Raw genomic sequence first — 115,343 nt, 5'->3', positions numbered from 1 at the left:
TTACAGATGAAACTAGAATGATTATTGTGCAAGTTGGTGACATTGAAGTCGGCTGGGTTGTTGATGAAGCAAATGATGTCATTACAGTCCATCAGGAAGAAGTAGAATCTTCTCCTGATTCAGCTGAAAAAGAAGGACAATCATGGGTGATAGGTATCATTAAGCATGATCAGCGTCTATTTAATATCATTCATGCTGGTGCTGTCCTCGACAATAGCGTTCAAGATGCACCTGTTCATTAAGGGGGATGTGAAATGAACATTTTCAGTGAAATAAAAGATGAACAGTTAGATGTATTAAGAGAGGTAGGGAATATCGGAGCAGGCCATGCAGCGTCTGCTCTTGCCAACCTATTAAATCGCAAAATAGATATGGCTGTTCCTTTTGTCAAAGTTCTCTCGTTTGAAGATTTAATGGATTTCTTTGGCGGTGCAGATCTTCCAGTTGCAAGCATTTTCCTGCGAATGGAAGGAGATTTATCCGGCTCCATCTTTTTCATTATGCCGTTTGAGCAAGCAGAGCAATTTGTAAGAGAGCTTGTACAGGATCCAGCGTTTGATATTGATACCATTCATGAACACGTGCTAGGGACGTCAGCACTTCATGAGCTAGGAAATATTTTAGCAGGCTCTTATTTATCAGCCCTTGCCGATCTAACAAAATTGAAGCTTTACCCAAGTGTTCCAGATGTCACTCTCGATATGTTCGGTGCTGTCATTAGTGAAGGGTTAATGCAGTTCAGTCCTCTCGGCGATCAGGCAATTGTGATTGATACATCCATTTTTGATGATCAAAATAAGCAAGAGCTGAAAGGAAATATGTTTCTATTACCAGACTTTGAATCGTTTGACAAACTGTTCAAAGCATTAGGTAACCTATAATGAACGTGCAGATTCCGGCAGTTGTAAAGGTTGGTATAGCGGATGTTCAGCTTGTGAAAACACCGGACCGTATTCGGACATCCGGTCTTGGTTCTTGCGTAGGTCTTGTCCTGTTTGACCAAGAGAAAAAGCTGGCAGGTCTTGTCCATGTCATGCTTCCAGACTCATCCCTTGCAAAAGGGGCGGTGGAGAACTTGGCCAAATATGCAGATACAGGTGTCAAGCATACAATTGATCTGCTCCTAAAAGAAGGAGCGCGCAAACATGCGCTAAAGGCGAAACTTGCTGGTGGCGCGGAAATGTTTAAGTTTAAGTCAACCAATGATTTGATGAGAATTGGACCTAGAAACGTATCAGCTGTTAAAGAACATCTGTCTCTTCATCATATCCCGATCATTAGTGAGGACACGGGCGGGAATAATGGACGTACGATTGAATTCGATCCGCTTACGACGGAGCTTGAGATCCGCACTGTGAAGCATGGCATTATGAAGATATAACTAAGGAAGTATAGGGGGAGAAAGATGCAATCCTTAAATTACGAAGATCAGGCGCTATGGGCTAGATGGAAAGAGTGGAAGGACCCAGCTGCTGGAGATGATCTTATGCGCCGCTATATGCCGCTCGTCACATATCATGTTGGAAGAATTTCCATCGGTCTCCCGAAGTCAGTGCATAAAGAAGACTTGATCAGTCTAGGGATGCTCGGTTTATATGATGCCCTTGAAAAATTTGACCCCGGAAGAGATCTGAAGTTTGATACATATGCATCCTTCAGAATCCGCGGAGCCATCATCGACGGTCTTCGTAAAGAGGACTGGCTGCCTCGTACATCAAGAGAAAAAACAAAAAAAGTAGAAGCGGCTATTGAAAAACTTGAACAGCGTTATTTGCGAAATGTGACAGCGACAGAGGTTGCCGAGGAACTCGGCATGAGTGAACAGGATGTTGTCACAACGATGAATGAAGGTTTCTTTGCGAATTTGCTCTCAATCGACGAGAAGCTGCATGATCAAGAAGACGGAGAAAACGTCCAAGTCATGATTCGCGACGAGAAGTCTGTGACACCTGAGGAGAAAATGCTGAAAGATGAATTAATTGAACAGCTTGCTGAAAAGATTACAGAGCTTTCGGAAAAAGAAAAGCTTGTGATCAGTCTTTTCTATAAAGAAGAACTGACATTAACGGAAATCGGTCAAGTGCTCAATTTATCCACCTCGCGCATTTCACAAATTCATTCGAAGGCATTGTTCAAGCTTAAGCATCTGCTTGATAAAGCCATTCAATCTTAAAGAGTTAGTGAGTGAAAAAATATGTTATGGCTGATTAGCTTTATGCTTCATGCTGCACTTATTTATTTTGTGATCATTTTATACACGAGAATGAATTCGCTGAAGGCAACTGAACAAAAGCAGCGAGAGCTTTTAGAAGAAACGGAAAATACCCTGGCTGCATTTTTGATGGAAGTCAAAGAAGAGAATGACAAACTATCAAAAGCTGCAGCCGCTTCCCCTGATTTTTTTGCTGAAGAGCTGAAATCGGATCTTCAGACACCAAAGCAACCACAACCAACTGAATCCCAGCAATCGGTAGAAAGTGAAGATCCAGTACCAGAGCACCTGTCGGCTCTCCTTAGCGAGGTTGAGGTGCAGGAAGAGAAGGTAAACGAACCCGTTCCAAATCTTGAAACAGAAGCTCCTGAGCCTTCTGAAAATGAAATAGAAGAAACATTCCAAGATCAAGTGAAGGCCTTATATGATCAAGGGCGGTCACTAGAAGAAATAGCGAAAGAATTGAAAACTGGTAAGACAGAAATCGAGCTTTTATTAAAATTTAGCGGAAAGCTGTAAAGGATTCTTGATTGTCAGTCCATCATGTGTTATATTATTTCTTGGTGTTAAATACACACGCTTGATGATTCATATGAAGGTGCTGCGTGGCGCAGTTTTATGTGAACATGACTTAAGCGGAGGAAAAAAAACCATTATATTAGGAGGCAACAAAATGTCAGTTATTTCTATGAAGCAATTGCTAGAAGCTGGTGTTCACTTCGGTCACCAAACTCGCCGTTGGAACCCAAAAATGAAGCGTTACATCTTTACAGAGCGTAATGGTATCTACATCATCGATCTTCAAAAAACGGTGAAAAAAGTAGAGGAAGCTTACAACTTCACGAAAAACCTTGCTGCTGATGGAGGAAAAATCCTTTTCGTTGGTACGAAAAAACAAGCGCAAGATTCAGTGAAAGAAGAAGCAATCCGTTCTGGTATGTTCTATGTAAACCAACGCTGGCTTGGTGGAACGTTAACCAACTTTGAAACAATCCAAAAACGTATCAAGCGTTTGAAAGATATTGAAAAAATGCAAGAAAACGGTACTTTCGAAGTTCTTCCTAAGAAAGAAGTCGTTCAACTGAAAAAAGAATTAGAGCGTCTTGAAAAATTCTTAGGTGGAATCAAAGACATGAAGAGTCTTCCGGATGCACTTTTCATTATCGATCCTCGTAAAGAGCGTATTGCAGTTGCAGAAGCTCGTAAACTGAATATCCCAATCATCGGTATCGTTGACACAAACTGTGATCCAGACGAAATTGATGTTGTGATCCCTGCAAACGATGATGCAATCCGTGCTGTAAAACTTCTAACTGCTAAAATGGCAGATGCGATTCTTGAGTCTAAACAAGGCGAAGAAGAAGCTGTTGTAGAAGAAACGACAGAAACTGAAACAACAACTGCGTAACCTATTCAAAAGGTGATAAGAGGGAAATGCCTTTTATCACCTTTTTTTCACCTAGTAATCCGTGTTTTAACATAGAAGGAGGAAATGTAAAATGGCAATTACTGCTCAATTAGTTAAAGAACTGCGTCAAAAAACGGGTGCAGGTATGATGGACTGTAAAAAAGCGTTAACAGAAACTGATGGTGACATCGACAAAGCAATCGATCTTCTAAGAGAAAAAGGAATCGCAAAAGCTGCGAAAAAAGCAGACCGTATTGCGGCAGAAGGATTAACTCTTATCAAAACTGACGGCAACACAGGCGTTATCCTAGAAGTGAACTCTGAGACTGATTTCGTTGCGAAAAACGAAGGATTCCAAACACTTCTTAACGAACTTGCTGATCATTTACTTGCTGCTAAACCTGCAACAATTGAAGAAGCTCATGCTTCTAAAATGGAAAACGGTTCAACAGTTGAAGAGCATATCACATCTGCAATTGCGAAAATCGGAGAGAAAATCACTCTACGTCGTTTCTCTGTCATCACGAAAGAAGATAACGCAGCATTCGGTTCTTACTTGCACATGGGCGGACGCATCGGTGTATTAGCGGTTCTTAACGGAACAACTGATGAAGAGCTTGCAAGAGACATTGCAATGCACGTTGCTGCTGTAAATCCTAAATATATTTCTCGTGACCAAGTGTCAGAAGAAGAAGCAAACCGTGAGCGCGAAGTATTAACGCAGCAAGCACTTCAAGAAGGAAAGCCTGAAAACATCGTAGCTAAAATGGTAGAAGGCCGTCTAAACAAATTCTTCGAAGAAATTTGCTTACTTGACCAAGCGTTCGTTAAAAACCCAGATGAAAAAGTGAAACAAGTTGTAGGTGCGAAAAACGCAACTGTTCAAACTTATGTTCGCTACGAAGTGGGCGAAGGTATCGAAAAGCGTCAAGACAACTTTGCTGAAGAAGTGATGAGCCAAGTGAAAAAATAATGTTTGAAAAGCTCTCTGGGGCTTTTTTAGGGAGCACAAGCACTGTGTTCCCTATTTTTTAGAGGATATTGATTTACAAAAGGCGGTTTCTTACGCATAATAAGAGACGGTATAGTTTACACTTGGAGGTTATCATGAGCAAACCGAAATATAATCGCATTGTACTGAAGCTAAGTGGCGAAGCACTAGCAGGTGATGCTGGAAATGGAATTAACCCAACTGTCATTCAATCAATTGCAAAGCAAGTAAAAGAAATTGCAGAACTTGATGTTGAAGTTGCAGTCGTTGTAGGCGGAGGAAACCTTTGGCGCGGTAAGACAGGCAGTGACTTAGGAATGGACCGGGCAACAGCAGACTACATGGGCATGCTTGCAACAGTGATGAATTCACTGGCGTTACAGGACAGCCTAGAAACGCTTGGTATTCAGTCTAGAGTACAAACCTCTATCGAAATGAGACAGGTTGCAGAGCCATACATAAGAAGAAAAGCGATCCGTCATCTTGAGAAGAAACGTGTCGTGATTTTTGCTGCAGGTACTGGTAATCCTTATTTCTCTACAGATACAACTGCAGCACTTCGTGCAGCAGAAATTGAAGCAGATGTCATTTTAATGGCGAAAAATAATGTAGATGGTGTCTACAGTGCTGATCCTCGTACAGATGCGGATGCAGTAAAATATGATAAGCTTTCATATCTTGATGTACTAAAAGAAGGGCTTGCTGTAATGGATTCTACTGCGTCCTCATTATGTATGGACAATGACATTCCATTAATCGTATTCTCCATTATGGAAGAAGGAAATATTAAACGTGCCGTAAATGGCGAATCAATCGGAACGATCGTGAGGGGGAAATAACGTGTCAAAAGAAGTGTTGAACCAAACAAAAGAAAAAATGGAAAAAGCCGTTCAAGCATACGGACGTGAACTAGCAACTGTTCGCGCTGGTAGAGCAAATGCTTCACTACTAGATAAAGTGACAGTTGATTATTACGGTGCACAAACACCACTCAACCAAATTGCGTCAATTACAGTGCCAGAAGCACGTATGCTGATTATCACACCTTACGATAAAACAGCGATCGGTGATATCGAAAAAGCGATCCAAAAGTCTGATCTTGGCATCACGCCAACAAGTGACGGAAATGTGATCCGCATTGCGATCCCTGCGCTAACAGAAGAAAGACGTAAAGAGCTTGTGAAAGTTGTGAAAAAATACTCTGAAGAAGCAAAAGTAGCTGTTCGTAACGTTCGTCGTGATGCAAACGATGATTTGAAAAAGCTTGAGAAAAATGGGGAGATCACTGAAGATGAACTAAGATCATCTACAGAGGATGTTCAAAAATTGACAGATGAATATGTCGCTAAAATTGACGACGTGACGAAAGATAAAGAAAAAGAAATCATGGAAGTTTAAGAAAAAACTATGTACAATAGATAATAGTGAAAAGACCCTCTTCATGTTTACAGGGGGTTTTTTTGTTAATACTGTTGATGACTATATTATTAGCGGGAACGCAACCTTTTTGGGTGATGGAGGAATCTCATGCTCAATATACTCAAAAATTGGAAGAATCAGCAAACAGCAGCTTCCAACTTAGAAAGCCTGACAAAAGAAGACATATTAAATGGAGAAATTCCTGAACATATCGCCATTATCATGGATGGGAACGGAAGATGGGCGAAAAAACGCGCTCTTCCACGGGTAGCAGGACATCATGAAGGAATGAAAGTCGTCAAGCGCATGACAAAGCTTGCAAATGAGCTGAATGTCAAAGTGCTGACTTTGTATGCTTTTTCTACGGAAAATTGGAAACGTCCAAAACTAGAAGTAGACTTTTTAATGAAGCTTCCTGAAGAATTTTTAAACATCTATCTGCCTGAACTCATCGAGGAAAATGTTCGTGTGCGCTTAACAGGTGATCCAGACGGCCTCCCGCAGCATACAAAAAGAGCGGTAGAGAACGCAGTGAAGAGTACGGTGAATAATAACGGACTCGTTTTAAACTTTGCGCTCAATTATGGAGGGCGAACAGAAATCGTCTCAGCATGCAGACAAATTTCTGAAAAAGTCAAAGAAGGTAAGCTTAGAGCAGAAGACATCACAGAAGAGATGTTTTCAGCTTATTTAATGACAGAATCTCTTCAAGATCCGGATTTGCTTATTCGCACGAGTGGAGAAATTAGATTAAGCAACTTTATGCTTTGGCAAATTGCGTACAGCGAGTTTGTCTTTACGGATGTGCTTTGGCCTGACTTTTCTGATGAGCATCTTATAGGCGCTATCGGAGAGTACCAGCGTCGCGGCCGGAGGTTCGGTGGAATTTAGAGGGTGGTGCAGATGAAACAAAGAATTTTGACGGGTGTTTTGGCAGCTGCAGTGTTTTTATTTGCTGTTATTTATGGACAGATGCCTTTTACCCTGCTGATTTATTTAATGGGAAGTGTCGCTCTCTTTGAGCTTCTGAGAATGAAAAAGATTTCGATTTTCAGTTTTCCTGGTATTGTCAGCTTAATATTGCTTTGGCTTTTAATGGGCGGAGAGAATGGTTTCTTCCCGAACGTAGACGCATCAAAAATGCAGATTGCTTTATTTGCAATCTTAATACTTTTAACTTATACAGTTTTGAGCAAAAACTCTTTCACATTCGATGAGGTTGCTTTTGTTATATTAGCCACATTATATATTGGCGTCAGTTTCTATTATTTTATCCAAATTAGAGGCTTATATGGCATGAGTGCGATCTTCTTCGCAGCGGTGATTATTTGGTCCACTGACTCAGGTGCCTATTTTATTGGGAAATCTATGGGGAAACGAAAGCTTTGGCCAGAGATCAGCCCAAACAAAACAGTAGAAGGATTTATCGGTGGAATCGTCACAGCGGTCGTGTTGTCACTTGTGTTTCAGGCGGTTACAGGATTTTTGCCATCATATCTGCTTGTTATGTTTATTACGCTTTTGCTAAGTATTTTTGGACAGCTTGGCGACCTTGTGGAATCTGCTTTAAAGCGTCATTATCACGTGAAGGATTCAGGGACAATACTCCCTGGTCATGGCGGGATTTTGGACAGGTTTGACAGCTTTTTATTCGTTCTGCCGTTTTTATATTTATTGCTGGCCACATTTGCTAGCTAACCTCATAGAAACTTATTGAACGAGAGAAGGAGTGGCAATTTGAAATATATTTCGCTATTAGGCGCAACAGGATCAATTGGAGAACAAACATTAGATGTGATCAGGCAGCACCATGATAAATTTAAGCTGAAAGCCATGACGTTTGGCAGAAATGTAGATAAGGCTATTCCTATCATTGAGCGTTTTCAGCCTGAATTCGTCGGGTGTTTAGACGAAGAGACCTATCGCACGCTAAAAAGTCATTCATTTGAATACGATGTCAAGATGGCTGCAGGTGATGAAGCCAACATCGAGGCAGCGACCTATGATGCAGTGGACGTTGTGGTCAATGCACTTGTAGGAAGTGTTGGGCTTGTTCCAACATTAAAGGCCATTGAACAAAAAAAGACGATTGCACTCGCAAATAAGGAAACACTTGTGACAGCTGGTCATATAGTAAAAGAGTACGCCAAAAAATATGATGTACCTTTACTTCCTGTCGATAGTGAGCACTCCGCTATTTTCCAATGCCTGCAAGGTGAACAAGCTAAAAACATTGAACGTTTAATCGTGACAGCTTCAGGTGGTAGTTTCCGAGACAAAAAGCGAACTGAACTTGAAGGTGTTACGGTTGAAGAAGCGCTGAATCATCCGAACTGGTCAATGGGAGCAAAAATTACAATTGATTCAGCGACCATGATGAATAAAGGGCTCGAGGTGATCGAAGCGCATTGGTTGTTTGACATACCATATGATCAAATTGATGTGCTGTTACATAAAGAGAGCATTATCCATTCGATGGTAGAATTTCACGACAAAAGCGTCATGGCTCAATTAGGTACACCTGACATGAGAGTGCCCATTCAATATGCACTCACTTATCCTGACAGGGCGCCATTAAAAGAAGCGAAATCATTGAACCTTTGGGAGATTGGACAACTAAATTTCCAAAAAGCGGATTTTGACAGGTATCGCTGCTTACATTTTGCTTATGAATCAGGTAAAATAGGAGGGACAATGCCTGCTGTGCTCAATGCAGCAAATGAAATTGCAGTGGATGCATTTCTAAAAGGCAAAGTGACGTTCCTGCAAATTGAAGAATTGATTGAAAAGGCACTAATTAGACATCATGTGATTTCAAAGCCTAGTTTGCAAGATATCCATGAAGTGGACAAAGATACACGAAACTTTGTTCAATCAATCCTCACATAAGGTGGTATGTTCGTGAATACAGTGATTGCGTTTATTATTATTTTTGGAACGCTCGTTTTTTTCCACGAGCTTGGCCATTTAATTATGGCGCAGCGCGCGGGTATTTTATGCCGCGAGTTCGCAATTGGTTTTGGGCCGAAGATTTTCTCCTTTAAACGAAAAGAAACCGTTTATACCATTAGACTTCTACCTATCGGTGGATTTGTCAAAATGGCAGGGGAGGACCCTGAAGTCATTGAAATTAAACCAGGTCATACAGTGGGACTCTTATTCAATGAGCAAAATGAAGTAGAAAAAATCATTTTAAATGATAAAGAGAAATATCCTGATGCACTTGTCATCGAGGTCGAGCAGATTGATTTAGATCATGCCATGAGAATCTCAGGATATGAAGCTGGAAATGAAGATATTCTGACTGGCTACAATGTGAGTCAAACAAGTTTCTATATCGCAGATGGTGAAGAAATTCAAATCGCACCATACAATCGTCAATTTGGTTCGAAATCGGTATGGCAGCGTATTAAAGCCATCGCAGCTGGTCCGATCATGAACTTTATCCTGGCATATGTGATTTTAGTGGCTTTAGGTTTTATTCAAGGTGTAACTGTAGATGATCCTGTGCTCGGTAAGCTCACGAAAGATGGCCGAGCGGCGCAAGCTGGTCTCATGCAGGGGGATGAAATCGTTTCGATTAACGGGGATAAAATGAATTCTTGGACAGACGTGGTTCAAACGGTTCAAAAAAACCCCGAGAAAAAAATGAATGTCGTCATTGACCGAGACGGCAAAGAAAGCAACGTGCAGGTTGTACCAGAAGCTGTGAAAGCAGACGGGAAAAACATTGGCCGTTTTGGGTCATACCCGCCAACGGAAAATGGATTTTTAAAAGTCATTTCATCTTCGGGAACGACTGTGATATCAACGGCAGGTCTGATCTTAACGAACTTGCAAAAAATTGTCACAGGACAATTTTCACTAGATATGCTGGCAGGTCCTGTCGGGATCTATGACATGACAGGAGAAGTAGCCAAACAAGGTGTGTTAACATTAATGCAGTTTGCGGCGTTCCTCAGCATCAACTTAGGAATCGTCAATTTATTACCGATTCCTGCATTAGACGGAGGACGTTTACTTTTCTTATTTGTTGAAGCCATTCGCGGTAAACCAATTAATCGTGAGAAAGAAGCACTTGTTGTCTTCATCGGTGTTGCTTTCCTCATGCTGTTAATGCTAGTGGTTACGTGGAACGACATCCAGCGATTATTTTTATAAAAACCAATGTCTCTTGTTTCTCATCTTGGGAAACAAGAGTTTTTGTGAGAAGTCCTATTTCATAAATGAGGTGTAACGACATGAGACAATCCCTGACTTTCATTCCAACTCTTCGAGAGGTGCCGGCAGATGCTGAGGCAAAAAGTCATCAGCTATTAGTAAGAGCTGGATTCATTAGACAAAATACAAGTGGAATCTATCACTACCTGCCGCTGGCTCATAAAGTGATCCAGCATATTCAATCCATTGTTCGCAAGGAAATGGAAAAGGCAGGAGCAGCTGAGCTGTTAATGCCAGTGCTGCAGCAAGCAGAAATGTGGCAAGAGTCAGGAAGATGGTATACATACGGTCCAGAACTCATGCGTATGAAAGATCGTCATGGCCGCGAGTTCGCGCTTGGTCCAACGCACGAAGAAGTGATCACATCACTAGTACGCAGTGAAGTGAAATCGTATAAGAAGCTTCCTTTGACACTTTATCAAATTCAATCAAAATTCCGCGATGAACAAAGACCTCGTTTTGGACTGCTGCGCGGACGTGAATTTATTATGAAGGATGCTTACTCATTCCACTCTTCACCAGAAAGTCTTGATGACACATACAACAAAATGTTTACGGCTTACTCTAATGTGTTCGCCAAAGTGGGTCTTAATTTTAGACCAGTCATTGCAGATTCTGGTGCAATGGGAGGAAAAGATACGCATGAGTTCATGGCGCTGTCAGAAGTAGGAGAAGATACAATCGCTTATTCTGATACTTCTTCTTATGCAGCGAACATTGAAATGGCTGAGGCTGTGTATCAAGGAGAAGAAGCAAATCCTGCGGACTTTAAAGAACTTGAAAAAATACACACGCCGCAAGTAAAAACGATTCAAGACGTGGCTGCATTTTTAGAAGTAGCTCCATCGGCATGTATCAAGTCTGTTTTGTTTAAAGCGGATGATGCGTATGTTCTTGTCCTCACTAGAGGTGATCACGAAGTAAATGATGTGAAAGTAAAGAACTTGGTTGGAGCACAGCTTGTAGAGCTTGCTTCACGCGAAGAAGTGCTAGAAGTCATTGGAACAGAGCCTGGATTTGTTGGACCTGTTAAGCTAGAAGCAGAAGTAGCTATTTATGCAGACCTCGCTGTAAAAGGAATGACAAATGCAGTTGCAGGTGCAAACGAATCTGATTATCACTATGTCAATGTCAACGCTGCACGTGATGTATCAGTGAAAGAGTTTACAGATCTTCGCTTGATTCAAGAAGGAGACGCCTCTCCAGACGGAGAAGGCACAATCCAGTTTGCAAAAGGAATTGAAGTAGGACAAGTCTTTAAGCTGGGCACACGTTATTCTGAGGCCATGGATGCAACGTATCTCGATGAAAATGGACGCGCGCAGCCAATGATCATGGGCTGCTATGGCATCGGTATCTCTAGAACCCTTTCAGCTATTGTTGAACAGCATCATGATGATAAAGGCATTATCTGGCCGGAAACCGTTGCGCCATATGACCTTCATCTCCTTGCCTTAAACATGAAAAATGAAGCACAAAAAGAACTGGCTGAAACGTTATACGAGCGCTTAGAAGATGAGGGCTTTGACGTACTTTTTGATGACCGCCAGGAGCGAGCAGGAGTGAAATTTGCAGACAGTGACTTAATTGGCCTGCCAGTTCGCATTAGCTGCGGGAAACGTTCAGAAGAAGGTATTGTAGAAGTGAAGTTTAGAAAATCAGGTGAATCACATGAAGTATCTGTTGATGAACTGATTTCATTTATACGCCAAGCATAAAACGAACAAAAAAATGAAGGTACCTCCTGTAGAAAAGAGGTACCTTTCTGATTTACAAAAGGAGGGTCCTGTCTTGGATGAACAATTACCGATCACCCGGCGGCAATTTCATATATTACTCAATCAGATTCAAATGACAGATGATGACCTCAGTCGTTACTTTGAAGAAGGTGAAATCGTCAAATTGACGGTGCATAAGGCGACGAAAACGTGGCATTTCCTTTTTAAATTTAAGGCACTTCTGCCTTACAAGGTATATGCAATGTTTCTGAGCAGGCTGACAAATGCATTTTCTCATATTGCACAAGTCACTTGTACGATTGAAGTCAATGATCCGCACATATCTGAGGAGCTTGTGCAATCGTATTGGTCACATTGTGTGGAAGAGCTTCAAGGAATTTCTCCCCCAATCATCAGCTTGCTTCAGCAGCAAAAACCGGCGCTGTCTGGGCATAAAATCATCATCAAAACGAAAAGCGAAACAGAGGCTTTGGCCATCAAAAAGAAGTACAGCCCAATGCTCCAGGCTGCATTGAAACAAGTTGGTTTTCCAGAGCTGCAATTTGATACAGAAATTTTTGTATCAGATCAAGAGATTCAGAAGTTCAGAGAACAAAAGCTTGCTGAAGACCAAGAAAGAGCGATGCAAGCCCTCACTGAGATGGAGAAGAAAGAAAGTGAGGATCAGGAGGAAGCGCCATCAGGCCCTCTGATGATTGGATATCAAATCAAAGACAATGAAGAAATTCGTACGCTAGATAGTATTATGGACGAGGAAAGAAGAATCACCGTCCAAGGCTACGTGTTTGATGCAGAAACGCGCGAGCTGAAAAGCGGCAGAACGCTTTGTATCTTTAAGATCACGGATTATACAAACAGTATTTTGATCAAAATGTTTGCGAGAGAAAAAGAAGATGCCCAGCTCATGAAATCCTTGAAAAAAGGGATGTGGGTGAAAGCAAGAGGAAGCATTCAAAACGATACGTTTGTCAGAGATCTTGTCATGATCGCCAATGATGTCAATGAAATGAAACCTCAGCTCAAAGAAGATACAGCACCTGAGGGTGAAAAGCGTGTTGAGCTTCATTTGCATTCCCCAATGAGTCAAATGGATGCTGTCACCGGCATCGGCAAGCTTGTTGAACAAGCAAAAAAATGGGGGCATGAAGCGATTGCTCTTACAGATCATGCCGTTGTGCAATCCTTTCCAGATGCGTATGCAGCAAGTAAAAAGCATGGCATCAAAATGATGTACGGTGTGGAAATCAACTTAGTCGATGATGGGGTGCCGATTGCATATAATCCAGAGCACCGCTTGTTAGAGGATGCGACGTTTGTCGTATTTGACGTAGAGACAACCGGGCTTTCTGCTGTTTATGATACGATCATTGAGCTTGCAGCAGTGAAAATAAAAGGCGGGGAAATCATTGACCGCTTTGAGGCATTTGCAAATCCTCATCACCCGTTATCAGCAACGACCATTGAGTTAACTGGTATTACCGATGATATGGTCAGAGATGCACCAGATGTCGTTGATGTTGTTCGGGATTTCAAAGAGTGGATTGGACAAGACATCCTTGTTGCGCACAATGCGAGCTTTGATATGGGCTTTTTAAATGCAGCGTATAAACGTCTGTTAAAAACAGATAAAGCATCAAATCCTGTCATTGATACACTTGAACTTGGCCGATTCCTTTACCCGGAATTTAAAAATCACCGGCTGAACACACTTTGTAAAAAGTTTGATATTGAACTCACGCAGCATCACCGCGCCATTTATGACGCAGAAGCGACAGGCTACCTGATGCTGAAGATGCTAAAAGATGCGGCTGAAAAAGAGATTGCCTACCATGATCAACTGAATGAAAACATGGGTCAGTCCAATGCTTACCAGCGCTCACGTCCTTACCATGCGACAGTGATTGCGAAAAATGAGACGGGACTCAAGAATTTATTCAAGCTTGTTTCACTTTCTCATATTCATTATTTCTACCGGGTGCCTCGCATTCCGCGCTCACAGCTTGAGAAATATCGAGAAGGTTTGATTGTTGGGTCGGCTTGTGATAAGGGTGAGGTTTTTGAAGGAATGATGCAAAAGTCGCCTGATGAGGTGGAAGACATTGCAGCATTTTATGACTATTTAGAGGTTCATCCGCCAGAAGTGTATCAGCACCTGCTACAGCTAGAGCTTGTTCGAGATGAACGTGCATTAAAAGAAATTATCACAAATATTGTGAAGCTTGGTGAAAAGCTGAATAAACCGGTCGTGGCGACTGGGAACGTGCACTACCTGCATCCAGAGGACAAAATTTATCGTAAAATCTTAATTTCATCACAGGGTGGTGCCAATCCACTTAACCGTCATGAACTGCCAAAAGTGCATTTTAGAACGACAGATGAAATGCTTGAAGCGTTCTCCTTCTTAGGAGACGAGAAAGCAAAGGAGATCGTCGTGACGAATACGAAAAAGGTATCTGAGATGGTCGAAAGCATTAAACCAATCAAAGATGATCTTTATACACCAAAAATTGAAGGTGCAGATGAAGAAATACGGGAAATGAGCTATCAAATGGCACGCAGCATCTACGGAGATGAATTACCGAAAATCGTAGAAAACCGTATTGAGAAGGAATTAAAAAGTATTATTGGTCATGGCTTCGCCGTCATTTATTTAATCTCTCATAAGCTCGTTAAGAAATCACTAGATGATGGATATCTTGTTGGTTCAAGGGGATCTGTCGGATCATCCCTTGTGGCGACATTAACAGAGATTACAGAAGTGAACCCACTTGCACCGCATTATGTATGCCCAAGCTGTAAGCACTCTGAGTTCTTTAATGACGGATCTGTTGGTTCAGGCTTTGACCTTCCTGATAAAGACTGTCCAGAATGTGGTGCGCCGTATAAAAAAGACGGACATGATATTCCGTTTGAAACGTTCTTAGGTTTTAAAGGAGATAAAGTGCCTGATATCGACTTGAACTTCTCAGGAGAATATCAGCCGCTCGCACATAACTATACAAAAGAGCTGTTCGGTGAAGAATATGTATACCGCGCAGGCACAATCGGTACCGTTGCAGAAAAAACGGCATATGGATACGTGAAAGGCTATGCAGGTGATCATAATCTTCATATGAGAGGCGCAGAAATCGACCGGCTCGTGCAAGGATGTACAGGGGTAAAACGGACAACGGGCCAGCATCCAGGTGGTATTATCGTTGTGCCGGATTATATGGACATTTACGATTTCTCCCCAATTCAATATCCAGCGGATGCGACAGGAGCCGATTGGAAAACGACGCATTTTGATTTCCATTCGATCCATGATAACTTGCTGAAGCTAGATATACTTGGACACGATGATCCAACGGTCATTCGTATGCTTCAGGACTTAAGCGGAATCGATCCAAAAACCATTCCAACAGATGACCCTGAAGTCATGAAAATCTTCCAAGGGACAGAGCCTCTTGGTGTCACAGAAGAGCAAATTGGCTGTAAAACAGGAACACTTGGCATCCCAGAGTTTGGGACAAGATTTGTTCGGCAAATGCTTGAGGATACAAAGCCAACTACCTTCTCAGAGCTCGTTCAGATCTCGGGTTTATCACACGGTACAGATGTATGGCTCGGGAATGCGCAAGAGCTTATACACAATAAAACGTGTGAACTAAGCGAAGTGATTGGCTGTCGTGACGATATTATGGTCTATCTCATCTATCAAGGACTAGAACCGTCACTTGCCTTTAAAATCATGGAATCAGTTCGTAAAGGAAAGGGACTTCCTCCTGAATGGGAAGAAGAAATGAAGAATAATAACGTACCAAACTGGTATATTGATTCTTGTAAAAAGATCAAATACATGTTCCCTAAAGCCCACGCGGCTGCTTATGTATTAATGGCTGTTCGGATAGCTTACTTCAAGGTGCATCATGCACTTCTGTACTACGCGGCATACTTTACCGTTCGTGCGGATGACTTTGATATCGAAACCATGACAAAAGGATCGAATGCGATTCGAGCTGTCATGGACGATATTAACTCAAAAGGTCTAGATGCATCACCGAAAGAGAAAAACCTATTAACTGTACTAGAGCTTGCACTTGAAATGTGCGAAAGAGGCTACCATTTTAAAAAAGTCGACCTATACCGCTCAAGTGCAACAGAATTTATCATAGATGGAGATGGGTTAATTCCGCCATTCAACTCGATCCCTGGGCTCGGAACGAACGTTGCGCTAAATATTGTACGCGCACGTCAAGATGGTGAATTCCTTTCAAAAGAAGATCTACAAAAACGAGGGAAAGTCTCTAAGACCATTCTTGAATATTTGGATCGTCAAGGCTGCTTAGAATCACTGCCTGATCAAAACCAGCTTTCTTTGTTTTAATGTGATAAATGAAGAGCGCCCTAAAAGGGGCGTTCTTTTTAATGTAGACGATAATTTTATTATGTTAACTAACAAACATTTTTCACCAATTGGAATTATTTTCTTAATCGTTCATATATCTTGATTTAACGTGATGTTTTAAGAGAAGCGGTTGTGTGTCATTCTTTCTACCCAAATAGAGCAAAAAAGAGAATTTCGCCGTCTGAAATGTTCTCATCCGACATATGATCATTCTGGGTACAGTCACAAGGAGAATCAGAGAAAACCTTCGATGAGCGTAAAGCTGATTGCTGTTTACTATGCTTATTTTTGAAACATGTTTGATTCTTTTCAAAACTGTACAGATCACGCACCAAATAAAAAGGAGGTGGTTCGTCTATTGATCAATGTTTCACGTTGCACGAAAAAGAAGGGGTGAACAGTAGGGAAATGTCATCTTATAACTATGTAGAGGTTCTTCAAAAATCAATTTTGTTCTACGAGGCGCAGAGGTCTGGAAGGCTTCCTAATAACAACCGTCTCAACTGGCGGGGTGATTCTGGACTAGAGGATGGGAAGGATGTGGGCCATGACTTAACAGGCGGCTGGTATGACGCAGGTGACCATGTGAAATTTGGACTTCCGATGGCTTACTCTGCAGCCGTGCTTGCATGGACAGTATATGAATACCGAGAAGCTTATGAAGAGGCAGACTTGCTGGATGATATGTTAGATCAAATCAAGTGGGCAACCGATTATTTTTTGAAAGCACATACAGGTCCGAACGAATTTTGGGCGCAAGTAGGTGATGGGAACGCTGATCATGGCTGGTGGGGACCAGCAGAAGTGATGCCAATGAGCCGGCCAGCTTTTAAAATTGATGAACACTGTCCAGGGACAGAAGTAGCTGCACAAACTGCGGCAGCTTTAGCAGCAGGTTCTATCATTTTTAAAGAGACTGATGCGTCATATGCAGCAAAGCTTCTCACACATGCAAAACAGCTTTATGCATTTGCTGATCAATATCGCGGCGAGTATACAGATTGTGTCACCAATGCTCAGCCGTTTTACAACTCATGGAGCGGCTATATTGACGAGCTCATTTGGGGAGGAATATGGCTGTACTTGGCGACAAATGAACAGTCATATTTAGATCAAGCGTTAAAGGCGGTAGAAGAATGGCCGAAAGATTGGGATTATACGTTTACCATGTCGTGGGACAATACTTTTTTTGCTTCACAAATCTTACTCGCAAGAATCACGAAGGAGAAAAGATTTATAGAATCGACAGAGCGTAATCTCGATTACTGGACCACAGGTCTTGTTCAAAATGGAAAAGTAGAAAGAATCACTTATACGCCTGGCGGTTTGGCGTGGCTGGATCAATGGGGGTCACTTCGTTATACAGCAAATGCAGCATTTTTAGCCTTTGTATACGCTGATTGGGTTTCTGATCAAGAAAAAAAGAATCGATACGAAACGTTTGCTATCAAGCAAACACACTATATGCTAGGTGATAATCCGCTAAATAGAAGCTATGTCGTTGGGTTTGGTCAAAACCCGCCGATGCATCCACATCACCGAACTGCACATGGCTCATGGTCTAACCAGCTGACAAATCCTCCATATCATCGGCACACTCTTTATGGAGCGCTTGTTGGGGGCCCTAATTCACAAGATCAATATGTCGATGACATCTCTGATTATGTATCAAACGAGGTAGCGACTGACTATAATGCCGCCTTTACTGGAAATATAGCCAAACTGGTGCAGCTGTTTGGTAAGGGACAATCCAAGCTACCAAATTTTCCGCCTAAAGAAAAGGTGGAGGATGAGTTTTTTGTGGAGGCAGCTGTGATGAATAACGATACAACATCTACTCAGATAAAAGCGATTTTATACAATCGATCAGGCTGGCCGGCAAGAAGCAGTCAAACACTTTCTTTTAGATATTACGTCAATCTTAGCGAGGTTTTTACAAAGGGATTCACTGAAAGAGATATTCAAGTGACGTCAGCCTACAATGAAGGCGCTTCCCTATCTCCGTTAACGGTATATGACGCATCATCCCATGTATATTTTACAGAAATCGATTTTACTGGCGTAGCTATTTTTCCTGGAGGAGAATCACTGCATAAGAAGGAAATACAATTTCGATTATCTGCGCCAAATGGTGCGAATATATGGGATGCCTCAAATGATTATTCCTTTCAAGGGTTAACATCCAGTATGCAAAAAACAGCGAGGATTCCCGTCTTTGACAATGGTGCTTTAGTATTTGGCACGCTTCCAGACAAATAAAAATCAACTATATCAATTTAAAGGGTGAGGGACATGACAAACAAAGAACGGTTTTTAACGCTTTATCATCAATTGAAAAATGATGCGAATGGATATTTTTCACCAGAGGGTATTCCGTATCACTCAATCGAGACGCTCATTTGTGAGGCTCCTGATTATGGGCATATGACGACTTCAGAGGCATATAGCTACTGGCTATGGCTTGAAGTTTTATATGGACATTACACAGGAGATTGGAGCAAGCTAGAAGCTGCTTGGGACAATATGGAGAAATTCATCATCCCAGTAAATGAAGACGGAAATGACGAACAGCCACATATGAGCTCTTACAATCCGTCAAGTCCAGCGACATATGCTTCAGAAAAGCCATATCCAGATCAATATCCAAGCCAGCTGAGCGGCGCTCGTCCTGCTGGTCAAGATCCGCTTGATAGCGAACTGAAATCAACGTATGGGACAAATGAAACGTATTTAATGCACTGGCTCCTTGATGTAGACAATTGGTATAGCTATGGAAATTTACTCAATCCATCACATACAGCCGCATATGTAAACACATTTCAGCGTGGTCCGCAGGAATCAGTATGGGAGGCCATCCCTCATCCATCACAAGATGATAAAACATTGGGAAAGCCGAATGAAGGTTTCATGAGCTTGTTCACAAAAGAAAATCAAGCGCCAGCTGACCAGTGGCGCTATACAAATGCGACGGACGCTGATGCGCGTGCTGTACAGGCGATGTATTGGGCAAAGGAACTTGGCTATAATCAGCCAACCTACCTTGATAAAGCAAAAAAAATGGGTGATTTTCTCCGTTACGGTATGTACGATAAATATTTTCAAACAATTGGAAGTGGAAAGCAGGGCAATCCGTCTCCTGGGAATGGAAAGAGTGCCTGTCATCACTTAATGGCATGGTATACCTCTTGGGGCGGGGGACTTGGAGATTATGCAAATTGGTCATGGCGTATTGGTGCGAGCCATTGTCACCAAGGGTATCAAAACCCCGTCGCTGCTTATGCTTTATCCTCAGATAAAGGAGGCTTAAAGCCATCGTCAGCTACGGGTGCAAGCGATTGGGAGAAAACGTTAAAGAGACAGCTTGAATTTTACGTATGGCTTCAATCAAAAGAAGGAGCGATTGCAGGAGGCGCAACAAACAGTTGGAATGGAGACTATAGTGCTTATCCTGCAGGAAGAAGCACATTTTACGATATGGCATATGAAGATGCGCCTGTTTACCATGATCCTCCGTCTAATAACTGGTTTGGGATGCAGGCATGGCCGATCGAGCGCGTAGCAGAGCTTTATTACATTTTTGCGAAAGATGGAGACAAAACATCTGAAAATTTTCAAATGGCCAAATCTGTCATGACAAAATGGATCAACTATTCATTAGATTATATTTTTATTGGCACACGTCCTGTGACGGACCAAGAAGGGTATTTTTTAGATGGTCAAGGACAAAGAATTCTAGGGGGGACGGATGTTGCTGTTGCGACAACGAGTGCACCTGGAGAGTTTTGGCTTCCTGGAAATATAGCTTGGAGCGGACAGCCTGATACTTGGAATGGGTTCCAGTCTGCGACAGGAAATCCAAACTTAACAGCTGTAACAAAAGATCCAACTCAAGATACTGGCGTCCTAGGGAGTCTGGTCAAAGCCTTAACATTCTTTGCGGCTGCCACAAAGAAAGAGACAGGAAACTATACAGCCCTTGGCATAAGAGCAAAAGATATAGCTGCACAGCTCCTTGATGTTGCATGGAATTACAATGATGGCATTGGAATTGTCACAGAGGAAGAAAGAGAAGACTACTATCGCTTCTTTAAAAAAGAAGTATATTTCCCAAATGGGTGGAACGGAACATTTGGTCAAGGGAATCAAATCCCTGGTGCCAACACCACCCCGTCTGATCCACAGCGGGGAGGTAATGGAGTCTATACGAGTTTTGCAGATCTTCGTCCGAAAATAAAACAAGATCCAGCATGGTCTGCACTTGAGAGTAAGTATCAAGCATCGTTTAATGAAGCAACAGGCAAATGGGAAGATGGAGCGCCTGTTTTCACTTATCACCGCTTCTGGTCGCAAGTTGATATGGCTACTGCCTATGCTGAATATCATCGTCTCATCAACTAATAGGGTCAAAATCAAGCTGCCGGCTTCTATTGGCCGGCAGTCTAATAGGAAATAATAAATCCACTGAAAGTAAGGGTGATTACAACATGGTCAAAGAAAGAAGCTTTATTCATCATTCATTAAACAGGGATGAAAATGGGCAAAAAAATCAAATGTGGAAAAAAGAGGCGAATGATCGAATCTCAGAGCATAGACAAAGAGAGCTTGTTATAAACGTCATAAATGGTGAAAAAAAGCCAGTAGCAGGTATAGAGGTTGAAGTGAAACAAATTAGGCATGAATTCGCATTTGGTTCAGCAATGAATGACCAAGTGTTATTTAATCAACAATATGCTGATTTTTTCGTGAAGCATTTTAATTGGGCTGTTTTTGAAAATGAGGCAAAGTGGTATGCGAATGAGCCAGAAAGAGGGAAAATCACCTACGAAAAAGCAGATGCCATGCTGAACTTTGCAGATAGACATCAACTTCCAGTGAGAGGGCATGCTTTGTTTTGGGAAGTAGAGGATGCGAATCCAAGCTGGCTGAGGTCACTGCCGAATCATGAGGTGTATGATGCCATGAAAAGGCGGCTTGAGCATGCGGGCAATCATTTTAAGGGAAGATTCCGTCATTGGGATGTAAACAATGAAATGATGCATGGTTCATTTTTTAAAGATCGCTTCGGGAAAAATATTTGGAAGTGGATGTATGAAGAAACGAAAAAAATTGACCCTCAAGCGCTGCTGTTTGTGAATGATTATAATGTGATCTCATATGGCGAGCATCATGCTTATAAAGCGCATATCAATGAACTTCGTCAGTTAGGGGCGCCAGTTGAGGCAATTGGTGTACAGGGACACTTTGAAGATCGGGTGGATCCAGTCATTGTAAAAGAAAGACTCGATGTACTAGCTGAGCTTGGTCTCCCCATTTGGGTCACAGAGTACGACTCTGTTCATCCAGATGCTAATAGAAGAGCGGATAACCTAGAGGCTTTATATCGCGTTGCTTTCAGTCATCCGGCGGTAAAAGGTGTGCTGATGTGGGGATTTTGGGCAGGTGCCCACTGGCGAGGTGAGCACGCAGCCATCGTTAATTATGATTGGTCTTTAAATGAAGCAGGAAAACGTTATGAAAAGCTTCTAAAGGAGTGGACAACACAAAGAGTTGAAAAAACAGATGCTAGCGGGAAAGTGGCATGTCCAGCGTTTCACGGAACATATGAGGTTCGAATTGGCCAAGAAAGTAGGGTGTTAAAGCAGCAGACGATTGAACTTGATTCAAATGAACAAACGCCGCTTCAACTAGATGTTATCGTTCCTGCAGAATGATAGATTGTGAGGAGAATTTAAAATGAAAAAATGGGCTCAACTGGTGCCTTGTTTTATACTCGTGATAGCTTTATGGGCTGGCTGGTTCTCTCTTACCGTAAAGGCCGCTTCTTTTGTGCAAACGTCTGGTACACAATTTTTGTTGAACAATCAACCATTTTACTTTGCTGGCACAAACAACTATTATTTTCATTACAAATCAAAAAAGATGGTAGATGCTGTTTTTGACGATATGAAAGCAATGAATCTAAAGGTCATTCGTATTTGGGGATTTCACGATGGAGCTCCTCAAGAGAATTCAGTTTTGCAATCTAGTCCAGGGGTTTATGAAGAATCGGGTTTTCGAAAATTAGATTATGCGATTCATAAAGCAGGGCAAGAAGGCATAAAGCTAGTCATCCCGCTAGTCAACAATTGGGATGATTTTGGCGGAATGAATCAATACGTTAAGTGGTTTCAGGCAGGCTCACACGATGCCTTTTATACTGATTCTCATATCAAAAATGCTTACAAAAATTATGTGCGCTATGTATTAGAGAGAACCAATACGTATACCGGTGTTCAATATAAAGACGATCCTGCTATTATGACATGGGAGCTTGCCAATGAGCCGCGTGTGCAGTCTGATCCTACAGGGAATATATTAGTGAATTGGGCAAATGAAATGAGTACATGGATCAAATCGATAGATCAGCATCATCTTGTTGCAGTAGGAGATGAAGGATTCTTTCGCATAAAAGGACATGACGATTGGTTGTATGGAGGCGGAGAAGGCGTGGATTGGGACCGTTTGACCGCTCTGTCCAATATCGATTATGGAACCTATCATCTATACCCAGATCACTGGAACAAGTCAGCCGCTTGGGGAGTGAAATGGATTGAAGACCATATCACCCGCGGGGAGGCGATAGGAAAACCTGTTGTACTAGAAGAGTTTGGTTATCAAAATCAATCAGTGCGTCCAGAGGTCTACCGAAGCTGGCTGTTAGCGATTGAGCGGCTCGGAGGGGCAGGCAGTCAATTTTGGATTTTAACAAGCATTCAAGACGATGATTCGCTCTATCCTGATTATGACGGTTTCCGAATCATAAAGGAGAGCAGGGAAGCATCACTCATCAGTGAACATGCAAAAAGAATGAACGAAAAGAACTGATGACGAATGCCCGTTTATAAGGAACTTCATTTGCATAAAAAAATTGGATATGGTATAGTTTTTATGGAAATGCTAACGATTACCGAGACAAGAGTGGGGAAACCCGCTCTTTTGTATTGAACAGGCAATTTTTGTCTCGACATTATTCATCCGTTTTCTGCTCCCCCTGCTCACATAAAGCAGGGTTTTTATGCAGAATGATTGATAAGAGCGTTTATCGAAAGCACAAGGAGGAAGAGAATGAGCAAAAAAGTAGTGGATGTCGTAAGCGAAATGGTGCAGCCAATTTTAGATGGCTTACAGCTTGAACTCGTTGATGTTGAATTTGTCAAAGAGGGTCAAAACTGGTTCCTTCGCGTGTTTATTGACTCTGATAAAGGCGTCGATATCGAAGAGTGTGCCAAAGTGAGCGAAGCCTTGAGCGAAAAGCTTGATGAGGCAGATCCGATTAGCCAAAACTACTTTCTTGAAGTGTCCTCTCCTGGAGCGGAGCGCCCATTAAAGAAAAAAGCTGATTTTGAAAAAGCACTTGGAAAAAATGTTTTCATGAAAACATATGAACCAATTGATGGTGAAAAAGCGTTTGAAGGTGAGCTTACAAGCTTTGATGGTGAGATTGCAACAGTGACAGTGAAGATCAAGACAAGAAAGAAAGAGATCAATATCCCATATGAAAAAATAGCGAACGCAAGATTAGCAGTTTCGTTCAATTAACCTTTCCATTGATATAAGGGGGAACCATAAAAATGAGTAGTGAGTTGTTAGATGCCCTGACTGTTCTTGAGAAAGAGAAGGGTATTAGTAAAGAAATTATTATTGAAGCGATAGAAGCTGCACTCATTTCTGCATATAAGCGTAATTTTAATCAAGCGCAAAATGTTCGTGTTGATTTAAACCGCGAAACGGGAACAATTCGCGTATTTGCAAGAAAAGATGTTGTAGATGAAGTGTATGATTCTCGCCTTGAAATCTCTGTAGATGATGCAGTCAGCATCAACCCGAATTACGTGGTAGGTGACGTGGTTGAGATTGAAGTCACTCCAAAAGATTTCGGACGCATTGCAGCTCAGACAGCGAAACAAGTTGTCACGCAGCGAGTGAGAGAAGCAGAGCGAGGTGTGATCTACACTGAGTTCATCGATCGCGAGGAAGACATTATGACGGGAATCGTTCAGCGAATTGACAGTAAATTCATTTACGTGTCACTTGGCAAAATCGAAGCTCTTCTTCCCGTCAACGAACAAATGCCAAATGAGGAATACAAACCACATGACCGCATTAAAGTGTTCATTACAAAGGTAGAAAAAACAACAAAAGGACCACAAATTTATGTCTCTAGAACACATCCAGGTCTTTTAAAGCGTTTATTTGAAATTGAAGTCCCAGAAATTTATGATGGTACTGTAGAGCTTAAATCGGTTGCTAGAGAAGCTGGGGACCGTTCTAAAATATCTGTTCGTACAGATGATCCTGATGTTGATCCAGTTGGTTCTTGTGTTGGGCCAAAAGGTCAGCGTGTACAAGCAATTGTCAACGAGCTAAAAGGCGAAAAAATTGACATTGTCCATTGGTCTAATGATCCGGTTGAATTTGTTGCCAATGCGTTGAGCCCATCAAAAGTGCTTGATGTCATTGTTAATGAAGAAGATAAGGCGACAACAGTGATTGTCCCTGATTATCAGCTGTCATTAGCGATTGGTAAAAGAGGTCAAAATGCGCGCCTTGCAGCGAAGCTGACTAGCTGGAAAATTGACATTAAAAGCGAAACAGATGCAAGGGAACTCGGTATTTTCCCAAGAACTGAAGACTCTGAATCTCTTTTCTTAGAGGCTGAACCAGTAGCTGAGGAATCTGACGAATAAGAGGTGATATAAAAGGTGAAAAGCCGAAAGAAAATCCCGCTTAGAAAATGCGTCGTGACGGGAGAAATGAAACCAAAGAAAGAGCTAATCCGTGTGGTTCGTTCTAAAGAAGGTGAAGTGTCTGTTGACGCAACCGGAAAAATGAACGGGCGCGGAGCTTACCTTTCTCTCGATAAAGAAACCATTCTTGCGGCAAAGAACAAACGCAGTTTACAGCAGCAATTTCAGACACAGATTGACGAACACATATTTGAAGAATTACTAGAACTAGCTGAAAAGGTGAAAAAACCAAATGACTGAATCTAAGTGGTATCCTTTGCTTGGTCTAGCAAATCGAGCTCGTAAAGTCGTGTCAGGAGAAGATCTGGTGATCAAAGAAGTTAGACATGCGCGTGCTAAGCTGGTTCTTCTTGCAGCAGATGCCTCACCGAACACAGAGAAAAAGGTATCTGACAAATGCAAATTTTATAATGTTCCGGTTAGAAAAATTGAAGACCGTTCCGTTCTCGGACGTTCTATTGGGAAAGAAGCTCGCGTAGTTGTCGCTGTCACTGACCAAGGCTTCGCTAAGAAGCTCATAAGCTTGCTCGATTAATTTATTTGGGGGTGAACGAATGGCTAAAGTGAGAGTATATGAATATGCAAAAGCCATAGATGTTTCAAGTAAAGATATTATAGCAGCGCTTAAGGATATGAACGTGGAAGTGAACAACCACATGGCGACGCTTGAAGACGACACTGTGAAAAAGCTAGACGCTATATATAAAAAAGCCAAAGCAAAAGAGACAACTAACGAGAAACCCGCAGAACAAAAAAAACAATCATCTAACAAAATCAATGATAGAAAGAAGAATGACGTGCAGAATAATCAATTTAATAAAAACAAAAAAAACAACAACCAAAACAAAAACAAACGCGGTGGCAACAAGTCACAGCATCAGCAAGCTAGACCTGTGAAGCCTAAAAAAGAGCTTCCTGAAAAAATTGAATTTACAAATTCAATGACAGTTGGCCAGCTTGCCGAAGAGCTTGGAAAAGAATCAGCTGAAATCATCAAGAAGCTGATGATGCTTGGTGTGATGGCAACCATTAACCAAGAGCTTGATAAAGATACAGTTGAATTAATCGCTTCTGAATATGGTGTTCCAGTAGAGGAAGTTATCATTTTAGAAGAAACTGAACTTGAAAAGTATGAAGTTGAAGATAAAGAAGAAGATATGCAAGTACGCCCTCCAGTTGTGACAATCATGGGACACGTTGACCACGGGAAAACAACCCTTCTTGACAGCATTCGTAAAACGAAAGTCGTTGAAGGCGAAGCTGGTGGAATCACGCAGCATATTGGCGCATACCAAATTGAAGAAAACGGCAAGAAAATCACGTTCCTTGATACACCTGGACACGCAGCATTCACAACGATGCGTGCACGTGGTGCCGAGGTAACTGATACAACAATCCTAGTCGTTGCAGCAGATGATGGCGTGATGCCGCAAACGATTGAAGCCATTAACCATGCGAAAGCGGCAGAGGTGCCAATCATTGTTGCTGTCAATAAAATTGACAAACCAACAGCTAACCCGGACCGTGTGATGCAAGAATTAACTGAACATGGTCTTGTACCAGAAGCTTGGGGCGGCGAAACGATTTTCGTTCCTCTATCTGCGAAAACAGGTGAAGGCATCGATGAATTAATCGAAATGATCCTTCTTGTCAGCGAAGTAGGAGAACTGAAAGCCAACCCACATCGTGCGGCTAAAGGAACTGTCATTGAGGCTGAGCTTGATAAAGGAAGAGGGTCTGTTGCAACCCTTCTAGTTCAAACTGGTACACTTCAAGTAGGTGACCCAATCGTTGTTGGAAATACATTTGGCCGTGTACGTGCAATGGTCAATGACATCGGACGCCGCGTGAAAACAGCAGGACCATCTACACCTGTTGAAATCACTGGTTTAAATGATGTACCAAATGCGGGCGATCAGTTCCTCGTATTCAAAGACGAAAAAACAGCTCGTCAAGTGGGTGAGGCGCGTGCTTCAAAACAGCTTGATGAACAGCGTTCAGACAAATCAAAATTATCTCTAGATGACCTATTTGAGCAAATCAAACAAGGCGAAGTGAAAGATATCAACCTGATCGTGAAAGCAGACGTACAAGGTTCTGCTGAAGCACTGACGGCAGCTCTTCAAAAAATTGAAGTAGAAGGCGTAAAAGTGAAAATCATCCATACGGGTGTTGGAGCGATTACAGAATCTGATATCATTTTAGCAAGTGCTTCTAATGCGATCGTGATCGGATTTAACGTACGTCCTGATGGAAATGCGAAGAGCACAGCTGAAACAGAAAACGTAGATATCCGCTTGCACCGCATTATCTATAAAGTCATCGATGAAATTGAAGCTGCGATGAAGGGGATGCTTGACCCTGAATATGAAGAAAAAGTCATTGGTCAAGTTGAAGTTCGTCAAACGTTCAAAGTATCTAAAATCGGTACAATTGCTGGTGGCTATGTCACTGAAGGAACGATTACAAGAGATAGTGGTATCCGATTAATCCGTGATGGCGTCGTCATTTTTGAAGGCGAAGTCGACGTATTAAAACGATTCAAAGATGACGTGAAAGAAGTTTCACAAGGCTATGAATGTGGTATTACCATTAAGAAATACAATGATATCCGTGAAGGTGATGTCATGGAATCATTCGTTATGCAAGAAATCGAAAGAAAATGATCGGTTATACCGAATGTGAGTGCATCATCTATGATGCATCCTCACTGAAGGAAAAACGTGCGGTTCTTCAGCGTATATTGACAAGAACGCGCCATAAATTCAATGTGTCCATTGCTGAAATGGATTATCAGGATACATGGCAGCGTACATCAATTGGAATCGCCGTGATTTCCTCCTCTCGGGTTCAAGTGGAAAAAGAACTTCAGCGTGTATTAAGCTTTATTGATTCTTTTCCTGAAATTGAACGGACGATCACGAAAACTGAGTGGTTTTAAATTAGAGGTGATAAGATCATGAGCATGAGAGCAACCCGTGTGGGTGAGCAAATGAAAAAAGAATTGGGCGACATCCTTGGCAGAAAGCTGAAAGATCCAAGAATCGGCTTTTTGACTGTAACCGATGTCGAAGTGTCCGGTGATTTGCAAATTGCCAAAGTCTACATTTCTGTTCTTGGCGACGAGAAGAAAAGAGAGGAAACCTTAAAAGGCCTAGCAAAGGCGAAAGGGTATATCCGCTCTGAAATTGGCAATCGAATTAGACTTCGCAAAACACCAGAACTACACTTTGAATTCGATGAATCCGTTGATTACGGTAACCGAATTGAAAGCCTGATTGCTGAACTAAACACAAAAGATCACGAATAAGACGTTGAAATAAGGATAGGCGATGATCGTCTGTCCTTTTTCATCGTTTATGAAAGGAGAGAACGCAGATGATAAATGGTGTTCTTTTATTACATAAAGAAAGAGGAATGACCTCTCACGACTGTGTGTTCAAAGTGAGAAAGATATTGCACACAAAAAAAGTCGGACATACAGGAACACTCGACCCAGAAGTATCAGGTGTTCTGCCCATTTGTATTGGAAGAGCGACGAAAATCGTTGAGTACCTAACAGATAAATCGAAAACGTATGATGCAGAAATCACGATTGGCTTTTCGACGACGACAGAAGATCAAACAGGTGAAGTGGTTGAAGAAAAAAAGGTGCAAAAGCCGATTTTAGAAGAAGAAATTGATGCTGCGCTGAAACAGTTTGAAGGAACCATTGAACAAGTTCCTCCAATGTTTTCTGCTGTGAAAATTGGCGGGAAAAAGCTCTATGAATATGCGAGAGAAGGAATTGAAATCGAGCGGCCAAGCCGTGAAATTACCATCCATCGCATCGAGCGGACTACACCTGTCACATTTGAAGATGGAAACGTGTCATTCAGATTCACTGTTCTGTGCTCAAAAGGTACGTATGTCAGAACCTTAGCGGTTGATATCGGAAAAAAACTAGGGTATCCGGCTCATATGTCACACCTCATTCGCACAGGGTCAGGCGACTTTACACTAGATGAATGTATCACCCTTGATGAGCTTCGTGATATGAGTGAGGAAGGAACGATAGGTGAGCACCTTGTACCGATCGAGCGCGCGCTCAATCATTTGCCGAAATGGGAGATAAATGATACATTAGCAAGTAAAGTGGAAAACGGTGCAGTCCTGCCAATGCCTGATGAATTCGCTCATTTTGCAGAGGAGGATCGTGTCGCTGTTTTTGCTCCTTCAGGTCATTGTATGGCGATTTATATGAAGCATCCGACCAAACAGAACCTGATGAAGCCGGCGAAGATCTTATCTCAGGACAAGCAATCTTAAAGAAAAGGTGACCATCTCGTGAAGACTATACATATTTCACACCCACATACATTGAATCAAAAGGATCAAGCCCCGTCTGTGATGGCTTTAGGGTATTTTGACGGTGTTCACCTCGGACATCAGAAGGTGATTGACGCAGCGAAAAGCATTGCGGAAAAAGCAGGATTGGCCTTAGCTGTCATGACCTTTCATCCGCATCCGTCACATGTTCTACAAAAAGCTCGTGAACCAAAAGACTTAATTACTCCGCTTGAGGATAAAATTGATTTCATTGAAAAGCTAGGCGCTGACTATTTATACATTGTGCAATTCAGCGAAAGCTTTGCAGCGCTGTCCCCTCAGGAGTTTGTAGATCAATATTTGGACGAACTGAATGTGAAGCATGCAGTAGCTGGTTTTGATTTTACGTTTGGCCGGTTTGGTGCAGGCACAATGGAAACGTTCGATGAATACGGGAAAGGGCGTATATCGGCAACCATCGTGCCTAAGCTGTCCAATCAAGACCGGAAAGTCAGCTCTACCCTCATACGCTCCGCATTAAAAAATGGGGACGTTGAGTATGTGAGTGAGCTTTTAGGAAAACCTTATCAGCTGCGCGGCATTGTCATCCATGGAGACAAACGCGGACGAACGATCGGCTTTCCAACAGCCAATGTCGGTTTATCTGCTGAATACATTATTCCTCCAACCGGCGTATATGCAGTGAGAGCAGAAGTGAAAGGCAAAGTGTATGATGGCGTTTGTAACGTTGGATACAAACCAACATTCTATGAAAAGCGTCCGGATCAGCCTGCCATTGAAGTGAATCTCTTTGATTTTAACGAAGAAATTTATGGTGAACCGATTAAATTACAATGGTACAAGCGTATCCGCAGTGAACAAAAATTTAACGGAATCCAGGAATTAACGGCTCAAATTAGTCTAGATAAAGAAGAAGCGATTCAGTTTTTTCAAGATCAGCTCAACCAAACAAAAAAATCATAGAAAAACGGCTCTACCATTTGCAAATTCAGCATATTTTTAGTATGATAATTCCTGTAGCTTTAAAACCACTTACTTGGCAGGCCGACTTCACCGACGGTTGCGAGGTAGATGGGGCTAACATGATTTGGAGGTGAAACAGGATGGCTATTACTCAAGAGCGTAAAACTCAATTAATTAATGAGTTCAAAACACACGAATCTGATACTGGATCTCCAGAAGTTCAGATCGCTGTCCTAACAGAATCAATTAACAACTTAAACGAGCATTTACGTACTCATAAGAAAGATCACCACTCACGTCGCGGTCTTTTGAAAATGGTCGGTAGACGTCGTAATCTTCTTACGTATCTACGTAATAAAGACGTAACTCGTTACCGTGAGTTAATTAACAAACTAGGCTTACGTCGATAATCGTAAAAAGCGGGAGGATTCCCGCTTTTTTATCGTATAATCACTAATATTTTATGGTTAAAATGTTGAAAGAATGGCAAAACCCTTCTACATACAGCTTTTACATTGATATGTGAAAATCATTTTGTTCATAATAAGAAATAACCTAAAACTTTACGACAAGAGAGGAGTTTTTCTCAGAATGGGACAAGAGAAACATGTCTTCACCATAGACTGGGCTGGACGTCAACTGACAGTTGAAACTGGCCAGCTTGCAAAGCAAGCAAACGGAGCGGTCCTCGTACGCTACGGGGATACGGCTGTGCTTAGCTCAGCAACCGCTTCTAAAGAACCTAAACCGCTTGATTTTTTCCCGCTCACTGTGAACTACGAAGAAAGATTATATGCAGTAGGTAAAATTCCTGGTGGCTTCATTAAAAGAGAAGGACGCCCAAGTGAAAAGGCAATCCTTGCGAGCCGCTTAATTGACAGACCAATTCGTCCATTATTTGCAGATGGATTTAGAAACGAAGTACAGGTCATTAGTATTGTCATGAGTGTGGATCAAAATTGTTCATCTGAAATGGCTGCAATGTTTGGCTCATCTTTAGCATTATGTGTGTCTGACATTCCATTTGAGGGACCAATCGCTGGCGTTACAGTAGGACGAGTTGATGGCAAACTGATCATCAACCCAAATGTTGATCAGCTTGAACAAAGCGACATCAACCTTGTTGTGGCTGGAACAAAAGATGCGATCAACATGGTAGAGGCTGGTGCAGATGAAGTGCCAGAAGAAACGATGCTTGAAGCCATCATGTACGGTCATCAAGAGATCAAACGCTTAATCGAATTCCAAGAAGAAATTGTCAAGGCAGTCGGTAAAGAAAAAATCGATATTCCTTTATATGAAGTGGATCAAACGTTAGCAGAAGAAGTAAAAGAACTTGCTGAAGCTGATCTGCTGAAAGCGATTCAAGTACATGAGAAGCATGCTCGTGAAGATGCGATCAGTGCTGTGAAAAAAGCTGTTGTTGAAAAATTTGAAGAAGAAGAGCGTGGCGAAGCGACGGTCAAACAAGCGAAGGATGTACTAAATAAGCTTGTCAAAAACGAAGTTCGCCGCCTGATCACTGAAGAGAAAGTACGTCCAGATGGACGCGGTGTAGATCAAATCCGGCCACTTTCTTCAGAAGTAGGACTTCTGCCAAGAACGCACGGTTCAGGATTATTTACGAGAGGGCAAACACAGGCGCTCAGCATTTGTACATTAGGTGCACTTGGCGATGTACAGATTCTTGATGGTCTAGGTGTTGAAGAATCTAAACGCTTCATGCACCATTACAACTTCCCGCAATTCAGTGTTGGTGAGACAGGCCCAATGCGCGGCCCAGGTCGCCGTGAGATCGGACATGGTGCGCTAGGTGAACGTGCATTAGAACCAGTGATCCCATCCGAAAAAGATTTCCCTTATACGGTACGTCTTGTTTCAGAGGTATTAGAATCAAACGGATCTACATCACAAGCAAGTATTTGCGCAAGCACACTTGCAATGATGGATGCAGGTGTTCCAATTAAAGCCCCAGTTGCTGGGATTGCCATGGGACTTGTTAAATCTGGTGATTACTACACAGTGCTGACAGACATTCAAGGAATGGAAGATGCACTTGGAGATATGGACTTTAAAGTAGCAGGTACATCAAAAGGTGTAACAGCGCTTCAAATGGATATTAAAATCGATGGTCTATCAAAGGACATCTTAGAAGAAGCTCTTCAACAAGCGAAAAAAGGAAGAATGGAAATTTTAGATAGCATGCTGTCAACGATTCCAGCTTCTAGAGGAGAATTGTCACGTTATGCACCAAAAATCCTAACGATGAATATCAATCCTGATAAAATTCGCGATGTCATTGGACCGAGCGGTAAACAAATCAATAAAATCATTGAAGATACCGGTGTGAAAATTGATATCGAACAAGACGGTACAATCTTTATTTCTTCTACAGAAGAAGACATGAACCAAAAAGCGAAGAAAATCATTGAAGATCTTGTCAGAGAAGTTGAAGTAGGTCAGCTTTACTTAGGTAAAGTAAAACGCATTGAAAAATTCGGTGCTTTCCTTGAAATCTTCAGCGGAAAAGATGGACTTGTTCATATTTCTGAGCTTGCGCTTGAGCGTGTTGGCAAAGTAGAAGATGTCGTGAAGATTGGCGACGAATTACTCGTCAAAGTCACTGAAATCGATAAACAAGGCCGAGTGAACCTTTCTCGCAAAGCTGTTTTACGTGAAGAAAAGGAAAAAGAAGAAGAGCAGTCTTAAGTGAGAACAAATAAAATGTGTTAGAAGCCAGGTATTCGTGCCAGGCTTCTTTCTTTTCTTGCGGGTAACATTAGTTCTAGCTTGTTTCTCCCCATCATAATTTGTGGTAAAGGGGAGGGACAACCATTGAAAAAAACGGTACCAATCATTGTGTTTGTATTTTTACTGCTCATGTCATATCAAACGATGAAGCAGCCGGCTGCTGTCACATATATTGAATCAATGAAAGAGCATGCTGAGGTTGCATCTGTTTCGAAAGATATTTTGTATCAAGAGATTGAATCGAAGTCTTCTGACTATGAAGTAAAGGCGCAAAATGCTAAGATTGATAAAGTGTGGAAAAAGATGCCTGGTTTAAATGGACAGACTGTTGATATCGATGCTTCTTATGAAAAAATGAAGAAGCTTGGGACATTCGATGAAAAGCTGCTTGTTTTCAATGAAACAAAACCATCTATTCATTTACAGGAACTTGGTGCTGAGCCCATTTATAAGGGGCATCCAGATAAAAAAATGAATGCATTCCTCATCAATGTGGCTTGGGGTGACGAGCATTTGACAAAGATGTTGAATACGCTAGAAAAGCATCAGGTGAAGGCGACCTTTTTCTTAGAAGGCAAATGGGTGAAAAAGAGCACAAACCTTGCCAAAAAAATCGTGGCAGATGGTCATGAAATTGGAAATCATTCATACAATCACCCGGATATGCGCACACTGACAAGAGAACGAGCATTAGAGCAGATTACCAAAACAAATCGTCAAATTGAAGAATCCCTTGGAAAAAAACCGAAGTGGTTTGCCCCTCCAAGCGGCAGCTTTAAAGAAGAAACAGTGAAGCTTGCCGCAAAAGAAGGAATGGAAACCATCATGTGGACGGTAGACACCATTGACTGGCAAAAACCGTCACCAGACATTTTACAAAAACGGGTTCTTGGGAAAATTCACAATGGGGCGATGATATTAATGCATCCAACAGATGCAACGGCGAAAAGTCTTGACGCACTTATCACTCAAATCAAGGAAAGAGGATATGAATTAGGAACGGTTTCTGACCTCCTAAGTGAAAAAAGACATCCGTGATGCGATCTGTTTGTTGAATAGGAGGAGCAAAACTTGGTCAAAACGTATACATGCCAAAACGGAGTAAGAATTGTACTTGAAAACAATCCCACTGTGAGATCTGTCGCAATTGGCGTCTGGATTGGAACAGGTTCTAGACATGAGACACCAGAAATTAACGGGATCTCACACTTTTTAGAGCATATGTTCTTTAAAGGAACAAAGACGAGATCTGCACGTGATATCGCAGAATCTTTTGACCGCATTGGTGGTCAAGTGAATGCCTTTACGTCAAAAGAATACACTTGTTACTATGCAAAGGTGCTTGATTCACATGCTGGTTACGCCCTCGATGTATTAAGCGACATGTTCTTTCATTCCGCTTTTGATGAAAATGAGCTGAAAAAAGAAAAAAATGTTGTTTATGAAGAAATTAAAATGTATGAGGATACACCTGATGATATCGTTCATGATTTGTTAGGCAAAGCCATTTACGGTGAGCATTCATTAGGGTACCCGATTTTAGGAACAGAGGAAACACTCTCTACCTTTAATGGTGATTCCCTTAGAGCATATATGGATGAATTCTACACGCCGGATCGCGTCGTTATCTCAGTTGCAGGGAATGTAGATGACACCTTCATTCGCGAGGTTGAAAAATTGTTCGGCTCTTATGAAGGGAAAGGGAAAAAGCAGCCTGTAGAAGCTCCGCAATTTCATTATGATAAGCTCACTCGCAAAAAAGAAACTGAACAGGCACATCTATGCATGGGCTTTAATGGTCTTCCTGCTGGAGATAAAGGCATCTATGACTTAATCGTCTTAAATAATGTTCTTGGCGGAAGCATGAGCAGCCGTTTGTTCCAAGATGTAAGAGAAGACAAAGGGCTTGCTTATTCCGTATTCAGCTATCACAGTTCATTTGCAGATAACGGCATGCTGACGATCTATGGCGGGACTGGAGCGAAACAATTAAACCTGCTCTCTGAAACCATTTTACAAACATTAGACGTCTTAAAACGTGAGGGAATCACGCAGAAAGAACTTGAAAATTCTAAGGAGCAAATGAAAGGCAACCTCATGCTCAGTCTTGAAAGCACAAACAGCAAGATGAGCCGAAATGGTAAAAATGAATTGCTCCTTGGCAAACATCGTACGCTCGATGAAATTATTGATGAAATCAATCACGTCACATTAGACGGCGTGAATAACCTATCTAAACGAATCTTTACAGAAGATTATGCGCTCTCGCTTATTAGTCCGACAGGTGATGTTCCTTCTGTATAAACGAAAAACGGCATGTCTTTTGAAGAGATGCCGTTTTTTATGTCCAAAATTGTAAAGATTAATCAGCTAATTTGTTTTGAAGCTGCTGGACAATTTTATTGATTGTCGAAAAATTATCTGTCAATAATTCTTCATCTGCAAATTGAATATCAAAAACCTCTTCTAGTTCCAAAATGAGAGAAACTGCTTTGATCGAATCGAGACCGTGATTCGTTAACTCTTCGTCTGTACCAATAGAAATCTTGCTTTCATTGTCCAAAGAACGCAGGACCAAATCTTGAACTTGACTTGATAGTGAAAGGATATCCGTCGTTTCATTCATCTGCAACGCTCCTTTTTACAAATTTTCTATCATTTACATAAATTAACTATATTAGAATGGAAAAACATTGTAAAGCAGTTTCTACACAAATAGGAATTGTTGATCATTTTCTTCAAAAGAAATATTTGGTAGAGTGAGAAGAAAAGAGACTGGGAAGGATTGATCAATAGATGAATAAAAAAGACCTTGCGCAGCACATTCCCTTATTAAAAAAAGCGGTCTCCATAGACCAAATTGATAAAGGTTATTCCCGGGATCATAAATGGATCGTGACAATGTCATCAGGTGAAAAATACGTCCTTCGATTCACAGAGCAAGACCAATATGAGAAAATAAAGACTCAGTTTGAGTTGCTTGCTAAATTAAAACATCTCGGGGTTCAGTGTGCTGCCCCAGTCAATATGGGTTACTTAGAAGAAAAGCAGCTAGTTTACTATATTTTATCGTTTGTAGAAGGTCAAGAAGCAAAAGAAATCATAACTCAATTAACAGAAGAAAAGCAGTATGCGATTGGGGTAAGTGCTGGAAGGGATTTAAGAAACATGCACAAATATCCGGCACCATCAAATATCGAACCTTGGGAAGATCGTGTGATCAAAAAACATCATCGGTATTTAGAGGCTTACCGAGCAAGTGGTATTTCCCTAGAAGGGGATGAAAAAGTTGCTCGATTTATTGCCGAGCATATAGATGTTGTCAAAAACAGACCTAACCAATTTCAGCATGATGATTTTCATTTAGGTAATATTATTATCAAGAAAAATAAATATGCAGGTGTCATCGATTTTAACAATTTTGATTGGGGAGATCCCATTCACGATTTTTATAAAGTAGCCCTTTTCAGCAGAGAAACAAGCCAGGCCTTTTCGGCTGGTCAAATCAATGGCTATTTTGATGACAAAGTGCCAGATGATTTTTGGCTTCTTTATTCTGTTTATGTCGCAATGAGTATCTTTTCATCGATTATGTGGGTCATTAAATTTGACCCAGGTCAAATGGATGAGATGATTGAAAGACTAGAAAATGTGTTAAAAGATCATGAATATTTTTATCAAATGGAACCACATTGGTATGCACCATATCGCTAGATCACAGTGAAATATAGGACAATTAGGCAGTGATGGAAGTCACTGCCTTTTTTGTTATAATGATACAAATTACACATTGTCATCAGTAAAAACATTTTATATAATCCAAACAAGGATCAAAAAACATGTAAAAAAATTCCGTTTTTTGTTGAAAAAGAGCAAAAGGCTGGTGATGGATTGAAACAAATCGATAAGGATTCAAAGCAGTTATGGCATGTCTATTTATGGACACTTTCATTCTTAAAACCTTATAAAGGTAAAGTCATACTAGTCATGATGAGTGGTTTCATCATTACCTTGAGCGAACTCATTATACCGAAATTTATTCAATATTTTATTGAGACAATTTTGCCATCAAGAGACTTTTCAAAAATGAATGGATTATTGCTAGGGCTAACAGGCCTGATTACTTTTGGTATTATACTGACAGCCGCACGTAATTTATGGCAAAGAAAATTAATTGAACAAGCCTCAAGAGATTCACAATTTGCTGCCTTCCAGCAAATCCGTCAACTCGGTTTCTCATACTACGAACAACATTCTGTTAGTGAAACACTCTCCTTTGTGAACACACAAACACGAGCTGTACAAGAAATTTACAGACGATACTTCCCACAATTTATCAATCAGACATTATTTATCACCATCTCACTCTACTTTATGATACAAATTTCTATCTTACTCACACTTATCATCATTCCAAGTTTTATTCTCTACTATATCTTTGGACCATGGCTTGAAAAAAAGGCAACCGTCTATGGCAGACAAAGTGCTGAAGGTTTTCGCACGCTGCAAACAAAATTATACGAAAGTCTTGCTTCGATGGAAGAGCTTAGAATATTAGGCTATATGAATTGGGATATGAAGCGGATTCAAAAACTTCATGAACAGGTAAGACAAGATCATGAAAAAAATGTTTTTTTCGCCTATTTACGAGGAAGCAACCGCCGTCTCACTTATTATATTGGCGCTCTTGCTACTTTTGGTGTCGGTATCTACCTTGTGAAAAATGGCCAGCTGACAACAGGCGGTTTTGTGGCATATATACTATATTATTTTTCTGCAATGCATATGCTCACTTCCATTGTCACACTTTTAACAGAACAACGAATCTTAACCTTTCAAATTGAACCGTTATATCATTTTATGAAAAAAACACCTGATATTAGAGAACCTCAGCAGCCGATTCTGCTTGAACAGGTGAAAGGCGATATCGTGTTTCATGACATCGATTTTCACTATCCAAATCATCCGCCTTTATTAAAAGGGATGAATCTACATATTCGACGTGGTGAAAAAGTGGCGCTTGTCGGTACAAGCGGGGGAGGGAAAACTTCATTTCTCAAACTAATTGGTCGCTTTTATGACCCTGCATCTGGGGTCATTACAATTGATGGAATTGATTTGCGCCGTTTACCAACTAGTCAAATAAGAGCTGCGATGGGGTTTGTCTTTCAAGAAACATTTTTATTCAATATGAGTGTAAAAGACAATATTCGCTTTGGAGATACGAGTCTTACAGATCAACAACTCGTTGAAGCTGCTAAAAAAGCTGATTGCGATTCATTTATAAGAGAACTAGAACATGGATATGACACCATACTTGGGGAAAGGGGATTAAAACTTTCTGGCGGTCAAAAACAAAAGATAGCTATTGCTAGACTATTTGCTAAGAATCCAAGCATTGTCTTGCTCGACGAAGCAACAGCATCTCTTGACAGTGTCAGCGAGCAAAAAGTTCAGCAGGCATTGCATCAAACATTCAAAGAGTCCACTGTCATTGCAATCGCTCATCGGCTATCAACAGTGAGACATTTTGACAGAATTATCTTCATAAAAGATGGTTGTATATTAGAGGCCGGACATTTTAACGAATTGATGAGGAAAAAGGGACATTTTTACCAATTAGCGTCTGACCGATCAGAAAAGGAGGCAGGTGTAACATGAAAAAAAACTGGCTGTTTCTTTTGATCGCAAGACAAAAATGGATGCTCTTCCTCGCCCTTTTATTTGTTTTGATAGAGGCTGCAGCGAATTTAGCAATGATTGGGCTCCAAAAGTGGCTGATTGACGATGTTCTTTTGAGTAATGGCGGTGAACAATTCCGTCATATCTTAATGCTGTTTGCCATTGTCTTCTTCGTATATGTTGTGATGTTTGTTGTCAGCCCATATGTAATGCATAAAAACTACCTTTCTATTCACCATTCATTGCAAAAAAAGATGATGGATCAGCTTCAGCAAGTATCGATGAGAAGCTATAAAAAACATCCTGTTAGTTTTTATTTACACAAGCTCAATCAAGATGTAAAGACAGTCGCTGTCACTGCTGCTTTACATATACCGAAAATCGTCCAAACCATTTTCATGGCTGTTGTTTTATCACTCATTTTACTATCTGTGAGTCCTATATTATTTTTCCTGCTTCTTTTTGCAAGCACTTGTTATTTCATTGTTGGTAAAACAATGGCGAATAAGGCAACAATCATAGCAAAAGATGTGCAGGAGAGAAAGTCAGATTTATTTGTGCATGTTGAAGAAGGTATTTCTTCTACAAGAGAAATTGTGGCATTTGACAGGCGCAAATGGGAGATCGGTTTGTATGAAAAGCTATTCAACAAAATGATGGATAGCGTGATGAAAGAAGGTAAGTTTCAAAATAAGCTTCTTTTTTTGACAGAACCATTGAAATGGTTAGGCATATTGTCTGTGCTTTTGTTTGGAACGTATCAAGTAGCAGCAGGAAAAATGTCAATCGGTTTATTTGTCGTCATTTATCAATATGCATCTCAATTAATGAAGAGTTATCAGGAATTATTTCAGTATGTTTTTGAATTTTTTCACCAGCGTGCATCGATTCATCGAATCAGAGAAGTGTTGCATGTGGAAAGTGAATCAAAAGGAACAAAACGTATAGATGATGTTGAAGATATACTGTTTGAAGAGGTTTGTTTCTCTTATGAACAGACAGCAAAGGGAGCTTTAGACAGGCTGAATCTTCATATTCCAAAGGGGAAGAAAGTCGCCATTGTTGGTGCGAGCGGCAGCGGGAAATCGACCATTTCAAAGTTGGCTGTAGGACTCTATAGACCAGATAGTGGGAAGGTTCTAGTGAATGGAGTCGATCTAACAGACATCGAGGCATCCCATTTTTTAAAACGAGTAGCAGTTGTGCCTCAAGAGCCCTATTTTTTTCCGGATTCTATACGTATGAACTTAATCATGGGATTAACAGATATTACTAATGAGCAACTTGAACAAGTTTGTGAGATTGCGCAAATTCTTTCCTTCATAAAAGGGCTTGAAAAAGGGTTTGATACAGTGATTGGAGAGAGAGGGATTTCCCTATCAGGCGGACAAAGACAGCGTTTAGCTATCGCAAGAGCTCTTCTAAAACAAGCTGATTTACTGATATTAGATGAAGCGACATCCGCACTTGATCGGCAGACAGAAAGGATGGTGCAAAAAGGAATCGACGATGCTCAAGGGGGAAACACCATGCTGGTCATTGCGCACAGGTTATCGACCATACAAAATGCAGATATGATCTATGTACTGGAGAACGGTGTTGTTCAAAGCTGCGGCACCCACGAGGAGCTGATGGAAGCCTCCTCGCATTACCGCTCTTTATTTATGGCGCAAGTCATTACAGCGTCTTAGTTAGTTTGTTTTTAACCAAAGTAAAGAGTCGATCTAAGGTGCGGAAGTGGTCTGGGTGTAGTTCTTCGTCTTCAAACGCAACATGAAAGGTATCCTCAAGTGAAATAACAAAAGAGACGATTTGTACAGAATTTAATCCTAAAGCTTTTAAACTATCATCTCGACTTGGCTGCTCAGTGAGTGACAACTTATTCATCACCAGCTCGACAATCTTTTCTTCAACTGCTGTTAATGTCTGTTCATTCATGTCGTGGCTCCTTTCTAAGAGATCGATATACTCTACATTTTGGTTGATTCAGGAAAAAAATGCAATTGTTTTTACAAATCTATGATAAGGGGTTGCATTCATTGTCATATGTAAGCTATCAGAAAAAAGGTGTTCGTGTAGTATTAGGCGCAGATGAATCAATACAGAATCTAGTCATAAGTAAAGTTCATCCCTATATTGATTGCAACAAAACAACAGGGACACATGAAGGAATTTGGACGATTTTAACAGGTGAATACGCACAAAAAATTCAAAAAGAAATGACACTTGATGAAGTATTTTACGAAACCAAGATGGAACCACGCTGCCGCTACCTTTATGACGGAGAGAAAAAAGTGATCGTCATTGACGAGCCAAAGGATGTGCGGTGGGTGACGCAACACGCATTACGGCTAATAAGAGTTCTGCTTCGTCTTATGTGTTATCAAAAGGGACTCATCTATTTGCACGGCGGCATAATGGAGATGAATCATAAAGGTGTTGCACTGATAGGTGGGTCTAGAGCGGGGAAAACGTCCACAATTTTATCCTTGTTAGCCTTAACCGATGCCCGTTATATAACAAACGATGACATAGGTATTGAATACAAGGACAATCAGTACACAGGAACTGGATGGCCGAGATCAATGAGTATTCGGAAAGATTCATTTGAAGCAATCGAAGCGCTCGATACTCAATACAGGCTTCAAACATCGAGTCATCCATTTAATCAAGATGATAAGAAATATCATTTTGTATATCCAGAGGAATTAGAAAAATGGTTTGCACGTGAAGTGAAAACAAAGGGGAAAATCGATGTGATCGTGTTTCCTGAATTTTTACCTCACGGACAAACTGGTGCAGCGCTTTCTAAAATCACTCCACAAGAGGCAGCTGAGCGCCTGAAGCAGCATGCGGTCATCAATCCTGGAAGACATAACGAGTTCTTACTACCTTATTTCACATTGCCGACAGCTCAAGAGTTAGAACCATTTCTTGACACACTTGCGAAAAAGATCCCTTGTTATTCATTAAAGCAGGCATTTACTTCTTTAGAGAAAGGAACGGCCTTACTTCAAGAGCTTCTTGAACAATCTGACATTGTGGTTTGAGTCTTTTTGGAGGTGAATCATGGTTGAGCAGGAGTATAAATATTTGCTGTCACGGATAGATTTTCAACACATACACGACATGTTAAGTCGAAGTCATCAACCTACTCATATACTTAACTTCAATTACTACTACGACACCCCAGATTTTTTATTTAAGCGATTTGGCTATACGATACGTATCCGTCAAATCGGCGATAAACTAACACTTGAGATAAAAAGTCCCAGTCAAACCTCTGGATATAAAAGAATAAGAGAAGAAACTTCATTTCCTATTGATGATTTACCGCAAAAGTTAGATTTAAAGAACCTATTAACGTCTCTGCCTTTTACATTCACTCAACATCCAGAATTATTAGGGTTATTAGTAACTGAACGCACAACCTTTTACATTGAGACAGGCGTAAAAGTGGACTTGGATCAAAGCAGCTATCTTGGGATCACAGATTATGAATTAGAAATTGAATATGACAGTGAAAAGGCGTATGAGGCAGATAAATGCTTTTATACACTAACTGGTGATTTGGACATGCCAGCTAATCGAAAAGGGAAACGTTCTCGATTTATCACAAGATTTAAATCGTTATACGGGAAGGAGTAGTCAAGCATGCGGGCTGTTTTGGATCAATCGACTCTCTCAAATGAGCAGAGGCTGTTATTACTTGGCTCACGTATTCAATTAAATGAACAAGAAGAAGAGTCCATTAGAGACTTATTGAAAGATGGCATAGATATGCCGAAGTTTATCGGACTTGCATCTAGACATAAGGTGCTTCAGCTCATTACACCTCATTTGATTCGCCTTGATGTCGAAAAAAGCATAACGACGACGTACAAGTTTTTGCTTCACTATCAATATATAGGTAATCGTCAAAAGAATATGGTGAGATTTCAAGAATTCCAGCGTCTTTTACAAATATTTCGAGAGGCAAAGCTGAAAGCGGTCCCCCTCAAAGGAGCCATATTAACACCGCTTGTATACAAAGATTATGGACTGCGAATGATGTCGGACCTTGACTTCTTGATTCATCCAGATGATCGAAAGAGTGCTTCTTTATTGCTCAAGAATGAAGGTTTTATTATTGGGAAATATGATTGGACAACAGATCAGGAAATTCCGATTTCTCGTGAAGAAGAAATGATGTGGAGAATCAATGCGGGGAATCTCTATTCTCATGTTAAACGTAGCGGAGAAGACTTTTTGAAGGTACACCGCGTCGATTTTTCTTATGATGTTGAGCTCAAAAAAAACTATCAGGCAACAAGTGCCTTGCTGGATGCTTCAGAAGAAAAAGTATTTTTTCAAACGGACACCTATTTGCTTCAACCTTTAGATTTTCTCATCCATCTTGCTTTCCACCTATACAAGGAGGCAACAAATGTACAGTATGTCTACTTACATGCAGATCTTAATTTGATCAAGTTTTGTGATGTAAGGGAGTATGTCATGTACGCTGAAGAACAAAACCAGCTTGAGTGGCATGCCTTGCAAGAAAGAGCGAAAGAACTAGGGGCTGAAAAAGCACTTTTTTACACGTTTACTTTTTTAGACTTATTGTATCAAACGAATTATATTGACCAAATGCCGCAGCTAGACATGAGTGATCAATCGTTCTTGGAAGCCTATGGTGAAAATGATTTCGGCTCTTTGAAAACCTGGAAAAAATCCTTTGTCGATCGTTTTTTTAGTCTGGATAATCGCGATGAGCTTGAAGAGGAACCAGTTATACAGCTGTTTCCTGAAAGGCAATAGTCAATTGAAGAGGAGGAATCTAAATGGATTTAAAGGCGCTCTTTAAAAAACCCGAGGAAGCGTTTCCATATAAAAAATCGTTTGTGTTTGCAGGTATTCATTTTCAAATTCTATCAACCGAATCGCTTGCTATTGAAGATATTGAACATTATATACCGAAAGAGCCAGTCAGCCATATGGGCGATCTATCTTCCCAGATTGACATACGATTTATCATTGATCCGGTGCTCGAACAATCCATTCGCAGCGATTGCTTCGAAACAGGTGAAACCATTACAGCAAAAAGGAAGTTTACTTACAAACGATTGAAGTCAGACGATCTCATCTTATTTGCATCACATGAAGGTGACGAGCCGCACAGTGTGGCGGTTGATAAAGGGCGCTATGCTGTGATCGGAAAAAGCAAAAATGAGTCTGCCATACGCTGTCCACTGCGAATCGTTCGAGAAATTGCGCTTAGAACGCTAGAAAATCAGGGGGGATGTTTTACGCATGCAGCAGCGGTCTCTTTTGAAGAAGGTAAAAAAGGAGCGTTAATTATAGGGGATAAAGGTGCAGGGAAGTCTACCACTATGTGGCAGTTTTTGCATAATGGAGGAGCAGATTTTATCACAAATGATCGTTCTATTTCTATGCTTGAAGGTCAGGAGCTCACTGTTTATGGATGGCCGATGTGCTTGGCGCTTGGAGTAGGAACTGTCCAGGCAACAACGAACATACAGGAATTAAAAAATAGAACATTTAGCAGGTCTCAAGATGAAAGAATATGGGATGAAACCATTTCAACAGAAGAAGAAGCGAAAGAAAAATGGGCGAGCGGCTGTAAGTTTGAAATCACGCCAAAAGAAGCTGCTGAAATGACGGGAGCAACCATTCGAAGCTCAACTAAAGTAGATATGGTGATTTTCCCCTCACTCAAAATAGGGTCAGGTGAGATTAGGCTGGTGCCAGTAAAAAAAGATGATCAAAAAGCGAAAGACATTATGTTAGCAAATATAAGAGAGCCAGAAGATCCTGATTATTTAAAAGGCTGGCTCGGACTTCGAAGTGTTTCAGATACCTTTCTTGAACAAAAGGCATCTGAGCTCATCCATCACTTGTTTAATATGCCATGTTTTTATTTAGAGGGCGATCCCCGGAAGCTGCAGGAAGCGATTCCAGATTTATTAAACAAAAAAGCAAGTTCAATTTAAAGAGACGATTGTCTAAACATTCGCTTGAGCCGGTCTTCACGCTTTTTTATCTGTTCGTTATCTGCTGGCAGCATGAGCTGAAAGAGCCTATCGGCAATCGGCCTTGCGATCCGTTCGTCAGAGTTTAATAGAATGCAAATGCCTAATTTTTGTTTTGGGATGAATCCGATATAGGAGGTGAATCCTTTAATTTCTCCGCTATGTTCAGCTAAGGTGAATCCGTTGAAAGGTCTTAAAAACCATGAAAGGCCAACGCCTCTGCTGAAATCTTCTTCAACCATAACGGGGCTTTGCATTTCCTTTAACGAATGCTGATGAAGCAGGCGGCTTCCGCCATATTGAGCTTGGATGAGTTGAATCAAATCATCTGCGGTAGAGAATAGTCCACTTGAACCGTCTTCCCAAGATGGTGTTTCAGCACTTGGATAGGATATATCAGATAAGCCAGATGAAGAAACTGTATACCCTTTTGCTGTGAATGCTGTTTCAATAAACCCAGTTTGCTTCAAATGGAGCGGATCTAGAATGCGGGATTGCATTAACTTTCTAAATGGTTGGCCACTCACTTTCTCTAGTACTTTACTTAAAATAGAATAGCCAAGGCTAGAATAATTGATGATAGACCAAGGTGGTGTGAATATGGTGAGCAAGTCAATACACTCAGCTAATGTTATTTCTCTTATATGGCTCGCTTTATCGAGTGTTTTGGGCAGGCCCGATATATGAGAGGCAATCATACGAAAAGTGAGAGGAACTGGTTCAGACACATGACTTTTTAATAAAGATAGTAAAGGTTCGTAAGTATGAATGGGTTCATCGAGTTGAATCAACCCTTCATCTCGCAGTTTCATCATGACCATTGCAGTAAAAGGTTTCGTCACAGAACCAATTCGAAAGGTTGTGTCTTTTGTGACTGGAGTGCCACTATCCATATCAGCTAGGCCCTCATGCCATGACCAAATTTGTTCAGCTTCATGAGAAATGCAAATGGAGCAGCCGGGAATTTGATGTTGATTCAATAACTTCTTAATGTCAGTGGTTGTATCTTGCAAACGTTGCAGGGTCAATTCATTGATCAAAATAGACACCTCTTTCATACAGAATATATATATATTACCAAATATTTCGTGTGGAATTAAGGTGATCTATCATTACTTTTCATATTTTAAATGAGAGCGGGCGATAGATGATGAAAACAATTCAAAAAACAATTCTTGATATTTTAAAAGGTGATGGCCAAGATATTGAACAAATTCCATATGAGCTTGTGGAACGCAAAGGGGTAGGGCATCCAGATACCATGTGTGATGCCATAGCAGAAAGAGCTTCTCAATACTATTCTCAATATTGCATGGAGCATTTCGGAAGAGTAGCACATCATTGGTTTGACAAAGTGATGCTTCTTGGGGGAGATGCTGATGTACAGTATGGGAAAGGAACGATGGTCAAGCCTTATCAAGTTGTATTTGCTGGAAAAGGAGCGTATGCATACGGCGAAGAGCCAATCCCTCTGAAGAAAATCCTATTTGATGCGGCCAAGGATGTGTTATCAGAAGTGACAACAGGATTCGATCCTGACGAGCATCTCGTCATTGACTGCCGAATCGTCGATCATCAAGGGGCTGGTCGTAAAAACTCGAGATATCGTCCGATGATTGAAACAGACATGATTGAGATCGGCGATCCAAAGCTAGTTTCAAATGACTGTAACCTATTACATGCTCATGCACCATTAAGCCGTCTTGAAAAGTTGGTTCTTTATACAGAGCGTTATGTGAATGGGCCAGATTTCAAAAGGGTAAACCCAGATACCGGCTGGGACGTGAAAATATTTGGAAGCAGGCGGCATGAAGACTTCAAACTCATTGTGAATATGCCTTTTTTAGCAAAAGATATTCATAGCCTTGAAGAGTATTTTTCCCGTAAAAAAGAATGCCAGGATCAAATCGCACAGTATATTGATGAAACGTTAGGACTTAAACCGGATCTCATGCTAAACGCAACCGATCGCAACGGTCGTCCATATTTAACAGCACTTGGATCTGTTGCTGATACTGGGGATGTGGGAGTAGTTGGCAGGGGGAATAGACTAAATGGACTCATCACGCCAATGCGGTCGATGAGTATTGAAGCTCCAGCTGGAAAAAACCCACTTGATCATACAGGGAAATTGTACGGAGTGCTGGCTCAAAGGTTGGCAGATCAAATTTTTGAGACCATTCAAAAGCCGACAGAAGTGCATATCTTTACTTCAAAAGAGGCACCTCTCCATAACCCTGATGAAATTTCCGTCCGTATTCAACAATGGGATGGAGATGAGGATGAAAGAAAGCAAATTGAAAATCTCGTCATGAAGGCTGTTCATTCAATGGGCGATGTCACAAAGGATTTAATTTTTAAAGGCGTTACAATGTGGTAAAAAAGATGAAAAAAAAAGTCATTGATGCAGTCCATGCATGTGTGAATACACAAGAGCCTTTGACAGTGACAATTCAACCGTACGAAGTCAAAAAACATCAGGATGTGAATCAACATCATGTTCTCATCATGCTCAAGCCTGAATTAACCAACATCAATCAGGGGGTTCAGCTGGATCGAATACTAGATGAATTACTGAACCGATTAGCTAATGATGATGTAGAAATAGGGGCCGTCCGCGTTTTGTCATCCTTATATTTGAAAGAAGAGAAAATATTAGAAAATCAATATGGGATGCTCAATCGGATTTCTAGAAACGGTTTGAGCGAATTGTCAGAAGCAGCAAAAAAGGTGCTGTCAACAAAATACCCGGAGTATAGAACGAAGGAACATTTGATTTATGGAGGACATCAATTTTTACAAAAGTATCAAGAGCTCACGCCATATGGTTTAGAGCTTTTAACAAGAAATGTCAAGGTGGATAAGTTAGGTGCAGGGACATATGCAATTGAGGCCGAGGTGGACGGAGAAAAGATGCTCCTGCTCAATTCATTCCATCCTTGTCAAATTGATTGGTTCACTGCTCCGAGGCGGTCTGTTATCGTCATTGAATGCTTTACCCAAAAGCCAATGAGGGTGATGAGAGAACACTTTATTGGTGCAACTGATCCTCACGAAGCGAGAGAAGGCTCTTTTAAACACATGCTGCTCACAGAGCAAAAAAGGTTCAGCATAACAAACGTGTGTACACGGTTTAACGGCATACATCTTTCGCCAGGTCCTATAGAGGCAATGGCCGGAATGATTCGTTATTTTAGTACATCTGGAAAAAGGCTGTCACCTTCACATACACTTTTTGGCCAGTTGTTAAGGGAAAATGGCTTTTCAGCTGAGGAATTAGATTTATTATGTGAAGATGTGTCCATCAGTTCAAGTGGTACAAGAGAAACACCTGTATTTGAATTAACTGAAAACCTAAACTGGGATGAAGCGCTCACTTTACTATTAAAAGTAAAAAACGACATCCAAAAGCATGAACGTGTTCTGTAACGGAGGGAACAACTTGAGTAAAGAAGGAGTTAGCCAGCGCATCTGGATTGTTGGCCCACCTGGATCTGGGAAAACGACACTCGCAAGCCGATTGAAACAGGACTTATCCTTACCTCACTATGAGCTCGATGCCCTTTTCTGGCAAGCAGACTGGAACAAGACAGATAAAAAGCTGTTTATTGAAAACGTTCATGAAATTGTCAAACAAAGGAAATGGATCATCGATGGACAATATTCATCTGTTCATCACATATTGGCTGAATATGCTGATACAATCATTTGGCTCGATGTGAAGAGAAGACAGACGTTTCCTAGTCTCATCAAAAGGACGCTTAAACGTCTTATCACAAAAGAGAAGCTTTGGAATGGAAATAGGGAGAGGATTGGCAATGCACTGCAATTTTTCTCATATGCCTTTCATGTGTATCCAGAGGTCCTCCATCATAACGAAAAGCTTTTTCATCAATTAAAGGAAGCATCACATGTGACATGTCTGCGAGTCAATAAGCGAGAAGAGGTAGAACAGGTGCTCAAGAAAATCCAACGTCTTGAAGAAAAGGGGTGAGGACATGACGAATTTAGATGTTGTTTACAATGTCCTGAAATGTTGGTTTTCGGAACAGCCTCACCGTGTAACACCTTTAAATGGAAGAAGTCCTAATGCAGGATGGCTTGTAGAATACACTAAAAACCGATTTGTATTAAAAAAATGTGTCAGGAATCATAATGCTGAATGGCTTCATTATTTAGAGGATTTAACAGATGCGTTGCTTGACCATGGGTTTCCGATTCAACCTATGATTGAGGCAAAGAACCAGCATAAAACCATTTTATACAGAGAGAGCTACTGGCAGCTACGGCCATATTTTGAAGGAAGACCATATGAAATGGGAAATCGTTCAGATGAACAAGAAGCCATTCGGGTGTTAAAAAAGCTTCATTCATTGAAAAATTTGCCGAAAGGTCCTGTGAATCCAAATTGTGAACTGAAAAACTGGATTACGTATCCTGATGACACGCTGAACGAGACGGCTTGTGCACTTAAAAAGATGGTTTCTTCGAAAAAGGCTGCTGCTTTACTCAAAGTCTATGAGCGGGAGCTAATGAATGTCCTCGTGATGCTAAATCCAAGTATTTATGAGACGTTACCTCATGCTGTCACACATGGTGACTTTCATTCTGGCAACCTGCTGATCCGTAACAAGAAGCTCGCCATGGTTCTTGATTTCGATACAGCAGGTTATAGACCGCGAATATATGATGCAGCCATATCCGCTTTTTTGTTAACGAGAATCAAGCGTGGGACGTTTCAACTAGATATTTTTAAAACAATTCAATTTTTAAAGACCTATGCCGAAGATTTATCGGAAAATGAATGGCGCTCTATATCTGCTTTTATCAGACTGTTATATATTCCAACAGGCCGATATTTAACGCTCCTGCAAAAGCATACGCCTCACTTCCTTAACTGGTATATTGATTGGTCTTTTCAAGCACTACAATCTGCATCGCACCAGCTGATGGAAAATTGGTATCTCCAAAAGGAGATGAGGATATGAAAGTGGCTGTTGTCACAGGTGGAAATAGAGGCATAGGAAAAGAAGTGTGCAGACAGCTTGCTCAAGATGGCATGATTGTGATTTTAACAGCTCGGCAGCTTGAAAGCGCCCAATTAGCTGCTTCTGAAATGAATGAGCAGGTTGTTCCGTTTCAACTGGATGTCACAAATGCAGAAACGGTTGATCGATTGTCGGCATTTATTAAGGAATCGTACGGAAGAGTGGACGTCTTGATTAATAATGCTGGTGTCTTTCATGACAATAGGAGGGATGACACATTTCCATCTTTTCTAGACCTTTCTGTATCGACACTCCAAGAAACGATGGATGTCAATCTATATGGTGCAGTCAGAATGACGAAGGCCGTTTTTCCTTACATGAAAGAGGCTAGGTATGGACGTATCGTCAATGTGTCTAGTGGTATGGGAAGGCTCTCTGCCATCCACGCTTCAGATGATGTCAGGCGTGACGGAAAAAGCGGCCCATATTATCGGATGTCAAAAGCTGCTTTGCACGTTCTCACAAAGGTCACAGCTTTAGAGGGAGCGCCCTATTCTATCCTTGCGAATGCTGTATGCCCGGGCTGGGTGCAAACGGACATGGGGTCATCAGAGGCTGTTAAAACTGTGCAGGAAGGTGCATCAGGGATTGTCTGGGCAGCGAAGCTACCTCGAGATGGACCAACAGGAGAATTATTGAGAGATGGAAATAGACTTCAGTGGTAGAGGAGGCAACTACATGCGAGGTATGAAAGAAAAGACAGTCATTGTCACAGGCGGAGCACAAGGAATTGGATTTGCGGTCGCAGAACGAGCAGCACAAGAAGGCGCACAAGTCGTGATTGCTGATCACCATGTGGAATACGGGAAAGAAGCAGAAAGACTGCTCAAAGCAAAAGGATATGAGGTTTTGTTTATAGAGGCTGATATTGCAGAGGAAGCAGCAATCATTTCAATGGTAGAAAAAACAGCCAATCATTTTAGGCGGATTGACATGCTGGTTAATTGTGCAGCGGTTTTTATTATGCGAGGCCTTGAAGCAACCGTTGAAGAATGGCGGCGCATCATGGATTTGAATATTATGGGACAAGCTCTTTGCGTCAAACATACTGCACCGCATATGGAGAAGACAGGAAAAGGCTCCATTGTCAATATTGCATCAATCTCAGGTCACATTGCCCAGCCGAAATATTTAACATATAACGCAACGAAAGCAGCCGTTGTGAATATGACGAGATGTATGGCAATGGATTTAGCTGATGCAGGTATTCGTGTAAATGCAGTCAATCCAGGTACGGTATGGAATAAAAATAACGAACGGTTTCATTTAGAAGAACTTGGTCTGACAAGAGAACAAGCGAATCAGCACCCTGATATTGGAGGAATGCACATGCTGAAACGAACAGCTGATCCAGAGGAGATCGCATCGGCTGTCATCTTCCTTCTTTCAGATGAAGCGAGCTTTATTACAGGAGAAAATTTAATGGTTGACGGCGGCTATACTGCCATGTAGAGGAGCAAAAATCTCATGAAATTTGATCTGCACACACATCACCAACGCTGCGGTCATGCGAAGGGAAAGATCAGAGAATATATCGATGAGGCTGTCAAATTAGGTCTGGAGTTTATTGGAATATCAGATCATTCCCCGTTTTTTGGTGAAGAGGTCGATCACTTTAAACCCTGGGTGGCAATGGCTAAAAGTGAATTTCATTCATATGTAGAGGAAGTCCTGCAATTGAAGAAGGAATATGACGGGAAAATTCATGTGCTGTTAGGCGTTGAATCTGACTATTTTCCAGAACACGAGGCCCTCTACCGAGACGTGTATCGACATTATCCATTTGATTATATCATCGGCTCAGTCCATGTCAGTAATGGATATGACCTATTTAACCGAAAGCGCTGGGAACGTATCACAGAGCAGCAAGCCATGATCGAAAAAGAAGCGTATTACCAGCTGATTCAAATGTCCGCAGAGAGTCGTATGTTTGATATTTTAGGTCATATTGACGCCTTAAAAGGATTTTACCCAGAGATTGCTCATATCAAAACAGAAGCTGTCGATGATGCACTGAAAGCGATTGCGGAGAGTGGTTCTGTCATTGAAGTCAATACATCTGGTAAAACAAAAGACTGCGGAGGATGGTATCCATCAATTGATCTATTAGAACGCGCCAAGTTTTATGGCATTGATGTCACGTTTGGCTCTGACGCACATGAGCCAGGCCGCGTGGCAGATGATTGGCTGGAAGTGAAACATACGTTGAAGGAACTGGGGTATCAAGAATGGTGCATTTTTCAATCTCGTCAAAAGCGCAAATTGGCTCTATAAATTTATAAAAAAGGGGTTATGAAAATGACAAAAGTTCGTGTAGCAATTGCTGGAGTAGGTTCATGTGCATCAAGTATCGTTCAATTTGTAGAAATGGCAAAGGAAAAAATGGATACGCCCTCTGGTGTTATGCATGAAGTCATTGGAGGCTATCAATTATCTGACGTGGAATTTGTTGCAGCTTTTGAAGTGGATCAAAATAAAGTAGGAAAAGATTTATCAGAGGCGATTTTTACTAAACCAACGGCTGCCATTAAACATATAGAAGTTCCTTTTTTCCAAGTGCCGGTTGAAGCAGGCCCTTTATGTGATGGGCTTGAAGGAGATTTGTCCAACTGTATTCAACCGCATGAAGATTCCCTGAAAATCAACACACATGACGTGACGCAAAGACTGAAGGACGTACAGGCAGATGTACTTGTCTGCTTCTTACCGACAGGCTCGTTCGAAGCTGTTCGAGTATACGCAGAGGCATGTGCACACGCTCATACCGCCTTTATTAATGCAACACCAGAGCCAGTGGCAAATGACCCTGAATTTGTCAAAATGTTTGAAGACTCAGGTACCCCGCTTCTTGGAGACGATTTAAGAAGTCATTTAGGTGCAACGACACTGCATACAGCGTTGATTGAACTATTGAAATCCCGCGGCATTGATATCACCAATACGTACCAATTGAATGTCGGAGGCAACACAGACTTTTTAAACCTTGCCAATCCAATGAGATCAACGAGTAAGCAAAAATCGAAGAGAAAAGCATTATTTGCATCTGGTATTGATGCCAGTGAAGTCGCAGCAGGTCCAAATGGATATGTCAGCTATCTAGGTGATCATAAAGTCTGCTTTCTTCGATTAGAAGGAAATTCTGTTTTAGATTCTGAGATTTCACTTGAAATCCGCTTACAAGTAGAAGATAGTCCAAATTCAGCTGGTGTTATTGCGAATGCGATGCGTGTAGCAAAAGCAGCTAAAGACTTGAATCACAGTGGTGTCATTCATGACGTCTGCCCATTCTTATTTAAAAGTCCTCCAATTGGACAAGTAGATTCAGAATCATTGCGTTTGTTCAATGATTATGTAGCAAATGCTGAGCTGAAAAAGGTGTAATAAGTGGAAGCGGAACTTAACCTTCGTGAGATAAAATTTGCCGCTTTTGACTTGGATGGAACATTAATTGACGATCGAGGTCAACTCATTGGTGATGTCCATGGCGCAGTGAACATACTGCGCCAAAGAGGCATTATTCCAATGATCGTGACAGGTAGAACCTATGATTCTTTCTTTTCTCTGAACTTAGATCCTTCTCTACTTCATTTGTTTCACCACGATGTTCTATTGAATGATGGAAATGTCGTTTGCCATCATCAAAAGAAAACATTTGACGTCAAACAATATCTAGATTCCGCTTTATGCAAACAAATCATCTCATTATTTGATAGAAAAGCTGAATTTGTCATGGAATCAAATGGGAAGCACGTGGCGTCAAGTAAAAGCGCTAAGTTGAAATACTGCATGCTTTACACATTTCCACGAGAAAAAATAGAGGTTGGTCACAAGAAAGAATTCCACTTTGACCGTGTGACGAAATTATTTATTTTACCAAAAGAAACAATAGATATCGCACATCAATTAAGAGATTGCTATTGTGAGGTAGCAGATGCCCAGTTTTTAAATGCTCAAGTGATTTCTCCGAAAGGAATTTGTAAGGCAGATATGCTGGGGCACCATTTATTAGACTGTTTTGGGGAAAGTGATTTAGGCCGCGTGATGGCTTTTGGAAATGGTCATAATGACAGGCTTCTGCTGAAGAAGGCCAAGTGGGGGGTGGCAGTTCAAGATAGTCATCCGTCAGCGATTGAGTTATGTGATGTTCATTTAAAAGAGCCTATTTATAACTATCTTCTTAAAGCTTTACAAACGCCTGAAGCACCACACGTAATCAATGAAAAGGGAGGTATTTAGTTGAGGACCCTTAAGCTGCCTTTACCAGACACACTAAAAGAAACAATGATACCGGATTTTATGGAAAGAGTTTCATTTCTATCTGCCCACATTCTGCATGTTGCCCTTCGTGAAGAGGAGTCTGTCATTGAAGTAACAGTAGATCAAAAGGGAGATGCGGATGCAATCTCAACGGCGTTTTTGAAGTTATCGTCGAACGCGGCTCAATTGCGCAGGTTTCGTGAAAAAGAAATGAAATCAAATATTCATTTAATCAGTGAGCCTGTTCATTCCAAATTAAGCGGGGATGACCAAATGCGAACCTTTTATGATGAAATTGAAATGGAACTCTCCCACTACTTTGACCAATTGTTTTTAAATATGGGGGCTTCACTAGGAGCCAAACAAAGACGATATCCTTCTACGATCAGTAAAGAGTTAATGGAGAAATGTAAATATCATACGAATTTTCCGCAAAATATTTATTCTGTTTTTGAAATACCGCATGATTATCAAATTATTGATGATATTCGAGAAAAGCATCATGGTTTTCTTCCTGAACACTTTCAGCAGGCAGGCCGTTTTTTACAACCGTGTATTTGTTATCACTGTTACGAGGAATGGGAAGGGAAGACGTATGCAGACTATCAGATCATGACAGCTGCGGGTCAATGCTTTAGACATGAAATTTCTTGGAAAGTTGATCCACTAAGGAAACTAGAATTTAGTATGCGTGAAATTGTGTTTATTGGTGACAGCGAATATATCAATGAAACAAGAAAAACACTCCTTGAAAACACATGGCAATGCTTTCATCAGCTTGGCCTTAGTGGAAAGGTGACGACAGCAAATGATCCCTTTTTCTTTTATGATGATATGGATAAAGCGAATTATCAATTAATGGCTAACAGCAAATATGAATTGGTAGCTGTTACAGAAAAGAAAGACGTATCGATCGCTTCTTTTAATGATTGTGGAGAGATGCTTTGTGACAGGTTCCAGATCAAAGGAGAAAATGGTTTGCCGCTTTATTCAGGTTGCGCCGCATTTGGTATCGATCGATGGGTTCAAGTATTTTTACAAACGTACGGTCGAAATCGAAAGAATTGGCCTGAAGAAATGCTTCATTTAAAGGAGGGTAGCTATGCTGCAAAGTAATCTCACTCAAGAAGAGCACACAGCCCTCATCTTATCGACTCCTTTTTTAAAAGACAACCAGATTAAGGAGATGCAGAAGCTTCTGTATCAGCAACAAGACTGGAATGTCATTCTCGGAATGTTACATGTTCACCGGACAGCAGGTATTGCGTGGAAGAATATTAAACAATATGCCATTCATTTAAGAAAAGATTTTAAAGCGACTTATTTTTTAAAGTCTTTAGAGATTATGTACAAGGGTCAGTTAGAAACGGCACGAGACAATATCACGTTAAACGATCGATTATTTCAAGCACTTGATCAAAAGGGAATTGAATATGCCATTGTAAAAGGAAGTGTGATTGGCCAGTGGGCGTATGGAGATGTAGGACTTAGGTTATTTGGAGACAATGATCTCTTTATCTCACAAGATCAGCTGCAAGAAACTGGACATGTATTAAAAGACTTAGGTTATATTCAAGGTTCTTGGAACTATGAAACCGAGGCTGTCACACCTGCCAAACGAAGTGAAATTCTTTACCTCATCATGAACTCACATCAAACCTACACCTATATGAAACCTTCTCCAGAATGCCGTTTTATTGATTGTCATAAAATTGATGTTCAGTTTTCTGTAGACCTCATGACAGGAAACCGGACGGATTCAATTGTCCAAGAGATGCTGTCTAGACGAATTCAGACATCTGTTGATCAACACCTTGTATGGTCATTAAAAGAAGAGGATATGCTGCTTTTCTTATGTATTCATTTTTACAAAGAGGCCATTTATTTAAATGAAGTCGAATCAATGAAAGACTTACTTCTTTATAAACTGCTTGATATATATGGGATGTTTATGAGGGAAGACCTTGTTGATGTAGATCTATTTGTCAATCGAACGAAAACATATGGATTTGAAAAGATGGTCTATTTCGCTTTTCATTATGTGAATGAAGTCTTCCCGCATACCATTTCGGATATCATAATGGATGCACTTCAACCCGAATCGCTTACTTATTTATCGGAAGTGCTTGATGCAAATGATGTCATTCATACTTGGGATCAGCCGATTCGTAAACGCTTCTTTCATATTAATCGGTCTTTAGATATTAAAAAGCATTCTGTTCATAAGGAGTAGTGTGATGAAAGATCCGGCAACGCTATTTGATTTTGAGGGAAGAAACGACGTGATATGGTTTGGGAATATGAATCAAGAACAAAGCTGGGATCAAACAAGGGCTTTACCTGTGATGACAGACCATGTTCAAAATGAACTGGTACTTCAGCAAGAACAACAACTGCTTTTGATTGCATCTAAGGATCATCATGTCATCTTTCACCATCAGCCTGAAGCGGCTTTTTTAGCCTATTTGAAAAAAAGAGGTGTCCAGCTGCCACAGATCACTCAAAAAGAAGATGCGTTTAAACTTAAGGGCTTCATTGTCCCCTATCTTTTTGATGAGTCCCTTGAACAAGAAGCATTTATTGAAAATAGAAGGATCTATGGATCAAATCCAAAACTCGTTAAGCGGTTCAATCATAAAGTTTTCACTAGAAGATGGGCGGAAAAGCATCAATTTAAAGTCACTTGCGGTGCTATTTGTCAAAATGCGGACGAGTTAAAACGGACGTATGAAGAATTAAGGGAGAAGAACTTCTCAAAAATGGTTCTCAAAATACCTTATGGATCATCTGGGAAGGGGCTTCGTATTTTAAAAAATGAACGAGATTTCATGCAGCTTTTGACCTTTATTGAAAGAAGAAAAATTCAAACAGACCTGATATTAGAGGGATGGCATCCGATTAAAAGATCATTAAATGCCCAACTGCTTATTCAAGATAAAGAGTCACACTTACTTTCAATTACAGAGCAGAAAATCAATGAAGACGGCATCTATTTAGGGACCGATTTTGCTCCTGTTTATGAAATGGACAAAAAACGTGAATACGAAGAAAGCATGCATCGAATTATAGAGCTTCTCTATGAAGAAGGATATAGAGGTGTGGTTGGAGTCGATTCGATTATTGATGAAGATGAACAGCTCATACCGATTATTGAAATAAATGCTCGTTTCACGCAGGTTACTTATTTACTCCCGATCATTTGCCGTTTTTTTTCAACGTACGAATATATCGAGAGCCGCTTGAAAAGATTCTCATGCAGCGCTGATTTGCCATTTGAAGATATTTTAAAGGCCATCACTAAAGCACTCAACCCAGGAGAAGATGGTGGGTTTTTTATTTATACATTTGGTAAGAAGAGAGCTGACGATATGTGGCACTATCGATTGTTCATATTGTTTTATCATATGAAAAAGGAGAAGCAGGACAAGATGCTGACAATTTTTGATGAAATGGAATTTTCTTAAGAAAGGAGGAGGGGATTTGCCGAAAAATGACACGTCACTCTTGGAGAAAGCGAATCGTTATGGGACGCCGATGTATGTATACGATGGAGATGAATTGAAAGATCATTATGATCGCATTACATCATGGCTCCATCAATCAGCAGAGGTGTTCTTTTCATTTAAGTCCAATGGAAATCTTTCGATTGCATCCTTGTTACGGTCTTTTGGAGCGGGGATAGAAGTGGCTTCTGTAGGCGAGCTTTTAATGGCTGTAAAAGCAGGATATTCTCCGCAGCACATCATTTTTTCTGGACCTGGTAAGCGGAAAGAAGAAATAGATACAGCCATTGAACACCAAATATACTGCATTATCGCAGAATCAAAGGAAGAACTGATTTATATCGCTGAGTCTGCAAAACATCAAGGCAAGCAAGTAGCAGCAGGCATTCGTATCAATCCTGAATCAATTGAGTCACGAGCAAAAATAAAAATGGGCGGTGTTCCAAGTCCATTTGGGATAGATGAATCGAAACTTGGAGATGTATTTGATCTTTTTCAGGCGTATGAAGACACTCTTTTGTTTAAAGGGATTCATATTTATTTGGGCACTCAAGTTCTTGATGAAACGTCGCTGTTATCATCGTTTGAATATACTCTCAACACAGCTGTTCGAATAAAGAATGACTATGGATTGACATGCGAAATGGTTGATTTAGGCGGAGGATTTGGGGTTCCATATTTTCAGCATGAAACACCCCTCAATGCTGAAAGGCTATTTCAAAAAGTAGCAGAATTGATTAGAGCGTATGAATCTGAGCTGGCGTTTCCGAGGTTTATTATCGAAATGGGGCGTTTCCTTTTAGCAGAATGTGGTGTTTACTTAACATCCATCCAATATGTGAAAAATTCAAAAGGGGAACCATTTTTAATTGCAGATGGCGGAATGCATCATCATCAAGCGATGACATTTAGAGGCAGGCTGCTGCGCAATAATTATCCAATGCGGCTCATCAAACATTCCAATAAACCCGCTGCTGTAGTGAAACAAACGATTGTTGGTCCACTTTGCACCCCAGAAGACTTAATTGGCAGGCAGGTGGAACTCCCGCAAGGTGAACCAGGTGATCTACTTTGTATAGAGAAATCAGGCGCATATGGTCTTTGCTACAGCCCTACCTTATTTTTAGGCCATTCTTCTCCGCTAGAGCTGCTTTTATTTGAAGGAGACGATTATATTATTCGAGATAGAGGCGACCCGGAAGATCTCTTATTAAAACAGAACATGCCGCTTTTTAAACAAAGGAGGGTTGAATGTGAAACTGACTGAGCTTCGTCAAGAAACGATTGATCGTCTCGTTCTCCATTTTTCTGAAAGAGCCAGGCAGCTTGATGCCGAATGTCAATTCCCGCATCAAAATGTTGACGAACTAATTGAATGTGGATTACATGTCGCCAATATGCCGAAAGAAGATGGAGGCCTTGGATATGGTTTTGAAAAAACGGTGACCCTCTTGTCACAAATAGCTAAAGGCTGTGCATCGACAGGTTTAATTATGGCGATGCATTACTATTCACTTGGCGCCTTTTCTGAAGTGCTTTCAAGTGAGCAGCAGTCCTCGGTTTTTGATGATATCCGGCGTTCAGGAGAGTTAATCGCTTCTGTTAGTGATCCGAATGTAATTTTTATTTATCAGCGAAAGCAAATGGACGGAATCCCCACCATTACAGCTGAAAAAACAGATGGCGGATATCTTGTAAGTGGAACAAAGTTTACAGTGACAGGTGCACCGCGCATTAAGTATTTACCAATTTATTGTGAGTATGCCCCGTCATCATGCACATCTCAATATGGAATGACTGCACTCTTAATGACGTTACCGAGTGAAGGTGCTGCAATTGAGGAGTCGTGGAATTATTCTGGAATGAGAGCATCTATGAGTCATCACATTCATTTTGATCAAGTATTTATACCCGATGATCATCTCATCGGGCGGGAAGGATACGCAATAGAAGATACTGAAAATTTGATCTATTGGTTTCGTTTAGCTGTTACAGCAGTTTATTACGGCATTGCAAAAGCAGCATATGAACACGCCCTCGATATGACTTATCAAAAAAATGATCGAATCTCCAAAAAGAAAACGGCTTTTTTACCGGGTCAACAATTTCGTATAGCTGATATGAAAATGAAGCTAGATGTTGCACACTCTCAGCTCATGGCCTGTGCCCAGCAAGCAGATAATGAAAAGGCACAAAATCATTACACAAGTGAGTTGTATACGAAGACGCTTATTACAAAACATTTTGTGACGCAGGCTGCAGAAGAGATCGTGCAGCTGGCCTCTCAAGTAGAGGGTTTTTCTTCATTACAACAAGGATCTTTTTTGGAACGTCTTAGCCGAGATGTCAAAGCGGCAAAATTCCATCCACCGTCTGAAGACTTATTAAAAGAAGTGATTGCGAAAAAAGAGCTTGGCATTATCCCATTAAAAAATCGCTGGGTATGATGGCAAGAAAAAAGGGAGGAGACTTATTTGACGATTACAACGCCCATCTTTCGAAACAATTATTTGAACTGCTCTCAATTAACGATTGCTGCCATGCTTCTTAGAAAAGGGATTAAAATCGACAGGATTTGGAGGCAAGCTGGCATTGTTTATAGATCTCAAGACCAAGGGTTTATTTTAATGGGTTCCTTTAAGCATTTTCGTGAGGATATTCTACAACATAATGGAATCCATTTAGAAGAAATTTTTTACACTGAAGAGGAATTAGACCTTTATATCAACAGGGTGTTCAAACAGCATCCGAGCAATGGGACAGTGTCTGTTTCACTGGATATTTTTGAATTACCATACTGTCCATTTTATGAAAGGGAACATGGGTATCACACATTGGAAGTACTTGAGGTAAAAGGTGATCATGTGGTAGTTAGTGATCATGCATATTCATATCATGGCACCTTAAGTAAAGACCATTTGATGAAAGCTGCCCGCTCTATATATGATCATACGCCTCGAACTGAAAATCGATATAAATGGATTAAATATGTAGATCGTCAGCAACAACCAGATGTGCTGACGATTTTAAAAGAGCATGTTGCCATTTTAGAAGGAGCACCGCCACATTTTGAATTGCCCGGGGTCGTCACAGGCTTGAAGGCTATTTCAATCATTGAAAGAGATTATATTGATAGTATCAAAGACAACGAAAACGGAAACTTATTAGACAATGTTTATTTTGAAGGATTAAAGGATGTCGCCAACTCGAGAAAACATATGGTGACATTCTTATCCTCTTATGAAAATGGGCATTTACAGCCTCTCATCCAAGCTTTTGAAGATGCATATCAAAGCTGGACAGTTCTCGCAAATTTTACGGCTAGAGTAGGTCTCAGTAAGAATCCCCGCAGCATGATTGAACGGACGTCAAATCGCTTTCAGAAAACATTAGACATTGAGACAGGCCTGCTCTCACAACTAAAAGAGGTGATTCAAAATGAAGACCTATCAAACCATCTCTCTTGATGATTATGTGAATAACAGAGGCATCACGCATCAAAATGAATATGACAAAGGCCAGTTAACCATTGGCGGAGCTTCTTTACCGGCTGAGTTAGTCATGAACCTGCAACATCATCTTGTCGAAGGAATCCCTTTTCAATTCATTTATAAAGATCAAGGAGACAATATTGAATTAGAGGGTCAATCTATTCACCTTCCGCTATTGGAAGCAGAAGCGCTACATGTTATTGGCTGTTCTTCTAATGGCAATCTATACGAAAATATTTCATTTTTACGAGAGGGGAAAGTTGTTTATGAATCTCGGCTTTCCTTAACCGATGTCATTGAACAAGAACCTGCATTTAATGATCGCGCTGCATATGCATTTGATTATATTCATACGGTAGCAGGCATCAATCATCATTTGACATCAAGGCTATGGCTTAATTCGCTCTCCTTATCACACAAGGTAGTTTTTGATGAAATTCGCTTTCAAGATAATCCTTTTATGCATATTTTCGCAATGACGATCCAGCAGTCAGACAATTGATGGAAGGGAGACGTGTCTATGTGCGGCATTGCAGGTTATTGTCATTTTAACCAAGCACCACTTGACCATCACATCTTACTAAATATGAAAAACGCACTTGCTGTGCGTGGACCTGATGATAGTGGTGTATATCAAGACGAATCAGTTGGTTTGGTTCATACGCGGCTTTCAATTATCGATATTCATTCTGGCCCTCAGCCAATGACGAATGAAGACGATTCTATATTTGTGATTCTAAATGGAGAGATCTATAATTTTCAAGAATTGAGAGAAGACCTATGGAATAAAGGTCATACGTTTCGTACGCAGACAGATACAGAGGTACTGGTTCATGGCTATGAAGAATACGGGATTTCATTTATTGAGCAATTAAATGGAATGTTTTCAGCTGCTATATGGGATCGAAAGAAGAAAGTATTTTATTTATTTAGAGATCGGTCTGGGATTAAGCCGCTTTATTTTTCAGAATGCCGGGGAGGGCTTGTTTTTGGGTCAGAAATGAAGTCACTTCTTCAGCATCCAGACATACAAACTGTCGTTCAGCCTGAGGCTGTCATCAGTTATTTATCATTCCGTTATTCCATCGGGGAACAGACTTTCTTTCAAGGAATTCATAAATTACCTCCAGGCGTCTTTTTGAAAATGGATGAAACAGGAATAACAAAAGAGGCCTATTGGCAATATCCTCTCCCGTCGGATGGGATCGATCGAGGAGAACACTATTATCAAAAAGCCTTATTTGAATTACTTCAAGATTCTGTACAAAAACAGATGATGTCAGATGTGCCAGTTGGAGCTTTTTTGAGCGGCGGGGTGGATTCGACTTCTATTGTTGCTTTCATGTCCAAGTATGCTAACGATGATATTCATTGTTTTTCGACCAGTTTTGAAGAGAAAGGATTTTCTGAAGAAAGTTATGCCAAGCTGGCAGCAGACCAATACAATGTCAAGCTCCACTCACATCGAATGAGTGAAGAAGAGTATTTTCAATTATTGCCTGAAGTTGTAAAGCGTAGAGATCACCCTCTCTCCATTCCTCATGAAGTCGCTTTTTACCGCATGTCACAGGAAGCAAAAAAGCATGTGACGGTTGTTTTATGCGGTGAAGGAGCAGATGAATTGTTTGCAGGGTATGGACGGGTGTTTAGAAGTCCGGCAGATTGGCGAAAAATTTTGCTGCTTCAAAAAAGCCGAAAGCTGTCACCAATGCTTTCAAGATTATTATTTGATCCATCCTTTCAGCAGCAATTGCATCAATTTATCCACCTTGAAGATGAAATGGATCATTACAAAAGAAGGTATGCGTGGTTTACTGCAGGAGAAAAAGGGCAGCTTTTAGATCATCAAGCTGCCTCATTCGATTCTTCCAATTCGCACATGGATCAGTTTATCGCGCAGTGCTTTCAAAAAATGGAAGGACAGTCGTATGAAAACAAATTGCTCTATTTATTTCAGCAGATCCATCTGCCGAATCTGTTAGACCGGCTTGATATCATGACCATGTCACACGGTCTTGAAGCGCGCGTTCCGTTTCTTGATCATCGAATCATCCAATTTGTCAATGACATGCCTTTTAAATATAAACTTCCTTACAAGGGATTACCTAGCAGGCTGCAAGCATTTTTTCAATCGAGTCTTAAAACAAGCGAGGTACAAGATATTCCGAAATATATGTTAAAAAAGACAATGGAGCAAACGGTGGATAAGCGTATATTATATAGAAGAAAAATGGGCTTTCCGGTTCCTGTGTATCATTGGATGAGCAAAAGGATGGGAGAAATCGAAGAGAAGCTTCTTGATGAACAAAGCTTTGCAACTGAATTATTTCAAAGAAAGCCGCTAGAACAATTCTTAAGAAATGACCCGAATCAGAAAAACAAAAATGGAGCTGACCAAAAAGTTTGGATGCTCTACAATTTGGAGCTATGGCATGATCACTATATCAAGTCGGCGCGTCTTCCTCTGCCATCTGGCCGTTAAATACATCCGGTCTATTCCCCCTGTCTGCTGCATATATGATATGGAAGGGAAGTGATGCGATTTTGAGGCTAAGTGAGCTGTCAGGAAAAGAGATCGTCGATATCAAAAGAGCGGAGCGGCTTGGCGTGCTGGGACAAACCGACCTTGAAATAAATGAACAGGACGGTCAGATTACAGCACTCATCATACCTTCCGTCAAGTGGTTTGGCTTTCGAAAACAAGGAAATGACATCCGCGTTCCGTGGAATCACATTCAAAAAATAGGATCAGATATGATCATTCTCGATGTGCCTGAAGAACTGCAGCCGCACGGGGAAAAAGAGCACCCATCATAAAAGGGTGCTCTTTTTCTTTTCTCTTCCCGATTTGTTCACAGGCTGAATCCTCTCCTCATATGCTGAAAGGGAGATTCAGAAAATATTACAGACTTTTTTAAATAAAGAAGGTGAACGGTCAGTATGTTGAGCGGTTTAACGGTTGCGGTGATCGGGGGAGATGCAAGGCAGCTTGAAATCATTCGCAAGCTGTCACAGCAGCATGCCAAAGTGTTTTTGGTCGGATTTGATCAGCTGGATCATGGGTTTATCGGTGCTGAAAAGCTTAAAATGTCAGAACTTCCATTTGAACAGGTAGACAGTATGATTCTGCCGGTATCAGGTGCAACAGATGAAGGCGTCGTCGCCACAGTTTTCTCAAATGAGCAGGTCGTGCTGGAAGCAGAATATTTAGAAAGAACTCCAGCACATTGTACCTTGTACTCAGGTATTTCTAATACGTACTTAGACAATCTGGCAAAGCAGGTGAACCGGAAGCTTGTGAAGCTGTTTGAGCGCGATGATATTGCCATATATAACTCTATTCCAACAGTTGAAGGGATTATCATGATGGCCATTCAGCAAACGGACTATACGATTCATGGATCACATGTCGCTGTCCTCGGGCTTGGGAGAACAGGGCTCACAATTGCCCGCACATTTCGGGCACTAGGTGCGGATGTGAAAGTAGGTGCTGCAGATACAGCCCATTTAGCTCGAGCCTTTGAAATGGGACTTGATCCGTTTTCAATGGATCGTTTAAAAGAAGAAGTAACAGATGTTGATATCATCATCAATACGATTCCGAGCTTAGTATTAGATTCATCTGTTATCGTCAGTATGACACCGAAGACACTCATTTTGGATATCGCCTCCCGCCCAGGCGGAACAGATTTTGACTTTGCGCAAAAGCACGGAGTGAAGGCGCTTCTTGCACCAGGTCTTCCAGGGATTGTAGCACCAAAGACCGCAGGGCAAATCATTGCAAAAGTGCTTTCCGGGCTCTTATGTGAACTTGCGGAGGAAAAAAGGGGGATGGAATCATGACAACATTAAGAGGGAAAAGAATCGGCTTTGGTTTAACAGGTTCCCACTGTACGTATGAAGCCGTTTTTCCGCAAATTGAAGCACTTGTGAAAGAAGGGGCAGAGGTGCGTCCTGTGGTGTCGTATACGGTGCAAAGCACGAATACAAGATTTGGAGAAGGAGCCGACTGGATTGAGCGGATTGAGAAACTGACGGGATTTCAAGCGATTGACTCTATCGTAAAAGCAGAGCCGCTCGGACCTAAGCTTCCACTCGATTGTATGGTCATTGCACCTTTAACAGGAAACTCCATGGCGAAATTCGCAAATGCCATGACAGACAGTCCTGTTTTAATGGCTGCAAAAGCAACCATTCGAAATCATCGTCCCGTCGTTCTAGGCATCTCGACAAACGATGCATTAGGCTTAAATGGTACAAATCTCATGAGGCTGATGTCGACAAAGAACATTTTCTTTATTCCATTTGGCCAAGATGATCCATTCAAAAAACCGACATCTATGGTAGCGAATATGGACCTTCTTTCTCAAACAGTAGAAGAGGCGCTTCAGCATAGACAAATTCAGCCGATTTTAATTGGACCAAACGATTAATAGATTCACTAGAAAATCATGAAAGATTCAAAAAAGATGCTTCAAGCCTTGCTTTTCTATGGTAAAATAAAATGTAAAAAGTCATAGGATGGCCATCCGAAAGAAAAGAATCATGGATGGGTCGGAAGGAGTTTTACTGATGGGAAGAGGATTGCATGTAGCTGTAGTTGGAGCGACTGGAGCTGTCGGTCAACAAATGTTAAAAACACTAGCTGACAGAGATTTTGAAATGGATACACTTACTCTACTATCCTCAAAACGTTCCGCGGGAACAAAAGTGACATTCAGAGGTCAAGAGTATACCGTTCAAGAAGCAACACCTGAAAGCTTTGAAGGGGTCAACATTGCACTATTCAGTGCTGGAGGAAATGTTTCCAAGGCGCTAGCTCCTGAAGCAGTCAAACGAGGTGCGATTGTTGTAGACAACACAAGTGCTTTTCGTATGGACGAAAATATCCCTCTTGTCGTACCAGAGGTAAACGAAAAAGATTTGCATGACCATCAAGGGATCATTGCAAACCCTAACTGTTCAACTATTCAAATGGTGGCGGCATTAGAACCGCTTCGTCAGGCGTATGGAATGAAAAAAGTCATTGTGTCCACATACCAGGCAGTATCAGGTGCAGGACATGAAGCAATTGACGAACTATACAGCCAGACGCAAGCCATTTTAAATAAAGAAGATGTAACACCAGAAGTCATGCCTTATCAAATTGCATTTAATGCGATTCCGCAAATTGATAAATTCCAAGACAATGGCTATACATTTGAAGAAATGAAAATGATCAACGAAACGAAAAAAATTATGCATATGCCAGAGCTAGAAGTAGCGGCAACATGTGTGAGACTTCCAATTGAAACGGGACATTCAGAATCTGTTTACGTTGAACTAGAATCAAATGACGCAACGGTTGATGACATCAAGTCAAGTCTAAAAGATGCACCAGGTATTACATTGCAAGATGATCCATCTCAGCAAATTTATCCAATGCCTGCAGATGCTGTTGGAAAAAATGACGTATTTGTCGGCCGCATTCGGAAAGATTTGGACCGTCCAAACGGGTTCCATTTGTGGATTGTATCTGATAACCTGCTGAAAGGCGCTGCATGGAACTCAGTTCAAATTGCAGAAAGCTTAAAAGTATTAAAATTAGTTTAACATTCAATGGATGATGAGGACGAACAGAAGAGAGTTAGGCATCTTTCGCCTGCTCTCTTCTGTTACGTCAGAATGAACTTGGAGTGAAAACAGTGAAAATAATTGTCCAAAAATTTGGCGGTACATCTGTCAAAGATGATCAAGGTAGAAAAAGGGCACTTGCACATATCTTATCTGCGAAAGAGAAAGGCTATAAATCGGTTGTAGTCGTTTCTGCAATGGGACGAAAAGGCGATCCTTATGCGACAGATACGCTGCTTGGATTGCTTTATGGCAGCGTGCAGCACATGACAAACAGAGAAAAAGACCTGCTCGTTTCTTGCGGAGAAAATATTTCAGCTGTTGTGTTTTCAAGTATGCTGAATGAAAACGGGATAAAGGCTGTAGCGATGACAGGTGCACAGGCAGGCTTTGTGACAGATCAAGAGCATACGAGTGCGAAAATTATTGACATGAAGTGTGAACGTCTTGAAGCGGCACTTTCTGAGCATGATGTTGTCGTTGTCGCTGGGTTCCAGGGAGCCGCGAAAAATGGAGACGTGACAACGATTGGACGAGGCGGCAGTGATACGTCAGCAGCTGCTTTAGGCGCTGCATTGCAGGCAGACTTTATCGATATCTTTACAGATGTAGAAGGGGTTATGACAGCAGATCCCCGCATCGTAAAAAATGCAAAACCACTGAGAGTCGTGACATATACTGAAATTTGCAACCTCGCATATCAAGGGGCGAAAGTTATTCACCCGAGGGCTGTTGAAATTGCCATGCAAGCAAAAGTACCAATGAGGGTCCGCTCAACATACTCTGATGATGAGGGCACACTTGTGACGTCACACTACTCAGATAAAATGAGTCATGATGTGTATGACCGCCTCATTACGGGTATTGCACATGTCAATGATGTGACGCAAATCAAAGTCCCGGCGAAAGAAGGGCAATACAGCGTACAAACAGAGGTCTTCAAAGCAATGGCAAACGCACAAATCAGTGTCGATTTCTTCAACATTACACCGAGTGAAATTGTGTATACAGTGACAGGTGGAATGACTGAAAAGGCAACGTCGATCCTAAAAGACCTCGGCTATACACCTGTTGTGACAACAAATTGCGCGAAAGTATCAGCTGTTGGAGCAGGCATCATGGGTGTACCAGGTGTCACATCTAAAATTGTATCGGCTCTATCAGAGCAAAACATTCCGATTTTACAATCAGCAGACAGTCATACGACCATTTGGGTGCTAGTGCACGAAGAAAACATGAGAGCGGCTGTCAATGCCCTGCATGAAGTGTTTGAACTTTCAAGATAAATGTGATTGAATCATGATGAGGTGAAAAAAATGAATTTCGGAAATATCGCAACAGCTATGATTACACCTTTTGATAAAAAGGGCAACATTGATTTCCAAAAGTTATCAATTCTCATTGATTACTTGTTAAAAAACGGCAGTGACTCTTTAGTCGTTGCAGGTACAACAGGCGAATCTCCAACTTTATCGACTGAAGAAAAGGTCGCTCTTTTTCAGCAATCGGTGAAATTAGCAAATGGTCGTTGTAAAATCATTGCAGGAACAGGCAGTAATAACACAAATGCGTCTATTAAACTAACAAAAAAAGCAGAAGAAGCGGGCGTTGATGCAGTGATGCTTGTCGTACCTTACTACAACAAGCCATCACAGGAAGGCATGTATGCACACTTTAAAGCAATTGCCGAGTCTACATCTCTTCCTGTCATGCTTTACAATGTACCAGGAAGAACGGTTGCTTCATTAGCACCAGAAACAACGATTAAGCTAGCACAAATACCAAATATTGTTGCGATCAAAGAAGCAAGCGGCGATCTAGATGCCATGACAAAAATCATTGCAGAGACGCCAGAAGACTTCGACGTATATTCAGGTGACGACAGCTTAACACTTCCTGCTGTAGCTGTTGGTGCAACAGGAGTCGTCTCTGTGGCGTCTCATATCGTAGGACTTGATATGCAGCAAATGCTTAAAAGCTATGCTTCAGGTCAAACAGCCAATGCAGCATTGATCCATCAAAAGCTGCTTCCAATCATGAAACAGCTTTTCTCAGCGCCAAATCCAACGCCTGTCAAAACAGCCCTTCAGCTGAAAGGACTAGATGTCGGATCTGTTCGTCTCCCGCTTTTGCCTTTGTCAGAAGAAGAGAGACTGGATTTGAGCGGCGTATTAAATAGCTGATCAAAACAAATAATTTCGTAAGCGGTCATTCTCAGATGCCCCTGAGTATGACCGTTTTTTATACATAAACACTTTCTTAAAATGTGACTTCATCTTGTTTTCTAAAATTAGATTCAGTTATAATAGCATTAAGCGATGATGGACGGGCTTGAGACTAGGAGGATAAGAATTTTGAAAAAGAAAAATACAGAGAACGTAAGAATTATTGCACTGGGAGGCGTTGGAGAAATCGGCAAAAACTTATATGTCATTGAAATTGATTCAGACATATATGTTGTAGATGCAGGTTTAATGCATCCAGAAAACGAAATGCTGGGCATTGACGTGGTTATTCCTGATATCTCTTATTTAACTGAACGAGCTGATCGGGTGAAAGCAATTTTTCTTACCCACGGACATGATGAGGCAATCGGAGGCGTATTCCATGCCTTGAGTAAATTGTCTGTACCAGTCTACGGAACGAAGCTGACCCTTGCGTTACTTCGAGAAAAATTAAAGCAATATGGCTTCAATCAAAAAGCTGATTTGCGCGAGGTACATGCGAAATCGGTCATTACATTTGAAACAACAAAAGTATCATTCTTTAGAACGAATCATAGTATTCCTGATTCGGTCGGGATCAGCTTCAAAACCTCTCTTGGTTCAATCGTATGCACAGGTGATTTTAAATTTGATCAAACCCCAGCGCTTAACCAAGCCTGTGACATCGGAGAGATTGCGAAAATTGGAAACAATGGCGTTTTAGCACTTCTTTCAGATAGTGTGAATGCTGAAAAACCAGGCTATACACCGTCTGAGGCGATCGTCCAAGATGAAATCTCAAATGCGATGTACAATGCTGAGAATCGTGTGATAGTCGCTGTATCTTCATCAAATATTAACCGTGTACAGCAGATCATTAATGCAACCATTCAAAATGGCCGTAAGCTTGCAGTAGCAGGAAAGAATATGATGACAACTCTTCAGCTGGCAATCAAGCTTGGTTATGTCACAGCAGACGAAGAATTATTTGTGCCAGTTCAAGAAGTGAAGAAAATGGCGAAAAACGATGTGGTCATTCTGACGGCTGGAAGCCATGGAGAGCCTCTTGCTGCTTTAACAAAAATGGCCAAACAAAATCACAAACAGCTTCATATTGAAAAAGGTGATACCGTTGTGATTGCGTCTACACCTCTTCCTGGACAAGAACTCACGTATTCAAAAACTGTTGATTTCCTCACAAGAAGCGGAGCACAGGTCATTTTTGCTCAAAAGCGTGTACATGTATCTGGACATGGCTGTCAAGAAGAGTTAAAACTGATGCTGAACTTACTAAAGCCAAAGTATTTAATTCCAGTGAATGGCGAATATCGTATGCAAAAAGCACATTCTCGTATTGCTGAAGAAGTGGGAATGAAACGCAGTGACATTTTCTTGATTGATAAAGGGGATGTTGTTGAATTCAGAGGACAGAACGTAAAGATCGGCGAAAAAGTTCACCAAGGTAACATTTTGATTGATGGTCTTGGCGTTGGAGATATCGGTAACATTGTTTTACGCGATAGACGCCTACTGTCTCAAGATGGGATCTTAATTGTGGTCATTACGCTCGATAAACAAAAGAAACAATTAATTTCTGGACCTGAAATCATCACAAGAGGATTTGTTTATGTAAGAGAATCCGAAGAGCTGATTGTGAAAGCAACAGAGATGGTAAAAGGAATTGTCAAAGAGCAAACGGAAAACTCTATTGTTGAATGGTCAACACTGAAACAATCCATGCGCGATGTATTAAATCAATTCCTATATGAAAAAACAAAACGTAAGCCGATGATCATTCCAATTATTATGGAAGTGTGATGAGAAAGCCCAAGGAGCCCAAGCTCTTTGGGCTTTTTTGATGTGGCGTTAGGAATGCGGATGGAATACGACCTTCTTGTTCATAATAGGAGGAGAGTTTTTAGGAAAGGATGGAGACAAATGGACGAAAAGAATGAACAGCAGCCTGAGCGAAAGCCAGAAGAAAAAGATAGCATTATGAGCAAAATACAGCAGCTTGGTGAAACAGCAGTACCGCAGTTGCCACAGGATACAAATATACATTGCCTCACCATTATTGGACAAATTGAAGGTCACATGCAGCTTCCTCCACAAAATAAAACAACCAAATACGAACATGTCATTCCGCAAATCGTAGCAGTTGAACAAAACCCAAAAATCGAAGGGCTTTTAATCATCTTAAACACAGTGGGCGGCGATGTAGAAGCGGGTCTAGCCATTGCAGAAATGCTGGCGTCACTATCGAAACCGACTGTATCGATTGTGCTCGGCGGCGGCCACTCAATTGGTGTCCCAATCGCTGTATCGTGTGACTATTCCTATATTGCAGAAACAGCCACTATGACCATTCATCCTGTGCGTTTAACCGGTCTTGTGATTGGTGTCCCGCAAACCTTTGAATACTTAGATAAAATGCAGGAAAGAGTCATTAATTTTGTCACAAGCCACTCAGACATTACAGAAGAGAAGTTTAAAGAACTCATGTTTTCAAAAGGCAATTTGACAAGAGACATTGGAACAAATGTTGTTGGTCATGAGGCAGCAGAATATGGACTCATGAATGAAGTAGGCGGCGTTGGACAGGCGATTAAAAAGTTGAACGAACTCATTGGAGACAGGACAGCTCAAAATGAGGGGCTGATCCAATGATTTTATATACACCTATGCCCTATGAAGCCATTTACGCTGAGGATCAAGGAGACCGCAAACTACAGCAGGTGAACATTCAAGGCGTGCCAGTGATGGTTGAAATGAAAGAAGATGAAGCAGAAATTGTTCAAGTGATGAGCACCAATCCAATGGACTTTTTGAATCAAGAGCTTGCACCAGGCAAGCGATTGAAGTTACATTTAGGCACCAATCAAACCGACTCATATGAATGATTCTATGCTATAATAAAGGGAAAACTTACAACAAGATGCAGCCAAAACCAGGCTGCTTTCTTTCTGATCTTTCGGTAGGTTATATTTTCTTTCGTAGTAAGGTGATGAGTATGGCTAAAAAGAGGAAACGTAAAACGAGAAAAAAACAAAATAAACAGCTAAAACTGAAATATGAATTAAATGGGTTAGTCTTTATTGCCATAGCGATCATTGCCATTTTACAGCTAGGTGTTGTTGGACAAACCTTTGTACATCTATTCCGATTCTTTGCAGGTGAATGGTTTATTCTCTGCCTTATCGGATTATTTCTTTTTGGTGTGACGATCTTTTGGAAAAAACAAATCCCAGATATGTTGACAAGAAGAAAAGTAGGTCTATACTGCATCATTGCAAGTATCTTGCTTTTGTCACATGTGAAGCTTTTTCAGCACCTGTCATCTGCAGGAGTCATAGGCTCTCAAAGTGTGATCAGAAATACGTTTGAACTTTTCTTAATGGACATGAAAGGTGAGACTGGGTCACCTGATTTAGGAGGCGGCATGATCGGTGCCGTATTATTTGCTGCTTCGTATTTCTTATTTGCACAAGCAGGCTCTCAAATCATGGCGATTGTTCTCATGCTGATTGGAATTGTTCTGATCACAAATCGATCACTGCAAGAAATGGTCAAAAAAGTGACACTCCCTGTATCACAATTTATGGTGAAGCAGTGGAAGGCGTTTGTTCAAGATATGAAGGGGATCAGGCAGGCGAAAAAGAGCGCACCCGCTCAGAAAACAGGTGAAAAGAAAAAGCGTTCACGCATTCAAGAAGATGACGAAGATGATCATATCTTGATCGAGGAGGAAACACCGGCTTCTGACAATAGTCAGCCCATTATTTCAAGCTTTGCAGACAGGGATGACATTCTCACCCCGCCGGTTCAAAAAGAGCAGGTAATAAAAGACTCAGAACCGCTTCAAGAGTCCGTGCAAAGTGCACCATCTCAAGGTACGGCTGATGAACCAAAAGAAGCTCCGCCTATGACGTTTACTGAACTGGAAAACAAAGATTACGAATTGCCGTCTCTTGATATTTTGGCAGAGCCGCAGCATTCAGGCCAGCAAACAGATAAGAAAAATATTTACGAAAATGCAAGGAAGCTTGAAAAAACGTTTCAAAGCTTTGGTGTAAAGGCGAAAGTCACTCAGGTTCATTTAGGGCCGGCTGTGACCAAATATGAAGTATACCCAGATGTCGGCGTCAAGGTAAGTAAGATTGTGAACTTAAGTGATGATTTAGCCCTTGCCCTAGCAGCAAAAGACATTCGGATTGAAGCGCCGATTCCTGGAAAATCAGCCATCGGGATAGAAGTTCCTAATGCAGAAATTGCCATGGTTTCTTTAAAAGAGGTCTTAGAATCGAAGCAAAATGACCGTCCAAATGCAAAACTGCTCATTGGACTTGGTCGAAATATTTCAGGTGAAGCCGTGCTCGCTGAAATGAACAAAATGCCGCATTTGCTTGTAGCAGGCTCGACTGGAAGCGGAAAAAGTGTATGTATCAATGGCATTATCACAAGTATTCTCATGAGAGCGAAACCTCATGAAGTGAAGATGATGATGATTGATCCTAAAATGGTTGAATTAAATGTTTATAATGGCATTCCGCATCTTTTGGCTCCAGTTGTAACGGATCCAAAGAAAGCCTCACAGGCACTCAAAAAAGTAGTCAGTGAAATGGAGCGCCGCTATGAATTGTTTTCTCATACAGGGACAAGGAATATTGAAGGATACAATGATTACATTAAACGAATGAATCAATCAGAAGAGGCAAAGCAGCCAGAACTTCCTTATATTGTCGTCATTGTAGACGAGCTTGCAGATTTAATGATGGTTGCTTCCTCTGATGTGGAAGATTCCATTACAAGACTTTCTCAAATGGCTCGTGCTGCCGGGATTCATTTAATTATCGCCACACAAAGACCTTCTGTTGATGTCATTACAGGTGTCATTAAAGCCAATATCCCATCCCGTATCGCCTTTAGTGTATCCTCCCAAACAGATTCAAGGACGATCCTTGATATGGGAGGCGCAGAAAAACTGCTCGGCAGAGGGGATATGCTGTTTTTACCTGTTGGAGCAAATAAGCCGGTTCGTGTGCAAGGCGCCTTTTTATCAGATGAAGAAGTGGAACATGTCGTTGATCATGTCATCACCCAGCAAAAAGCGCAATATCAAGAAGAAATGATTCCAACTGAAGAAACGCAGGATCAGCTTGCAGCTGTCGAAGATGATCTATATGATGAAGCAGTGGAACTCATCATCGGCATGCAGACAGCTTCTGTCTCTATGCTTCAAAGAAGATTCCGCATCGGTTATACACGAGCGGCACGTCTGATTGACGCAATGGAAGAGCGAGGGGTTGTAGGCCCATATGAAGGAAGTAAACCGAGAGAAGTTCTGCTCTCAAAAGAACAATATGACGAGCTCTCTTCATAAATAGAAGAGAGCTTTCCTAAAACAAAGTCAACGGTATAATGATTATGTTAACTGGATGTCAGACTATTTATTTATTTACAAAAACATGATATAGTTATGTTCATCTTATCTCGGAATAGAGATTTCTCATCTTATCATTTGCATTGATTAGACGGAGGGAAAACATGTCGACCAAAACAGACAATCGCCATTTATATTTGAAAGTGATTGACCGTATTAAAGAAGATATTCAAACAGGCGTATATGCGGAAAAAGAAAAGCTGCCTTCAGAGTTTGAGCTCTCAAAGCTTTTAGGCGTGAGCAGAGCGACACTGCGTGAAGCCCTTCGTATATTAGAAGAAGAGAAGTATTTAATTAGAAGGCATGGTGTGGGGACTTTTGTCAATTCAAGGCCGCTCTTTTCAACAGGTATTGAACAGCTGACAAGTGTCACGAAAATGATTGAGCAGGTCAATATGACGCCAGGTACCATCTTTTTATCTTCGCAAGAAGGGGAGCCGGCAGAGAATGATGTCATTCGTTTTCAGTGTGATGAATCTGATGAGATTTTTTCAATGGAACGGGTTCGAACGGCAGATGGACAGCCAGTCGTCTATTGTTTAGATAAGATTCCGGTCAAGCATCTCCCTGCTTCTTTTACTCATGAAGAAGAGTCACTTTTTGAGCTGTTTGGAAGAGAACCACACAGCGGGATTAAATATGCAGTTGCTGACATCGAACCGATTGGCTATCACGATCAGGTCTCACCGATACTAGAATGTGATCCTGAAACGGCGTTACTATTACTGAAACAAATGCACTATGATCAGGATGATCAGCCGGTCTTATACTCACTCAATTACTTTCGAGCGGATAAATTCAGCTTTCATGTCATACGTAAACGATTTTAACTAAGCGGTCGCTCTTCCATAGGCGGTTGCTTTTTGTTTGTCCATACATAAAACCCATAAAACTTGCCACACTAATATGTAACAGTATATAGAATTGGGTGAATGATGTTGGGCGAGAAAACAGTCAGTAAAAAGAATATTATTGCATTATCATCAGTGCCTCTAATCATGACGCTTGGGAATTCGATGTTGATACCAGTATTGCCTGAGATAGAAAAGAAACTCTCGATCACTTCCTTTCAAGTCTCACTCATTATTACGGTATACTCCGTTGTGGCAATCTTATGTATTCCTATTGCCGGTTATTTATCTGACCGGATTGGGCGGAAAAAGGTGCTCCTGCCGTGCCTCTTAATTGCAGGACTTGGGGGAGCTGTGGCAGCTGTTGCCTCAACCATCATGAAAGAACCCTACATGTGGATTCTGTTTGGCAGGGTCCTTCAAGGAGTTGGCTCAGCTGGAGCGGCACCTGTCGTCATGCCGTTTATAGGAGATTTGTTTCATGATGATGAAGAGGTCAGTGCGGGGCTTGGAGCCATTGAAACCTCTAATACAGCTGGAAAGGTACTAAGTCCTATTATTGGGGCACTTCTTGCTTTATGGTTTTGGTTTGTGCCGTTTTGGTTCATTCCGTTCTTTTCGATCATAAGCTTTCTCATGGTACTGTTTATGGTCGAGACTGCGAAGAAAGAGGAGGACCCGCCTACTTTTAAAGAATTTTTAAAATCAACAAAGACCATTTTCAAGCATGAGGGACGCTGGCTCTATGCCATTTTTGCTATTGGCGGTTTTATTATGTTTCTTCTTTTTGGTGTGCTCTTTTACTTATCCGATAACCTAGAGGCGGCGTATCAAATAAAGGGGGTCAAAAAAGGGCTGCTGCTTAGTATACCGCTCCTTTTTTTATCGATAAGTTCCTACATTGCTGGGAAAACGATCGGAAAAGAAAAGGGGAAAATGAGAATCTTTCTAATCGTAGGCATGGCCCTTTTATCAATTTCCTATCTTTTTTTATGGTGGAATCACAGTTTTTACGTCTTATTTATCTGTTTAAGCATTGGCGGAGTGGGGATTGGTATTGTTCTTCCTGCACTAGATGCGCTGATTACAGAAGGAATTGAAAAAGAGCAGTGCGGGACCATTACGTCATTTTATAGCAGCATGCGGTTTATCGGTGTCGCTTTAGGACCTCCGATTTACGCCTATCTCATGGATAAAGGAGACTCAATCGTTTTTATTCTCTCGACTATTTGCAGTCTCATTTCATTATTTTTGGTGCTCTTTTTTATCCAGCCAGATGAAAAGGATGAAAGTGAACAATTGAAAACGGTTTAAACGTAGAAAAAAGATGCTATTTTGCCATCTTTTTTCTTTTTTATAAATTGACATGTAAAATTTTGATAGTTAAACTAATGTATAGTAATATCTTTTAAATTATCCTAAATAGGAGGTGTGGAAAACATTCATTTTCTGTCTTTCTTTAGGCAGAAATTGAGCTCGTGGCTGATGATGGATATGTGTTTCTTCAACACGAAAGGACAATTGAATAGGTCATCCTGCCATTAGCACGTTGAAGGAGACGAAGTCAGCACTTCAGACACGCTCAAATACAGCAAATTGATTGATGAACTAGAAGGAGCTTGAAGCAGCTATGTTGCAAATTATTAAAGCAAGATGGATTGTATTAATGGTGTGGATGATAACAGCTGTTATTCTGTTTATTACTGCGCCCGATTTAGAGGAATTAACAAGAGAAAAAGGGCAATTAAAGGTTCCGGAGGGGACACCAACAGCTGAGGCACTTCACTTATTGGATAAGCTATCAGATCATAACGGGAAAAAAGATACTGGTGTGATTGTATTCTCCGAACAACATCTGTTCCCTGCGAAAGAGCAGGAATTAAAAAAGGCTTTAGCTGCACTCATGACACATGCCCCAGAACTCCACATTGACGGAATTACTTCATACTTTCATGTAGATCCGGACATTCAAAAACAACTTTTATCAAAGGATAAAAGTACACTTCTTGTTCCATTCAAATTCGACCACTACGAAACAAAAGCTGTGAAGATTAAAGAACAAATTAAGGAAGTTTTAAAGCCCTACGACGTCTCATATGAAATGACGGGTCAAAAATTTGTGGATTCAGATGTTATTAAAAGCTCTCAACAAGGTCTGAAGAAAACTGAACTTATTACGATGATTTTTATTTTCTTTATTTTAATCATTGTATTCAGATCAATATTGGCACCTGTTGTTCCGCTCATTACGATCGGCATTTCTTACGCCGTCAGTCGGTGTATTGTGGCTTTTCTAGTAGAATATACGCAATTTCCTCTATCTAATTTTACTCAGATTTTTATGGTAGCCATTATGTTCGGTATAGGAACGGATTACTGTATATTGCTTTTAAGCCGTTTTAAAGAGGAGATTGGTCAGGGACGTGATGTCAAAGAGTCGATTATCATCACGTATCAATGTGCAGGGAAAACGGTATTTTTCAGTGGCTTAGCTGTGTTAGTCGGCTTCTCAAGTATTGGTTTTGCTAAATTCCAATTGTATCAATCAGCCGTCAGTGTTGCCGTAGGGGTTGGCATCCTGCTAATTGCCCTTGTCACGATTGTTCCTTTTTTTATGACCGTCTTTGGAAAATCCCTTTTCTGGCCATCTAAAAGAGAAAACATCCGGCATCCCCAAAGTAAGCTGTGGGAATGGGCTGGGCGCTTTTCATTCAAAAGGCCGCTGATTAGCTTAGGTTTAGTCGCACTTATCACTGTACCTCCTATCCTGATGTATGACGGCACCCTTTCTTACAACAGTTTAAATGAGATTGGGACAAAGTATGAGTCAGTGTCTGCATTTAATACGATATCAGAGCAATTTGGCTTTGGCGAAGCGCTGCCGCTGAATGTACTAGTCGAAAGTGACAATAAGCTAGATAATCAAGAAAATATTGTCTTGATTGAAAAACTGACCCGTAAATTATATGACATTGAGGAAGTAAAAGCAGTTCGCAGTGTCACTCGTCCTGTTGGAGACGGGTTAAGTCAGCTGTACGTCACCTCTCAAGCGAAAGAGCTGGGAGGAGAACTTGGGAAAGGTCATGAAGGAATCGGGAAAATTTCTGATGGCTTGACCGAAACAAACCTAGCCCTTCTCAAACAAAAACCAAAAATTGAAGAATCTGCTAAAGGTATTGACCAGCTGATTGATGGTACAAAAGCCATCAAAAACGGTATCGTAGAAGTAAGGAAATCCCTGATTTCTTTAGAAGATGGGGTCAGGCGCAGTAAAGATGGCGTAGGCACCATTCGAAGTAAAATCAAAGAAGCGAAAAAAGAATTAGAACAAGAATATCGCAGCAGTGAAGTCATGATTCAAGAGCTTGAACGAGTGGTGAGTACGCTGGAACGTCATGCGAAATCGAATCAGCAGCTGATGACAACCATTAAGAAAGTAAAACAATCCTATGAGAATCTATCATTTGAAGCGCTTGAAAATCGGCTTCCAGAAGTAAAAGATATGGATGAATATAAGGAAATCAAAAAAATATTCAAAGACACGAAAGGAATGCTTGATCAAGCTGGAGATCAAATGAGCTTATATGAAGATGAAGCATCTGCCTTTAAACAAAAGATCAAGAAAGCAGATCAAGTGATTCAAACCTTATCAAGCAAGCAAAAACAAGTAAAGCGTCAAGTACAAGCGCTAATGACAGGGCTGGATGAAATTTATGATGGTCTTGATCAAACAAATGAAGGGCAAAAACAATTAATCAAAGAAATGCCTAAAATCGAAGATGGCGCAGATCAGCTGACAGGTGGCCAAAAAGCCATCAAAAAAGGCTTTAACCAGCTATCATCAAAACTGACATTATTAACAGATGGTTTAGATGAAAGTATTTCAGGGCTTGAGCAAGTCAAAAGCGGCTTCACCGAGGCTGACAGCTACTTAAAGCAGCTTCAGCAAGCGCCAGATGAAGAAGTAACGGGCTGGTTTATCCCGAAAGAAATATTAAAACGCCAAGAGTTTAAGAGAATATTCGATACGTATATGTCTCCAGATCGTAAATTAACGACCTTTGAAGTCATTTTAAACGTGAATCCATACAGTAATGAAGCGATGAAAGGTGTAGCCAAAATCGAGGACACCCTTGATCAATATTTACCTGTAAGTGGACTGAAAAATGCCAATTACGGTGTATCCGGTATCTCAAGCTTAAATGTTGACTTAAAGGAAACGTCTGACGGTGACTTTATCAGAACGGTGATTTTCATGTTAATTGGCATCTTCTTTATTTTAATTTTATTATTACGGTCAATCGTCATGCCGATATACTTAACACTTTCACTTATTTTAACGTATTTTACATCCATCGGTTTAACAGAATGGATCTTTAAAACATTCTTTGGCTACGACGGTGTAAGCTGGGCTGTTCCATTTTTCAGCTTTGTCATTCTTGTCACACTCGGCATTGATTATTCGATCTTCCTCATGGATCGTTTTAATGAATGGAAGGGAGAGCATGTTCAAGCATCAATGATCTCAGCGATGAGAAATATGGGCTCAGTCATTATTTCAGCAGTTGCCATTTTAGCGGGGACCTTTGCCGCTATGCTGCCATCGGGTGTGTTATCACTTGTTGAAATTGCAACGGTCGTACTCATTGGACTATTATTATATGCTTTTGTTGTTCTACCGCTCTTTATACCGGTCATGGTTCGTATTTTTGGTAAATGGAATTGGTGGCCTTTTAGAATGAAATAACGACAAGCGTCTCTGCTAATAGCAGAGGCGTTTTTATTTCCTATCCTTTCCTCTGATTGATATAATGACTATTAAATGGCTGTTTCACGTATATATCAGCTATGTTCTAATACATAATAAATAGGATGAACAAAGGAGGTTTCTCATGACGTACTTACAAGAGAAGACATTTGGTACACCCGGTCTTCATACTCATATTGTCAAAACAGAAAAATTTAAAACAGTGACGATCCTTTTTAAAATGCTTGCGCCTCTATCAAAAGATGACGTCACCATGCGATCCCTTTTCCCGCATGTGCTGTTAAGAGGAACAGAAAAAATGCAGAAAACAGGAGAATTGCGCGCTTATTTTGATGAGCTCTATGGTGCAACAGTTTCGGCTGACATGGCGAAAAAAGGAGAGAATCACATCATTACATTCCGCCTCGAAATGGCGAATGAAAAATATTTAAAAGATCAAACACCTTTACTAGAAAAAGGGATTGCATTGCTGTCTGACCTATTATTTCACCCGCACGTTGAAAATGGAGTGTTTAGTCATTTATATGTAGAGCAAGAAAAACGTACATTAAAACAGCGAATCCAGGCAGTGTATGATGACAAAATGCGTTATTCGAACTTAAGACTTGTGCAGGAAATGTGTAAAGGTGAACCATATGCACTGCACGTCAATGGTGAAATGGAAGATATCGAGAATATTACAGCAAACACGCTCTTTGAAGCATACGAGCATGCGCTTCAATCAAATCAGCTTGATCTCTATGTTGTGGGAGATGTTGACGAACAAGACATCAATCGAATGGTCTCGCAATACTTCAAAACAAGTGAGAGAGAGCCGGTCAAACAAAACGCCGCATCATCAAGGTCACAAAAAGAACCAAACGAAGTCATTGATGAAGAAGACGTAAAACAAGGAAAGCTGAATATTGGCTTTCGCACGCATACAACGATTGCAGATGAAGATTATCCCGCGTTGCATTTGTTTAATGGCATATTCGGCGGCTTTTCGCATTCCAAGCTATTCATCAATGTTCGGGAAAAAGCAAGTCTTGCGTACTACGCTGTGTCTAGACTTGAGAGCTTTAAAGGCTTGATGATGGTCATGTCAGGTATTGAAGTCGGCAACTACCAGCAGGCAGTAGACATCATTAAAGAACAATTTGATGCGATGCAAAAAGGCGATTTTTCAGATGAAGCGATTGATCAAACAAAGGCTGTCGTCAAAAATCAGCTGCTGGAAACAATTGATACGTCTTATGGGACAGCGGAATATTTGTATCAGCATGCAGTCGTGCCAACAGGTGAGACCCTTGATTCCTTTTTAGAAGCGTTAGACCGAGTGACCAAAGAGGACATCATTAAAGTAGGGCAGAAAATCGAATGGGATACGACCTATTTTCTTAAAGGAACGGAGGGTGCTTCATGACGGTGAAAACAATTCAATTCGATCAGCTGCAAGAGACGGTGTATCATGAAAAAATGGACAGCGGACTAGACGTCTATGTGCTGCCGAAGCAAGGGTTTAATAAAACATATGCGACCTTTACAACAAAGTATGGCTCTGTCGATAACGAATTTGTGCCGCTTGGCAAAGAAGACATGATCCGTGTGCCTGACGGAATTGCCCATTTCTTAGAGCATAAACTGTTTGAAAAAGAAGATGGGGATGTGTTTCATACATTTAGTAAACAAGGAGCAGCCGCAAACGCTTTTACAACGTTTACGAGAACGGCCTATTTATTTTCAAGTACCGCAAATGTCGAACAAAACCTTGAGACACTCATTGATTTTGTGCAAGAGCCTTATTTTACCGAAAAAACGGTCGAAAAAGAAAAGGGCATCATTGGTCAAGAAATTAATATGTATGATGACAATCCGGACTGGCGTTTATTCTTTGGCCTGATTGAAAATCTTTATCAAGAACATCCGGTGAGAATTGATATTGCTGGAACAGTAGAGAGCATTGCTCCTATTACAAAAGATCATTTGTATGAATGCTACGAAACGTTCTATCACCCAAGCAATATGCTCCTTTTTGTTGTCGGTCCTGTTGATCCGAAGCAAATATTAGATCAAGTAAGAGCGAATCAGGCGAAAAAACCGTTTACAGACCAGCCTGAGATCAAGAGAAAAGAAATCAATGAGCCTGAAAGCGTGTATCGAAAAGAATACGAACTTAAAATGAACGTACAAGGCTCTAAATGTATGTTCGGTTTGAAAACAAAAAACCCGCATAAAAAAGGCGAACAGCTTCTAAAGCATGAGCTTGGAATGAATCTAATTTTAGAGACATTGTTTGGCAAAAGCTCCTTACAATATGAGCGGATGTACGAAAAAGGCTTGATTGATGAGACATTCAGCTACGATTATACAGAAGAGGGCGGCTTTGGTTTTACTTCAGTTGGCGGGGATACAAACGATCCTGATCAACTGGCAAAACAATTAAAAGAAACCCTTCTTCAAGCAAAGAGCCTGATCACAGAAGAAAAAATCGAGCTCGCGCGTAAGAAAAAAATTGGCAGCTTTTTAAAAGCCATGAACTCTCCAGAATACATTGCCAATCAATTCACGAGATATGCGTTCTTGGATATGAGCTTATTTGATGTCGTGCCAGTGCTCGAGCAAATCCAATTAACAGATATTCAGCAGATATTAGAGGAAGAAATTGATGAAGAGCGGATGTCTGTTTTCAAAGTCGTCCCGAAAACAAAATAAATGAAAAAAGACAAACTCAGGTCAAAGGAGTTTGTCTTTTTTATATCTAATCGAAGAAAGCGCTTGATTTGTGAGGATAATGATTGACAATTGTTTTGGTCATTAGTTAAACTCTTTAATAGTTAAACACTTAAACTAAAAGGAGCAGCGTATGGAACAAAATAAAATTGCACAGCTCATTCAGAGGTATGCAGACGTTTATCTCATGATGGAGAAAAAAGTATCGAGTATGATCACAGAAAAGCTTGATAAAGAGCTTACCCTTGATCAGTATTACTCGCTTCGATACATCAATTTACATCCAGGGTGTACATCAACGGACCTAGCTTATGTATGTAATGTGAATAAAAGTGCTGTGACATCAATGACGAACCGTCTATTTACAAAGAACTATATTGTTCGTGAGCACGATCAAGCTGATAGAAGAAGTGTGCACCTGTACGTCACGCCAGAGGGCAAAGATGTCGTCAGCCGAATGGAAAAGCAGCTTCAGGATCTAGTTCGATCTTATTTTGAAAAGCTGGAAGAAAAAGAAATGGAATCATTTATTCAAACATATGAAAAGATTTATCAGATTATCATCGAAGAGGAGGCACAAAGTAATAATGAGAGCAATCATAAAGGGTAGATGGCTTATCACGATCCTTTGGGTCGCATTAGCGGCAGTGTTACTTATCACCGCTCCTAATATGGCGCAATTAACAAAAGAAAAAGGGCAAATTTCTGTTCCGGATGGGTATCCGTCCTCATATGCCGATCGGCTATTAAAGAAAATGTCTGATAGCGGAGATACGGAAAAATCAATCGTCATTGTTTTTCAAGAAAAGAACATTGTCAAAGAAAGAGAAACATCTTTAAAAAAGGCAATGGAGATTTTAGAAAAGGATAAAGATCTCCACGTAGAAGACATCACTTCTTATTTTGAAGCGAACAAAGATATCAAAAAACAAATGCTCTCTAAAGATCAAACGACGCTCCTTGTTCCAGTTACATACGACTCAAGTAAAATCAAAGCATCCGATTTTAAAGAAAGAGTCAATGAAAAGCTAAAGAGCCTGAACCTAAAATTTGAAATGACAGGGCAGCCGTTAATCGATGATGATGTTCTCACAAGCTCCCAGGAGGGCCTGAAAAAAACGGAGTTCATTACGATCGGGTTTATTTTAGTCGTTCTTGTACTTGTCTTTAGGTCAGCGGTGGCACCACTCGTTCCGTTAGTCTCAGTGGCACTTTCTTACTTAGTCAGTCAATCGATCGTAGCTTACTTAGTCAAATATCTAGACTTTCCGCTTTCAACCTTTACCCAGATCTTTATGGTCGCGATCATGTTTGGGATTGGAACGGACTATTGTATTTTACTCCTAAGCCGGTTTAAAGAAGAGCTGTCACATGGAAAAGATAAAATTGAAGCGATTATTACAACGTATAAAACAGCAGGGAAGACGGTTTTATTCAGTGGTATTGCTGTGCTGATTGGCTTCACTTGTATTGGTTTAGCGCAATTCCAGCTTTATAAATCAGCTGTTGCAGTCGCTGTTGGGGTCGCCGTGTTAATCTTGGCACTACTTACCGTTGTTCCATTTTTCATGGCTGTTTTAGGGAAAGTGTTGTTTTGGCCGATTAAAGGTGATATTGCCCACCCGCAATCGAAAATATGGGAAACAGCAGGTCGTTTTTCATTTAAGAAACCGCTTTTTAGTTTATTAATCGTAGGGATCATCACACTTCCGCCAATTCTTATGTATAAAGGAACTCTTTCCTATAACAATCTTGATGAAATCGGTAATAAATATGAATCCGTCAATGCGTTCAATACGATTTCTGACAAGTTTGGACCAGGGGAAGCACTCCCGGCAACGATTGTGGTGAAATCATCTGATCTGTTAGACAACAATAAAGGGCTGATTGCCGTTGAAAAGCTCAGCCGTGCAATTGAACAAACAGATGGCGTAAGTAAAGTGAGAAGTGCGACACGTCCTGTCGGTAAAGGGCTGAGTGATCTATACGTGAAATCACAAGCCAAAGAGCTGAATACCGGACTTGATAAAAGTAATGAAGGCTTGAAAAAAATCCAAGATGCACTGACGACAATGAGTAAATCCATTGAGGATCAAACGCCGCAAATCAAATCATCTGGAAAAGGCATTAACAAATTGATTTCTGGTACAGAATCAGTGCAAACAGGCATTCAAAACGTCGAAAAATCGTTAAAAGATTTGCAAAGCGGAATCGATCAAAACAAAAAAGGTGTAGCGGCCATTAAAGAGAAAATCAAAGGTGCGAAAAAGGAATTAACGGCTCAAGTCGCACAAGTGAATCAACAAGTATCGCTATACAAAAGCATTTCCAAAGAATTAAAGGCAGCATTAGCGCAAGTGGATACGTCATCCTCTGCCGCAGCGGATGTAAAAGCATTAATCACACAAGCAAATAAACAATTTAGTACACTCGAAAAACAAATTCCGCAGGTAAAAGAAAATCAATCGTATCAAGCCATCAAAGCTTCATATAATGAACTTTCTACGACCTTGCAAGAAGGGGCGAAACAGGCAGACAGCTATGCCAAACAAGCAAAAGAAGCCAAAAAACAGCTTGAAGCAGCGGATGCCTTTATCGCAAAAGCTTCAGAGCAGCAGAAAGTCTTGACGAGTCAAATCGATGAGCTCATTGCTGGCTTAGACGCAATTGAAACTGGACTGGATCAAACATCTAAAGGTCAAGGACAGTTAGCTGATAATATGCCAAAGCTTGTAAATGGAGCTGGGCAAGTGATTGATGGTCAAAAACAAATGAAAGAAAAGATTGGCGGCTTTGGTGATAACCTGACCAAGCTGACAGATGGACTGAACAAAAGCGCAAGTGGCTTGGAGAAAATTTCAAGCGGGTTAATGGGTGCAGGTGACTACTTAGACGAACTGAAAAATGCACCAGATCAAGACATGGCCGGCTGGTTTATCCCAAAAGACGTGCTGAAAAATAAAGCATTCAAGCAAGTATTTGATTCATACATGTCGGATGACCGCAAGATGACAAAAATTGATGTCATTTTAGAAAAAAATCCATATGGCAATGAAGCCTTGTCGACGATCAAACAAGTAGAAGCTTCTGTCGAGCGGGCACTTCCTGAAACGAACCTAAAAGATGCATCATTCGGCGTTTCAGGTGTATCAAGTATGAACGCTGATTTAAAACAGCTGTCAGACCAAGATTTCAATAAAACAGTTCTTTACATGATGATCGGTATTTTCCTCATCCTGGTGATCCTGTTCCGGTCGATTGTCATGCCGCTTTACTTGGTTGGTTCACTCATTTTGACTTACTTTACAGCAATAGGTGTAACGGAATTTATTTTCACCCAATTCTTCGGATATCCGGGCATCAACTGGGCTGTTCCATTCTTTGGCTTTGTCATATTGATGGCGCTGGGAGTCGATTATTCGATTTTCTTAATGGAACGGTTCAATGAATACAAAACAAAAGACATTCAGTTTGCAATGACCGAATCAATGAAGAATATGGGATCTGTCATCATGTCTGCTGCCGTTATTTTGGCAGGAACATTTGCAGCGATGCTGCCTTCTGGTGTGCTGTCACTTTTACAGATTGCAACACTTGTCCTAACAGGACTTTTACTGTATGCACTCGTTGTGCTACCATTGTTCGTACCTGTTATGGTCAAATTGTTCGGAGCCGCAAACTGGTTCCCATTTAAACGAAAAGAATAGGTATTTCATAAAGAAAGTAGGAACAATGTATGAGTCGTTGGGCGCTTATTACTGGTGCCAGTGGAGGGATTGGGCAGGCGGCAGCCAAAAAGCTTGCCCAAGAAGGCTGCCACTTGATGCTCCATTATCACCAAAATGAACAGGCAGCCATGCGTCTCTCCGCTCATCTGGAAGAGACATATGAAATAGAGACGCACATCGTTCGTGCAGATTTAGCTAAAACAGGCGGAGCAGATGAGCTTGTCAGGTGTCTGCCGTTATTTCCAGATATACTTGTTTTGAATAGCGGTAAGAGCCATGCCGGTTTAGTGACAGATACAGAAAAGGAAGTTCTAGCCAGCATGGTGCAGCTTCATGTCACAAGTCCATATGAGCTCACCCAATCCCTTTTGCCTGCAATGATTCAAAAAAAAGCAGGTCATATCATTGCGGTTAGCTCCATCTGGGGAGAAACGGGCGCATCGTGTGAAGTGCTGTACAGCATGGTCAAGGGTGCACAAAATGCCTTCATTAAGGGACTCGCAAAAGAGCTTGCCCCAAGTGGAATTAGAGCAAATGCCGTCTCGCCCGGTGCTGTTCAGACTGACATGATGCAAAGCTTCACACAAGAAGACATTGAGATGCTTGAAGAAGAGATTCCACTCGGCCGGCTTGCAGCACCCGAGGAGATCGCAGATGTCATTTGGTTTCTCGCCTCAAAGCAGTCAAGTTATATGACGGGTCAAATTTTATCCGTGAATGGCGGCTGGTACTGTTAAAAAACGTGTATAATTCGTCTCTCCATGACAAAAGCTATGGCTGTAATTCATCTTTTCGAATGGAGGAATCGACATGTCTGTACTTGAGAGCTGGGACCATTGGAAAAATTTTTTAGGTGACCGTTTAAATCATGCGCAGGATAAAGGTTTATCAGATGATACAATCAACAACCTTGCGTATGAAATTGGCGGATATCTAGCGAACGAAGTGGATGCAAAGAACGAGCAGGAAAGAGTGCTTGCTGACCTTTGGAGCGTTGCATCAGAAGATGAGCAGCGCGCCATTGCAAACATGATGGTCAAGCTAGTAGAAAATAATAGCTCGCACTAAACAAAAAGAGGGGTCGTTTGTGCCTCTCTTTTTATTTTAACCGTTTAGCAACATTGTGCTTTCTAAAAATGTGAAAATGCTTTATGATAAAGGAAGGTAAAATTTTGCCACAATGAAGGGGGTAATATCATTTGGCAAAGCTCGAATGGTATTTTGAATATGAGATACATGTAAACCGTCCCGGACTTTTAGGAGACATTTCTTCTCTAATGGGGATGCTTTCAATTAATATTGTGACAATTAATGGTGTTGATGTATCAAGACGCGGAATGCTTTTGCGCTGTGACCACACAGATCAAATTAAGCGCCTTGAATCAATTTTAAATACAATGGAAACGATAAAAGTAACAAAATTAAGGCAGCCAAAACTTCGTGACCGTTTAGCTGTTCGTCATGGACGATACATCCAGCGGGATGCTGATGACAAAAAGACGTTCCGTTTCGAAAGGGACGAGCTCGGTCTTCTTGTTGATTTTATGGCTGAACTATTTAAAAAAGAAGGACATAAATTGATTGGGATTCGCGGAATGCCGCGTGTTGGAAAAACAGAATCAATTGTTGCTTCAAGTGTATGTGCAAGCAAAAGATGGCTGTTTGTATCGTCTACTCTTTTGAAACAGACCATCCGCAGTCAGCTGATTGCTGATGAATACAGCCCAGATAACGTCTTTATTATTGATGGAATTGTGTCGACAAGAAGAGGTTCTGAGAAACACTTACAGCTTTTAAGAGAAATTATGAGACTGCCTGCAACAAAAGTGGTCGAGCATCCAGACATCTTTATTCAAAATTCAGAATATACAATGGATGATTTCGACTATATCATTGAACTGCGCAATAGTGCAGACGAAGAAATTACATACGAGCACGCTGAAGAACCACAAGTATTTGATCATTCTGGTTTTTCCGGCTTCGATTTTTAATATGGTAATGGTAGGTGTTTGTTTTGACTGAATTGGGAAAACGGCTCGTTGAGGCCAGAGAGGAAAAAGGGATGTCGCTGGAGGACCTTCAGGCGGTGACCAAAATCCAAAAGCGCTACTTGCTAGCAATCGAACAAGGAAACTATGATATTATTCCAGGTAAATTTTACGTCAGAGCGTTTATTAAACAATATGCCGAAGCCGTTGGACTAAATCCTGAACAATTGTTCGAAGAATTTCGTAAAGATGTACCAAGCACGTATAACGATGAAGTATCTGATAAATTATCAAATATTAAACCGCAGAGAGAGCTGCCAAAGCCTGCCTCGAAGGTGCTGGAGCTATTGCCGACGATCTTAATCATTGGAGGCATCCTTGTGGTGATCGCCATTATATATGTGATCGTGCAAGCGGTCAATCAGGATAGCGGACAGAAGAATAATCAGACAGCTCCTCAGAAATCAGAATCAAAATACGAAGTGTCTGAGGATTCATCACTCGCAAAGGATCAAAAGAAAAAAGAAAAAGCCTCGTCAGATGATAAAGAAAATACATCTAAAAAAGACGATTCATCAAAGGATGATTCATCAAAAGACGATGAAGCTGTTTCTTTGAAGGCCACGAATACAGAAGGATCCACGACAACATATGAAGTGTCAGGTGCAGATGAGATGGAGTTAACCATTTCTGCCTCGCAAGCTTCATGGCTGCGCGTGAGAGACGAATCTGGAAAAGTGCTGAAGATGGGTGAACTGAAAGATGGCGAATCGTTTAAAACAGACCTGTCGGAGCTCTCCAAGATCGATATCCGTCTCGGGAATGCGACTGGAATTGACATCAAGGTCAATGACGAGACACTTAAGTACGAATTAGACCCTAAAGACACGATGACACAAAACATTGTGATTGTGAATAAAGGAAAGGAAAAGTCATCTTAAGCAAGTAGATGACTTTTCTTTTGTTCCTACTATTATATACATAAAAAATTGCTTTATTGGAGGATTGGATTTCATGTTTAACTTACCGAATAAAATTACTCTTTCTCGGATCGCCTTGATCCCTGTTTTTATGATCATTATGCTTGCACCTTTTGACTGGGGTGTTGCACGCTTTGGTGATGTCAGCATTGAAGTGACTCACCTTGTCGGAGCGATCTTGTTTATTGTGGCTTCGACAACCGATTGGATTGATGGTTACTACGCACGTAAGTTCAATTTAGTGACGAATTTTGGTAAATTTTTAGATCCGCTTGCAGATAAATTGCTTGTTTCAGCTGCTTTAATTATACTTGTTCAATATCACCTCACGCCGGCATGGATGGCCATTGTCATCATTAGCCGTGAATTTGCTGTAACAGGTCTAAGGCTCGTATTAGCCGGAGGCGGTGAAGTGGTAGCGGCCAATATGCTTGGAAAAGTGAAAACATGGGCGCAAATCATTGCGATTTCGGCACTTCTATTGCATAACCTGCCGTTTGAACTTGTATCATTCCCGTTCGGTGATCTTGCGATGTGGGTAGCGGTGTTCTTCACTGTTGTCTCAGGCTGGGATTACTTTGCGAAAAACTGGGAAGCTTTAAAGAATTCTAACTAACAAAGGACGTGTACGCTTTGAAGTCAGAGAGAAAAGCAGAAATTATTGCAGTCGGTTCCGAACTTTTGCTAGGGCAAATTACGAATACGAATGCACAATTCATCAGCAAACAGCTAGCTGAAATTGGTGTGAACGTTTATTACCACACAGCAGTTGGTGACAATCCAGAGCGTTTAAAACAAGCCATTCAAGTAGCGCAGGAAAGATCTAATTTTATTATATTCTCAGGCGGTCTTGGACCAACAAAAGATGATTTAACAAAAGAAACCATTGCAAATACGCTCGGAAAAGAGCTTGTGCTAAATGAAGAAGCATTTGAATCGATTCAAGACTACTTTCGAAAGACCGGACGTGACATGTCACCGAACAACCGTAAGCAGGCACTCGTTCTAGAAGGATCTGATGTGCTGGTGAACCGGTTCGGGATGGCACCAGGTATGTTTATTCAAGAAGAAGATACGTTTTATATTCTGCTTCCTGGACCACCAAGTGAACTGCACCCGATGTTTGAAAACGAGGCGAAGCCGCTGATTTCTGAGAAACTTGGCTTAAAAGAAAAAATCGTGTCTGTTGTGTTGCGTTTCTTCGGAATCGGTGAATCACAGCTTGAAACAGACCTTGAAGATTTAATCGATGCTCAGACCAATCCGACGATTGCACCGCTTGCAGCTGACGGTGAAGTGACACTAAGGCTCACAGCCAAGCACGAGGATGAAAAAGAAACGGAGCGTCTGTTAAAAGAAACGGAAGCGCAAATTTTAGATCGGGTAGGCGAGTACTTCTACGGATATGGAGATACATCTCTTGTCCGTGAAGTTTCCAAGGCCTTGCACGAACACGGGAAAACAGTAGCAGCCGCTGAAAGTCTGACTGGCGGCATGTTCTCCGAATGGCTGACAGATCTCGAAGGGGCATCATCGGTTTTTAACGGAAGTGTGGTTTGTTATACCAATCAAGTGAAGCAGCAGGTGCTTGGCTGCCGGGAGGCAACGTTGTCTTCTCATGGCGCTGTCAGCAAAGAGTGCGCTTTAGAGCTCGCTGAGGGCATTAGAAAGCTGACAGGAAGCGATATCGGTATTAGCTTCACTGGTGTGGCAGGACCTGCTAGCCAAGAAGGACAGCCTGTCGGAAAAGTGTTCATTGGGCTATCCACTAAAGATCAGAAAGACGTGTTTGAATGGATGTTTACAGGCAGTCGATCAAGCATTCGAAAACGCGCTGTGAAATATGGTCTGCATCACTTGCTCAAATTATTAAAAGAGAGTTAATTTTGTTTTTTGTTAGGTTTACTCCTTTATAAAAGACTGTTTTTTCTAATAGAAACAGCTCTTTTCTTAAAAGATCTGCCAAGAAAAAATCGAATATGTGTTCGTTTTTTTCTTGGCAAATGACGTGAAACAAGGTATAGTATAGATAGTGGAATTGATAAAGGAGGAAACAATAGAATGAGTGATCGTCAAGCAGCCTTAGATATGGCTCTTAAACAAATAGAAAAACAGTTTGGTAAAGGCTCTATTATGAAACTAGGAGAGCAAACAGATACACGTATTTCAACAGTACCTAGTGGTTCGTTAGCACTTGATACTGCGCTTGGAATAGGTGGATATCCTCGCGGTCGTATTATTGAAGTATACGGTCCAGAGAGTTCTGGTAAAACGACAGTGGCACTTCATGCAATTGCTGAGGTTCAGCAGCAGGGAGGACAAGCAGCATTCATCGATGCAGAGCATGCACTAGATCCAGTTTATGCTCAAAAACTAGGTGTCAATATTGATGAGCTGTTGCTTTCTCAGCCGGATACAGGAGAACAAGCACTTGAAATTGCAGAGGCACTTGTCCGCAGTGGTGCAGTTGATATTGTTGTCATTGACTCAGTAGCTGCTCTTGTACCAAAAGCAGAGATTGAAGGAGACATGGGTGATTCACACGTTGGTCTTCAAGCCCGTTTGATGTCTCAAGCACTTCGTAAACTATCAGGTGCTATCAACAAATCGAAAACAATTGCCATCTTTATTAACCAAATTCGTGAAAAAGTAGGGGTCATGTTCGGTAACCCTGAAACAACGCCTGGTGGACGTGCTCTGAAGTTCTATTCATCTGTTCGTTTAGAAGTGCGCCGTGCTGAACAGCTGAAACAAGGCAATGACATTATGGGAAATAAAACAAGAATTAAAGTTGTGAAAAACAAGGTTGCACCGCCATTCCGTATTGCGGAAGTAGACATCATGTATGGTGAAGGGATCTCAAAAGAGGGAGAAATCATCGACCTTGGAAGCGAACTAGATATCGTACAAAAGAGCGGAGCTTGGTATTCTTACCAAGAGGAACGTCTTGGACAAGGCCGTGAAAATGCGAAACAGTTCCTTAAAGAAAACAAAGATATCCTTCTCATGATTCAAGAACAAATCAGAGAACACTACGGTTTGGATACAAACGGAGTGAAAGCAACCGAAGAAGAGGGACAAGAAGAATTGGAATTTAAAGACTAAAAAGACGCTGAAAAGCGTCTTTTTAGATTGTTGACAAAGGGCTAAAATTGATCTTTTAGCCCTTTGTCTTCTTTTTCAGCTTCAGCGTGATAGAAAACCTTTGAAGTCTAGGAAGGACGAGTACCGGAGCGGAGTGAATGTGACATTCGTGAGCACCGGCACGCAGGACTGACACCGAATGCGAAGGTTTGTCTACACACTGAAAAGCGTCTTTTTTTACATTTACATGACAGATAGCGGTCAAAAGTTCTGTCTTCGCTTGAAATAACGACTTACGCCTCAGTCTGACTAGCTTGACAAGTATTTCCGACACAATTACAATGGAAATGTATCACTTGTTTTTCTTAACATGATTGATAACTAATTTAAACTTGACAAGGGCAGTGAGGATCTCATTCCCTGTGAAGGCCCTGTATGTTGAGGTACAAAACAATGTACATGCCGACACTTTATTTGTAAAACCAAGTTCATAGCAAGAGGAGGTGAAAATATGTCGCCTACGATGTTTACGATCATCTCCATTTTGCTGAGCCTAATCTGTTTAGTTGTTGGCTACTTTGTTCGTAAAACCATTGCAGAAGCAAAAATATCCGGCGCAAGAAACATGGCCGAACAAATTGTTGAGGATGCAAAGCGTGATGCGGAAGCATTGAAGAAAGAAGCGCTCTTGGAAGCGAAAGATGAAATTCATTCGTTTCGTGTAGAGGCGGAGCAAGAAGTTCGTGAAAGACGTAATGAGCTTCAAAGACAAGAAAACCGTTTACTTCAAAAAGAAGAAAATCTTGATCGCAAAGATGAAACTTTAGATAAACGGGAGTCCCTGTTGGAGAAGAGAGATCATTCTCTGAATGAACGACAACAACATATTGAAGAGATGGAAAGCAAAGTGGATGATATGATTCGTTTGCAGAAAGCCGAGTTGGAACGCATTTCTAGTTTAACTCGAGATGAAGCGAAACAAATCATTCTGGATCAAGTTGAAAATGAGCTTTCCCACGACATTGCAGTCATGACGAAAGAATCTGAAAACCGGGCGAAAGAAGAGGCTGATAAAAAGGCGAAAAACATTCTTTCACTTGCGTTACAGCGCTGTGCAGCTGATCATGTAGCTGAAACAACGGTATCTGTAGTCAATCTTCCAAATGATGAGATGAAAGGTCGTATTATCGGACGTGAAGGACGAAATATCCGTACGTTAGAAACGTTAACAGGTATTGACCTGATCATAGATGATACACCTGAAGCTGTCATATTATCGGGCTTTGATCCGATTAGACGTGAAACAGCGAGGATAGCTCTGGACAAGCTAGTCCAGGATGGCCGCATTCATCCTGCACGAATTGAAGAAATGGTGGAAAAATCACGCCGTGAAGTCGATGATTATATCCGCGAGATGGGTGAGCAAACGACATTTGAAGTCGGTGTTCACGGTCTGCATCCGGATCTCATCAAAATTCTCGGTCGCTTAAAATTCCGTACAAGTTATGGACAAAATGTCCTGAAGCATTCAATTGAGGTTGCACATCTTGCAGGTCTCATGGCTTCAGAGCTTGGAGAAGATGCAAAGCTTGCAAAACGAGCAGGTCTTCTGCATGACATTGGAAAAGCCATTGATCATGAAGTAGAAGGAAGCCACGTAGAAATTGGCGTTGAGCTTGCGACGAAATATAAAGAGCATCCTGTTGTCATCAACAGTATTGCCTCTCACCACGGTGACCAAGAACCGACATCTATTATCGCTGTTCTTGTTGCGGCAGCTGATGCATTATCTGCAGCACGCCCTGGTGCAAGAAGTGAGACGCTTGAAAATTACATTCGGAGACTTGAAAAATTAGAAGATATCTCTGAATCTTATGAAGGTGTTGAAAAATCGTTTGCGATACAGGCTGGACGTGAAGTACGTATTATGGTGAAGCCAGATTCAATTAATGATCTTGAAGCTCACCGTCTAGCAAGGGATATTCGTAAGCGAATCGAGGACGAGCTCGATTATCCTGGTCACATTAAAGTGACGGTCATTCGAGAAACTCGCGCAGTAGAGTATGCAAAATAGAGCGGTGCGCTTAGCGCCGCTTTATTTTTTTGTGTAAATATGCAACACTGATAGGAAGATCAATTTATAAGAGAAAGGGTACAAAACGCATGAAAATATTATTTGTTGGAGATATCGTCGGTTCACCTGGCAGAGATACACTGAAAGAATACTTGCCGAAACTTAAGAAAAAATATCAGCCGCACTTTACAATTGTCAATGGAGAAAACGCGGCTCACGGGAAAGGTCTCACTGAAAAAATCTATCACGAGCTGCTGCAAGCAGGAGCTGACGTGCTCACAATGGGCAACCATACATGGGATAAAAGAGACATTTTCGATTTCATCGATGATGCAGCCAATATTGTTCGTCCTGCCAACTTCCCGCAAGGTACGCCTGGAAAAGGACTCACCTTCATTAAAAAGCAAGGAAAAGAATTGGCTGTCATCAACTTACAAGGACGTACTTTTTTACCTCCAATTGACTGCCCGTTTCAAAAAGTAGATGAATTAATTGCAGAAGCATCCAAACGTACACCATTTATTTTTATTGATTTTCATGGTGAAGCCACAAGTGAAAAGCTAGCAATGGGCTGGTATACAGATGGTCGTGCATCATGTGTTGTTGGAACGCATACACATGTTCAAACAGCTGATAACCGCGTATTGCCAAAAGGAACTGCATATATTTCGGATGTTGGCATGACAGGTCCTTATGATGGCATTTTAGGTGTTGACCGGGAAACGATCATTAAGCGATTCAAAACGAGCCTTCCTGTCCGCTTTGACATTGCGGAAGGACGTACTACATTAAGTGCAGTGATCGTAGAAATTGACGAACAGTCGAAAAAAGCTGTCAAAATTGATCGAATTTTGATAAATGATGACCATATTTTCTTTGAATAAATGTTCACATATTTATTTCAGAAAAATATTAATCAGAAAGAAGGAATATGCGCCCTCTATCGTGAATATAGTAAAAATGGTAGGTAGCCTGCTATTTTTGAAAAACATTTTGGGGATGGATTTTCAAAAAAATAGCATCATCTAACAAAGATTGTTCTAATGAACACTCACTTATCCATTGTAAATTTAAGGGGGAGCAGAAATGGAAATTTTAAAAGTTTCAGCAAAGTCAAATCCGAATTCAGTAGCAGGAGCATTAGCCGGCGTTTTACGTGAACGCGGTGCAGCAGAAATACAAGCAATCGGTGCTGGAGCGCTGAATCAGGCAGTCAAGGCAGTGGCCATTGCAAGGGGATTTGTTGCGCCTAGCGGAGTGGATTTGATATGCATTCCAGCCTTTACTGACATTCTTATCGATGGAGAAGAAAGAACAGCAATCAAACTGATTGTTGAGCCACGATAATTCTAATTTTATTATTTTCAACCTGCTTACATCATGTAAGCAGGTTGTTTTTGTTTACTGCTATACATTTCTTATATAACATATTCAGTTCATGAAATAGATAAAAAAACTACATATTAGAGCTTGCATTTTTTCACCATGATGATAAATTAAGATTAAGTTGAAAATACTTCATCAAAAATAAATATTTAAGTAGGTGAAATAATGATTGAAGCTTTTTTGAAAAGAGGAAAGCTTGTTTTTATTTTGTTTTTTATCGTTCTCATTGCCGGGGGCTATCTATTTACGCAGCTTCCTAAACGAGAACTGCCAGAATTCCAAGCAAATATCGTGACCATCTCCACTGTTTTTCCTGGTGCTGATGCAAAACAGGTGGAAAGTGATGTAACCAATAAGCTGGAATCAGCCATAACTGATATCAATGGTGTAGAGAAAACGAGCTCTGTTTCTGCCATTGGTTTTTCAAATATTGTGCTTGAAATTGATGATCAAGCCGATTTTCAAAAGGTGGCAGGTCAAATTAAAAATGAAACCACGAGTGCCGCATCTTCCTTTCCTGACGGTGTGATGGAGCCAGATGTAAAGGATGAGTTTGGCAACGTGCCGGTTGGTTCTTACATGATTGTGTCGAGTAAGTCATCTGACTTAGCGAAAAGTCAGGAATCGCTTCGTGCGTTGAAGGAAAAAGTAGAGGACATCAAAGGTGTTGACGGTGTCGTCATCAAAGGCTTCAATGATAAACAAGCGATATTGAACTTAGATTCAAGTAAGCTTGAGGATGAGGGGTTAAATGTGACCGATGTCACAAATGCCATCAATCAGGAATTTGACACTTCTCCACTAGGTGACATTCGGGCAGACGGAGAGAAGGTCAAGCTGTCCATTGATGCCTATGACCGCTTAGATCAAGTCGAAAAAATTGAGCTTTTCTCAAAAACGAATCGAGAGCCAGTCACAATTAGTCAGCTTGGCAGCTTAAAAGAAGTAGAAAAAGAGAAAAGTGATATTGTTTCGTATAACGGAAAGCCCGCCTATTCGTTTACAGTCAATATAAAACCAGGGCTTGATATTCCTAAAATGTATGACAAAGTCAGTGCTGTCATTGAAAAAGAGAAACAGCTGCCAAATGGTGTAGAGTGGGTAGACTATTATTCTCAAAAAAGTGAAGTAGATGCCATTTTTAATGATTTAATCAAAGAAGCCATCGTTGCAGTCATCGCTGTCATTATCGTCACCACACTTGGTCTCACCATTGGCGGTGCCTTTATCGTTTCACTAGCGATCCCATTATCGATCACGATTGGGACCATTCCGCTGCCATTTTTACAAGTGGACCTTAATCAAATTTCAATCATTGGCTTTATCATTGCCCTAGGGATACTTGTGGATGATGCCATTGTCGTTAACGATAATATTTTAAGGCAGATGAAAAAATACGAAAACCCGCTTAAAGGAACGATTGCAGGGGTGAAAGAGGTCGCAGGCTCCATTTTGACATCAACACTTGCGGTTGTGTTTGCCTTCTTGCCACTTGTTTTCCTATCTGGTGCGAACGGTTCATTTATTCGAGCATTACCGTCTGTTTTAGTGACGACTGTGCTTGCGTCTATGGTCATTTCATTGACACTTGTCCCAGTCTATCAATATACAGCGAACCGGAAAAGAAAGAACAAGAAGATTCAAAAGGAGCCGGGATTCTTAGGCAAACCATTAAAGAAATTAGCAGATTTTTATGCAGACCGCGTGCTGACAAAAATCGTGAGGCGTCCACTTCTCATTGGACTAAGTGGTTTGCTTGTTGCCACACTTGCCTTTTTACTTATCTTCGTCACACCGTTTGAATTTTTCCCTGCGGCGAATAAGAAAGAAGTTGTTGTCACTGTCACACTTCCAAGTGAAACGACATTAGACAAAACAAATGAAACATTAGAGAAAATAGAACAAGAGATCAAACAGCAAAAAGGCATTGAAGAGACGGCCATTTTTGCAGGTGGCGGTGTGCCGAACTTGTTTAATGAAAGCATCTCAAACGCAAGTGACCATACTGGTCAGGTTGTCGTGAGAGTAGACAATGAACAGATGACAAGTAAAGCATTGATTGACCGTATGACAGAGCCTTTGCGAGAGAAATTTAAAGATGCTGATATCTTTATGAAAACCATTGTTCAAGGGCCGCCAACCGGAGCGCCTGTGACTGTAACCATTGCGGGTGACTCTTTTTCAAAGCTGATTGATATCAAAGGAACGCTTACAAAAGAAATGAAAGAAAATGGAGCAAGCTTGATCACGGACGATGTCAATCAGCCGGTGAAAACCATCTCATTTGAATTAAACCGTGATCGTATGGCACAGGATGGGCTCAGTGCTCAGTTTGTCAGCAGACAGCTTGGTCTTGTGACAGAAGGACTCCCATTAGGCACCTTTAAACAAGGAACAGAGGACATTGATCTCGTGGTCAAACAGGACATGGGTACACATCAAAATAGCCTGAAGCTAAACGAAATCAAAGTGCCTGTGAATACAAATGAGGGTGGTGTGCCTTCACTGGAGCCACTTAGCCGATATGTGAAAGAAAAAGAAACAGAGCAGTACGAGAGCATTCCACATGAAAATGGTATTCCGACCATCACGTTAAAGGCGTACCCTGGAACGTCAGATACATTTAAAGACGATATGAAAGAAGTTGTCAATCAAGTCGAAAAAAGTGATGCAGCGAAGGATTTGACCATTTCTCAAGGTGGAGAAAATGAAGATCAGACCCAATTTTTTATTGAAATTAGTCTTTTATTTGGAGTTGTCTTGCTGCTCATTTATGTGACGATCGCCTTCCAGTTCAATTCATTGATGCTTCCGCTTTTAGTGATAGGAACTGTTTACTTAGCGATATCAGGAGCCGTTATCGGACTGTTTGTCACGCAAACGCCGTTCAGCTTTATGGCGACAATGGGGATTGTATCATTAGCTGGCATCGTGGTTCGAAATGCGGTTGTCTTATTCGAATTTATTGAACAGCGGCGCAAGCTAGGTCTTGATCAACGAACAGCCGTGATTGAAGCGGGAAGAGCAAGGATTAGACCAATTTTATTAACGGCATTTACAGCACTAGTTGCCCTAATGCCTGTTGCGTTAAGTAATGACCCACTCTTTAAGCCGCTTGCAATCTGCATTGTATCAGGTGTCTTTTTCTCAACGATTCTGACACTATTAATTGTACCGGCCCTATATGTTGTTGCCGTTTCAAAAAAACGCTGACAGTTAAAGCAAATCTCCTTCTATTCGGAGATTTGCTTTTTTTTAGAAAAATATCTAAAAAATTATGTGGAGTGTTCATTTGTCTCTACTGAGTAGACAGTGGTATTTACGACTAAAATAAGACGTGTTAAAATCTGATTGGGAGAAGTTTTTTAACAAAGGGGTTGTACGTCATGTGTGGAACGATGAAAGCGATTGTTAAAAAAGAAAGCGCTTACGGAGCGGTGTTGATAGACATGCCGATTCCAGAAATCAATGATCATGAAGTATTGATCCAGGTGAAAGCCACATCGATATGCGGAACAGATGTGCATATTTATAATTGGGATGATTGGGCAAAGGGAAGGGTCAAAGCACCTTACATTTTCGGACACGAATTTACAGGGGAAGTTGTTAAAGTGGGTAAACAAGTCTCACGTGCAAAAGTAGGGGATTTTGTATCGGCTGAGACGCATATTGTATGTAATCAGTGCTATATGTGTTTAACAGGACAGCAGCATTTGTGCAGTGAAACGAAAATTTTAGGGGTGGACATTGATGGCTGTTTTGCTGAATATGTCAAAGTACCTGCACAAAATCTGTGGCACAATCCAGCTCAAATGCCAGTAGAGCTTGCATCCATTCAAGAGCCGCTTGGAAATGCAGTTCATACGGTTTTGCACACACCTGTTTCAGGTAAAGCAGTGGCGATTTTTGGCTGCGGACCCATTGGTTTAATGGCCATCGCAGTCGCAAAAGCCTCTGGGGCTGTCCAAGTGTTTGCCGTTGATAAAAATGAATACAGGCTTGAGCTTGCAAGGAAAATGGGCGCAGACCATATCGTGGATATCGGAAAAGATGATCCTGTTGCGATGATTAAGCAGCTCACGCGAATGGAAGGGGCAGACGTGATGTGTGAGATGTCAGGACACCCAGTGGCGATTCATCAAGCACTCGAAGCTTGTGCAAATGGAGGGAAAGTCAATATACTGAGTTTGCCAGAAAGGCCAGTGACAATTGACATTACGAATCAAATTGTTTTTAGGGGATTAACCGTTCAAGGGATCACGGGGAGAAAAATGTTTGAAACGTGGCGTCAAGTATCTGAGCTTTTAAGAACGAATACAATTGATGTACAGCCGGTTGTCACCCATACGCTGCCATTTGAAGATTTCGAAAAGGGGTTTGAACTCATGAGAAATGGTACATGCGGAAAGGTCGTGCTTATGATGCCATCATATCAAAGGGGGAAGAAATGATGAAAGAATTCACGTATTTACAAGATGAATTAGAAACAATGAAGCAGCAAGGCACCCACCAAACGCTCAAAGAGATTGACTCAAAACAATCATCCGTGGTCACATTAAATGACCAATCCGTTATACAACTCTCCTCAAATAATTACTTAGGCCTCACCTCGCATCCACGGCTGATGAAAGCAGCGAAAGAGGCGATTGATGAATTTGGTGCTGGGACAGGATCCGTACGAACCATTGCCGGTACAATGACGATGCATGAACGTCTTGAAAAAAAGATCGCTGCATTTAAGAAGACAGAGGCAGCCCTTGTGTTTCAGTCAGGTTTTACGACCAACCAAGGGGTCTTATCAAGTATCTTAACAAAAGATGATATTGTGATTTCAGATGAGCTCAATCATGCCTCGATCATCGATGGCATTCGATTAACAAAGGCAGATAAAAAAGTATACGCCCATTCCAATATGGAAGAGCTTGAGAAAATTTTAAAAAAATCTATGAATTACCGCGCCCGGCTTATCGTAACAGATGGTGTGTTCTCGATGGATGGAGATATTGCACCGCTTCCTGAGATTGTGAGACTTGCAGAAGCATATGACGCATTTGTAATGGTTGACGATGCGCATGCGTCAGGAGTACTTGGCGAAAATGGACGCGGGACAGTCAACCATTTTAAACTCGACGGCAGAGTGCACATTCAGGTTGGGACACTTAGTAAGGCTGTCGGTGTGCTAGGCGGCTACGTGGCTGGTTCTGCGGTTTTAATCGACTACTTAAAGCATAAAGCAAGACCGTTTTTATTCAGCACCTCACATCCACCAGCTGTGACAAGAGCGTGTGAAGAAGCAATTGAAGTACTGTTAGACGAACCAGAGCGAATTGATACGCTTTGGGAAAACGCTGCCTATTTTAAAGAAAAGGTCATCAATCTGGGATTTCAGGTTGCACCAACAGAGACACCGATTATTCCGATGATGATTGGAGACGAGTCACTTACTTTCCGTTTTTCAAAGGCATTAATAGAGCGAGGTGTCTTTGCTCAGGGCATAGCCTTCCCAACTGTGGCCAAAGGAAAAGCGAGAATTAGAGCCATCATCACAGCAGAGCACACAAAAGAAGAACTTGACCGTGCACTGACAATCATTGAAGAAGAAGCGAAAAAACTGAACATTCTTGATTGAGAGAGCGTGGGCTCTCTTTTTCTTTTTATAAAGAGAATGGTTATGACTGTCCTGTTAAATAGGCATTTTTCATAGAAAAACCTCGTATGAATTTATTTTCAATTCATAACAAAATAGTCTATACTGTAGGGTGGAGCTTGGTTTGAAAGGAGTACAAATTCATGAATGAAAAGCAGAGAAAAGCAAGCGGACAAGTAAGTTCATCGGACAAAAAATCCGAGAAGGACTACAGCCAATATTTTGAAGCTGTTTACATTCCGCCTTCCTTAAAAGATGCAAAAAAACGGGGTAAAGAAGAAGTCGAATACAATCAATTTCAAATTGACGAGCGGTTTCAAGGGTTAGGGAACGGCCGCAAGTTTTATATTCGCACTTATGGCTGTCAAATGAATGAGCATGACACAGAGGTGATGGCTGGTATTTTTATGGCGCTTGGCTATGAACCAACAAACTCTACTGAAGATGCGAATGTCATCCTATTAAACACCTGCGCCATTCGTGAGAATGCTGAAAACAAAGTGTTTGGAGAGCTTGGTCATTTAAAAGCATTAAAACGCGAAAAGCCAGATTTGATCTTAGGTGTCTGTGGATGTATGTCACAAGAAGAGTCTGTCGTCAACCGTATTTTGAAAAAACACCCATTTGTTGACTTGATTTTCGGAACGCACAACATTCACCGCTTACCGGAGCTTTTATCTGAATGTTACCTTTCAAAAGAAATGGTCATCGAGGTTTGGTCGAAGGAAGGGGATGTCATTGAAAACCTTCCAAGAGCCCGCCAAGGTAAAATCAAAGGCTGGGTGAATATTATGTACGGCTGTGATAAGTTCTGTACATACTGTATCGTACCTTACACACGCGGCAAGGAAAGAAGCCGCCGGCCAGATGAAATTATTCAAGAGGTAAGACGTTTAGCGGCAGAAGGATATAAGGAAATTACCCTTCTTGGTCAAAACGTGAATGCGTATGGAAAAGATTTTGAAGACATGGAATATGGTCTTGGCCATCTCATGGATGAGCTGCGTAAAATCGATATTCCGCGTATCCGTTTTACAACAAGTCATCCGCGTGACTTTGATGACCATTTAATTGAGGTGCTTGCAAAGGGCGGCAACCTGCTCGATCATATTCACTTGCCAGTTCAATCAGGAAGTTCTTCTGTGCTGAAACTCATGGCGAGAAAATATGACCGTGAACGTTACCTTGATCTTGTGCGTAAAATCAAAGAAGCGATGCCAAATGCTTCCCTGACAACAGACATTATCGTTGGGTTCCCAAATGAAACAGATGAGCAGTTCGAAGAAACCCTTTCCCTCTATCGTGAGGTGGAGTTTGATGCGGCTTATACGTTCATTTACTCTCCAAGAGAAGGAACTCCAGCAGCCAATATGAAAGACAATGTCCCAATGCGTGTGAAAAAAGAACGCCTTCAGCGCCTGAATGCACTCGTGAATGAAATTTCCGCGAAAAAAATGAAGGAATATGAAGGGCAGACTGTCGAAGTATTAGTAGAGGGTGAAAGTAAAAATAATCCTGAGATCCTAGCCGGATATACAAGTAAAAGTAAGCTTGTGAATTTTAAAGCACCAAAAGAAGCGATTGGCAACATCGTCAAAGTGAAAATCACACAAGCGAAAACTTGGTCTCTTGACGGAGAAATGGTTGGAGAAGCTATCGAGGTGAATTAAAATGACGCTTTATTCAAAGAAAGAGATTGTCGAGCGCGCAAGAGAGCTCGCTAAAATGATTTCTGAAACAGAAGAAGTTGATTTCTTCAAGAAAGCAGAAGCACAAATCAATGAAAATACAAAAATTTCGACGATCATTAATCAAATTAAGGCGCTTCAAAAACAAGCAGTAAATTTAAAGCATTACGGCAAACACGAAGCCTTAAAGCAAGTCGAAGAAAAAATCGATGCCCTGCAAGAAGAACTGGATGAAATCCCAGTGATTCAAGAATTCAAAGAATCACAAATTGAGGTCAATTCTCTGCTTCAGCTTGTAGCGCACACGATTTCTAATCAAGTAACGGATGAAATCATTCTTTCAACCGGCGGAGACCTATTATTAGGAGAAACCGGTTCAAAAGTGAAAAACTCATCACCAAGTTGCTCCATTAAATGAGAAAACCCCGCATCTGCGGGGTTTTTTGTTACCTTTTTTTGAAACAATTTAAGAATGGAATTCCCCGCTCTACTTCAAAGCTCCATCAACCTTAATCTCTCACACTCCAACTTTTCCAATTTTCAAGGCAAGTTTATGGGCGACCATGCATACACTGAAACAGAAATGAATTTAATTGAACATGAAGCTCAAAATCGTGACACACTAGACGAATGCCCAGCATAAGATAAAACGATCAAGAACAAGGAGGCATGCCGGAATGTCTGAATACAGAGAGATTATTACAAAAGCGGTGGTTGCAAAAGGGAGGAAATTCACCCAAAGCACACACACCATTTCTCCATCGCAAAAACCAACCAGCATCCTAGGTGGTTGGATCATTAATCATAAGTATGATGCTGAAAAGGTCGGTAAAACTGTTGAGATTGAAGGAACATTTGATATTAACGTGTGGTATTCATATGCTGATAACACGAAAACAGAAGTGGTCACAGAACGTGTGAAATATGTAGACATCATCAAACTGAGATATAAAGATAAAAATTTCCTTGATGATGAACACGAAGTGATTGCGAAAGTGTTGCAGCAGCCCAACTGCTTAGAGGTGACCATTTCTCCTAATGGCAATAAAATTGTCGTTCAGGCAGAGCGTGAATTCATTGCTGAAGTGGTAGGAGAAACAAAAATTGTCGTAGAGGTCAATTCAAGCTGGAAAGAAAAAGATGATCACGAGTGGGAAGAAGAAGTGGATGAGGAGTTAGAGGATATTCATCCAGAATTCCTAGCAGGTGATCCAGAAGAGTAATAGATGACTAGGGCGCATATCTCCCTAGTTTTTTTGTGCCTCGATCTAGGGAAAAAAGGTGCTTTTTTATGCTATAATGGAAGATGGTATGAATTCGAAAGTGATATAGTGAGGGATTAGAAATATGGCAAGTTATACGCCCATGATACAGCAATATTTAAAGATCAAGGCAGATTATCAAGATGCCTTTTTATTTTTTCGCTTAGGCGATTTTTATGAGATGTTTTTTGATGACGCAAAAGAAGCGGCACAAGAGCTAGAAATTACGTTAACAAGCAGAGACGGCGGGACGATTCCAATGTGCGGCGTCCCTTACCATTCTGCTTCTGCATACATAGAACAGTTGATTTCAAAGGGCTACAAAGTCGCCATTTGTGAACAGGTGGAAGATCCTAAAACGGCAAAAGGTGTGGTCAAAAGAGAAGTTGTTCAACTCATTACACCAGGGACGGTCATGGATGGCAAAGGGCTGAGTGAAAATGAGAACAACTTCATTGCCTCTGTTTCCAGCTTTCAAAATGGGTACGGCCTTGCGCTTTCCGATTTATCAACAGGAGAAAACATGGCTGCTTTCATCGATCGATTAGATGAGGTTGTGTCTGAAATTTATTCTGTCGGTGCAAAGGAAATTGTGGTTTCAAAGCAGCTGAATGAGGAAACAGTGAAGACCCTTAAAGAGCGCTGTCATGCAACGATTTCATACGAAGATAGCGGCCAATTAATGGATGAAGCTGAACCGCTCGTTTCCCACCTTGACGAAAATCTGAGATCAGCATTTTTAACGCTATATGCCTACTTAAGAAGAACGCAAAAAAGAAGTCTTGATCACCTTCAGCAAGTTCAAGTGTTTGAGCTTGAACAAACGATGAAAATTGATCTTTACTCAAAGCGAAATCTTGAATTAACAGAAACGATCCGTTCAAAAAGCAAAAAGGGCTCTTTATTATGGCTGCTAGATGAAACAAAAACAGCGATGGGCGGAAGACTGCTCAAGCAATGGATCGATCGGCCGCTCATTCGCCTTTCGCAAATTGAGGAACGCCAGGAAATGGTGCAAATTCTCATGGATCATTTCTTTGAACGAGAGGATCTGCGTGAACGATTAAAGCAAGTATATGATCTTGAGCGTCTAGCAGGCCGCGTGGCATTTGGAAATGTGAATGCCCGCGATCTCATTCAGCTGAAGGAATCCTTAAAACAAGTACCGGCCATTAAAGAGCTCGTCCATTCACTGCCAGAGGAAATGGCGAGATCAAGAGCGAATGATATTGACCCTTGTGGTGACTTGCTTGATTTATTAGAAGATGCTCTTTATGAGAATCCGCCGATGACGTTAAAAGAAGGCAATTTGATTAAAGATGGCTACAATGCAAAATTAGATGAATATCGTGATGCCAGCCGAAACGGTAAGGACTGGATTGCACGGCTTGAACAGCAAGAAAGAGAATATACTGGCATTCGTTCCTTAAAAGTCGGTTTTAATAAAGTATTTGGTTATTATATCGAAGTGACCCGGGCGAATACACATCTGCTGGAAGAGGGTCGTTATGAAAGAAAACAAACCCTTGCCAATGCAGAGCGGTATATCACACCTGAATTGAAAGAAAAAGAAGCCCTTATTCTTGAGGCAGAATCAAATATTAGCGAATTGGAATATGAACTATTTTCAGCTCTTAGGGAACAAGTGAAAACATATATTCCTAGATTACAGCTGCTCGCAAAACAAATGAGTGAGCTGGATGCGCTGCAATGCTTTGCGACTGTCAGTGAAAAACGCCGTTATGTCCGTCCGGAATTCTCAGAGGATGAGGTGGATGTCATTGATGGCCGTCACCCTGTCGTTGAAAAAGTGATGGATCACCAGGAGTATGTGCCGAATGACTGCCATATGGGAAGAGGCAGACAAACCTTGCTTATTACGGGACCGAATATGTCAGGGAAAAGCACGTATATGAGACAAATGGCGCTCATCTCGATTCTTGCGCAAATTGGGTGTTTTGTGCCGGCATCAAAGGCGACCCTTCCGATTTTTGATCAAATCTTTACACGTATTGGTGCGGCAGATGATTTGATTTCAGGTCAAAGTACTTTTATGGTAGAAATGCTCGAAGCAAAAAATGCGATGGTGCATGCAACGAAAAACAGTTTGATTTTATTTGATGAGATTGGACGCGGGACAAGCACCTATGATGGAATGGCTCTTGCACAGGCGATCATTGAATTTGTTCATGATCATATTGGTGCCAAAACCCTCTTCTCCACACATTACCATGAGCTCACGGTACTTGAGTCTCAATTAAGTGAGCTGAAGAATGTCCATGTACGAGCTGAAGAGCATGAAGGAACGGTCGTTTTCTTACATCAAATCAAAGAAGGTGCAGCTGACAAAAGCTATGGCATTCATGTAGCGCAGCTTGCTGAATTGCCTGATGCCATCATTGATAGAGCCCAGACGATCTTAACGGAGCTTGAGAGCGGATCACATGAAGTGATTCCGCACGTGGCTCCAGCTCCAAAAACAGAAAAGCCCGAGGAGAAGCAGCAGCTTTCTTTCTTTGAAGTGGAAGAAAAACCGCAAACAAAAGCCGTCCTCAAAAACAAAGATCAAGCGGTGATCGACGAATTAAAGTCATTTAATGTAATGGATATGACACCACTGGAAGCCATGACAAAGCTATATGAATTGCAAAAGAAATTATAATGTAAGGTGAGGTGAGCAGAAATGGCAAAGATTATTCAGTTATCCGATGACCTATCAAATAAAATTGCTGCTGGTGAAGTGGTCGAACGGCCGGCTTCTGTCGTAAAGGAGCTTGTGGAAAATGCGATCGATGCAAGTAGTACAGTCATTGAAATCGATGTAGAAGAAGCAGGTCTTTCTTCTATTAGAATCATTGATAATGGTGTTGGAATCGATGCTGAAGATTGTAGGCTCGCCTTCCAGCGCCATGCAACGAGTAAAATCAAAGATGAAAATGATTTGTTCCGTGTCAGAACACTAGGCTTTAGGGGAGAGGCGCTGCCAAGTATCGCGTCCGTCTCTCACCTAGAAATGAAAACAAGTACCGGTGAAGGAGCTGGAACGCACTTAGCCCTCCAAGGCGGGAAGATCATTTCAGAGAAAAAAACCTCTGGCCGTCGCGGCACCGAAATTGTGGTCACCAACTTATTTTATAATACGCCAGCCCGATTAAAATACATGAAAACCGTTCATACAGAGCTTGGCAATATATCGGATGTCGTTAACCGAATTGCACTTGCTCATCCAGAAGTATCGATTCGCTTGCGTCATCAAGGGAAAGTCTTGCTTCAGACAAATGGAAACGGAGATGTACGGCATGTGCTTGCGGCCATTTATGGAACGGCTGTGGCGAAAAAAATGCTGCCACTTCACGTACAATCACTTGATTTTGAAGTGAAAGGGTATATTTCCTTACCAGAAGTGACGAGAGCATCGCGGAATTATATGTCTTCTGTTGTAAACGGCAGATATGTCAAGCATTTCCCGCTCGTGAAAGCCATCCATGAAGGGTATCACACGCTGCTTCCGATCGGTCGCCATCCGATTACATTTATTGAGATGAAGATGGACCCCATTCTAGTGGATGTGAACGTGCACCCGTCAAAACTTGAAGTGAGACTTAGTAAAGAACAGGAACTTCATGAGCTGATCAAACAAGGAATTAAGGAAGTGTTTCAAAAGCAGCAGCTCATTCCAAGTGCTTCAGTGCCAAAAAAAGCACCAATGCCAGCTGTGAAAAATGAGCAGCAATCCTTAACCTTTGATGCGAAAAAAGTAAATACAAGCGAGGCGGAAACGCCGCTACGCTATCAGCCGGAGCCTCTCGAATCGGTTGTATACGAGACAAATCAGATTGGCACATACGGGACGCCTGAGCAGGAAATGACAGTGGCGTCATCAGCCGTATTTAATGAAGATGATCCATCTGAGAGTGTTCATTTAGAGGAATCCGCAGCTTCACTTGAATATGAAGAGTCGGTACTGAGAGAAGATGCTGCAGAAACCATTTCAGAAAATGAACGCGTCCCTGTCATGTATCCCATCGGTCAAATGCACGGCACATATATTTTGGCTCAAAATGAACGAGGGCTTTATATTATCGATCAGCATGCGGCTCAGGAGCGAATCAAGTATGAGTATTATCGTGAAAAAGTAGGAGAGATCGAACAGGAAGTTCAAGAAATGCTCGTCCCATTAACATTCCACTACTCGAAAAACGATATGCTGATTATTGAAGAGCATAAAGAGATACTAACGAAAGTGGGTGTCTTCTTAGAGCCTTTCGGTTCAGGAAGCTACATTGTTCGGTCGCATCCGCAGTGGTTTCCAAAAGGGGAAGAGGCTGAACTAATCGAAGAGATTATTCAACAAGTGCTGGATGAGAAGCGTGTAGATATCAAGAAATTAAGAGAAGAAGCGGCGATCATGATGAGCTGCAAAGGCTCTATTAAAGCAAATCGCCATTTGCGTCATGATGAAATCAAAGCCTTATTAGATGAACTCCGGCAAACGAAGGACCCATTCACATGTCCGCACGGCCGGCCGATCATCATTCATCACTCCACGTATGAAATGGAGAAAATGTTTAAACGGGTGATGTAGCAGTATTTTAGATGGTGGGTGAATTGGTTTGCCCACCAATTAATTTTCAAGGTACTTTTCAAAACGCAAAACGCTTTCTGTTTCGTGCTTTTTTGTAACGTGAAGATAAACATCTGCTGTCATGTTAATGGTAGCATGCCCAAGTCGATCACTTACTGTTTTTATATCGACTCCGCTTTCAAGGAGCATAATTGCATGAGTATGTCGTAGCCCATGAGGTGTAATGTGATGTAAATTTGTTTTTGACAGGATTGAGTCAATAGCTTTATTAATTCCAAACGTTCCTATATCTTTCCCATTGGGTGATGCTATCAAAAAATTAGGTTCTTGATATGTAACCCCATATTTAATTTTGTTTTTCTTTTGCCATGTACGATACTTTTTAAGTTCAGTTATTAATGTGTCATCAATTGCGATTGTACGAATGCTAGACTTTGTTTTAGGTATCTTTACACCATACTCATTTCTTGATTTATTAACCCGTATCGTCTTTTGGTTAAAATCAATGTCATCCCATTGAAGTGCAATTAACTCTCCTTTTCTTATCCCTGTTCTTAGTAAAATTAATGCAATGATGTAGTGATGGAAACGGGACTTTTTTGCGGCATTAATAAATATATTTACTTCATCTATTGTAAGGTAATTTATCTTGTCATCATTTACATTACTATCTTTTTTTATAGAAATATTTGAATACTTATTATGTGTTAACATTTCAAGTTCTACTGCTTTAATTAGTATAACACCGTAGCAGCGGGGAGAATCACACCCGAACAATATGAGCAGATCACAGGTGAGCCGTACGAAGTATAGGCTTATTTTTTATGGCGGGAGAAGGTGAGCAAAATGGAGATGGATTTGGCACAGTATTAAATGACACAAGGACCCTTTGCGGTGCTTTTTTGTTGGGTACTGTTTTATGTATTGAACACGACAAAAGAGCGTGAGAACAAGCTGAACGAACAAATTGACGCACAAAATGATGTTCTAGCAAAATTCAGTGAGAAATATGACGTTGTAATCGAGAAATTAGATAGAATCGAAAGAAACCAAAAATAAGAAAAGAGGTATTTAATATGAAAAACTTTGACAAAGGCACGGTCGTTCGCACGGTGCTTCTTTTTATTGCACTAATCAACCAAGGACTTATCATGTTTGGCAAACCTGTTTTGCCGATCAGCGAGGACCAAGTAAACACATTAACAGAAACTTTATACCTTGCCTTCTCAATGGTCTTTACGTTAGTAACAACCCTTGTCGCATGGTACAAAAACAACTATGTGACTGATATAGGAAAGAAACAAAAAGAAGTTCTAAAACAAAAAGGATTAACAAAATAAGAGCTGTCCCAGGCGGTTTTTTTAAATAAAAAAGCAATTTTAAGGAGACGATGAACAATGGTAAAAATCATTCAAGATTATATTTCAAAGAGTAACCGCAACAGACCAGGCAACTATATGAAACCTTTATATATCACGGTCCATAACACCGCAAATACAGCCAAAGGCGCAAACGCAGCAGGTCACGCTAGTTTTGTGAAACGTTCAAGCACGGCGGTGAGCTGGCATTACACTGTGGACGAAAATTGTATCTATCAACATTTACCACTAAACGAAAACGGCTGGCACGCAGGAGCTGGCAGAGGAACCGGCAATATGAAATCAATTGGAATTGAAATTTGTGAAAATGCTGACGGAAACTTTGAAAAGGCAATCGAGAACGCTCAATGGCTTATTAGACAGTTAATGCAGGAACAAGGCATTTCACTTTCAAACGTTGTACCGCATAAGCATTGGAGTGGGAAAGAATGTCCCCGCAGGTTGCTAAATCGTTGGGACAGCTTCAAAGGCGGTATCGTCGTTGCTCACACAAGTAAAAAACCGACTGTGAAATCAACAAAAGCAACACCATCCAAAACAGCGGCTTCCAAGCCTGCTAAAAAGTCATATCTGCCAACAGGCATTTTAAAAGTAACAAAGCCTCTTACAAAGGGGCAGGAGTAAAAGCCGTACAGCAAGCCCTAGCGGCGGCTTACTACTACCCGGACAAAGGGGCGAAAAACAACGGGGTTGATGGCTATTATGGACCGAAAACGGCGAATGCGGTCAAGCGGTTCCAGCTCATGAACGGCTTAGCGGCAGACGGGATTTACGGACCAAAGACGAAAGCGGCATTAGAAAAAGCCATGAAATAAGTAAAACCCCTGTCCGTTGTAGGATGGGGGCTGTTTTGTTTGTTGATTAGTAACATCGAACAAGTAAACTTTCTAAAATATTGTTAAATATCTAAAGCATTTTCACCAATAAAAAAACATACATATTCCTATATATATTCATGATCTTTATTGTTAAAATAAGGTTTAATAAGCAATAACCTTGTGAAATTACTTGTTTTTAACAAAAATATTTAAAATGTTCTCTTCGCCTGCGATAATGAAATAAAATGGATGTTTGCCGGAAAAAGTTGAAAATCCATTTGTTTAAATCCCTTTTGATTAATTTGACCTAATGAATATATTGTATCTTATACCATAATATTCTATAATTGTATAATATATACATACAAGATCGTTAAAGTGTTGATTATAAAATTACGAGTCCGGGTCGTAATTTTTTAATAATACAATTCAAAGGGGAAACAAAATGAAGAGATTTATAACAAGTTTGAAAGTCTTTGTTGTTGTCCTATTATTGTTTGCGATCACACCCATTGTAGCAACCGCAGAAGAAACTAACGATCAGGATTTAACGTTTGAAAAAGCAACGGATATTGTAACAAATGAAGACATAGAAAACTACAAGGCTTTAAGTGAAGAAGAGATTATTGATCGAAAGACAGCGATTAGTGAGGGTTATGCTGAAGGTGATGTTTTATCAAAAGAAGATACCTTATTTTTACTAACTGAATCAATTGTTGAACGTCAAGATCAAAACGGAGAGCTTTCAACTCTAGCTGGTAAATCATCAAGAAGTTTTAGTACATCAAGAAAGAAATATGGAACAAAAGTAACTTTAAAAGGCACAATGTATCAAAATATTGCGTTCGTTGCAGGATCATCATCGTTTCGTGGAAATATTAAAGCAACACGAAACAGTGGGAAGCTCAAGCAGATTACCCTACTTACTTACCATGATTCATTCGGTGTCGTAGGATGGAACGGAGGGTGGCCATCTGTTGGTAAAGTATATGGTGGAAAAGTCAGTAATAAAAAAGTTGCCAATGCCAAAACATATGCAATGGATAAAACACATCGTTACAATTCCGTTTTGCCTGTCTACACCACTATGTGGACAAAGGCAGCTGTGAAAACAAAGTCAGGAAATGCCTATGATGTAGCTTCTAAAACTTGGACTAGATGGCATTAATCCTTAATGAAAGGAGATAGTAAATATGCCTTGGAATACAATTATCACTGCCGGTCTATTTGTTGTGATACCTGTAGTCATTATCACAGCAGTAGTTTACTTTATTAAAAGAAAGAACACCAAAACATCTAATAGTTGATGACTTTAAAAAGAGCCGTTCATATTAATTCGGCTCTTTTTTTATATTAACTAGTCAATATTGCTCCCCAATAAGGCTTTACCATATCAAAACACCCTAACTTTTGCGGTTTCTTTTCGGTGTGGAATTATTCTGAAAATGATAATATATGTCATTATAGGGAATAGCAAGAAAGGGGTAGGGTCTTATGGAGAAAGTGCTTTCTTCTCATGTCGGGTTGAAAATCAATGAATGGTATTATCATATTCAAAGATTTAATGTACCGGATGCCGAAGCGTATAAAGAAGAAATTAAATCTTTGCTCGATAATATGGAGGAAAACCAAGATTTATTATTATATTTCTCACTCATGGAATTCCGACATAAATTAATGCTTGATTACTTAAATCCTTTAGAAAATGGAAAAGAGCGTGCCAACTTTAGAGAATTAGCAATGAAGATTAAAAAAGATCAAGAGAAATTGACAGGATTGCTTGATTATTATTTTAATTTTTTCTATGGAATGTATGAATTTGAAAACTATGAATACCTCAACGCCATTACCTTCTACAAACGAGCAGAAAAGAAGTTATCCTTAGTAAGTGATGATATTGAACGTGCCGAGTTTAATTTCAAGATAGCAGAAATCTATTACCACATGAAGCAAAACCACATGTCTATGCATCATATAGCCCAAGCAATAGATTGTTACAAAGAAAAGAATAATTATACTGTTAGGCAGATACAGTGTTCTTTTGTTATTGGATTAAATTATATTGATATGGGTTGCCCCGAAAAAGCAATGCCTCATTTTGAATACGCACTAGAAAAATCTTCTGACAACTCAACAAAAAGATTAAAAGGATCGGCGCTTTATAATATAGGATTAAGTTATTTCCACAATGATGAACTATTAATGGCTATAAAATACTTTAACGAATCAATCCATTCATTTAAAGAACAAGGATACGAACATTTAAATAAAATTCTTGATCCCATGGTTATGTTGACAAAGTCATACTTTAAAACTGATCAAAATGATTTAGGGTTATACGCCTTAAACGAGGGGATGGAATTGGCTGAAAAATTAAAAGACGATATATTTCTAAATACATTCACTCTATTGAGATCATTGTATTTAGAAAACAATGTTAGTCGTTTAAAAGAAGCAATGGCTTATTTGGAATCAAAATCTTTTTATGCGAATCTTGAAGATTTATCGAAAGATGCAGCGAAGCATTATAATAAAGCAGGAGATAAAGAACACGCAAACGAATTTTATGAGAAGATTCTTTATTTCCAACACCAAATTAAGAGAGGGGACTGTCTTTATGAAATTTAAGTCAGTAGCAGCCGTATTAATAATTGTCAGTATGTTAGGTGCTTTTAGTTATGTTTCATCAAACGATATCCATAATGAAGCCCAACGAGGACACACAACAAGTATCGGTTATTTTGCTTAATTAAAAAAGCCCTTTTCAGGGGCTTCTTTTTTATTTGAATATCCTTCTCATCAATTTCCCCGACGCTCATGATACGTTTGCCTATAGTACCCTTTTGAACAGCATTGACGTCACCCAGGTATTTTGATGTTTTATAAAGGAATGATCTTATTTTGTTTATATTCATGAGGTATGCACCTACTTTCTTCATTAATATAGAGTTATGTGGGCTTGCCCACTAAATGCCCACTAATTGATGACAAACTATAAAGTGGTATGATGTAAGAATAATATAAAACGCAGGAAACACAACAACGAGAGAACGTATGTTCTTGTGTGATTTCCTGCAAATAATTCGACATATGAAATGGAGAAAATGTTTAAACGGGTCATGTGACCAATGAGAAAAAGCGCTCTTAGAGCGCTCAGATTGTAGAGAAACTCATGTTTTTCTACAATCTTTTTTATTTTTAACGTATGTATGAAGAATGAAATGTATTGAAAAAGGCCTGCCACACACCTAGCCTAGCTTCGCTAGGTGTGTGGCAATCTTCTTCATGTTCTGGCACGCAGCTGTGAGAAGAACTTGCTCACTCACATTCTGTTTTCCCCTCAACCGGCAGTAGCGAAGCCCGTGCAGTTGTTTTGAATCTGCAAAGCTTCGCTCTATTTTTTCTTTTCTTTTTTTATATAGCTCTTTTCCAGAGACAGATAGACGATTTTGTCTGATCTTTTCTTTATGTTCTTCCCACACGTGTCTTGAGATCACTTTTTGATGATTTTTAGATCTTGTACAGCTTTCAAGGAAAGGACACGATGCACATTTTTTAGGATCTGATTTGTAGAACCTATAACCTTTTCGATCAGTTGTCGTATATAAAAGCTTCTCACCATTTGGACATATGTAATGATCATGTTTAGAATCATACTGAAATTTCCACTTCTCAAATAATCCTCTTGTTGGATGAAAACGTCTATGGGCAATAACACCAAAAATATGTCGATCAGATAAACCTTTACAGATTGGTGTTGTTAAATAACCAGAATCAAGGGCAACAGCTTCTACTTGAAAACCAAATCGTGCGATTTGGAGATCCAATCGATCAAGATAGGGAACAGAATCATGGACATTACCGGGCGTGACATGGGCATCAGTGATGATATTGTATTTCATATCTGTTGTACGGTG

The 115,343-nt window shown here is 40.9% G+C and carries 101 protein-coding genes and 2 pseudogenes (1 of these 103 running past the window's edge); 98 read left to right on the top strand and 5 right to left on the bottom strand.

The window, feature by feature from the left end:
- From R0K30_RS03995 to R0K30_RS03840, 32 genes are all read left to right on the top strand, one after another.
- Positions 1 to 242 carry the 3' portion of a chemotaxis protein CheW gene (locus R0K30_RS03995; protein WP_099725848.1) on the top strand. Its footprint begins 220 nt before the window's first position, so 242 of the gene's 462 nt are visible here — the last part of the coding sequence; its start codon lies off the left edge, out of view; the stop codon is at positions 240 to 242.
- A 12-nt stretch (positions 243 to 254) separates the two neighbouring features.
- On the top strand, positions 255 to 881 hold the full coding sequence (locus tag R0K30_RS03990; RefSeq protein WP_230030155.1) for a chemotaxis protein CheC: 627 nt from the start codon (positions 255 to 257) through the stop codon (positions 879 to 881).
- The gene (locus tag R0K30_RS03985) at positions 881 to 1,381 is read left to right on the top strand and encodes a chemotaxis protein CheD (protein WP_099725846.1); all 501 of its coding nucleotides are present in this window, start codon (positions 881 to 883) and stop codon (positions 1,379 to 1,381) included. Before R0K30_RS03990 ends, R0K30_RS03985 begins: the two co-directional genes overlap by 1 nt.
- Before the next feature lie 24 nt (positions 1,382 to 1,405).
- Positions 1,406 to 2,173 carry a FliA/WhiG family RNA polymerase sigma factor gene (locus R0K30_RS03980; protein ID WP_099725845.1) on the top strand — a complete coding sequence of 256 codons (768 nt, stop codon included), beginning with the start codon at positions 1,406 to 1,408 and terminating at the stop codon, positions 2,171 to 2,173.
- A 21-nt stretch (positions 2,174 to 2,194) separates the two neighbouring features.
- Positions 2,195 to 2,731, top strand: a complete 537-nt coding sequence (locus tag R0K30_RS03975; RefSeq protein WP_099725844.1) for a Swarming motility protein SwrB — start codon at positions 2,195 to 2,197, stop codon at positions 2,729 to 2,731.
- Between the two features lie 154 nt (positions 2,732 to 2,885).
- Positions 2,886 to 3,620 (top strand): 30S ribosomal protein S2, encoded by a 735-nt coding sequence (rpsB, locus tag R0K30_RS03970; RefSeq protein ID WP_024426991.1) that lies wholly within the window; start codon positions 2,886 to 2,888, stop codon positions 3,618 to 3,620.
- Positions 3,621 to 3,711: 91 nt separating this feature from the next.
- Complete coding sequence (gene tsf, locus R0K30_RS03965) at positions 3,712 to 4,593, top strand: translation elongation factor Ts (protein ID WP_008354465.1); 882 nt, start codon at positions 3,712 to 3,714, stop codon at positions 4,591 to 4,593.
- A gap of 134 nt (positions 4,594 to 4,727) precedes the next feature.
- On the top strand, positions 4,728 to 5,450 hold the full coding sequence (gene pyrH / locus R0K30_RS03960) for a UMP kinase (RefSeq protein WP_008344767.1): 723 nt from the start codon (positions 4,728 to 4,730) through the stop codon (positions 5,448 to 5,450).
- Position 5,451: 1 nt separating this feature from the next.
- Entirely contained in the window at positions 5,452 to 6,009 is a 558-nt protein-coding gene (gene frr, locus R0K30_RS03955) for a ribosome recycling factor (protein ID WP_024424150.1), read from the top strand.
- Between the two features lie 129 nt (positions 6,010 to 6,138).
- Positions 6,139 to 6,921 (top strand): undecaprenyl pyrophosphate synthase, encoded by a 783-nt coding sequence (gene uppS / locus R0K30_RS03950; protein WP_099725843.1) that lies wholly within the window; start codon positions 6,139 to 6,141, stop codon positions 6,919 to 6,921.
- Positions 6,922 to 6,933: 12 nt separating this feature from the next.
- Positions 6,934 to 7,728 (top strand): phosphatidate cytidylyltransferase, encoded by a 795-nt coding sequence (locus tag R0K30_RS03945; protein ID WP_099725842.1) that lies wholly within the window; start codon positions 6,934 to 6,936, stop codon positions 7,726 to 7,728.
- Between the two features lie 39 nt (positions 7,729 to 7,767).
- Positions 7,768 to 8,919: a 1-deoxy-D-xylulose-5-phosphate reductoisomerase gene (gene dxr / locus R0K30_RS03940; RefSeq protein WP_099725841.1), complete on the top strand. Its 1,152-nt coding sequence runs from the start codon at positions 7,768 to 7,770 to the stop codon at positions 8,917 to 8,919.
- A 6-nt stretch (positions 8,920 to 8,925) separates the two neighbouring features.
- The gene (gene rseP / locus R0K30_RS03935) at positions 8,926 to 10,191 is read left to right on the top strand and encodes an RIP metalloprotease RseP (RefSeq protein WP_099725840.1); all 1,266 of its coding nucleotides are present in this window, start codon (positions 8,926 to 8,928) and stop codon (positions 10,189 to 10,191) included.
- An 80-nt stretch (positions 10,192 to 10,271) separates the two neighbouring features.
- Entirely contained in the window at positions 10,272 to 11,969 is a 1,698-nt protein-coding gene (locus R0K30_RS03930) for a proline--tRNA ligase (protein WP_256499563.1), read from the top strand.
- A 73-nt stretch (positions 11,970 to 12,042) separates the two neighbouring features.
- Positions 12,043 to 16,356, top strand: a complete 4,314-nt coding sequence (locus tag R0K30_RS03925; RefSeq protein ID WP_410609291.1) for a PolC-type DNA polymerase III — start codon at positions 12,043 to 12,045, stop codon at positions 16,354 to 16,356.
- A gap of 429 nt (positions 16,357 to 16,785) precedes the next feature.
- Positions 16,786 to 18,636, top strand: a complete 1,851-nt coding sequence (locus R0K30_RS03920) for a glycoside hydrolase family 9 protein (protein ID WP_410609289.1) — start codon at positions 16,786 to 16,788, stop codon at positions 18,634 to 18,636.
- A gap of 33 nt (positions 18,637 to 18,669) precedes the next feature.
- Complete coding sequence (locus R0K30_RS03915; protein ID WP_410609287.1) at positions 18,670 to 20,775, top strand: glycoside hydrolase family 48 protein; 2,106 nt, start codon at positions 18,670 to 18,672, stop codon at positions 20,773 to 20,775.
- Positions 20,776 to 20,861: 86 nt separating this feature from the next.
- Positions 20,862 to 22,088: an endo-1,4-beta-xylanase gene (locus R0K30_RS03910; protein WP_410609285.1), complete on the top strand. Its 1,227-nt coding sequence runs from the start codon at positions 20,862 to 20,864 to the stop codon at positions 22,086 to 22,088.
- Positions 22,089 to 22,110: 22 nt separating this feature from the next.
- Entirely contained in the window at positions 22,111 to 23,241 is a 1,131-nt protein-coding gene (locus tag R0K30_RS03905; protein WP_410609283.1) for a glycoside hydrolase 5 family protein, read from the top strand.
- Positions 23,242 to 23,481: 240 nt separating this feature from the next.
- Positions 23,482 to 23,955: a ribosome maturation factor RimP gene (gene rimP / locus R0K30_RS03900; RefSeq protein ID WP_003211398.1), complete on the top strand. Its 474-nt coding sequence runs from the start codon at positions 23,482 to 23,484 to the stop codon at positions 23,953 to 23,955.
- A 32-nt stretch (positions 23,956 to 23,987) separates the two neighbouring features.
- Entirely contained in the window at positions 23,988 to 25,103 is a 1,116-nt protein-coding gene (gene nusA, locus R0K30_RS03895; protein WP_099725834.1) for a transcription termination factor NusA, read from the top strand.
- A 15-nt stretch (positions 25,104 to 25,118) separates the two neighbouring features.
- Positions 25,119 to 25,403, top strand: coding sequence for an RNase P modulator RnpM (rnpM, locus tag R0K30_RS03890; RefSeq protein ID WP_008344742.1), 285 nt, complete (start codon positions 25,119 to 25,121; stop codon positions 25,401 to 25,403).
- Positions 25,396 to 25,698: a YlxQ family RNA-binding protein gene (locus tag R0K30_RS03885; RefSeq protein ID WP_034317646.1), complete on the top strand. Its 303-nt coding sequence runs from the start codon at positions 25,396 to 25,398 to the stop codon at positions 25,696 to 25,698. Before rnpM ends, R0K30_RS03885 begins: the two co-directional genes overlap by 8 nt.
- A gap of 19 nt (positions 25,699 to 25,717) precedes the next feature.
- Complete coding sequence (infB, locus tag R0K30_RS03880) at positions 25,718 to 27,829, top strand: translation initiation factor IF-2 (RefSeq protein ID WP_410609280.1); 2,112 nt, start codon at positions 25,718 to 25,720, stop codon at positions 27,827 to 27,829.
- Complete coding sequence (locus R0K30_RS03875; RefSeq protein ID WP_099725832.1) at positions 27,826 to 28,104, top strand: DUF503 domain-containing protein; 279 nt, start codon at positions 27,826 to 27,828, stop codon at positions 28,102 to 28,104. The genes infB and R0K30_RS03875 overlap by 4 nt, the downstream gene beginning before the upstream one ends.
- Before the next feature lie 18 nt (positions 28,105 to 28,122).
- On the top strand, positions 28,123 to 28,473 hold the full coding sequence (gene rbfA / locus R0K30_RS03870) for a 30S ribosome-binding factor RbfA (protein ID WP_007499525.1): 351 nt from the start codon (positions 28,123 to 28,125) through the stop codon (positions 28,471 to 28,473).
- A 68-nt stretch (positions 28,474 to 28,541) separates the two neighbouring features.
- Complete coding sequence (truB, locus tag R0K30_RS03865; RefSeq protein ID WP_367307636.1) at positions 28,542 to 29,471, top strand: tRNA pseudouridine(55) synthase TruB; 930 nt, start codon at positions 28,542 to 28,544, stop codon at positions 29,469 to 29,471.
- Between the two features lie 18 nt (positions 29,472 to 29,489).
- Positions 29,490 to 30,455, top strand: coding sequence for a bifunctional riboflavin kinase/FAD synthetase (ribF, locus tag R0K30_RS03860; RefSeq protein ID WP_099725830.1), 966 nt, complete (start codon positions 29,490 to 29,492; stop codon positions 30,453 to 30,455).
- A gap of 140 nt (positions 30,456 to 30,595) precedes the next feature.
- Positions 30,596 to 30,865, top strand: coding sequence for a 30S ribosomal protein S15 (gene rpsO / locus R0K30_RS03855; protein ID WP_008354438.1), 270 nt, complete (start codon positions 30,596 to 30,598; stop codon positions 30,863 to 30,865).
- Positions 30,866 to 31,046: 181 nt separating this feature from the next.
- Positions 31,047 to 33,164, top strand: a complete 2,118-nt coding sequence (gene pnp, locus R0K30_RS03850; RefSeq protein ID WP_099725829.1) for a polyribonucleotide nucleotidyltransferase — start codon at positions 31,047 to 31,049, stop codon at positions 33,162 to 33,164.
- A 171-nt stretch (positions 33,165 to 33,335) separates the two neighbouring features.
- Entirely contained in the window at positions 33,336 to 34,244 is a 909-nt protein-coding gene (locus R0K30_RS03845; RefSeq protein WP_256499666.1) for a polysaccharide deacetylase family protein, read from the top strand.
- Between the two features lie 33 nt (positions 34,245 to 34,277).
- Positions 34,278 to 35,510, top strand: coding sequence for a M16 family metallopeptidase (locus R0K30_RS03840; RefSeq protein WP_099725827.1), 1,233 nt, complete (start codon positions 34,278 to 34,280; stop codon positions 35,508 to 35,510).
- 58 nt (positions 35,511 to 35,568) lie between these two features.
- On the opposite strand, the gene R0K30_RS03835 is transcribed toward R0K30_RS03840, so the two are convergent.
- Positions 35,569 to 35,832 (bottom strand): acyl carrier protein, encoded by a 264-nt coding sequence (locus R0K30_RS03835; protein WP_367307634.1) that lies wholly within the window; start codon positions 35,830 to 35,832, stop codon positions 35,569 to 35,571.
- 170 nt (positions 35,833 to 36,002) lie between these two features.
- On the opposite strand from R0K30_RS03835, the gene R0K30_RS03830 reads away from it, so the two are divergent.
- The 3 genes from R0K30_RS03830 (at position 36,003) to R0K30_RS03820 (ending at position 40,579) form a co-directional block, all read left to right on the top strand.
- A complete protein-coding gene (locus tag R0K30_RS03830; RefSeq protein ID WP_410609275.1) occupies positions 36,003 to 36,920 on the top strand; it encodes an aminoglycoside phosphotransferase family protein in 918 nt (305 codons plus the stop codon).
- Positions 36,921 to 37,097: 177 nt separating this feature from the next.
- The gene (locus tag R0K30_RS03825; protein ID WP_230030162.1) at positions 37,098 to 38,867 is read left to right on the top strand and encodes an ABC transporter ATP-binding protein; all 1,770 of its coding nucleotides are present in this window, start codon (positions 37,098 to 37,100) and stop codon (positions 38,865 to 38,867) included.
- Positions 38,864 to 40,579 (top strand): ABC transporter ATP-binding protein, encoded by a 1,716-nt coding sequence (locus R0K30_RS03820; RefSeq protein WP_099725823.1) that lies wholly within the window; start codon positions 38,864 to 38,866, stop codon positions 40,577 to 40,579. The genes R0K30_RS03825 and R0K30_RS03820 overlap by 4 nt, the downstream gene beginning before the upstream one ends.
- Here R0K30_RS03820 and R0K30_RS03815 read toward each other — a convergent pair.
- On the bottom strand, positions 40,566 to 40,826 hold the full coding sequence (locus R0K30_RS03815) for an acyl carrier protein (protein ID WP_099725822.1): 261 nt from the start codon (positions 40,824 to 40,826) through the stop codon (positions 40,566 to 40,568). The two genes, R0K30_RS03820 and R0K30_RS03815, sit on opposite strands and share 14 nt — an antisense overlap.
- 101 nt (positions 40,827 to 40,927) lie before the next feature.
- Between R0K30_RS03815 and R0K30_RS03810 the strand changes: the two genes are divergently transcribed.
- The 4 genes from R0K30_RS03810 to R0K30_RS03795 are packed head-to-tail and all read left to right on the top strand — an operon-like array spanning position 40,928 to position 44,881.
- On the top strand, positions 40,928 to 41,938 hold the full coding sequence (locus R0K30_RS03810) for a hypothetical protein (protein ID WP_410609272.1): 1,011 nt from the start codon (positions 40,928 to 40,930) through the stop codon (positions 41,936 to 41,938).
- Between the two features lie 19 nt (positions 41,939 to 41,957).
- A complete protein-coding gene (locus tag R0K30_RS03805; protein WP_099725820.1) occupies positions 41,958 to 42,536 on the top strand; it encodes a CYTH domain-containing protein in 579 nt (192 codons plus the stop codon).
- 6 nt (positions 42,537 to 42,542) lie between these two features.
- Positions 42,543 to 43,688, top strand: a complete 1,146-nt coding sequence (locus R0K30_RS03800) for a nucleotidyltransferase domain-containing protein (RefSeq protein ID WP_410609269.1) — start codon at positions 42,543 to 42,545, stop codon at positions 43,686 to 43,688.
- A gap of 23 nt (positions 43,689 to 43,711) precedes the next feature.
- The gene (locus R0K30_RS03795; protein WP_099725818.1) at positions 43,712 to 44,881 is read left to right on the top strand and encodes a phosphoenolpyruvate carboxykinase (ATP); all 1,170 of its coding nucleotides are present in this window, start codon (positions 43,712 to 43,714) and stop codon (positions 44,879 to 44,881) included.
- Here the strand turns inward: R0K30_RS03795 and R0K30_RS03790 are convergent.
- Entirely contained in the window at positions 44,878 to 45,960 is a 1,083-nt protein-coding gene (locus R0K30_RS03790; RefSeq protein ID WP_180275451.1) for a serine hydrolase domain-containing protein, read from the bottom strand. The two genes, R0K30_RS03795 and R0K30_RS03790, sit on opposite strands and share 4 nt — an antisense overlap.
- A gap of 110 nt (positions 45,961 to 46,070) precedes the next feature.
- Between R0K30_RS03790 and R0K30_RS03785 the strand changes: the two genes are divergently transcribed.
- From R0K30_RS03785 to mutL, 52 genes are all read left to right on the top strand, one after another.
- Positions 46,071 to 47,300: a methionine adenosyltransferase gene (locus R0K30_RS03785; RefSeq protein WP_099725998.1), complete on the top strand. Its 1,230-nt coding sequence runs from the start codon at positions 46,071 to 46,073 to the stop codon at positions 47,298 to 47,300.
- A 5-nt stretch (positions 47,301 to 47,305) separates the two neighbouring features.
- Positions 47,306 to 48,349 (top strand): hypothetical protein, encoded by a 1,044-nt coding sequence (locus R0K30_RS03780; protein WP_410609266.1) that lies wholly within the window; start codon positions 47,306 to 47,308, stop codon positions 48,347 to 48,349.
- A gap of 13 nt (positions 48,350 to 48,362) precedes the next feature.
- Positions 48,363 to 48,914: a P-loop domain-containing protein gene (locus R0K30_RS03775; RefSeq protein WP_410609264.1), complete on the top strand. Its 552-nt coding sequence runs from the start codon at positions 48,363 to 48,365 to the stop codon at positions 48,912 to 48,914.
- 4 nt (positions 48,915 to 48,918) lie between these two features.
- Positions 48,919 to 49,908, top strand: a complete 990-nt coding sequence (locus R0K30_RS03770) for a phosphotransferase enzyme family protein (RefSeq protein WP_410609262.1) — start codon at positions 48,919 to 48,921, stop codon at positions 49,906 to 49,908.
- Positions 49,905 to 50,633, top strand: coding sequence for an SDR family NAD(P)-dependent oxidoreductase (locus R0K30_RS03765; protein WP_249705481.1), 729 nt, complete (start codon positions 49,905 to 49,907; stop codon positions 50,631 to 50,633). Before R0K30_RS03770 ends, R0K30_RS03765 begins: the two co-directional genes overlap by 4 nt.
- A gap of 13 nt (positions 50,634 to 50,646) precedes the next feature.
- Positions 50,647 to 51,420 carry an SDR family NAD(P)-dependent oxidoreductase gene (locus R0K30_RS03760; protein ID WP_099725812.1) on the top strand — a complete coding sequence of 258 codons (774 nt, stop codon included), beginning with the start codon at positions 50,647 to 50,649 and terminating at the stop codon, positions 51,418 to 51,420.
- Between the two features lie 15 nt (positions 51,421 to 51,435).
- Entirely contained in the window at positions 51,436 to 52,242 is an 807-nt protein-coding gene (locus tag R0K30_RS03755; RefSeq protein WP_230030168.1) for a histidinol-phosphatase, read from the top strand.
- Between the two features lie 24 nt (positions 52,243 to 52,266).
- Positions 52,267 to 53,349, top strand: a complete 1,083-nt coding sequence (locus R0K30_RS03750; RefSeq protein ID WP_327925265.1) for an inositol-3-phosphate synthase — start codon at positions 52,267 to 52,269, stop codon at positions 53,347 to 53,349.
- Between the two features lie 3 nt (positions 53,350 to 53,352).
- Positions 53,353 to 54,204 (top strand): HAD hydrolase family protein, encoded by an 852-nt coding sequence (locus tag R0K30_RS03745; protein ID WP_099725809.1) that lies wholly within the window; start codon positions 53,353 to 53,355, stop codon positions 54,202 to 54,204.
- Positions 54,205 to 55,341: an aminoacyl--tRNA ligase-related protein gene (locus R0K30_RS03740; protein ID WP_249705478.1), complete on the top strand. Its 1,137-nt coding sequence runs from the start codon at positions 54,205 to 54,207 to the stop codon at positions 55,339 to 55,341. It abuts the gene before it with no gap.
- Positions 55,328 to 56,458: a nucleotidyltransferase family protein gene (locus R0K30_RS03735; RefSeq protein ID WP_367307620.1), complete on the top strand. Its 1,131-nt coding sequence runs from the start codon at positions 55,328 to 55,330 to the stop codon at positions 56,456 to 56,458. The genes R0K30_RS03740 and R0K30_RS03735 overlap by 14 nt, the downstream gene beginning before the upstream one ends.
- A 4-nt stretch (positions 56,459 to 56,462) precedes the next feature.
- Complete coding sequence (locus R0K30_RS03730) at positions 56,463 to 57,689, top strand: ATP-grasp domain-containing protein (RefSeq protein ID WP_099725806.1); 1,227 nt, start codon at positions 56,463 to 56,465, stop codon at positions 57,687 to 57,689.
- Positions 57,690 to 57,705: 16 nt separating this feature from the next.
- On the top strand, positions 57,706 to 58,995 hold the full coding sequence (locus R0K30_RS03725; protein WP_410609256.1) for a type III PLP-dependent enzyme domain-containing protein: 1,290 nt from the start codon (positions 57,706 to 57,708) through the stop codon (positions 58,993 to 58,995).
- Entirely contained in the window at positions 58,982 to 60,175 is a 1,194-nt protein-coding gene (locus R0K30_RS03720; protein WP_410609254.1) for an acyl-CoA dehydrogenase family protein, read from the top strand. Before R0K30_RS03725 ends, R0K30_RS03720 begins: the two co-directional genes overlap by 14 nt.
- Before the next feature lie 27 nt (positions 60,176 to 60,202).
- The gene (locus R0K30_RS03715; RefSeq protein WP_230030171.1) at positions 60,203 to 61,195 is read left to right on the top strand and encodes a hypothetical protein; all 993 of its coding nucleotides are present in this window, start codon (positions 60,203 to 60,205) and stop codon (positions 61,193 to 61,195) included.
- Positions 61,167 to 61,721: a hypothetical protein gene (locus R0K30_RS03710; RefSeq protein ID WP_410609252.1), complete on the top strand. Its 555-nt coding sequence runs from the start codon at positions 61,167 to 61,169 to the stop codon at positions 61,719 to 61,721. Before R0K30_RS03715 ends, R0K30_RS03710 begins: the two co-directional genes overlap by 29 nt.
- A gap of 18 nt (positions 61,722 to 61,739) precedes the next feature.
- A complete protein-coding gene (gene asnB / locus R0K30_RS03705) occupies positions 61,740 to 63,701 on the top strand; it encodes an asparagine synthase (glutamine-hydrolyzing) (protein WP_099725801.1) in 1,962 nt (653 codons plus the stop codon).
- Positions 63,702 to 63,763: 62 nt separating this feature from the next.
- Positions 63,764 to 64,036: a YlmC/YmxH family sporulation protein gene (locus R0K30_RS03700; protein ID WP_008344726.1), complete on the top strand. Its 273-nt coding sequence runs from the start codon at positions 63,764 to 63,766 to the stop codon at positions 64,034 to 64,036.
- 123 nt (positions 64,037 to 64,159) lie between these two features.
- Positions 64,160 to 65,062, top strand: coding sequence for a dipicolinic acid synthetase subunit A (gene dpaA, locus R0K30_RS03695; RefSeq protein WP_034317620.1), 903 nt, complete (start codon positions 64,160 to 64,162; stop codon positions 65,060 to 65,062).
- Complete coding sequence (gene dpaB, locus R0K30_RS03690; RefSeq protein WP_099725798.1) at positions 65,059 to 65,652, top strand: dipicolinate synthase subunit B; 594 nt, start codon at positions 65,059 to 65,061, stop codon at positions 65,650 to 65,652. The genes dpaA and dpaB overlap by 4 nt, the downstream gene beginning before the upstream one ends.
- Before the next feature lie 139 nt (positions 65,653 to 65,791).
- Complete coding sequence (gene asd / locus R0K30_RS03685) at positions 65,792 to 66,811, top strand: aspartate-semialdehyde dehydrogenase (protein ID WP_410609248.1); 1,020 nt, start codon at positions 65,792 to 65,794, stop codon at positions 66,809 to 66,811.
- A gap of 92 nt (positions 66,812 to 66,903) precedes the next feature.
- On the top strand, positions 66,904 to 68,118 hold the full coding sequence (dapG, locus tag R0K30_RS03680; RefSeq protein WP_230030172.1) for an aspartate kinase: 1,215 nt from the start codon (positions 66,904 to 66,906) through the stop codon (positions 68,116 to 68,118).
- A gap of 30 nt (positions 68,119 to 68,148) precedes the next feature.
- Complete coding sequence (gene dapA / locus R0K30_RS03675; protein ID WP_099725997.1) at positions 68,149 to 69,015, top strand: 4-hydroxy-tetrahydrodipicolinate synthase; 867 nt, start codon at positions 68,149 to 68,151, stop codon at positions 69,013 to 69,015.
- 171 nt (positions 69,016 to 69,186) lie between these two features.
- Positions 69,187 to 70,854, top strand: a complete 1,668-nt coding sequence (gene rnjB, locus R0K30_RS03670; RefSeq protein ID WP_099725795.1) for a ribonuclease J2 — start codon at positions 69,187 to 69,189, stop codon at positions 70,852 to 70,854.
- A 120-nt stretch (positions 70,855 to 70,974) separates the two neighbouring features.
- Positions 70,975 to 71,703 (top strand): ClpP family protease, encoded by a 729-nt coding sequence (locus tag R0K30_RS03665; protein ID WP_099725794.1) that lies wholly within the window; start codon positions 70,975 to 70,977, stop codon positions 71,701 to 71,703.
- Complete coding sequence (locus R0K30_RS03660; RefSeq protein ID WP_034317598.1) at positions 71,700 to 71,936, top strand: YlzJ-like family protein; 237 nt, start codon at positions 71,700 to 71,702, stop codon at positions 71,934 to 71,936. Before R0K30_RS03665 ends, R0K30_RS03660 begins: the two co-directional genes overlap by 4 nt.
- Before the next feature lie 110 nt (positions 71,937 to 72,046).
- Positions 72,047 to 74,416 carry an FtsK/SpoIIIE family DNA translocase gene (locus R0K30_RS03655; RefSeq protein WP_142353648.1) on the top strand — a complete coding sequence of 790 codons (2,370 nt, stop codon included), beginning with the start codon at positions 72,047 to 72,049 and terminating at the stop codon, positions 74,414 to 74,416.
- A 164-nt stretch (positions 74,417 to 74,580) separates the two neighbouring features.
- Positions 74,581 to 75,306: a GntR family transcriptional regulator gene (locus R0K30_RS03650; RefSeq protein WP_410609243.1), complete on the top strand. Its 726-nt coding sequence runs from the start codon at positions 74,581 to 74,583 to the stop codon at positions 75,304 to 75,306.
- 105 nt (positions 75,307 to 75,411) lie between these two features.
- Positions 75,412 to 76,641, top strand: a complete 1,230-nt coding sequence (gene bcbE / locus R0K30_RS03645) for a bacillibactin exporter BcbE (RefSeq protein ID WP_230030529.1) — start codon at positions 75,412 to 75,414, stop codon at positions 76,639 to 76,641.
- A gap of 316 nt (positions 76,642 to 76,957) precedes the next feature.
- Complete coding sequence (locus R0K30_RS03640; RefSeq protein WP_410609241.1) at positions 76,958 to 80,074, top strand: MMPL family transporter; 3,117 nt, start codon at positions 76,958 to 76,960, stop codon at positions 80,072 to 80,074.
- A 145-nt stretch (positions 80,075 to 80,219) separates the two neighbouring features.
- Positions 80,220 to 81,500: an EF-P 5-aminopentanol modification-associated protein YfmF gene (gene yfmF, locus R0K30_RS03635; protein WP_410609239.1), complete on the top strand. Its 1,281-nt coding sequence runs from the start codon at positions 80,220 to 80,222 to the stop codon at positions 81,498 to 81,500.
- Positions 81,497 to 82,789 (top strand): EF-P 5-aminopentanol modification-associated protein YfmH, encoded by a 1,293-nt coding sequence (gene yfmH / locus R0K30_RS03630; protein WP_410609237.1) that lies wholly within the window; start codon positions 81,497 to 81,499, stop codon positions 82,787 to 82,789. Before yfmF ends, yfmH begins: the two co-directional genes overlap by 4 nt.
- A 151-nt stretch (positions 82,790 to 82,940) precedes the next feature.
- Positions 82,941 to 83,417, top strand: a complete 477-nt coding sequence (locus R0K30_RS03625) for a MarR family winged helix-turn-helix transcriptional regulator (protein WP_256499583.1) — start codon at positions 82,941 to 82,943, stop codon at positions 83,415 to 83,417.
- Positions 83,395 to 86,514, top strand: coding sequence for an MMPL family transporter (locus tag R0K30_RS03620; protein ID WP_410609234.1), 3,120 nt, complete (start codon positions 83,395 to 83,397; stop codon positions 86,512 to 86,514). The genes R0K30_RS03625 and R0K30_RS03620 overlap by 23 nt, the downstream gene beginning before the upstream one ends.
- Positions 86,515 to 86,543: 29 nt before the next feature.
- Positions 86,544 to 87,272 (top strand): elongation factor P 5-aminopentanone reductase, encoded by a 729-nt coding sequence (gene ymfI, locus R0K30_RS03615; protein ID WP_410609232.1) that lies wholly within the window; start codon positions 86,544 to 86,546, stop codon positions 87,270 to 87,272.
- 73 nt (positions 87,273 to 87,345) lie between these two features.
- Positions 87,346 to 87,603, top strand: coding sequence for a DUF3243 domain-containing protein (locus tag R0K30_RS03610; protein ID WP_034317570.1), 258 nt, complete (start codon positions 87,346 to 87,348; stop codon positions 87,601 to 87,603).
- Between the two features lie 131 nt (positions 87,604 to 87,734).
- Positions 87,735 to 88,526, top strand: a complete 792-nt coding sequence (locus tag R0K30_RS03605) for a DUF3388 domain-containing protein (protein ID WP_099725785.1) — start codon at positions 87,735 to 87,737, stop codon at positions 88,524 to 88,526.
- Positions 88,527 to 88,549: 23 nt separating this feature from the next.
- On the top strand, positions 88,550 to 89,464 hold the full coding sequence (locus R0K30_RS03600) for a helix-turn-helix domain-containing protein (RefSeq protein WP_410609229.1): 915 nt from the start codon (positions 88,550 to 88,552) through the stop codon (positions 89,462 to 89,464).
- A 73-nt stretch (positions 89,465 to 89,537) separates the two neighbouring features.
- The gene (gene pgsA, locus R0K30_RS03595) at positions 89,538 to 90,119 is read left to right on the top strand and encodes a CDP-diacylglycerol--glycerol-3-phosphate 3-phosphatidyltransferase (protein WP_099725783.1); all 582 of its coding nucleotides are present in this window, start codon (positions 89,538 to 89,540) and stop codon (positions 90,117 to 90,119) included.
- Positions 90,120 to 90,136: 17 nt separating this feature from the next.
- A complete protein-coding gene (locus R0K30_RS03590; RefSeq protein ID WP_410609227.1) occupies positions 90,137 to 91,387 on the top strand; it encodes a competence/damage-inducible protein A in 1,251 nt (416 codons plus the stop codon).
- Between the two features lie 177 nt (positions 91,388 to 91,564).
- A complete protein-coding gene (gene recA / locus R0K30_RS03585; RefSeq protein WP_099725781.1) occupies positions 91,565 to 92,608 on the top strand; it encodes a recombinase RecA in 1,044 nt (347 codons plus the stop codon).
- A gap of 490 nt (positions 92,609 to 93,098) precedes the next feature.
- The gene (gene rny / locus R0K30_RS03580; RefSeq protein ID WP_007499477.1) at positions 93,099 to 94,661 is read left to right on the top strand and encodes a ribonuclease Y; all 1,563 of its coding nucleotides are present in this window, start codon (positions 93,099 to 93,101) and stop codon (positions 94,659 to 94,661) included.
- An 89-nt stretch (positions 94,662 to 94,750) separates the two neighbouring features.
- Positions 94,751 to 95,545, top strand: a complete 795-nt coding sequence (locus tag R0K30_RS03575) for a TIGR00282 family metallophosphoesterase (protein ID WP_099725780.1) — start codon at positions 94,751 to 94,753, stop codon at positions 95,543 to 95,545.
- 202 nt (positions 95,546 to 95,747) lie between these two features.
- A complete protein-coding gene (gene spoVS, locus R0K30_RS03570) occupies positions 95,748 to 96,008 on the top strand; it encodes a stage V sporulation protein SpoVS (RefSeq protein WP_003211281.1) in 261 nt (86 codons plus the stop codon).
- A 204-nt stretch (positions 96,009 to 96,212) separates the two neighbouring features.
- On the top strand, positions 96,213 to 99,260 hold the full coding sequence (locus tag R0K30_RS03565; protein ID WP_410609223.1) for an efflux RND transporter permease subunit: 3,048 nt from the start codon (positions 96,213 to 96,215) through the stop codon (positions 99,258 to 99,260).
- Positions 99,261 to 99,433: 173 nt separating this feature from the next.
- Complete coding sequence (gene tdh, locus R0K30_RS03560) at positions 99,434 to 100,498, top strand: L-threonine 3-dehydrogenase (RefSeq protein WP_099725778.1); 1,065 nt, start codon at positions 99,434 to 99,436, stop codon at positions 100,496 to 100,498.
- A complete protein-coding gene (locus R0K30_RS03555) occupies positions 100,498 to 101,676 on the top strand; it encodes a glycine C-acetyltransferase (protein WP_410609221.1) in 1,179 nt (392 codons plus the stop codon). The genes tdh and R0K30_RS03555 overlap by 1 nt, the downstream gene beginning before the upstream one ends.
- Before the next feature lie 161 nt (positions 101,677 to 101,837).
- A complete protein-coding gene (miaB, locus tag R0K30_RS03550) occupies positions 101,838 to 103,364 on the top strand; it encodes a tRNA (N6-isopentenyl adenosine(37)-C2)-methylthiotransferase MiaB (protein WP_099725776.1) in 1,527 nt (508 codons plus the stop codon).
- A 1-nt stretch (position 103,365) separates the two neighbouring features.
- Positions 103,366 to 103,800 (top strand): regulatory iron-sulfur-containing complex subunit RicA, encoded by a 435-nt coding sequence (gene ricA / locus R0K30_RS03545; RefSeq protein WP_099725775.1) that lies wholly within the window; start codon positions 103,366 to 103,368, stop codon positions 103,798 to 103,800.
- A 259-nt stretch (positions 103,801 to 104,059) separates the two neighbouring features.
- On the top strand, positions 104,060 to 104,605 hold the full coding sequence (gene cotE, locus R0K30_RS03540; protein ID WP_007499466.1) for an outer spore coat protein CotE: 546 nt from the start codon (positions 104,060 to 104,062) through the stop codon (positions 104,603 to 104,605).
- A 124-nt stretch (positions 104,606 to 104,729) separates the two neighbouring features.
- Positions 104,730 to 107,306, top strand: a complete 2,577-nt coding sequence (gene mutS / locus R0K30_RS03535) for a DNA mismatch repair protein MutS (RefSeq protein WP_410609217.1) — start codon at positions 104,730 to 104,732, stop codon at positions 107,304 to 107,306.
- A 21-nt stretch (positions 107,307 to 107,327) separates the two neighbouring features.
- Positions 107,328 to 109,229, top strand: coding sequence for a DNA mismatch repair endonuclease MutL (gene mutL / locus R0K30_RS03530; protein ID WP_410609215.1), 1,902 nt, complete (start codon positions 107,328 to 107,330; stop codon positions 109,227 to 109,229).
- Positions 109,230 to 109,268: 39 nt separating this feature from the next.
- Here mutL and R0K30_RS03525 read toward each other — a convergent pair whose 3' ends face one another.
- On the bottom strand, positions 109,269 to 109,943 hold the full coding sequence (locus tag R0K30_RS03525) for a site-specific integrase (RefSeq protein WP_410609213.1): 675 nt from the start codon (positions 109,941 to 109,943) through the stop codon (positions 109,269 to 109,271).
- A gap of 30 nt (positions 109,944 to 109,973) precedes the next feature.
- On the opposite strand from R0K30_RS03525, the pseudogene R0K30_RS03520 reads away from it, so the two are divergent.
- The 7 genes and pseudogenes from R0K30_RS03520 to R0K30_RS03490 all read left to right on the top strand — a co-directional run.
- Positions 109,974 to 110,042, top strand: a pseudogene (locus tag R0K30_RS03520) (XkdX family protein); the annotation flags it as partial.
- Between the two features lie 60 nt (positions 110,043 to 110,102).
- Entirely contained in the window at positions 110,103 to 110,288 is a 186-nt protein-coding gene (locus R0K30_RS03515) for a BhlA/UviB family holin-like peptide (protein ID WP_144523934.1), read from the top strand.
- A gap of 17 nt (positions 110,289 to 110,305) precedes the next feature.
- Positions 110,306 to 110,569, top strand: a complete 264-nt coding sequence (locus R0K30_RS03510; protein ID WP_410609211.1) for a phage holin — start codon at positions 110,306 to 110,308, stop codon at positions 110,567 to 110,569.
- Positions 110,570 to 110,626: 57 nt separating this feature from the next.
- Positions 110,627 to 111,423, top strand: a pseudogene (locus tag R0K30_RS03505) (peptidoglycan recognition protein family protein).
- Between the two features lie 448 nt (positions 111,424 to 111,871).
- Positions 111,872 to 112,594 (top strand): hypothetical protein, encoded by a 723-nt coding sequence (locus R0K30_RS03500; RefSeq protein WP_410609210.1) that lies wholly within the window; start codon positions 111,872 to 111,874, stop codon positions 112,592 to 112,594.
- A gap of 326 nt (positions 112,595 to 112,920) precedes the next feature.
- On the top strand, positions 112,921 to 114,054 hold the full coding sequence (locus R0K30_RS03495) for a response regulator aspartate phosphatase (protein WP_410609208.1): 1,134 nt from the start codon (positions 112,921 to 112,923) through the stop codon (positions 114,052 to 114,054).
- Positions 114,044 to 114,175 (top strand): hypothetical protein, encoded by a 132-nt coding sequence (locus R0K30_RS03490; protein ID WP_265208118.1) that lies wholly within the window; start codon positions 114,044 to 114,046, stop codon positions 114,173 to 114,175. Before R0K30_RS03495 ends, R0K30_RS03490 begins: the two co-directional genes overlap by 11 nt.
- Before the next feature lie 499 nt (positions 114,176 to 114,674).
- Here R0K30_RS03490 and R0K30_RS03485 read toward each other — a convergent pair.
- Positions 114,675 to 115,343, bottom strand: a 669-nt coding sequence (locus tag R0K30_RS03485) for a transposase (protein ID WP_410609206.1), incomplete at its 5' end; no start/stop codon positions are given.

This window comes from Bacillus sp. SIMBA_154, assembly GCF_046536015.1.
Lineage (GTDB): Bacteria > Bacillota > Bacilli > Bacillales > Bacillaceae > Bacillus > Bacillus pumilus_P.
The sequence above is the reverse complement of the archived record's forward strand: the minus strand, read 5'-3'. Positions and strand labels throughout refer to the sequence as shown.

Excerpts from the sequence above, each read along its gene's own strand:
- R0K30_RS03640 (WP_410609241.1), top strand. The coding sequence starts at position 76,958 with ATGTTGCAAATTATTAAAGCAAGATGGATTGTATTAATGGTGTGGATG.
- R0K30_RS03930 (WP_256499563.1), top strand. The coding sequence starts at position 10,272 with ATGAGACAATCCCTGACTTTCATTCCAACTCTTCGAGAGGTGCCGGCA.
- R0K30_RS03820 (WP_099725823.1), top strand. The coding sequence starts at position 38,864 with ATGAAAAAAAACTGGCTGTTTCTTTTGATCGCAAGACAAAAATGGATG.
- R0K30_RS03915 (WP_410609287.1), top strand. The coding sequence starts at position 18,670 with ATGACAAACAAAGAACGGTTTTTAACGCTTTATCATCAATTGAAAAAT.
- cotE (WP_007499466.1), top strand. The coding sequence starts at position 104,060 with ATGTCTGAATACAGAGAGATTATTACAAAAGCGGTGGTTGCAAAAGGG.
- R0K30_RS03885 (WP_034317646.1), top strand. The coding sequence starts at position 25,396 with ATGACTGAATCTAAGTGGTATCCTTTGCTTGGTCTAGCAAATCGAGCT.
- R0K30_RS03920 (WP_410609289.1), top strand. The coding sequence starts at position 16,786 with ATGTCATCTTATAACTATGTAGAGGTTCTTCAAAAATCAATTTTGTTC.
- rimP (WP_003211398.1), top strand. The coding sequence starts at position 23,482 with ATGAGCAAAAAAGTAGTGGATGTCGTAAGCGAAATGGTGCAGCCAATT.
- R0K30_RS03610 (WP_034317570.1), top strand. The coding sequence starts at position 87,346 with ATGTCTGTACTTGAGAGCTGGGACCATTGGAAAAATTTTTTAGGTGAC.
- ymfI (WP_410609232.1), top strand. The coding sequence starts at position 86,544 with ATGAGTCGTTGGGCGCTTATTACTGGTGCCAGTGGAGGGATTGGGCAG.
- pyrH (WP_008344767.1), top strand. The coding sequence starts at position 4,728 with ATGAGCAAACCGAAATATAATCGCATTGTACTGAAGCTAAGTGGCGAA.
- R0K30_RS03975 (WP_099725844.1), top strand. The coding sequence starts at position 2,195 with ATGTTATGGCTGATTAGCTTTATGCTTCATGCTGCACTTATTTATTTT.
- R0K30_RS03650 (WP_410609243.1), top strand. The coding sequence starts at position 74,581 with ATGTCGACCAAAACAGACAATCGCCATTTATATTTGAAAGTGATTGAC.
- pgsA (WP_099725783.1), top strand. The coding sequence starts at position 89,538 with ATGTTTAACTTACCGAATAAAATTACTCTTTCTCGGATCGCCTTGATC.
- R0K30_RS03780 (WP_410609266.1), top strand. The coding sequence starts at position 47,306 with ATGAAAAAAAAAGTCATTGATGCAGTCCATGCATGTGTGAATACACAA.
- mutS (WP_410609217.1), top strand. The coding sequence starts at position 104,730 with ATGGCAAGTTATACGCCCATGATACAGCAATATTTAAAGATCAAGGCA.
- R0K30_RS03765 (WP_249705481.1), top strand. The coding sequence starts at position 49,905 with ATGAAAGTGGCTGTTGTCACAGGTGGAAATAGAGGCATAGGAAAAGAA.
- R0K30_RS03660 (WP_034317598.1), top strand. The coding sequence starts at position 71,700 with ATGATTTTATATACACCTATGCCCTATGAAGCCATTTACGCTGAGGAT.
- R0K30_RS03555 (WP_410609221.1), top strand. The coding sequence starts at position 100,498 with ATGAAAGAATTCACGTATTTACAAGATGAATTAGAAACAATGAAGCAG.
- infB (WP_410609280.1), top strand. The coding sequence starts at position 25,718 with ATGGCTAAAGTGAGAGTATATGAATATGCAAAAGCCATAGATGTTTCA.
- R0K30_RS03525 (WP_410609213.1), bottom strand. The coding sequence starts at position 109,943 with ATGTTAACACATAATAAGTATTCAAATATTTCTATAAAAAAAGATAGT.
- spoVS (WP_003211281.1), top strand. The coding sequence starts at position 95,748 with ATGGAAATTTTAAAAGTTTCAGCAAAGTCAAATCCGAATTCAGTAGCA.
- R0K30_RS03910 (WP_410609285.1), top strand. The coding sequence starts at position 20,862 with ATGGTCAAAGAAAGAAGCTTTATTCATCATTCATTAAACAGGGATGAA.
- R0K30_RS03985 (WP_099725846.1), top strand. The coding sequence starts at position 881 with ATGAACGTGCAGATTCCGGCAGTTGTAAAGGTTGGTATAGCGGATGTT.
- R0K30_RS03770 (WP_410609262.1), top strand. The coding sequence starts at position 48,919 with ATGACGAATTTAGATGTTGTTTACAATGTCCTGAAATGTTGGTTTTCG.
- R0K30_RS03490 (WP_265208118.1), top strand. The coding sequence starts at position 114,044 with ATGAAATTTAAGTCAGTAGCAGCCGTATTAATAATTGTCAGTATGTTA.
- R0K30_RS03845 (WP_256499666.1), top strand. The coding sequence starts at position 33,336 with ATGTCATATCAAACGATGAAGCAGCCGGCTGCTGTCACATATATTGAA.
- R0K30_RS03795 (WP_099725818.1), top strand. The coding sequence starts at position 43,712 with ATGGATTTAAAGGCGCTCTTTAAAAAACCCGAGGAAGCGTTTCCATAT.
- R0K30_RS03500 (WP_410609210.1), top strand. The coding sequence starts at position 111,872 with ATGAAGAGATTTATAACAAGTTTGAAAGTCTTTGTTGTTGTCCTATTA.
- R0K30_RS03510 (WP_410609211.1), top strand. The coding sequence starts at position 110,306 with ATGAAAAACTTTGACAAAGGCACGGTCGTTCGCACGGTGCTTCTTTTT.
- R0K30_RS03620 (WP_410609234.1), top strand. The coding sequence starts at position 83,395 with ATGAGAGCAATCATAAAGGGTAGATGGCTTATCACGATCCTTTGGGTC.
- R0K30_RS03575 (WP_099725780.1), top strand. The coding sequence starts at position 94,751 with ATGAAAATATTATTTGTTGGAGATATCGTCGGTTCACCTGGCAGAGAT.
- tdh (WP_099725778.1), top strand. The coding sequence starts at position 99,434 with ATGTGTGGAACGATGAAAGCGATTGTTAAAAAAGAAAGCGCTTACGGA.
- R0K30_RS03980 (WP_099725845.1), top strand. The coding sequence starts at position 1,406 with ATGCAATCCTTAAATTACGAAGATCAGGCGCTATGGGCTAGATGGAAA.
- nusA (WP_099725834.1), top strand. The coding sequence starts at position 23,988 with ATGAGTAGTGAGTTGTTAGATGCCCTGACTGTTCTTGAGAAAGAGAAG.
- R0K30_RS03750 (WP_327925265.1), top strand. The coding sequence starts at position 52,267 with ATGACAAAAGTTCGTGTAGCAATTGCTGGAGTAGGTTCATGTGCATCA.
- rpsB (WP_024426991.1), top strand. The coding sequence starts at position 2,886 with ATGTCAGTTATTTCTATGAAGCAATTGCTAGAAGCTGGTGTTCACTTC.
- R0K30_RS03835 (WP_367307634.1), bottom strand. The coding sequence starts at position 35,832 with ATGAATGAAACGACGGATATCCTTTCACTATCAAGTCAAGTTCAAGAT.
- rny (WP_007499477.1), top strand. The coding sequence starts at position 93,099 with ATGTCGCCTACGATGTTTACGATCATCTCCATTTTGCTGAGCCTAATC.
- asd (WP_410609248.1), top strand. The coding sequence starts at position 65,792 with ATGGGAAGAGGATTGCATGTAGCTGTAGTTGGAGCGACTGGAGCTGTC.
- dpaA (WP_034317620.1), top strand. The coding sequence starts at position 64,160 with ATGTTGAGCGGTTTAACGGTTGCGGTGATCGGGGGAGATGCAAGGCAG.
- R0K30_RS03730 (WP_099725806.1), top strand. The coding sequence starts at position 56,463 with ATGAAAGATCCGGCAACGCTATTTGATTTTGAGGGAAGAAACGACGTG.
- ricA (WP_099725775.1), top strand. The coding sequence starts at position 103,366 with ATGACGCTTTATTCAAAGAAAGAGATTGTCGAGCGCGCAAGAGAGCTC.
- miaB (WP_099725776.1), top strand. The coding sequence starts at position 101,838 with ATGAATGAAAAGCAGAGAAAAGCAAGCGGACAAGTAAGTTCATCGGAC.
- R0K30_RS03815 (WP_099725822.1), bottom strand. The coding sequence starts at position 40,826 with ATGAATGAACAGACATTAACAGCAGTTGAAGAAAAGATTGTCGAGCTG.
- R0K30_RS03735 (WP_367307620.1), top strand. The coding sequence starts at position 55,328 with ATGCTGCAAAGTAATCTCACTCAAGAAGAGCACACAGCCCTCATCTTA.
- dpaB (WP_099725798.1), top strand. The coding sequence starts at position 65,059 with ATGACAACATTAAGAGGGAAAAGAATCGGCTTTGGTTTAACAGGTTCC.
- R0K30_RS03710 (WP_410609252.1), top strand. The coding sequence starts at position 61,167 with ATGAAGACCTATCAAACCATCTCTCTTGATGATTATGTGAATAACAGA.
- R0K30_RS03905 (WP_410609283.1), top strand. The coding sequence starts at position 22,111 with ATGAAAAAATGGGCTCAACTGGTGCCTTGTTTTATACTCGTGATAGCT.
- R0K30_RS03760 (WP_099725812.1), top strand. The coding sequence starts at position 50,647 with ATGCGAGGTATGAAAGAAAAGACAGTCATTGTCACAGGCGGAGCACAA.
- R0K30_RS03495 (WP_410609208.1), top strand. The coding sequence starts at position 112,921 with ATGGAGAAAGTGCTTTCTTCTCATGTCGGGTTGAAAATCAATGAATGG.
- R0K30_RS03875 (WP_099725832.1), top strand. The coding sequence starts at position 27,826 with ATGATCGGTTATACCGAATGTGAGTGCATCATCTATGATGCATCCTCA.
- R0K30_RS03515 (WP_144523934.1), top strand. The coding sequence starts at position 110,103 with ATGACACAAGGACCCTTTGCGGTGCTTTTTTGTTGGGTACTGTTTTAT.
- yfmF (WP_410609239.1), top strand. The coding sequence starts at position 80,220 with ATGACGTACTTACAAGAGAAGACATTTGGTACACCCGGTCTTCATACT.
- R0K30_RS03625 (WP_256499583.1), top strand. The coding sequence starts at position 82,941 with ATGGAACAAAATAAAATTGCACAGCTCATTCAGAGGTATGCAGACGTT.
- R0K30_RS03655 (WP_142353648.1), top strand. The coding sequence starts at position 72,047 with ATGGCTAAAAAGAGGAAACGTAAAACGAGAAAAAAACAAAATAAACAG.
- R0K30_RS03800 (WP_410609269.1), top strand. The coding sequence starts at position 42,543 with ATGCGGGCTGTTTTGGATCAATCGACTCTCTCAAATGAGCAGAGGCTG.
- uppS (WP_099725843.1), top strand. The coding sequence starts at position 6,139 with ATGCTCAATATACTCAAAAATTGGAAGAATCAGCAAACAGCAGCTTCC.
- R0K30_RS03805 (WP_099725820.1), top strand. The coding sequence starts at position 41,958 with ATGGTTGAGCAGGAGTATAAATATTTGCTGTCACGGATAGATTTTCAA.
- recA (WP_099725781.1), top strand. The coding sequence starts at position 91,565 with ATGAGTGATCGTCAAGCAGCCTTAGATATGGCTCTTAAACAAATAGAA.
- R0K30_RS03990 (WP_230030155.1), top strand. The coding sequence starts at position 255 with ATGAACATTTTCAGTGAAATAAAAGATGAACAGTTAGATGTATTAAGA.
- tsf (WP_008354465.1), top strand. The coding sequence starts at position 3,712 with ATGGCAATTACTGCTCAATTAGTTAAAGAACTGCGTCAAAAAACGGGT.
- dapA (WP_099725997.1), top strand. The coding sequence starts at position 68,149 with ATGAATTTCGGAAATATCGCAACAGCTATGATTACACCTTTTGATAAA.
- pnp (WP_099725829.1), top strand. The coding sequence starts at position 31,047 with ATGGGACAAGAGAAACATGTCTTCACCATAGACTGGGCTGGACGTCAA.
- truB (WP_367307636.1), top strand. The coding sequence starts at position 28,542 with ATGATAAATGGTGTTCTTTTATTACATAAAGAAAGAGGAATGACCTCT.
- R0K30_RS03565 (WP_410609223.1), top strand. The coding sequence starts at position 96,213 with ATGATTGAAGCTTTTTTGAAAAGAGGAAAGCTTGTTTTTATTTTGTTT.
- yfmH (WP_410609237.1), top strand. The coding sequence starts at position 81,497 with ATGACGGTGAAAACAATTCAATTCGATCAGCTGCAAGAGACGGTGTAT.
- rbfA (WP_007499525.1), top strand. The coding sequence starts at position 28,123 with ATGAGCATGAGAGCAACCCGTGTGGGTGAGCAAATGAAAAAAGAATTG.
- bcbE (WP_230030529.1), top strand. The coding sequence starts at position 75,412 with ATGTTGGGCGAGAAAACAGTCAGTAAAAAGAATATTATTGCATTATCA.
- mutL (WP_410609215.1), top strand. The coding sequence starts at position 107,328 with ATGGCAAAGATTATTCAGTTATCCGATGACCTATCAAATAAAATTGCT.
- rseP (WP_099725840.1), top strand. The coding sequence starts at position 8,926 with ATGTTCGTGAATACAGTGATTGCGTTTATTATTATTTTTGGAACGCTC.
- R0K30_RS03665 (WP_099725794.1), top strand. The coding sequence starts at position 70,975 with ATGGACGAAAAGAATGAACAGCAGCCTGAGCGAAAGCCAGAAGAAAAA.
- R0K30_RS03830 (WP_410609275.1), top strand. The coding sequence starts at position 36,003 with ATGAATAAAAAAGACCTTGCGCAGCACATTCCCTTATTAAAAAAAGCG.
- R0K30_RS03785 (WP_099725998.1), top strand. The coding sequence starts at position 46,071 with ATGAAAACAATTCAAAAAACAATTCTTGATATTTTAAAAGGTGATGGC.
- rpsO (WP_008354438.1), top strand. The coding sequence starts at position 30,596 with ATGGCTATTACTCAAGAGCGTAAAACTCAATTAATTAATGAGTTCAAA.
- R0K30_RS03755 (WP_230030168.1), top strand. The coding sequence starts at position 51,436 with ATGAAATTTGATCTGCACACACATCACCAACGCTGCGGTCATGCGAAG.
- R0K30_RS03945 (WP_099725842.1), top strand. The coding sequence starts at position 6,934 with ATGAAACAAAGAATTTTGACGGGTGTTTTGGCAGCTGCAGTGTTTTTA.
- asnB (WP_099725801.1), top strand. The coding sequence starts at position 61,740 with ATGTGCGGCATTGCAGGTTATTGTCATTTTAACCAAGCACCACTTGAC.